This is a genomic window from Streptomyces sp. NBC_00028 (assembly GCF_045041065.1).
Taxonomy (GTDB): Bacteria; Actinomycetota; Actinomycetes; order Streptomycetales; family Streptomycetaceae; genus Streptomyces.
Window position 1 is genome coordinate 2,524,055 of sequence record NZ_CP108293.1, and the last position, 115,343, is coordinate 2,639,397.

92 protein-coding genes and 1 pseudogene (1 of these 93 cut by a window edge) are annotated in these 115,343 nt (G+C 71.3%); 49 read left to right on the plus strand and 44 right to left on the minus strand.

Annotated elements, in window-relative coordinates; all coding sequences use genetic code 11:
- Positions 1 to 44: 44 nt before the first annotated feature.
- The 11 genes from OG885_RS11150 to OG885_RS11200 all read left to right on the plus strand — a co-directional run bounded on the left by OG885_RS11150 (position 45) and on the right by OG885_RS11200 (position 9,459).
- Positions 45 to 128, plus strand: coding sequence for a putative leader peptide (locus tag OG885_RS11150; RefSeq protein ID WP_310591794.1), 84 nt, complete (start codon positions 45 to 47; stop codon positions 126 to 128).
- A gap of 127 nt (positions 129 to 255) precedes the next feature.
- Positions 256 to 1,953 carry a nitrite/sulfite reductase gene (locus OG885_RS11155; protein ID WP_405729865.1) on the plus strand — a complete coding sequence of 566 codons (1,698 nt, stop codon included), beginning with the start codon at positions 256 to 258 and terminating at the stop codon, positions 1,951 to 1,953.
- Positions 1,950 to 2,129, plus strand: coding sequence for a hypothetical protein (locus OG885_RS11160; RefSeq protein WP_314205404.1), 180 nt, complete (start codon positions 1,950 to 1,952; stop codon positions 2,127 to 2,129). The genes OG885_RS11155 and OG885_RS11160 overlap by 4 nt, the downstream gene beginning before the upstream one ends.
- Entirely contained in the window at positions 2,126 to 2,842 is a 717-nt protein-coding gene (locus OG885_RS11165) for a phosphoadenylyl-sulfate reductase (RefSeq protein ID WP_405729870.1), read from the plus strand. The genes OG885_RS11160 and OG885_RS11165 overlap by 4 nt, the downstream gene beginning before the upstream one ends.
- Positions 2,843 to 2,868: 26 nt before the next feature.
- Entirely contained in the window at positions 2,869 to 3,405 is a 537-nt protein-coding gene (gene cysC, locus OG885_RS11170; RefSeq protein ID WP_399951943.1) for an adenylyl-sulfate kinase, read from the plus strand.
- On the plus strand, positions 3,402 to 4,340 hold the full coding sequence (cysD, locus tag OG885_RS11175) for a sulfate adenylyltransferase subunit CysD (RefSeq protein ID WP_405729873.1): 939 nt from the start codon (positions 3,402 to 3,404) through the stop codon (positions 4,338 to 4,340). Before cysC ends, cysD begins: the two co-directional genes overlap by 4 nt.
- 2 nt (positions 4,341 to 4,342) lie before the next feature.
- Entirely contained in the window at positions 4,343 to 5,677 is a 1,335-nt protein-coding gene (locus OG885_RS11180; protein WP_399951024.1) for a sulfate adenylyltransferase subunit 1, read from the plus strand.
- Positions 5,678 to 5,899: 222 nt separating this feature from the next.
- Positions 5,900 to 7,003 carry an aliphatic sulfonate ABC transporter substrate-binding protein gene (locus OG885_RS11185; protein ID WP_405729877.1) on the plus strand — a complete coding sequence of 368 codons (1,104 nt, stop codon included), beginning with the start codon at positions 5,900 to 5,902 and terminating at the stop codon, positions 7,001 to 7,003.
- Between the two features lie 35 nt (positions 7,004 to 7,038).
- Complete coding sequence (locus OG885_RS11190; protein WP_405729880.1) at positions 7,039 to 7,824, plus strand: ABC transporter ATP-binding protein; 786 nt, start codon at positions 7,039 to 7,041, stop codon at positions 7,822 to 7,824.
- Positions 7,811 to 8,713 (plus strand): ABC transporter permease, encoded by a 903-nt coding sequence (locus OG885_RS11195; protein ID WP_405729883.1) that lies wholly within the window; start codon positions 7,811 to 7,813, stop codon positions 8,711 to 8,713. The genes OG885_RS11190 and OG885_RS11195 overlap by 14 nt, the downstream gene beginning before the upstream one ends.
- Positions 8,714 to 8,718: 5 nt before the next feature.
- Complete coding sequence (locus OG885_RS11200; protein ID WP_405729886.1) at positions 8,719 to 9,459, plus strand: sirohydrochlorin chelatase; 741 nt, start codon at positions 8,719 to 8,721, stop codon at positions 9,457 to 9,459.
- A 79-nt stretch (positions 9,460 to 9,538) separates the two neighbouring features.
- Here the strand turns inward: OG885_RS11200 and OG885_RS11205 are convergent, their stop codons facing one another.
- Positions 9,539 to 10,522 carry a helix-turn-helix domain-containing protein gene (locus OG885_RS11205; RefSeq protein ID WP_405729889.1) on the minus strand — a complete coding sequence of 328 codons (984 nt, stop codon included), beginning with the start codon at positions 10,520 to 10,522 and terminating at the stop codon, positions 9,539 to 9,541.
- Positions 10,523 to 10,578: 56 nt separating this feature from the next.
- On the opposite strand from OG885_RS11205, the gene OG885_RS11210 reads away from it, so the two are divergent.
- Positions 10,579 to 11,856, plus strand: coding sequence for an MFS transporter (locus tag OG885_RS11210; protein ID WP_405729892.1), 1,278 nt, complete (start codon positions 10,579 to 10,581; stop codon positions 11,854 to 11,856).
- On the opposite strand, the gene OG885_RS11215 is transcribed toward OG885_RS11210, so the two are convergent.
- From OG885_RS11215 to OG885_RS11225, 3 genes are all read right to left on the minus strand, one after another.
- Positions 11,853 to 12,470: a DsbA family protein gene (locus tag OG885_RS11215; RefSeq protein ID WP_405729895.1), complete on the minus strand. Its 618-nt coding sequence runs from the start codon at positions 12,468 to 12,470 to the stop codon at positions 11,853 to 11,855. The two genes, OG885_RS11210 and OG885_RS11215, sit on opposite strands and share 4 nt — an antisense overlap.
- Positions 12,471 to 12,513: 43 nt before the next feature.
- Positions 12,514 to 13,530: a ketopantoate reductase family protein gene (locus tag OG885_RS11220; RefSeq protein WP_405729898.1), complete on the minus strand. Its 1,017-nt coding sequence runs from the start codon at positions 13,528 to 13,530 to the stop codon at positions 12,514 to 12,516.
- Positions 13,531 to 13,591: 61 nt separating this feature from the next.
- On the minus strand, positions 13,592 to 14,143 hold the full coding sequence (locus tag OG885_RS11225) for a DUF1697 domain-containing protein (protein ID WP_405729901.1): 552 nt from the start codon (positions 14,141 to 14,143) through the stop codon (positions 13,592 to 13,594).
- 199 nt (positions 14,144 to 14,342) lie between these two features.
- Between OG885_RS11225 and OG885_RS11230 the strand changes: the two genes are divergently transcribed.
- Entirely contained in the window at positions 14,343 to 16,577 is a 2,235-nt protein-coding gene (locus OG885_RS11230) for an MMPL family transporter (RefSeq protein WP_405729904.1), read from the plus strand.
- Positions 16,578 to 16,643: 66 nt separating this feature from the next.
- Here OG885_RS11230 and OG885_RS11235 read toward each other — a convergent pair whose 3' ends face one another.
- From OG885_RS11235 to OG885_RS11255, 5 genes and pseudogenes are all read right to left on the minus strand, one after another.
- The gene (locus tag OG885_RS11235; RefSeq protein ID WP_405729907.1) at positions 16,644 to 17,516 is read right to left on the minus strand and encodes a methyltransferase domain-containing protein; all 873 of its coding nucleotides are present in this window, start codon (positions 17,514 to 17,516) and stop codon (positions 16,644 to 16,646) included.
- A pseudogene (mgt, locus tag OG885_RS11240) lies at positions 17,513 to 18,758 on the minus strand (macrolide-inactivating glycosyltransferase). Before mgt ends, OG885_RS11235 begins: the two are co-directional and overlap by 4 nt.
- A 15-nt stretch (positions 18,759 to 18,773) precedes the next feature.
- Positions 18,774 to 20,054 carry an ABC transporter substrate-binding protein gene (locus OG885_RS11245; RefSeq protein WP_405729910.1) on the minus strand — a complete coding sequence of 427 codons (1,281 nt, stop codon included), beginning with the start codon at positions 20,052 to 20,054 and terminating at the stop codon, positions 18,774 to 18,776.
- Positions 20,054 to 20,887 (minus strand): carbohydrate ABC transporter permease, encoded by an 834-nt coding sequence (locus tag OG885_RS11250; RefSeq protein WP_405729913.1) that lies wholly within the window; start codon positions 20,885 to 20,887, stop codon positions 20,054 to 20,056. Before OG885_RS11250 ends, OG885_RS11245 begins: the two co-directional genes overlap by 1 nt.
- Entirely contained in the window at positions 20,884 to 21,828 is a 945-nt protein-coding gene (locus tag OG885_RS11255; RefSeq protein WP_405729916.1) for a carbohydrate ABC transporter permease, read from the minus strand. The genes OG885_RS11250 and OG885_RS11255 overlap by 4 nt, the downstream gene beginning before the upstream one ends.
- A 204-nt stretch (positions 21,829 to 22,032) precedes the next feature.
- Between OG885_RS11255 and OG885_RS11260 the strand changes: the two genes are divergently transcribed.
- Positions 22,033 to 22,896 (plus strand): phosphotransferase enzyme family protein, encoded by an 864-nt coding sequence (locus tag OG885_RS11260; protein ID WP_405729919.1) that lies wholly within the window; start codon positions 22,033 to 22,035, stop codon positions 22,894 to 22,896.
- Between the two features lie 28 nt (positions 22,897 to 22,924).
- Here OG885_RS11260 and OG885_RS11265 read toward each other — a convergent pair whose 3' ends face one another.
- From OG885_RS11265 to OG885_RS11280, 4 genes are all read right to left on the minus strand, one after another.
- Positions 22,925 to 23,653 carry a 3'-5' exonuclease gene (locus tag OG885_RS11265; RefSeq protein WP_405729922.1) on the minus strand — a complete coding sequence of 243 codons (729 nt, stop codon included), beginning with the start codon at positions 23,651 to 23,653 and terminating at the stop codon, positions 22,925 to 22,927.
- Positions 23,654 to 23,759: 106 nt separating this feature from the next.
- Positions 23,760 to 25,001 (minus strand): SAV2148 family HEPN domain-containing protein, encoded by a 1,242-nt coding sequence (locus OG885_RS11270; RefSeq protein ID WP_405742688.1) that lies wholly within the window; start codon positions 24,999 to 25,001, stop codon positions 23,760 to 23,762.
- A gap of 103 nt (positions 25,002 to 25,104) precedes the next feature.
- Entirely contained in the window at positions 25,105 to 26,421 is a 1,317-nt protein-coding gene (locus OG885_RS11275; RefSeq protein WP_405729925.1) for a copper amine oxidase, read from the minus strand.
- 104 nt (positions 26,422 to 26,525) lie between these two features.
- On the minus strand, positions 26,526 to 27,338 hold the full coding sequence (locus OG885_RS11280) for a Tat pathway signal sequence domain protein (protein ID WP_405729928.1): 813 nt from the start codon (positions 27,336 to 27,338) through the stop codon (positions 26,526 to 26,528).
- Between the two features lie 181 nt (positions 27,339 to 27,519).
- Here OG885_RS11280 and glgX point away from each other — a divergent pair, with 181 nt between their 5' ends.
- On the plus strand, positions 27,520 to 29,640 hold the full coding sequence (gene glgX, locus OG885_RS11285; protein WP_405729931.1) for a glycogen debranching protein GlgX: 2,121 nt from the start codon (positions 27,520 to 27,522) through the stop codon (positions 29,638 to 29,640).
- Here glgX and OG885_RS11290 read toward each other — a convergent pair.
- Positions 29,637 to 30,881 carry an MFS transporter gene (locus tag OG885_RS11290; RefSeq protein ID WP_405729934.1) on the minus strand — a complete coding sequence of 415 codons (1,245 nt, stop codon included), beginning with the start codon at positions 30,879 to 30,881 and terminating at the stop codon, positions 29,637 to 29,639. The genes glgX and OG885_RS11290 overlap by 4 nt on opposite strands.
- An 81-nt stretch (positions 30,882 to 30,962) precedes the next feature.
- Between OG885_RS11290 and treY the strand changes: the two genes are divergently transcribed.
- Both treY and OG885_RS11300 read left to right on the plus strand, forming a co-directional pair.
- Positions 30,963 to 33,311, plus strand: coding sequence for a malto-oligosyltrehalose synthase (gene treY, locus OG885_RS11295; RefSeq protein WP_405729937.1), 2,349 nt, complete (start codon positions 30,963 to 30,965; stop codon positions 33,309 to 33,311).
- A gap of 369 nt (positions 33,312 to 33,680) precedes the next feature.
- Positions 33,681 to 34,931: a M14 family zinc carboxypeptidase gene (locus OG885_RS11300; protein WP_405729939.1), complete on the plus strand. Its 1,251-nt coding sequence runs from the start codon at positions 33,681 to 33,683 to the stop codon at positions 34,929 to 34,931.
- Positions 34,932 to 35,034: 103 nt separating this feature from the next.
- Here the strand turns inward: OG885_RS11300 and OG885_RS11305 are convergent, their stop codons facing one another.
- The 3 genes from OG885_RS11305 to OG885_RS11315 form a co-directional block, all read right to left on the minus strand.
- Positions 35,035 to 35,457 carry an SSI family serine proteinase inhibitor gene (locus OG885_RS11305; RefSeq protein ID WP_405729942.1) on the minus strand — a complete coding sequence of 141 codons (423 nt, stop codon included), beginning with the start codon at positions 35,455 to 35,457 and terminating at the stop codon, positions 35,035 to 35,037.
- Entirely contained in the window at positions 35,454 to 36,812 is a 1,359-nt protein-coding gene (locus OG885_RS11310; protein ID WP_405742690.1) for a M14 family zinc carboxypeptidase, read from the minus strand. The genes OG885_RS11305 and OG885_RS11310 overlap by 4 nt, the downstream gene beginning before the upstream one ends.
- A gap of 178 nt (positions 36,813 to 36,990) precedes the next feature.
- The gene (locus OG885_RS11315; RefSeq protein ID WP_399950954.1) at positions 36,991 to 37,542 is read right to left on the minus strand and encodes an FHA domain-containing protein; all 552 of its coding nucleotides are present in this window, start codon (positions 37,540 to 37,542) and stop codon (positions 36,991 to 36,993) included.
- Between the two features lie 132 nt (positions 37,543 to 37,674).
- Between OG885_RS11315 and treZ the strand changes: the two genes are divergently transcribed.
- Complete coding sequence (treZ, locus tag OG885_RS11320; protein WP_405729946.1) at positions 37,675 to 39,420, plus strand: malto-oligosyltrehalose trehalohydrolase; 1,746 nt, start codon at positions 37,675 to 37,677, stop codon at positions 39,418 to 39,420.
- Positions 39,421 to 39,439: 19 nt separating this feature from the next.
- On the opposite strand, the gene OG885_RS11325 is transcribed toward treZ, so the two are convergent.
- The 3 genes from OG885_RS11325 to OG885_RS11335 form a co-directional block, all read right to left on the minus strand.
- A complete protein-coding gene (locus OG885_RS11325; protein WP_405729950.1) occupies positions 39,440 to 40,375 on the minus strand; it encodes an aminoglycoside phosphotransferase family protein in 936 nt (311 codons plus the stop codon).
- A 43-nt stretch (positions 40,376 to 40,418) separates the two neighbouring features.
- Complete coding sequence (locus OG885_RS11330) at positions 40,419 to 41,546, minus strand: M24 family metallopeptidase (RefSeq protein WP_405729953.1); 1,128 nt, start codon at positions 41,544 to 41,546, stop codon at positions 40,419 to 40,421.
- A 117-nt stretch (positions 41,547 to 41,663) separates the two neighbouring features.
- A complete protein-coding gene (locus OG885_RS11335) occupies positions 41,664 to 42,305 on the minus strand; it encodes a LysE family translocator (RefSeq protein WP_405729956.1) in 642 nt (213 codons plus the stop codon).
- Positions 42,306 to 42,439: 134 nt separating this feature from the next.
- Here OG885_RS11335 and OG885_RS11340 point away from each other — a divergent pair, with 134 nt between their 5' ends.
- Positions 42,440 to 43,183, plus strand: a complete 744-nt coding sequence (locus tag OG885_RS11340; protein ID WP_405729959.1) for a metallophosphoesterase — start codon at positions 42,440 to 42,442, stop codon at positions 43,181 to 43,183.
- Here OG885_RS11340 and OG885_RS11345 read toward each other — a convergent pair.
- A complete protein-coding gene (locus OG885_RS11345) occupies positions 43,176 to 43,763 on the minus strand; it encodes a PDZ domain-containing protein (protein ID WP_405729962.1) in 588 nt (195 codons plus the stop codon). The genes OG885_RS11340 and OG885_RS11345 overlap by 8 nt on opposite strands.
- A gap of 165 nt (positions 43,764 to 43,928) precedes the next feature.
- Positions 43,929 to 44,789 carry a LysR family transcriptional regulator gene (locus tag OG885_RS11350; RefSeq protein WP_405729965.1) on the minus strand — a complete coding sequence of 287 codons (861 nt, stop codon included), beginning with the start codon at positions 44,787 to 44,789 and terminating at the stop codon, positions 43,929 to 43,931.
- Between the two features lie 102 nt (positions 44,790 to 44,891).
- Here OG885_RS11350 and OG885_RS11355 point away from each other — a divergent pair, with 102 nt between their 5' ends.
- Positions 44,892 to 45,629 carry a glutamine amidotransferase-related protein gene (locus OG885_RS11355; RefSeq protein ID WP_405729968.1) on the plus strand — a complete coding sequence of 246 codons (738 nt, stop codon included), beginning with the start codon at positions 44,892 to 44,894 and terminating at the stop codon, positions 45,627 to 45,629.
- Here the strand turns inward: OG885_RS11355 and phsA are convergent.
- A complete protein-coding gene (gene phsA, locus OG885_RS11360; RefSeq protein WP_405729971.1) occupies positions 45,614 to 47,482 on the minus strand; it encodes an O-aminophenol oxidase PhsA in 1,869 nt (622 codons plus the stop codon). The two genes, OG885_RS11355 and phsA, sit on opposite strands and share 16 nt — an antisense overlap.
- Positions 47,483 to 47,646: 164 nt before the next feature.
- Here phsA and OG885_RS11365 point away from each other — a divergent pair, with 164 nt between their 5' ends.
- Positions 47,647 to 49,131 (plus strand): hypothetical protein, encoded by a 1,485-nt coding sequence (locus tag OG885_RS11365; protein WP_405729974.1) that lies wholly within the window; start codon positions 47,647 to 47,649, stop codon positions 49,129 to 49,131.
- Here OG885_RS11365 and cyc2 read toward each other — a convergent pair.
- Both cyc2 and OG885_RS11375 read right to left on the minus strand, forming a co-directional pair.
- Complete coding sequence (gene cyc2 / locus OG885_RS11370; protein WP_405729977.1) at positions 49,124 to 51,295, minus strand: germacradienol/geosmin synthase Cyc2; 2,172 nt, start codon at positions 51,293 to 51,295, stop codon at positions 49,124 to 49,126. The two genes, OG885_RS11365 and cyc2, sit on opposite strands and share 8 nt — an antisense overlap.
- Positions 51,296 to 51,437: 142 nt before the next feature.
- A complete protein-coding gene (locus tag OG885_RS11375) occupies positions 51,438 to 52,190 on the minus strand; it encodes an ABC transporter ATP-binding protein (RefSeq protein WP_405729980.1) in 753 nt (250 codons plus the stop codon).
- A gap of 177 nt (positions 52,191 to 52,367) precedes the next feature.
- On the opposite strand from OG885_RS11375, the gene OG885_RS11380 reads away from it, so the two are divergent.
- Positions 52,368 to 53,636 (plus strand): cytochrome P450, encoded by a 1,269-nt coding sequence (locus OG885_RS11380; RefSeq protein ID WP_405729983.1) that lies wholly within the window; start codon positions 52,368 to 52,370, stop codon positions 53,634 to 53,636.
- A 6-nt stretch (positions 53,637 to 53,642) separates the two neighbouring features.
- On the opposite strand, the gene OG885_RS11385 is transcribed toward OG885_RS11380, so the two are convergent.
- From OG885_RS11385 to OG885_RS11395, 3 genes are all read right to left on the minus strand, one after another.
- Complete coding sequence (locus tag OG885_RS11385; RefSeq protein WP_405729986.1) at positions 53,643 to 54,812, minus strand: damage-control phosphatase ARMT1 family protein; 1,170 nt, start codon at positions 54,810 to 54,812, stop codon at positions 53,643 to 53,645.
- Between the two features lie 22 nt (positions 54,813 to 54,834).
- Positions 54,835 to 55,482 (minus strand): ScbR family autoregulator-binding transcription factor, encoded by a 648-nt coding sequence (locus OG885_RS11390; protein ID WP_399950905.1) that lies wholly within the window; start codon positions 55,480 to 55,482, stop codon positions 54,835 to 54,837.
- A 288-nt stretch (positions 55,483 to 55,770) separates the two neighbouring features.
- Positions 55,771 to 57,576 carry a S8 family peptidase gene (locus tag OG885_RS11395; RefSeq protein ID WP_405729990.1) on the minus strand — a complete coding sequence of 602 codons (1,806 nt, stop codon included), beginning with the start codon at positions 57,574 to 57,576 and terminating at the stop codon, positions 55,771 to 55,773.
- Positions 57,577 to 57,948: 372 nt separating this feature from the next.
- Between OG885_RS11395 and OG885_RS11400 the strand changes: the two genes are divergently transcribed.
- The gene (locus tag OG885_RS11400; RefSeq protein ID WP_405729993.1) at positions 57,949 to 58,884 is read left to right on the plus strand and encodes a lytic polysaccharide monooxygenase; all 936 of its coding nucleotides are present in this window, start codon (positions 57,949 to 57,951) and stop codon (positions 58,882 to 58,884) included.
- A gap of 124 nt (positions 58,885 to 59,008) precedes the next feature.
- Here the strand turns inward: OG885_RS11400 and OG885_RS11405 are convergent, their stop codons facing one another.
- Positions 59,009 to 59,662 (minus strand): Tat pathway signal sequence domain protein, encoded by a 654-nt coding sequence (locus OG885_RS11405; protein WP_405729996.1) that lies wholly within the window; start codon positions 59,660 to 59,662, stop codon positions 59,009 to 59,011.
- 672 nt (positions 59,663 to 60,334) lie between these two features.
- Between OG885_RS11405 and OG885_RS11410 the strand changes: the two genes are divergently transcribed.
- From OG885_RS11410 to OG885_RS11420, 3 genes are all read left to right on the plus strand, one after another.
- Positions 60,335 to 61,006, plus strand: coding sequence for a DUF6230 family protein (locus tag OG885_RS11410; RefSeq protein ID WP_405729999.1), 672 nt, complete (start codon positions 60,335 to 60,337; stop codon positions 61,004 to 61,006).
- Positions 61,006 to 61,470, plus strand: coding sequence for a DUF6114 domain-containing protein (locus tag OG885_RS11415; RefSeq protein ID WP_405730002.1), 465 nt, complete (start codon positions 61,006 to 61,008; stop codon positions 61,468 to 61,470). The genes OG885_RS11410 and OG885_RS11415 overlap by 1 nt, the downstream gene beginning before the upstream one ends.
- A gap of 796 nt (positions 61,471 to 62,266) precedes the next feature.
- Positions 62,267 to 63,508 carry a cytochrome P450 gene (locus OG885_RS11420; RefSeq protein WP_405730005.1) on the plus strand — a complete coding sequence of 414 codons (1,242 nt, stop codon included), beginning with the start codon at positions 62,267 to 62,269 and terminating at the stop codon, positions 63,506 to 63,508.
- Between the two features lie 59 nt (positions 63,509 to 63,567).
- Here OG885_RS11420 and tatA read toward each other — a convergent pair whose 3' ends face one another.
- Complete coding sequence (gene tatA, locus OG885_RS11425) at positions 63,568 to 63,798, minus strand: Sec-independent protein translocase subunit TatA (RefSeq protein ID WP_405730008.1); 231 nt, start codon at positions 63,796 to 63,798, stop codon at positions 63,568 to 63,570.
- A gap of 158 nt (positions 63,799 to 63,956) precedes the next feature.
- Here tatA and OG885_RS11430 point away from each other — a divergent pair, with 158 nt between their 5' ends.
- The 7 genes from OG885_RS11430 to OG885_RS11460 all read left to right on the plus strand — a co-directional run bounded on the left by OG885_RS11430 (position 63,957) and on the right by OG885_RS11460 (position 71,967).
- The gene (locus tag OG885_RS11430) at positions 63,957 to 65,456 is read left to right on the plus strand and encodes an LCP family protein (protein WP_405730011.1); all 1,500 of its coding nucleotides are present in this window, start codon (positions 63,957 to 63,959) and stop codon (positions 65,454 to 65,456) included.
- Positions 65,457 to 65,641: 185 nt separating this feature from the next.
- A complete protein-coding gene (locus tag OG885_RS11435) occupies positions 65,642 to 66,661 on the plus strand; it encodes a substrate-binding domain-containing protein (protein ID WP_405730014.1) in 1,020 nt (339 codons plus the stop codon).
- Positions 66,662 to 66,726: 65 nt separating this feature from the next.
- A complete protein-coding gene (locus tag OG885_RS11440) occupies positions 66,727 to 69,051 on the plus strand; it encodes a nitrate- and nitrite sensing domain-containing protein (RefSeq protein WP_405730017.1) in 2,325 nt (774 codons plus the stop codon).
- An 11-nt stretch (positions 69,052 to 69,062) separates the two neighbouring features.
- Positions 69,063 to 69,485: a roadblock/LC7 domain-containing protein gene (locus OG885_RS11445; RefSeq protein WP_059195721.1), complete on the plus strand. Its 423-nt coding sequence runs from the start codon at positions 69,063 to 69,065 to the stop codon at positions 69,483 to 69,485.
- Between the two features lies 1 nt (position 69,486).
- Positions 69,487 to 69,849 carry a DUF742 domain-containing protein gene (locus OG885_RS11450; RefSeq protein ID WP_405730021.1) on the plus strand — a complete coding sequence of 121 codons (363 nt, stop codon included), beginning with the start codon at positions 69,487 to 69,489 and terminating at the stop codon, positions 69,847 to 69,849.
- Entirely contained in the window at positions 69,836 to 70,435 is a 600-nt protein-coding gene (locus OG885_RS11455) for a GTP-binding protein (protein WP_399950866.1), read from the plus strand. The genes OG885_RS11450 and OG885_RS11455 overlap by 14 nt, the downstream gene beginning before the upstream one ends.
- 116 nt (positions 70,436 to 70,551) lie before the next feature.
- Positions 70,552 to 71,967: a glycoside hydrolase family 43 protein gene (locus tag OG885_RS11460; protein ID WP_405730024.1), complete on the plus strand. Its 1,416-nt coding sequence runs from the start codon at positions 70,552 to 70,554 to the stop codon at positions 71,965 to 71,967.
- 70 nt (positions 71,968 to 72,037) lie between these two features.
- On the opposite strand, the gene OG885_RS11465 is transcribed toward OG885_RS11460, so the two are convergent.
- Positions 72,038 to 72,952 carry an ABC transporter substrate-binding protein gene (locus OG885_RS11465; protein ID WP_399950860.1) on the minus strand — a complete coding sequence of 305 codons (915 nt, stop codon included), beginning with the start codon at positions 72,950 to 72,952 and terminating at the stop codon, positions 72,038 to 72,040.
- A gap of 327 nt (positions 72,953 to 73,279) precedes the next feature.
- On the opposite strand from OG885_RS11465, the gene OG885_RS11470 reads away from it, so the two are divergent.
- The 4 genes from OG885_RS11470 to OG885_RS11485 are packed head-to-tail and all read left to right on the plus strand — an operon-like array spanning position 73,280 to position 77,096.
- A complete protein-coding gene (locus tag OG885_RS11470; RefSeq protein ID WP_405730027.1) occupies positions 73,280 to 75,640 on the plus strand; it encodes an ATP-binding protein in 2,361 nt (786 codons plus the stop codon).
- Positions 75,637 to 76,086, plus strand: a complete 450-nt coding sequence (locus tag OG885_RS11475) for a roadblock/LC7 domain-containing protein (protein ID WP_399950854.1) — start codon at positions 75,637 to 75,639, stop codon at positions 76,084 to 76,086. The genes OG885_RS11470 and OG885_RS11475 overlap by 4 nt, the downstream gene beginning before the upstream one ends.
- 22 nt (positions 76,087 to 76,108) lie before the next feature.
- Positions 76,109 to 76,534 carry a DUF742 domain-containing protein gene (locus OG885_RS11480; RefSeq protein ID WP_399950851.1) on the plus strand — a complete coding sequence of 142 codons (426 nt, stop codon included), beginning with the start codon at positions 76,109 to 76,111 and terminating at the stop codon, positions 76,532 to 76,534.
- A 34-nt stretch (positions 76,535 to 76,568) separates the two neighbouring features.
- A complete protein-coding gene (locus OG885_RS11485) occupies positions 76,569 to 77,096 on the plus strand; it encodes a GTP-binding protein (RefSeq protein ID WP_399951937.1) in 528 nt (175 codons plus the stop codon).
- Positions 77,097 to 77,105: 9 nt separating this feature from the next.
- Here OG885_RS11485 and OG885_RS11490 read toward each other — a convergent pair whose 3' ends face one another.
- Complete coding sequence (locus OG885_RS11490; RefSeq protein ID WP_399950849.1) at positions 77,106 to 77,978, minus strand: RNA polymerase sigma-70 factor; 873 nt, start codon at positions 77,976 to 77,978, stop codon at positions 77,106 to 77,108.
- Positions 77,979 to 78,113: 135 nt separating this feature from the next.
- On the opposite strand from OG885_RS11490, the gene OG885_RS11495 reads away from it, so the two are divergent.
- Positions 78,114 to 78,599, plus strand: coding sequence for a carboxymuconolactone decarboxylase family protein (locus OG885_RS11495; protein WP_405730032.1), 486 nt, complete (start codon positions 78,114 to 78,116; stop codon positions 78,597 to 78,599).
- Positions 78,600 to 78,617: 18 nt separating this feature from the next.
- Here OG885_RS11495 and OG885_RS11500 read toward each other — a convergent pair whose 3' ends face one another.
- Genes OG885_RS11500 through OG885_RS11510 form a run of 3 tightly spaced genes read right to left on the minus strand, consistent with a single transcriptional unit; the run spans position 78,618 to position 81,102 of the window.
- On the minus strand, positions 78,618 to 79,286 hold the full coding sequence (locus tag OG885_RS11500) for an ABC transporter permease (protein ID WP_399950843.1): 669 nt from the start codon (positions 79,284 to 79,286) through the stop codon (positions 78,618 to 78,620).
- Positions 79,283 to 79,990, minus strand: a complete 708-nt coding sequence (locus OG885_RS11505) for an ABC transporter permease (protein ID WP_399950840.1) — start codon at positions 79,988 to 79,990, stop codon at positions 79,283 to 79,285. The genes OG885_RS11500 and OG885_RS11505 overlap by 4 nt, the downstream gene beginning before the upstream one ends.
- The gene (locus OG885_RS11510) at positions 79,987 to 81,102 is read right to left on the minus strand and encodes an ABC transporter ATP-binding protein (protein WP_405730037.1); all 1,116 of its coding nucleotides are present in this window, start codon (positions 81,100 to 81,102) and stop codon (positions 79,987 to 79,989) included. Before OG885_RS11510 ends, OG885_RS11505 begins: the two co-directional genes overlap by 4 nt.
- Positions 81,103 to 81,307: 205 nt before the next feature.
- On the opposite strand from OG885_RS11510, the gene OG885_RS11515 reads away from it, so the two are divergent.
- From OG885_RS11515 to OG885_RS11525, 3 genes are read left to right on the plus strand one after another with little or no spacing between them, the layout of a single operon-like run.
- A complete protein-coding gene (locus tag OG885_RS11515; RefSeq protein ID WP_405742692.1) occupies positions 81,308 to 83,296 on the plus strand; it encodes an ArnT family glycosyltransferase in 1,989 nt (662 codons plus the stop codon).
- 59 nt (positions 83,297 to 83,355) lie between these two features.
- A complete protein-coding gene (locus tag OG885_RS11520) occupies positions 83,356 to 84,642 on the plus strand; it encodes a TIR-like protein FxsC (protein ID WP_405730040.1) in 1,287 nt (428 codons plus the stop codon).
- Entirely contained in the window at positions 84,639 to 87,743 is a 3,105-nt protein-coding gene (locus OG885_RS11525; RefSeq protein ID WP_405730043.1) for a KGGVGR-motif variant AAA ATPase, read from the plus strand. Before OG885_RS11520 ends, OG885_RS11525 begins: the two co-directional genes overlap by 4 nt.
- Positions 87,744 to 87,746: 3 nt before the next feature.
- Here the strand turns inward: OG885_RS11525 and OG885_RS11530 are convergent, their stop codons facing one another.
- Genes OG885_RS11530 through OG885_RS11540 form a run of 3 tightly spaced genes read right to left on the minus strand, consistent with a single transcriptional unit; the run spans position 87,747 to position 90,542 of the window.
- On the minus strand, positions 87,747 to 88,484 hold the full coding sequence (locus OG885_RS11530) for an FAD:protein FMN transferase (protein WP_405730046.1): 738 nt from the start codon (positions 88,482 to 88,484) through the stop codon (positions 87,747 to 87,749).
- 2 nt (positions 88,485 to 88,486) lie between these two features.
- Positions 88,487 to 89,191 (minus strand): FMN-binding protein, encoded by a 705-nt coding sequence (locus tag OG885_RS11535; protein WP_405730049.1) that lies wholly within the window; start codon positions 89,189 to 89,191, stop codon positions 88,487 to 88,489.
- 10 nt (positions 89,192 to 89,201) lie between these two features.
- Positions 89,202 to 90,542: a ferric reductase-like transmembrane domain-containing protein gene (locus OG885_RS11540; protein WP_405730052.1), complete on the minus strand. Its 1,341-nt coding sequence runs from the start codon at positions 90,540 to 90,542 to the stop codon at positions 89,202 to 89,204.
- 90 nt (positions 90,543 to 90,632) lie between these two features.
- Between OG885_RS11540 and OG885_RS11545 the strand changes: the two genes are divergently transcribed.
- Together OG885_RS11545 and OG885_RS11550 are read left to right on the plus strand one after the other, a co-directional pair.
- Positions 90,633 to 91,385, plus strand: coding sequence for a response regulator transcription factor (locus OG885_RS11545; protein ID WP_405730055.1), 753 nt, complete (start codon positions 90,633 to 90,635; stop codon positions 91,383 to 91,385).
- On the plus strand, positions 91,382 to 92,875 hold the full coding sequence (locus OG885_RS11550; RefSeq protein ID WP_405730057.1) for a sensor histidine kinase: 1,494 nt from the start codon (positions 91,382 to 91,384) through the stop codon (positions 92,873 to 92,875). Before OG885_RS11545 ends, OG885_RS11550 begins: the two co-directional genes overlap by 4 nt.
- Positions 92,876 to 93,308: 433 nt before the next feature.
- On the opposite strand, the gene OG885_RS11555 is transcribed toward OG885_RS11550, so the two are convergent.
- The 5 genes from OG885_RS11555 to OG885_RS11575 all read right to left on the minus strand — a co-directional run bounded on the left by OG885_RS11555 (position 93,309) and on the right by OG885_RS11575 (position 103,166).
- Positions 93,309 to 96,449, minus strand: coding sequence for a SpoIIE family protein phosphatase (locus tag OG885_RS11555; protein ID WP_405730059.1), 3,141 nt, complete (start codon positions 96,447 to 96,449; stop codon positions 93,309 to 93,311).
- 223 nt (positions 96,450 to 96,672) lie between these two features.
- Positions 96,673 to 97,746 (minus strand): LacI family DNA-binding transcriptional regulator, encoded by a 1,074-nt coding sequence (locus OG885_RS11560; RefSeq protein ID WP_405730061.1) that lies wholly within the window; start codon positions 97,744 to 97,746, stop codon positions 96,673 to 96,675.
- A gap of 113 nt (positions 97,747 to 97,859) precedes the next feature.
- Entirely contained in the window at positions 97,860 to 100,178 is a 2,319-nt protein-coding gene (locus tag OG885_RS11565) for a beta-galactosidase (protein ID WP_405730063.1), read from the minus strand.
- Positions 100,178 to 101,941, minus strand: coding sequence for a glycoside hydrolase family 35 protein (locus tag OG885_RS11570; RefSeq protein WP_405730065.1), 1,764 nt, complete (start codon positions 101,939 to 101,941; stop codon positions 100,178 to 100,180). The genes OG885_RS11565 and OG885_RS11570 overlap by 1 nt, the downstream gene beginning before the upstream one ends.
- A gap of 28 nt (positions 101,942 to 101,969) precedes the next feature.
- Positions 101,970 to 103,166 carry an MFS transporter gene (locus OG885_RS11575; protein ID WP_405730067.1) on the minus strand — a complete coding sequence of 399 codons (1,197 nt, stop codon included), beginning with the start codon at positions 103,164 to 103,166 and terminating at the stop codon, positions 101,970 to 101,972.
- A gap of 130 nt (positions 103,167 to 103,296) precedes the next feature.
- On the opposite strand from OG885_RS11575, the gene OG885_RS11580 reads away from it, so the two are divergent.
- Positions 103,297 to 106,332, plus strand: coding sequence for a beta-N-acetylglucosaminidase domain-containing protein (locus OG885_RS11580; protein ID WP_405742694.1), 3,036 nt, complete (start codon positions 103,297 to 103,299; stop codon positions 106,330 to 106,332).
- Between the two features lie 77 nt (positions 106,333 to 106,409).
- Here OG885_RS11580 and OG885_RS11585 read toward each other — a convergent pair whose 3' ends face one another.
- The gene (locus tag OG885_RS11585) at positions 106,410 to 107,174 is read right to left on the minus strand and encodes a sugar isomerase domain-containing protein (protein ID WP_405730069.1); all 765 of its coding nucleotides are present in this window, start codon (positions 107,172 to 107,174) and stop codon (positions 106,410 to 106,412) included.
- A 167-nt stretch (positions 107,175 to 107,341) separates the two neighbouring features.
- Here OG885_RS11585 and OG885_RS11590 point away from each other — a divergent pair, with 167 nt between their 5' ends.
- The 5 genes from OG885_RS11590 to OG885_RS11610 all read left to right on the plus strand — a co-directional run.
- The gene (locus tag OG885_RS11590; protein ID WP_399950797.1) at positions 107,342 to 108,223 is read left to right on the plus strand and encodes a MurR/RpiR family transcriptional regulator; all 882 of its coding nucleotides are present in this window, start codon (positions 107,342 to 107,344) and stop codon (positions 108,221 to 108,223) included.
- A 119-nt stretch (positions 108,224 to 108,342) separates the two neighbouring features.
- Positions 108,343 to 112,554, plus strand: coding sequence for an NEW3 domain-containing protein (locus tag OG885_RS11595; RefSeq protein WP_405730071.1), 4,212 nt, complete (start codon positions 108,343 to 108,345; stop codon positions 112,552 to 112,554).
- Positions 112,551 to 113,180: a peptidyl-prolyl cis-trans isomerase gene (locus OG885_RS11600; protein ID WP_405730073.1), complete on the plus strand. Its 630-nt coding sequence runs from the start codon at positions 112,551 to 112,553 to the stop codon at positions 113,178 to 113,180. Before OG885_RS11595 ends, OG885_RS11600 begins: the two co-directional genes overlap by 4 nt.
- Positions 113,181 to 113,292: 112 nt before the next feature.
- Entirely contained in the window at positions 113,293 to 114,669 is a 1,377-nt protein-coding gene (locus OG885_RS11605) for an extracellular solute-binding protein (protein WP_405730075.1), read from the plus strand.
- Positions 114,670 to 114,671: 2 nt separating this feature from the next.
- Positions 114,672 to 115,343 carry the 5' portion of a carbohydrate ABC transporter permease gene (locus OG885_RS11610; protein WP_405730077.1) on the plus strand. 330 nt of this gene lie beyond the right edge of the window, so only the first 672 of its 1,002 coding nucleotides appear in the window; the start codon lies at positions 114,672 to 114,674; the stop codon falls past the right edge of the window.

Genomic DNA, 115,343 nt, shown 5'->3' on the forward strand with positions numbered 1-115,343 from the left:
GACGAAGCTGGACTGTGTCCAGATCGCCGTGACACGCTTCCGTCATGTCTGGAACTGGAATTGCCTTGGTGAGTCGGCGGCACGTCGACCTCGGCCGCATGTCCAGCGCCATCTGTCCGGCGCGCTGACGAGCCGCAGCCCGCCGACATCTCCTGAACTCTCTGTTTCCCCCGCGCAATGAGGCGCACTTATTTCCATGCGCCCGTACGCGCAGGTCAGAGCCGCTTTCCCGCCTGTCCCGAAGGACGAATAACCATGGCCGCCACCCCGCAGAACCCTGCTGCCACGACTCCCCGCCGCAAGGTGAGCCGTCACCGCGGTGAGGGTCAGTGGGCCGCGGGGCACCACACCCCGCTGAACGGCAACGAGCAGTTCAAGAAGGACGACGACGGTCTCAATGTGCGGACACGCATTGAGACGATCTACTCCAAGCGCGGATTCGACTCGATCGACCCCAACGACCTGCGTGGACGCATGCGCTGGTGGGGGCTCTACACCCAGCGCAAGCCCGGGATCGACGGCGGCAAGACCGCGATCCTGGAGCCCGAGGAGCTGGACGACAAGTACTTCATGCTGCGGGTGCGGATCGACGGCGGACGCCTCACCACCCAGCAGCTGCGCGTCATCGGCGAGATCTCCGAGGAGTTCGCGCGCGGCAGCGCGGACATCACCGACCGGCAGAACATCCAGCTGCACTGGATCCGTATCGAGGACGTCCCGGAGATCTGGAACCGCCTTGAGGCGGTCGGTCTGTCCACGACCGAGGCCTGCGGCGACTGCCCGCGTGTGGTCATCGGTTCGCCGGTCGCCGGTATCGCCGAGGACGAGATCATCGACGGCACCTGGGCGATCGACGAGATCCACGAGCGCTACATCGGCAGCCACGAGTTCTCCAACCTGCCGCGCAAGTTCAAGACGGCGATCTCCGGCTCCCCGCTGCTCGACGTGGTCCACGAGATCAACGACATCGCCTTCGTCGGTGTCGAGCACCCCGAGCACGGCCCCGGCTTCGACCTCTGGGTCGGTGGCGGCCTCTCCACCAACCCCAAGCTCGGCGTCCGGCTCGGCGCCTGGGTGCCGCTGGAGGAGGTCCCGGAGGTGTGGGCCGGTGTGGTCGGCATCTTCCGCGACTGGGGCTACCGCCGGCTGCGCACCCGCGCCCGTCTGAAGTTCCTCGTCGCCGACTGGGGCCCGGAGAAGTTCCGCCAGGTCCTGGAGGACGACTACCTCCAGCGCAAGATGATCGACGGCCCCGCGCCCGCCGAGCCCTCGGGCCGCTGGCGTGACCACGTCGGTGTGCACAGGCAGCAGGACGGCCGCTACTACGTCGGCTTCGCGCCGCGCGTCGGCCGGGTCGACGGCGCCACCCTCACCAAGATCGCCGAGGTCGCCGAGGCACATGGCTCGGGCCGGGTGCGGACCACCGTCGAGCAGAAGATGATCATCCTCGATGTCGAGGAGGCGCAGGTCGAGCCGCTGGTCGAGGCGCTGGGTGCGCTGGACCTGACGGCCAAGCCCTCCCCGTTCCGGCGCGGCACCATGGCCTGCACCGGCATCGAGTACTGCAAGCTCGCCATCGTCGAGACCAAGGCGCGCGGCTCCCAGCTGATCGACGAGCTGGAGCGCCGTATCCCCGACTTCGACGAGCCGCTCACCATCAACCTCAACGGCTGCCCCAACGCCTGCGCCCGTATCCAGGTGGCGGACATCGGTCTCAAGGGCCAGCTGGTCCTCAACGACCAGGGCGAGCAGGTCGAGGGCTACCAGGTGCACCTCGGCGGCGCGCTGGGCCTGGAGGCCGGTTTCGGCCGCAAGGTCCGTGGCCTGAAGGTCACCTCCGAGGAGCTGCCCGACTACGTCGAGCGGGTCCTGAAGCGGTTCCAGGCCGAGCGTGAGGAGGGCGAGCGCTTCGCCGCCTGGGCCACGCGCGCCTCGGAGGAGGCACTGTCGTGAGCGAGCGAGCCGCCCCCTTCTACTGCCCCTACTGCGGCGACGAGGACCTGCGCCCGTCCGAGCAGGGTCACGGCGCCTGGGAATGCGCGGCCTGCAACCGCGCATTCCAGTTGAAGTTCCTCGGGCTGCTCGCCCGGGGCCTTCAGCACAACGACGCAGGGGGAGAAGAGATATGACCGCGGTCCAGGAAGAACGTACGACCGACGAACTCAAGGCCCTCGCCGAGCAGGCGGGACGGGACCTGGAGGACGCCTCCGCCCTGGAGATCCTCCAGTGGGCGGTCGACACCTTCGGCAAGCGCTTCTGCGTGACCTCCTCGATGGAGGACGCGGTCGTCGCCCATCTCGCGTCCCGTGCGAGGAAGGGCGAGGCCCCGATAGATGTCGTCTTCCTCGACACCGGCTACCACTTCGAGGAGACCATCGGCACCCGGGACGCGGTCGAGGCCGTGATGGACGTCAACGTCATCACGCTCACCCCGCGCCAGACGGTCGCCGAGCAGGACGCGGAGTACGGCCCCAAGCTGCACGACCGCGACCCGGACCTGTGCTGCAAGCTGCGCAAGGTCCAGCCCTTGGAGCAGGGCCTGACGAACTACCTGGCCTGGGCGACGGGCCTGCGCCGCGACGAGTCCCCGACCCGGGCGAACACCCCGGTCGTCGGCTGGGACGAGAAGCGGCAGAAGGTCAAGATCTCCCCGATCGCCCGCTGGAGCCAGGACGACGTCGACGCGTACGTCGCCGAGCACGGCGTTCTCACCAACCCGCTGCTGATGGACGGTTACGCCTCCGTCGGCTGCGCCCCCTGCACCCGCCGGGTGCTGGAGGGCGAGGACGCGCGCGCCGGCCGCTGGGCGGGCCGCGCCAAGACCGAGTGCGGGCTGCACTGATGACCACCACCGACAAGGAGTTGCACGTGACGACCGGAGCCACCGTCTGGCTCACGGGTCTGCCGAGTGCCGGCAAGACCACCATCGCGTACGAGCTGGCCGGCCGGCTGCGCGAGGAGGGCCACCTCGTCGAGGTGCTCGACGGCGACGAGATCCGCGAGTTCATCTCCGCGGGCCTCGGCTTCAGCCGCGAGGACCGGCACACCAACGTGCAGCGCATCGGCTTCCTCGCCGAACTGCTCGCCCGCAACGGCGTCAAGGCGCTCGTCCCGGTGATCGCGCCGTACGCGGACAGCCGTGAGGCGGTCCGCAAGCGCCACCAGGAGAGCGGCGCCGCGTATGTCGAGGTGCATGTGGCGACCCCGGTCGAGGTGTGCTCCGTACGCGATGTGAAGGGTCTGTACGCCAAGCAGGCCGCGGGTGAGCTGACCGGGCTGACGGGTGTCGACGACCCGTACGAGGCGCCCGAGTCGCCCGATCTGCGCATCGAGTCGCAGAACCAGACCGTCCAGGAGTCCGCGGCGGCGGTCCACGCGCTGCTCACCGAGAGGGGACTGGCATGACGACGACCGTCGCGGCGGTGACGGAGGGCACGCACGCTCCGTACGCCCTCTCGCACCTGGACTCCCTCGAGTCCGAGGCCGTGCACATCTTCCGTGAGGTGGCGGGTGAGTTCGAGCGGCCGGTGATTCTCTTCTCCGGCGGCAAGGACTCCATCGTCATGCTGCATCTGGCGCTGAAGGCGTTCGCCCCGGCGGCGGTCCCCTTCTCGCTGCTGCACGTGGACACGGGGCACAACTTCCCCGAGGTCCTCGAGTACCGGGACCGGACGGTCGCCGAGCACGGGCTGCGGCTGCATGTCGCCTCCGTGCAGGACTACATCGACCGGGGTGTGCTCAAGGAGCGCCCGGACGGAACCCGTAACCCGCTCCAGACGCTGCCGCTGACCGAGAAGATCCAGGCGGAGAAGTTCGACGCGGTCTTCGGCGGTGGCCGCCGGGACGAGGAGAAGGCCCGCGCCAAGGAGCGCGTCTTCTCGCTGCGCGACGAGTTCTCGCAGTGGGACCCGCGCCGCCAGCGCCCCGAGCTGTGGAACCTCTACAACGGACGGCACGCTCCCGGCGAGCACGTCCGCGTGTTCCCGCTCAGCAACTGGACCGAGCTGGACGTGTGGCAGTACATCGCCCGCGAGGGCATCGAGCTGCCGGAGATCTACTTCGCCCACGAGCGTGAGGTGTTCCAGCGGGCCGGCATGTGGCTGACCGCCGGCGAGTGGGGTGGCCCCAAGGAGACCGAGACCGTCGAGAAGCGTCTCGTGCGCTATCGCACGGTCGGCGACATGTCCTGCACCGGTGCCGTCGACTCCGACGCCGTGACGCTGGAGCAGGTCATCACGGAGATCGCCGCGTCCCGGCTCACCGAGCGCGGCGCGACCCGCGCCGACGACAAGATGTCCGAGGCCGCGATGGAAGACCGCAAGCGCGAGGGGTACTTCTAAGCATGAGCACGACCACTTCCGAGGCGCTCTCGGAGACGACCCTGCTGCGGTTCGCGACCGCCGGCTCCGTCGACGACGGCAAGTCGACCCTCGTCGGACGGCTGCTGCACGACTCCAAGTCGGTCCTCACCGACCAACTGGAGGCCGTGGAGCGCGCGTCCGCCTCGCGCGGCCAGGAAGGCCCCGACCTCGCACTCCTCACGGACGGCCTGCGCGCCGAGCGCGAGCAGGGCATCACCATCGACGTGGCCTACCGCTACTTCGCCACCGCCAAGCGCCGGTTCATCCTCGCCGACACGCCGGGGCACGTGCAGTACACCCGCAACATGGTCACCGGCGCCTCCACGGCCGAGCTGACGGTGATCCTCATCGACGCCCGCAACGGTGTCGTCGAGCAGACCCGCCGGCACGCCGCCCTCGCGGCCCTGCTGCGCGTCCCGCACGTGGTCCTCGCCGTCAACAAGATGGACCTCGTCGAGTACAAGGAGTCCGTCTTCGCCGCGATCGCCGAGGAGTTCACGGCGTACGCGACCGAGCTGGGTGTCCCCGAGGTCACCGCGATCCCGATCTCGGCGCTCGCCGGTGACAACGTGGTGGAGCCGTCCGCGAACATGGACTGGTACGGCGGCCCGACCGTCCTGGAGCACCTGGAGACGGTCCCGGTCACCCACGACCTGAGCCACTGCCACGCGCGTCTGCCCGTCCAGTTCGTGATCCGCCCGCAGACCGCCGAGCACCCCGACTACCGGGGGTACGCCGGTCAGATCGCCGCCGGTTCCTTCCACGTCGGCGAGCCGGTCACCGTCCTGCCCTCGGGCCGCGCGTCGAAGATCGCCGGCATCGACCTGCTGGGCAAGCCGGTCGACGTGGCCTGGACGACCCAGTCGGTGACGATCCTGCTGGAGGACGACATCGACATCTCGCGCGGTGACCTCCTCGTGCCCAGCAAGGACGCCCCGGCGACCACGCAGGACGTCGAAGCGACCGTGTGCCATGTCGCCGACGCCCCGCTGACCGTCGGCCACCGGGTGCTGCTCAAGCACGGCACCCGCACGGTGAAGGCGATCGTCAAGGACATCCCCTCCCGTCTCACGCTCGACGACCTGTCCCTGCACCCGCACCCGGGACAGCTCGTCGCCAACGACATCGGCCGCGTGAAGATCCGCACCGCGGAACCGCTGCCGGTGGACTCCTACGCCGACTCCCGTCGCACCGGCTCGTTCATCCTGATCGACCCGAACGACGGCACCACGCTCACCGCGGGCATGGTCGGCGAGTCCTTCGCGTCCCCCGAGCCCGTCAAGGACGCGGCCGAGGACGACGGGTGGGACTTCTGACATGAACTCCACCGACTACTACTCCACGTTCGCGAAGGAGGGCGGCCGCGTAGGCAGCGGCGCGCTCGGCAGCGGGCAGGGCGGAGTGGCGCGATGTGTGCGTTGACGTACGCGCACCGCTTGCGCGCCCCGTCCCCCCACAGCCGTAGACGCAAACCTGCCGACCTCCCGGCCACGACCTGAGAGACCGTGACCGCCGGGCCTCCGAGAGGAACACCTCCCGTGCCTGCTCCATCTGCTCTTCGCCGCACCTTCGCGGTCATCGCCGCGCTGCCTCTCCTCACCCTCGCCGCCTGCGGCTACGGGTCCGACGCCAAGGACGACGGCACCGCCAAGGTGGCCGCCGGGGCGAAGAAGATCGACGGACTGGACTCCGTCAAGATCGGCTACTTCGGCAACCTCACCCACGCCACCGCGCTGGTCGCCAACCAGAAGGGCTTCTTCCAGAAGGAGCTCGGTGCCACGAAGGCCTCGTACGCGACCTTCAACGCCGGTCCGTCCGAGATCGAGGCGCTCAACTCCGGTTCCATCGACATCGGTTGGATCGGCCCCTCCCCGGCGATCAACGGCTACACCAAGTCCAAGGGCACCAACCTGCGCATCATCGGCGGTTCGGCGTCCGGCGGGGTCAAGCTCGTCGTCAACCCGAAGAAGATCAAGTCCCTGAAGGACGTCAAGGGCAAGAAGATCGCCACCCCGCAGCTGGGCAACACGCAGGACGTGGCGTTCCTCAACTGGATCTCGGAGCAGGGCTGGAAGGTCGACGCCGAGAGCGGCGCGGGTGACGTGTCGGTCGTCCGCACCGACAACAAGGTGACCCCGGACGCCTACAAGTCCGGTTCCATCGACGGCGCCTGGGTGCCGGAGCCGACCGCGTCCAAGCTGGTCGCCGAGGGCGGCAAGGTGCTGCTCGACGAGGCCGACCTGTGGCCGGACAAGAAGTTCGTGATCACGAACATCATCGTGTCGCAGAAGTTCCTCAAGGAGCACCCGAAGGCCGTCGAGGCGGTCCTGAAGGCCTCCGTCGAGACCAACAAGTGGATCAACGCCAACCCGGACGAGGCGAAGGCCGCGGCGAACAAGCAGCTGGAGGCCGACTCCGGCAAGGCGCTGCCGACCGACGTCCTGGACCCGGCCTGGAAGTCCATCCAGTTCACCAACGACCCGCTGGCCTCCACCCTCAACACCGAGGCGGAGCACGCGGTCAAGGCCGGTCTGCTGGAGGACCCGCTGCTGGACGGCATCTATGACCTGACGCTCCTGAACAAGGTCCTGAAGGCCGACGGCGAGAGCACGGTCGACGACGCCGGACTCGGCGTCAAGTAAGCCCTGATCCCGAGAGTCTCCAGGAGGTGACGACCATGGCCACCGCGGTTGCCAAGGCCGAACAGGCCGAGTCAGTCGAGTACGCCGCCCGCATCGAGCACGTCTCGAAGTCCTTCGGCGGGCCCGCCGGGCAGCAGCTCGTCCTCGACGACATCACCCTCGATGTCGCGCCGGGCGAGTTCGTCACCCTCCTGGGGGCCTCGGGCTGTGGCAAGTCCACACTGCTCAACCTGGTCGCGGGTCTCGACGACCCGAGCGCCGGCAGCATCAGGACCGACGGGCGCCCCGCTCTGATGTTCCAGGAGCACGCCCTGTTCCCGTGGCTGACCGCGGGCAAGAACATCGAACTCGCCCTGAAACTGGGCGGAGTCGCGAAGAACGACCGGCGCGACCGCGCCGAGGAACTGCTCGAACTGGTCCGGCTGAAGGGCTCGTACGGCAAGCGGGTGCACGAGCTGTCCGGCGGTATGCGCCAGCGTGTGGCGCTCGCCCGGGCGCTGGCCCAGGAGAGCCGGCTGCTGCTCATGGACGAGCCGTTCGCGGCGCTGGACGCGATCACGCGTGATGTGCTGCACGACGAACTGACCCGGATCTGGGCGGAGACGGGGCTGTCCGTCCTGTTCGTCACGCACAACGTGCGCGAGGCGGTCAGGCTGGCCCAGCGGGTCGTCCTGCTGTCTTCGCGGCCTGGCCGGATCGCGCGCGAGTGGACGGTGGGCATCCCGCAGCCGCGCCGTATCGAGGACGCCCCCGTGGCCGAACTGTCCCTTGAGATCACCGAAGAACTGCGTGGGGAGATCCGCCGCCATGGCCAGCAGTGACACGAAGACGGCCCCGACGGACGAGACACGGGACCGGTCCGCCGGTCTGGAGGCCGGTCTGGACGCCCTGGAGACCTCGGCCACCGCACGGACGCCGTTCTCCGTGACCGCCCGCACCAAGATCCTCCCGCCGCTCGTCGCGACGGCCGTCGTGCTGGTGATCTGGCAGGCGCTGATCTCCTTCGACATCGTGACCGACCCGACCAAGCTGCCCTCCCCCGGCGACGTGGCGACCGAGTTCAAGGACGCCTGGCTGGAGGGCAAGCTCCTCGGCTACATCTGGACCAGCGTCGAGCGCGGTCTGCTCGGCTTCCTGCTGGCCCTGGCGATCGGCACTCCGCTGGGGCTGGTCGTGGCCCGGGTGAAGTTCGTCCGGGCGGCGATCGGTCCGGTCCTGTCGGGTCTCCAGTCGCTGCCGTCGGTGGCGTGGGTGCCGCCGGCCGTGCTGTGGCTGGGTCTGAACAACTCGATGATGTACGCGGTCATCCTGCTCGGCGCGGTCCCGTCCATCGCCAACGGTCTCGTCTCCGGCATCGACCAGGTGCCGCCGCTGTTCCTGCGGGCGGGCCGCACGATGGGCGCGACCGGCTGGCGGGGTGCCCTGCACATCGTGCTGCCGGCCGCGCTGCCCGGCTATCTCGCCGGTCTGAAGCAGGGCTGGGCCTTCTCCTGGCGCTCGCTGATGGCGGCGGAGATCATCGCCTCCTCGCCCGACCTGGGCATCGGTCTCGGCGCGCTCCTGGAGAACGGCCGCAACGCCAGCTCCATGCCGATGATCTTCGAGGCGATCTTCCTGATCCTGTTCGTCGGCATCGCCGTCGACCTGCTGATCTTCAGCCCGCTGGAGCGGCGGGTGCTGCGCAGCCGCGGCCTGCTGGTGAAGGGGTAGGTCCCTTGCCGAGGAAGCCCGTTCTTCTCGTCATCGCCCACGGCAGCCGCGATCCGCGGCACGCCGCGACGGTGCACGCCCTCGTCCGCCGGGTGCGCGCGATGCGCCCGGACGTACGGGTGGAGACGGGCTTCCTGGACTTCAACATCCCCTCCGTCCAGGGGGTGTTGGAGTCGCTGGCGGCACAGGGCGTGCGTGACGTGGTGGCCCTCCCGCTGCTGCTGACCCGTGCGTTCCACGCCAAGGCGGACATCCCGGCGGTGCTGCGGGACGCGCCGCCGCAGCTGCGGATCCGGCAGGCCGAGGTACTCGGCCCGTCGCCGCTGCTGTTGTCCGCGCTCGAACGGCGCTTGTACGAGGCGGGGTTGACGCCCGCCGACAAGTCCTCGACCGGGGTCGTGCTGGCCTCGGCGGGGTCCACGGACCCGGAGGCGATCGCAGTGATCGCAGAAATCGCGCGGGAGTGGCGGCACACCGGTTGGTGCGCCGTGCGGCCTGCGTTCGCCTCCGCCGCGTTGCCTCGGACCGAGGATGCGGTGCGGGAGCTTCGGGCGCTGGGGTGCTCCCGGGTGGCCGTTGCGCCGTATGTTCTTGCTCCCGGTTTTCTGCCGGACCGGATCGCGCGGGGCGCGGCGGAGGCGGATGTGCTGGGGGATGTGCTCGGGGCTTCGCCTGAGGTGGCGCGGGTTCTGCTGGAGCGGTATGACGAAGCCCGGGTGCCTTTGCTTGCCGCCTTGGGTGCGTAGTCGTCTGCGGGCCGTGGGGGCTTGTCGCGCCCACGCGGCGGAGCCGCAAATTCGATACAGCTCCGCGCCCCTTGGGTATCTAGCGGCACAGGGCGTTTCCAAGTGCCGTCCGTCCGTACCTTACGACTCTCCCCTCGCGCGTCCGGCTCAGGAGTCCCGCGTCGTAGAGCACCGTCAGGTGCTGGCTCACCGCGCCCGGCGTCACGTTCAGGCGGTGGGCCAGTTCTGTTGTCGAGGCGGGTTCTGCCAGGAGCAGGAGGAGTCTGGCTCTGGGGCGGCCGAGGAGGCGGGCCAGGGCGTCGCCGGTGACCGGGGGCGGTTCCTCCGAGAGGGTGGCGCGGCCGCGGGCCGGATAGATGATCGTGGGCGGCCGGGTGGGGTCGATCAGCGGCTGGGCGCCTCGGGCGAACAGCGAGGGCAGCAGGACCAGTCCGCGGCCGGCGATGCTCATGTCGGTCCATGGCGCCTGGAGCATGAAGTCGTCGGTGGACAGGCGTAGGTGGCCGTCCACCCAGCTGAGCCGCCGGTCCAGTCCCGCGAACATCGCCCCGGCACCCTGCTCGGCGAGCACCCGGGCCTGATGGGCGAGGTCGGCCGCCATGATGCTCTGTACGCGCGGCCACCAGTCCGGGGCAAGGCAGACCTGCCAGTAGGCGTCGAGGGCCTCGACGATCCGCCGGAGGAACGCGGCGGGCTCGGTCAGGCCCCGGGCGACGACGGGTGGCAGCGCGTCCGCGGTGCGGTAGGCGGCACGGAAGTCGGCGTCGAGGAGCTCCGGCGGGGTGGCGCCGAGCCGCTCCAGCTCGTCGGCGAAGACAGGACGGGCCCGTTCAGGACGCGGGGTGAGGCAGTCCGGCACCCACAGCCAGGGGGCGGTCAGCGCGATGAGCAGCTCGTGGTCGAGGGTGTCCAGGCGGGGGCGGATGCGGCGCAGCCACGGCCGGTGATGGGGATAGCGGGCCGGGTCGTGCAGACAGCGCAGCGAGAACACGGCCTCCTGGAGCGGGGAGCAGGCGAAGGAGGTGGTGGCGAGGTCGCCGACGTCGAAGCGGAACTCGATCATTGAGTGCCACGCTAAATCATTGTCGGCGCGACACCGCCGCCGGGTGAGATGTCCGCATGACCACGACACCCGTCACCGTGCCCGTCGAACCCGGGCTACGCCCCTCCCGGCTTCCCACCGACCCCACCCTGCGCCGCGCCACCCTGCTGACCGCCGCCAACTCCCTGGGCAACGGCCTCTACTTCCCGCTCGGCGTCCTGTACTTCACCCGCGTCGTCGGCCTCGACGCGACCTCGGTCGGCCTCGGCATGACGGGCGCGGGGCTGGTCGGCGTGGCGGCCGGGGTACCGGCGGGCCGGGCCGCCGACCGGTGGGGTGCCCGGCGCGTGGGCGCGCTGCTGTGGGCCGGGACGGGCGTGGCGACGGCCGCGTATGTCTTCGTGCACTCCTACGTCGGTTTCCTCGTCGCGGTGGTCTGCGCGACCGGGCTCCAGATGGCGAGCCGCGGGGTGCAGGGTGCGATCTACGCCGATGTGCTGCCCGCCGCGACCCGGGTGGAGGCGCGGGCGTATCTGCGGATGGTCACCAACGTCTTCATGGGGGTGGGCGGCGTCTTCGGTGCGATCGCCCTCCAACTCGACACGCGGGGCGCGTATGTGACGGTCATTCTGGTCAACGCGGTGTCGTTCGCGGGCCCCGCGTTGCTGCTCCCCCGGCTGCCGCTCGCACCCCACGCGCTGGAGCGCGCGGCTCCCGAGGCGGGCGCCCCGGTGGCCGACCGCTGGCGTGCGGTGCGTGATCTGCCGTTCCTCGCGGTGACCGTGTTGAACGCGATCCTCGTCGTGCAGTACACGCTGTCGGAGGTCGGGCTGCCGCTGTGGATCGTGGAGCGCACCGAGGCGCCGCGCTGGACGGCGGCCCTGCTGATGATCCTCAACTGTGTGCTGGTGGCGCTGCTCCAGGTGCGGGTGGCCCGGCGCGCCTCCCAAGTGCCCAGCGCGGTACGGGCGATGGGCTGGTCGGGGCTGCTCCTCGCGCTGGCCTGCGCGGTGTACGCGGTGTCGGCGGGCCTGTCCCCGGTGTGGGCGGTGCTGGCGCTGGCGGTCGGCGCGATCGTGCAGGTCTTCTCGGAGGTGCTGTCGGCCGCGGGCGGCTGGACCCTCGGCTACGAGCTCGCGGACGCCCGCGTCCACGGTGTGTACCAGGGCGTGTTCGGCGCGGGCATGTCGGCCGGCATGATGGCGGGCCCCGCCCTGGTCACGGTCACCGCGATCCAGCACGGCACGGCGGGCTGGGCGATCCTCGGTGTCCTGTTCGCCCTCGCGGGCCTCGCGGTGAGCCCTGCGGTGCGCTGGGCCCTGCGGAACGGGGACTGGCGGGGCGACAAGGTCTAGTCGAAACTGAGCCCACCGGTACGGGTGCGCTTGAGCTCGAAGAGGTCCGGGTCCGTCGCCAACACCCGGAAGCTGTCGAAGAGTTGCGCCGCCCGCGCGCCCCGCGGAATCGCCCGCAGCACCGGCCCGAACCACACCGTCCCGTCGACGTGGATCGTGGGCGTGCCCACATAGCCGCCCGAGTCGGGTTCGGCGCCGGCCGAGTGGCTGCGGCGGACGGCCTCGTCGTACGACGTGTCGTGCGCGGCATCGGCGAGGCCCGCCGGCAGGCCGAGGTCCGCCAGGGACTCGGCGATCACCGCGTCGAAGTCCTCGGCCTTCCGTTCGTGGATACGGGTGCCGAAGGCGGTGTAGAGGTCACGCAGGACCTTCTCGCCGTGCGCCTGGGCCGCGGCCACGGCGACGCGCACCGGGCCGATGGACTTGTCGACCAACTCCCGGTACCACGCGGGCAGTTCGTTTCCCGCGTTGTGCAGGTACAGGCTCATCGCGTGGAAGCGGAGGTCGAGCGGGCGGTGCCGTTCGACCTCCAGCAGCCAGCGGGAGGTGATCCAGGCGAAGGGACAGGCGGGGTCGAACCAGAAGTCGACGCGGGCGGGTTCTGCGGTGGTCATGCCGTCGACGGTAATCCCTCATTGGCCCAGCCTTGTGGTCCAATCAGCCACTGGTTCCATGGTCCATTTCGGTCAGCCGCACCAGCTCCTCCACCGGCATCGACCCCGGCGCCCTGCGCTCGCGCGCGAAGGTGTTGGCCAGGCGCTGCAAGAGGTCGTTGAGCGGGGTCGGTACGCCGTGCAGCCGGCCCAGCAGCGCGATCTCGCCGTTGAGGTAGTCGGCCTCGATGGTGCCGGTGCCCCGGTCCAGGGACTGCCAGGAGGAGCCGCCGCCGCGCGGGGCGCCGTGCAGGGGGGCGAGGAAGACCTTGTCGCCCCGTACGGCCCGCTGCTCCTCGGCGCTGGCGTACGGGATGCCGGCGGCGTCGAGGACGGCGACGCCCTCGGCCTTCACCCGCCCTAGGAGCGCCACGGCCTCGTCGCTCTCCATCGGCCCGGTCACGGCCTCCAGCGCGTTCCCGAGGTTGGCGAGCAGCTTGGCGTACTGCCAGCGGGTCACGTCCGGCACGACCGGTGCCTCGAAGCGGGACTTCTCCAGGTCGGCGGCGATCAGCCGGGCGGTCTCGTCGGTGCCGTGCGGGTAGCGGCCGAGGTGGAGGATGCCGGTGAGCGGGGCGCCGGCGGCGCTGACGACGCCGGGTTCGACGAGCGCGCAGGGCAGCCACACGCACACGCCGTACACCGTGCGGAACGTGCGCAGGGCCAGGCGCTGGCTCTCCACGCCGTTCTGCGCGCAGACCAGCGGCAGCCGCTCGGCCGCCGTACCCCCGCCCGCGACCGCTGCCGGTCCCCAGGTCTGGAGCGCTGCCACGCTGTCCTGGGTCTTCACCGCGAGGACGAGGACGTCGTCGGCGCGCAGCTCGCCGAGCTCGGCCGGGTCCTCGACAACGGGCAGCCGATGGACGAACTCGCCGTCGGGGACGCGGAGTCGAAGCCCGTGCTCGCGCAGCGCCGCCCGGTGGGCGCCCCGTGCGACGAGGACCACCTCGCTCCCCGCCTCCGCGAGCCGCCCGCCGACGACGCATCCGACCGCTCCCGCCCCGATGATGATGTAGCGCATGGACCGAGCCTCGCACACGTGACCTTGCCACCGGGCGCCCGGTGTCCGTTGCCGGGCACGGTCACTCCACGCCGGTCATCTCCACCAGCTTGACCACGGTGTTCCAGTTGCGGCTGGTGGCGATCAGCCCCTTGTTCACGCGCGGCTTGGAGAGCTGTTCCGCGAGCTTGGAGCGGCCCAGGCCGTCCGGGACGTACAGGTAGAGGGCACGGTCGCCGAGGCGGAACTCCTCGGGGAGGAAGGCGGGTTGGTCGATGGCGGCGAAGCGGTCCGCGTCGACGGCGGCGGAGAAGTAGGTGACGTGCAGCTGCTTGCCCTCCAGTTCGGCGGCCGGGAAGGGGCAGGCGTCGACGATCGCGGCGAGGTAGGCGTGATCGCGGACGATGACGTCGACCCCGAAGCCGAAGTGCTTCTCGATCGCGGCGGTGATCTCGGCCGCGAGGGATTCCTCGTCGCCGTGGCCGGCGGTGAACACCGCCTGGCCGCTCTGGAGGTAGGTGCGCACCCCTGAGTGGCCGAGCCCCTCCATCAGGGTGCGCAGTTCGGCCATCGGGACCTTCTTGGCACCGCCCACGTTGATCCCGCGCAGCAGCGCCGCATACGTCGTCGTCATGCGCTCACCATAGGACGACGGCGTGTTGTTGTAGGGGGCACACTCCTCCCCAGTGCGGAGACGGCCCTGGTCCGAGAGGACGAGTCGCTCATCCGCACTTCACCGGGCAGCACGACGTGACGGGTTTATCCGGCCCATACCTTCGAAACGAAAGGTGGCGGCAGGGGGCCGCGACCGCAGTCAAGGGGGCAAGCCCGTCATGGGGAACGGAGAAACAAGGGTGCGGGGCCTGGCGGCCCGGGCCGGCGGCTGGAGTGCCCGGCACCGCTGGGCCGCGGTCGGCATCTGGGTGCTGTTCGTGGTCCTGGCCATGGGACTCGGTTCGGCGGCGGGCCGGGTCGACGTCGACGAGAGCGAGGGCCTGAAGGGGGAGACCCACACGGCCGCGCGGATCGTCAAGGACGCCGGCATCGAGGAGCCCGCCGGTGAGTCGGTCCTGGTGCAGGCGAAGGACGGCCGGCTCAAGGCGACGGACGAGCAGTTCCGTGCCGCGGTCAACGCCGTCGTCCAGGCGGTCGACGCCACCGGCAAGGTCACGGACGTCACCTCGCCGTACGACACGGACACCGTCTCCAAGGACGGTCGCAGCGCGCTGGTGCAGTTCGACATGAAGGGCGACGCGGAGACGGCCGGTGAGCGGGTCGAGCCCGTGCTGGACGCCGTGGCGAAGGTCCAGAAGGACCATGCGGACCTGCGGATCGAGGAGATCGGCGGCGCCAGCATGCAGAAGACGTTCGACGACGCGTTCGGCGACGACTTCCAGAAGGCCGAGTACTCGGCCGTGCCCGTGGCCCTCGGCATCCTGCTGATCGCCTTCGGCGCGCTGGTCGCGGCGCTGCTGCCGGTGGCCCTGGCGCTCACCGCGATCATGGCGACGATGGGCCTGATGGGCGTCATCAGCCATGTCATGCCGATGGGCGATGTCGCCAACTCGGTGATGCTGCTGGTCGGTCTGGCCGTCGGCGTCGACTACTGCCTGTTCTATCTGCGCCGGGAGCGCGAGGAGCGTGAGGCGGGCCGGGACGCGCAGACCGCGCTGCGGATCGCCGCCGCCACCAGTGGCCGCGCGATCATCGTCTCCGGTGTCACGGTGTGCGTGGCGATGGCGGGCATGCTGTTCACCGGGATCGCCGACTTCGAGGCGATGGGCCTGGCCTCGCTGATCGTCGTGGCCGTCGCCATGATCGGCTCCATCACCGTGCTGCCCGCGCTGCTCTCCCTGCTGGGTGAGCGGGTCGAGAAGGGCCGTATCCCGTTCCTGCGGCGCCGCAAGCGCAACGGCAACGGGGAGAGCCGGCTCTGGACGGTCATCCTGGGTGCGGTGCTGAAGCGGCCGATGGTCTCCGTCGTCGTGGCGGCGGGCGCGCTGCTCGCGATCGCCGCGCCCGCGGTCGGCATGAAGACCCAGAACCTCACGCTGGACCAGGAGTTCGGCGACTCGCTGCCCATCGTGCAGACCTACGACCGCGTCAACGCGGCCTTCCCCGGCGGCTCCGAGCCCGCCGAGGTGATCGTCAAGGCGGACAACATCGACTCCGCGGAGGTGCAGAACGCGCTCGCCGACTTCAAGGAGCAGGCGGTCGCCTCGGGTGCCTCGCGCGGCCCGGTCGAGATCAAGCTGCACCAGAAGCAGAACCTCGCCTTCGTGTACGTCCCGCTGGTCGGCGGCTCCGACCTCGACAAGGCGGGCGCGAGCCTGGAGAAGCTGCGCGACGAGGTGCGGCCCGCGACCCTCGGCAAGGTCGACGGCCTTGCGGCTCCCATCAGCGGTCAGGTCGCCGGCTCGAAGGACTTCAACGACCAGTTGACCGGCGCGGTCGTCCCGGTCTTCGCCTTCGTGGTGGTCTTCGCCTTCCTGCTGATGCTGCTCTCCTTCCGCTCCCTGACGATCGCGATCACCTCGATCGTGCTCAACCTGCTGTCGGTGGGGGCGGCGTACGGAATCCTCGTCGCCGTCTTCCAGCACGGCTGGGGCGCGTCCCTGGTGGGCGCGGAGGGCGTCGGCGCGATCATCTCCTGGCTGCCGCTGTTCCTCTTCGTGATCCTGTTCGGCCTGTCGATGGACTACCACGTGTTCGTGGTCTCGCGGATCCGTGAGGCACGTCTGAAGGGCCGGACGACAAAAGACGCGATCCAGCACGGTGTGGTCACCACGGCCGGTGTCGTCACCAGTGCCGCGGTCATCATGGTCGCCGTCTTCGCGATCTTCGGAACGCTGTCGATGCAGTCCATGAAGCAGATGGGCGTGGGCCTGGCGACGGCGGTGCTCGTCGACGCGACGATCATCCGGGGTGTGCTGCTCCCGGCGGTCATGGCCCTGCTCGGTGAGCGCAACTGGTATCTGCCGAAGTGGCTGAACCGCCTGCCCGACCTCACGCACGACGAGGCGGCGGAGGTCGTGGTCCACGAGGTGGAGGAACCTGCCCGGGTGTAACCGCTCGCGGCACGGCGCAGGGCCCGTTGGTCACCGGGGAGCCAACGGGCCCTGCGTGTTGTGCGGTCACCGGGGCCGGTAGGCGGTGGCCAGCACGGAGACGGTGACCCGGCCGGGCAGGAGGCCGTCATCGGCCGGCCCCGCCCGGCTCACATGCCGTGCGCTCGGGGTCATCGCCACCAGGTCCAGGACATCCGCCCCGCTCAAGGCCGCGGAATACTCCACCTGTTCGGTGACGGTGGCCTCGAAGAAGGGCGCGAGCGCCCGGTGCAGGCGCTGCTCCTTGGCCGGGTCGACCGTGACCATCGCGGGGATCCGGCCGCGCAGTTCGGCCAGGTGCCGCCCGGTGGGCCGGACCACGACCAGCCGGCCGGTCGGGCGCAGCACGCGGTGGAACTCGGCCGGGTTGCGCGGGGCGAACACGTCCAGCACGACATCCGCCACCCCGTCGTCGAGCGGGAAGCGCCGGAACACGTCCCAGGCCAGGGCGGCGGCCCGGTCATGGGCCCGGGCGGCCGAGCGCAGCGCGCGCACCGAACTGTCCAGCCCCAGCCCCCGGGCGCCGGGCAACCGGTCGAGTGCGCCGGCCAGGTAGTAGCCCGTGCCGCACCCGACGTCGACCACGGTGCCCCGCTCGGACACAGCACCGGCCGCCAGACGGGCGCTCACCTCACGGATGGGCGCGTAGGTCCCGGTGGCCAGGAAGCGATCCCTGGCCCGGACCATCTCGGCGTCGTCACCGCTGGTGGCCCGGGCGCCCGTCAGCAGGCCGGCATAGCCGTACCGGGCGATGTCGAAGCTGTGGCCGCTCGGACAGCGCAGTGCGCCGCGGTCGGCATGCAGGCGGCCGGTGCGGCACGCGGGGCAGCACAGCAGGTCGAGGGAGCGGTGCAGGGCGGAGGGAAGCGACACCGACCGCGGCCGTGTCCTCCGGATCATCCCGGGTGAGCGGGCAGTTCGGCCTCGATGAGGTCAACCGCCCTTTGCGTGCCTCCTTCTTGGGCCATCCCCGCCTGTAGGTCCTTGAGCCGCGCGGCGACTTCCGGATCGTCGACGAGGGCCACGGCCGTGGCGCGCAGCGCCTCCGCGGTGGCCTCCGCCGTGTCGAGGCGGCGGGCCACACCCAGCGACTGGAGCATGTCCGCGTTGCCGAACTGGTCCACGGCCTGCGGTACGGCGATCATCGGGGTCGCGGTCGCGAGGCCCTCCTGGCTGCCGCCGGCGCCGGCGTGGGTGACGAACAGGTCGGCCTGCCGCAGCACCGCCAACTGCGGTACCCACGAAGACACTTCGATGTTGGCGGGAATGTCCCCCAGCTCGACCGGGTCCACGCTCGCGCCGATCTGGAGCACCAGATGCCAGCCGGGCAGATCGCCGAAGGCCTTCACGCACTCCCGATAGAAGCCGGGCTGCTTGGTGAAGGCCGACCCGAGCGACACGAGGACGACCTTCTCGGCGTCGGCGGGTCGCCGCCACTGACCCTCGGTGCCGCGGTCGCCCTGACAGGCTCCGACGAAGGAGTACACCTTCTCGTCGACCCGGTCGGCGTGGGGCTGGAGCGCCTTGGGGATCAGCACGATCGACCGGGCGGGGCGGCCCGCGAAGTCATCGGGGTGCAGGGTGACCCCGTTCTCCTCCAGCCAGCCCTGGAAGCGGGCGTAGTACGCCTGCCCCCGCTCGGTCTTCTTCGGCTCCGCCCACATCGGCTCGGCGATCTCCTCCTCGTAGCCCTCCCAGGCCACGAGGTTGGGCGAGAGCGAGACCGCGGGCACGCCCCAGCGGTGGGCGAGGACCCGGGCCGGGTAGGAGGTGATGTCGTGCAGGACGAGATCCGGTTCGTCTCCCTCGTACGCCTCGATCAGTTGCGGCAGCGCCTGGATGGCGTCGGCGAGGAAGGGTTCGACGTTGTCGAGGAGGGTGCTGCCCCATGCCTCCGGATCGGCGCCGGGCCCGGGCAGGGTGGAGTTCCAGAGCCTGGGCTCGGCGCCGGTCGCGGCGACCTTCTCCGCGAACACCGGCGGGATCGCGTACGTCACCCGGTGGCCGCGTGCGACGAGCTCGCGGATGACTTCGAGGCTCGGGTTCACATGGCCGTGGGCGGCGACCGAGAACATGGCGATGTGTGCGGGAGTGGTCATGCCGTCGAGGCTAGACGAGACGAGACGTCTCGTGCAATTCAATTAACGTGAAGCCGCTTCAGCGCTGATAGCGGGCGAGCACCAGGTTGCCGTCCTTCTCCAGGCGTCTGCGCAGTTCGGCGAGGCCGATCGCCCCGCTGTAGTACTCCTGGAACGCCGGGGTCGCGACCTTGTCCTTCCACTCGGGGTAGCCGCGCACGGACTGGGCGGGCGCCGAGCGCAGATGGGCGGCGAGGGCGGTGCCGGTGGCCCAGCCGTTCTCGGCGGTGTGCAGGGCGGGGTCCTTGAGGGCCTGTGTGCCGGTGGGCAGCATCCAGTCGCCCAGCGCGAGCCGCACCATGTTCTTCGGGCGGAGCAGGAAGTCGATGAACTGGACGGCCTCCTTCTTGTGGGGGCTGTCCTCGGCGACGGACAGCGTCTGCGGGCTGACGCCCTGGCTGAGTCCGTCGGCACCGGCGGGGGCGGGCAGCACCTGCCAGTCGAAGCCCTTCGGCGCCTGCTGCACGATCTGCTGGCGGTAGGAGAAGCCGAGCGGCACCATCGCGTACCTGCCGCCGAAGAACCCGGGCAGGGTGTCGGAGCCGCTGCTGCCCAGGGTGGTGGGCGAGGCGCTGTGGTCGGTGTTCGCCTGGTCGTGGACGGTGCGCGGGACGACCTCGTCGCCCTTGTCGAAGCGGATGGTCACCTTGCCGTCGGCACCCCGGTGGAAGAGCTGTCCGCCCGCCGACAGGGAGAGGTTGAGGGTGGCCGAGACGGGTTCCTTGAGCGGCCAGGCGATGCCGTACTTCCCGTGACCGCCGAGTTCTTCGGTGATCTGCCGGAACTCGGTCCAGCTCCAGGGGTGCTCGGGCGTCGGAACGCGCACGCCCGACTCCTTCAGCCACTTGGCGTTGGCGATGAGGACCCTCGGCTCCTGGAGGAACGGCACACCGTAGATCCCGTCGCCGAAGGTCGTCGTCTCCCAACCACGCTGCGGGATGTCCGACTTGAGCCGCGCGGGCAGCAGGTCGCTCAGGTCGGCGAGATAGCCGCCATAGGCGAAGTCCGCGAGGTCGTCGGAGGCGTCGTGGATGATGTCGGGCGCCTCGCCGCCCTCGAAGGAGGTGAGGAGCTGGTCGTGGACGCTGTCCCAACTCCCCTGGACGTACTCGACCTTGACGTCCGGGTGGGTCGCGTTCCACTCCTTCACCAGCTGCTGGTTGGCGGTGACGGACTCCTCCTGCCAGGCCAGCGACTGGAAGCGGAGGGTGACGGTGCCGTCGTCCTTCCCGCTCTCCCCGCCGGTGCAGCCCGTGAGGAGCAGGGCCAGCACCAGCCCGATGAGCCATTTCGCCCGCATCAGCTCTTCACCGCCCCGGCCAGCATGCCGCTCGTGATCCGCCGTTGGATGAGGGCGAAGACGACCAGCGAGGGCAGCGTCGCGAGGAACGCCGCCGCGGCCAGCGGCCCCAGGTCGGCGACGCCCTCCGCGCCGATGAAGTGGGTGAGGACGATCGGCAGTGTCTGTTTCTCCGGGGTCTTCAGCAGGACCAGCGCGAAGAAGAACTCGTTCCACGCGGTGACGAACGCGAACAGCGCCGTCGCCACGATCCCCGGCGCCAGCAGCGGCGCGGTCACCGACACCAGCGTCCGCAGCCGCCCGGCGCCGTCGACGGCCGCCGCCTCCTCCAACTCCTCCGGCACCGCCCGCACATACCCGACCAGCATCCACAGCGCGAACGGCAGCGCCCACACCACGTACACCAGCACGAGCCCGAACAGCGAGTTGATCAGCCGCAGGTTCTTCAGCACCAGGAACAGCGGGATGATCACCAGCACCAGCGGGAACGCCTGGCTGACCACCACCCACCCGGTCGCCGCCCGCGCGAGCAGGCTGCGGCGCCGGGCCATCACATACGCGAGCGGTGTGGCGATCAGTACGGCGATCAGCGCGGCGCCGAGCGCGGCGAGCAGGGAGTTGCCCGCGGCGCGCAGCAGCGGCTGTTCGTCGAAGGCCTGCCGGAAGTTGTCGAGGGTGGGATCCCTCGGTATCCAGGTCGGGTGCAGACTGCCCAGTTCCCGGGGCGACTTGAAGGCGATGGAGATCAGCCAGAGGAACGGGAAGGCGAGGAAGACGAGATACGCGAGCAGGGCGGCGTACTGTCCGACGCGGCCTGTGGTGCTGGTCCTCATGCCTCGTCACCTCCCCGCAGCCGGCCCACCAGGAAGACGGCGAGCAGCACCGAGATCACGGCGACCATCACGCATCCCATGGCCGCGGCGTAGCCGAACTGGCCGTAGCGGAAGGCCTCTTCGTAGGCGAAGAGCATCGGGAGCCGGGTGCGGCCGCCGGGTCCGCCGCTGGTCAGGACGTAGACCAGGGCGAAGGAGTTGAAGTTCCAGATGAAGTTGAGGGCGGTGATGGACAGCGCGACCGGGCGCAGGGCGGGCCAGGTGACCGTCCGGAAGCGGCGCCAGGCGCCCGCCCCGTCCATCGCCGCCGCCTCGTGCAGTTCGCGCGGCGTGTTCTGCAGTCCGGCGAGCAGGGCGACCGTGGTCTGCGGCATCCCGGCCCACACACCGACGACGATGACGGCGGGCAGGGCGGTGGACAGACCCGCGAGCCAGTCACGGCCGTCGCCGAGGCCGAGGTCGCGCAGGGTCTCGTTGAGGACGCCCGCGTCGGGGTTGTAGACGAGCCGCCACATGACACCGACGACGACCTCGGGCATCGCCCACGGGATGATGGCCAGGGCGCGGGCCAGCCAGCGCAGTCTGAGGTCCTGGTTCAGCAGCAGGGCGAGGCCGAGCGCCAGCAGGAACTGCGGCACCGTCACCCCGACCGCCCACACCAGGCCGATCCGGAACGACTCCCAGAACAGCGTGTCGTGCAGCAGGTCCTGGAAGTTGAGGCCGCCGATCCACTGGGTGGACCGGGTGCGCCCGGACTGGGCGTCGGTGAACGCCAGGAGGATGCCGTAGAGCAGCGGTCCGACGCTCAGCACGAGGATCGGGATCAGCGCGGGCAGCACCAGGAACCAGGCGCCGCGGTCCACCGCCCTGCGGCCCCCGTCGGCGCGTGGCGCACCCCGCGCCCCCCGCGTCGACCGCTTCGTCGCGGTCAGCGATGTCACGTGATCGGCTCCTCACCACGGCTCGGGACACTCCGGGACCGGTGGCCCCGGTCATGGTCGTGAAGGGCGTATGCGCCGTCAAGGCACCGTGCACACCGTCCGACCTGTACGAATGCGAGACTGGGCGGCGGATGGCGGGAACTCGACGCCCGGTGCGCGCTGGACGCGCGCCGCATCGGCAGGAACGGGACACGGAGGCGGGCGATGGACGAGGCACGGGCGCGGGAGGTACTGGCCGAGGCGGGGGTGCTGCCCGCGGCGGCCGGGGAGGCGCGGCTGCTCGCGCTCGGTGAGAACGCCGTGTTCGCCGCCGGTGACCTGGTCGTCAAGGTGGGCCGGGACGCCGAACTCCTGGACCGGGCGCGCCGGGAGCTGGACATCGCGCTGTGGCTCGCCGAGGCCGAGGTGCCCGCGGTGCGGGCCGCCGAGCCGAAGCCGCTGCTCGTCGCGGGGCACCCGGTGACGGTGTGGCACCGGATGCCCGATGCCGTACGGCCCGCCGAGCCCCGGGATTTGGCCGAACTGCTACGGGTGGTCCACGCGCTGCCCCTGCCCTCCTTCGCACTGCCGCCCCGCGAGCTGCTGGGCGGTGTGGAACGCTGGCTGCGGCTCGCGGGCGACGCGATCGACCCCGCGGACGCGACGTATCTGCGCGAGCGCCGGGACGGCTTCGCGGGGGCCGCCGCCGCGCTCACCCCGCACCTTCCGCGCGGCCCCATCCATGGAGACGCGCTCCCGCGCAATGTGCACGTCGGCCCCGACGGCCCGGTCCTGGTCGACCTGGAGACCTTCTCCGCGGACCTGCGTGAGCACGACCTGGTGGTGATGGCGCTGTCGCACGACCGGTACGGGCTGCCGACGCCGGCCTACGACAACTTCACCCAGGCGTACGGCTGGGACGTACGGGAGTGGGAGGGCTGTTCCGTGCTCCGGGGCGCCCGGGAGACGGCGAGCTGCGCCTGGGTGGCCCAGCACGCGCCGAGCAATCCGCAGGCGCTGGCGGAGTTCGAGCGGCGGGTGGCATCGCTCAGGGACGGGGACGAGACGGTGCGCTGGTACCCGTTCTGAGCGTGCGAGAGCCTTGCGGCGGCGGGCGTCAGACCGTCTTGTCGGCCACCGTCAGCTCCCGCAGGGGCCAGGTGCCGTCCACCACCGCGTCCGTCTCGCCCTTGCCGCGCAGGAACTTCTGGAAGTCCGCCGCCCAGTCCGCGTACCACTCGATCTGGCGGCGGTGCAGGTCCGCCGGGCCGAGGGTCGCGATCTTGGGGTGGCGGTCGGCTATCGCGCCGGCGAGGCGGGCCGCGGCGAGGGCGTCGGCGGAGGCGTCGTGGGCGGAGTCGAGCGGGACTCCGTACTCCCCGCAGACCGCTTCGAGGTTGCGCTTGCCGCGGCGGTAGCGGTCGACGGCGCGGTCGATGGTGTACGGGTCGATGACCGGGGCCGGGTCCAGTCCGCCCAGGCGGTCGCGGAGGGAGGGGAGGTGGTGGCGGTGGAGTTCCGCGGAGAGCAGGGTCAGGTCGAAGGCCGCGTTGTAGGCGACGACCGGGACGCCCGTCTTCCAGTACGTCACCAGTACGTCCGCGATGGCGTCGGCGACCTGGTCGGCCGGCCTGCCCTCGGCGGTCGCGCGTTCGTTGCTGATCCCGTGGACCGCGACCGCGTCCGCCGGGATCTCCACGCCCGGGTCCGCGAGCCACTCGCGGTGGCCCATGACCTGCCCGGCCCTCACCTCGATCACGGCTCCCGTGACGATGCGCGCCTCGCGCGGATCGGTGCCGGTCGTCTCCAGGTCGAAGCCGATCAGCAGCTCCCGGTGCCAGCCCATGGGCCGTCCCCCTTCTTGGTGGTGCTTTCCCCCAGTGGTCTCCACCATCCCATGCGCCACTGACAACCAGAGGACCGCGTTCCGCTTGGCGCTCCGCCGGGGACTTTCATGACACCGGTCGCGAATCCACCCAAGACGTCTCGAACTCCTCGCGATACGTCGGGAAGAGGCCGCTCTCATCCATTTCGCCCGGCTTGACGACCTTGCTCCCGTTCCGCAGCACCAGCACCGGCGCCTCCATGCCCCGCGACCGCCGCAGATAGGACTGCACGACGGCGATCCCGTCCGTGCCGTCGCCGTCCACGAGGTAGGCGGTGAAGCGCGGGGTCTCGTCGTAGACCTGGATCTCGAAGGCGCCCGGGTCACGGAGCTTGGACCGCACCCGGCGCATGTGCAGGATGTTCATCTCGACGGCCCGGCTCAACTCGCCGCGTTTCATGCCGAGTTCCCGCTCGCGCCGCTTGACCGCGCTGGAGGCGGGGTTGAGGAAGAGCAGCCGCACCCGGCAGCCCGCCTCGGCGAGCCGGACCAGGCGCCGGCCGGAGAAGTTCTGGACCAGGAGGTTGAGGCCGATGCCGACCGCGTCGAGGCGGCGGGCGCCGCCGAAGATGTCCTCTGCGGGGAACTGGCGCAGCAGCCGCACCCGGTCGGGGTGCACGGCGACCACGTCCGCGTACCGGTCGCCGACGAGGTCCTCGACCGCGTCCACCGGGAGCCGGCGCGCGGAGGGGACGTCTCCGCCCGCGCCGAGTATCTCCAGGAGCCGCGCCGAGGCCCGTTCGGCCTGGCCGAGGACGGCTTCGGACAGGGCCCGGTTGCGGGAGACGACGTTGCGGGTCACTTCCAGCTCGTCCAGGGCGAGTTCGACGTCCCGGCGCTCGTCGAAGTAGGGCTCGAAGCACGGCCAGTGCTGCACCATCAGCTCACGCAGCTGCGGCAACGTCAGGAAACTCAGGACGTTGTCGTCGGCCGGGTCGAGCAAGTAGCCCTTGCGACGGCTGACTTCACGTACGGCGACCGCGCGCTGCACCCATTCCTGGCCGGCCGGTCCGGCGGCGGCCACCACCCAGTCGTCGCCGTGGACGGGTTCGTAGATGGGACGCAGAACAGCGGCCACGACCGCGCGCAACCGCTGTTCGACGAGGTTCAGCCAGATGTAGGCCCGGCCGGCTCGCTGGGCGCGCGTACGCACCTCGCGCCAGGCGTCGGCGTCCCAGTCCAGCTCCGGCCCGATGGAACCGGCGGCGTCCATGGGCCGGGCCAGCGACACCGTGCCGGGCGGGGCGTCTGCGGAGTTCCCCTCGTGACCCTCGTCACCAGGGGGCAACTCCAGCCCTCCCGAGCCCACCCGCGCACCGCCTTCCGCTCCCCCGAGCTCTCCCCGTCCCAACGATCAAGGAAGGGTACTCCGGGACCGGTCGGCGGTGCAGCCGGATGGACAGGGTCGTTTCTCAACTACCGCCCAAGTAGTTGCCGTTCTGCCCGGCGAGCTCCGCCGGAGTGAGCGGATTCATAGCGGTGACGTCACGCGGGGCGATCGAGAAGCCCTGCCAGTGGACCGGCATCGGCTGCTGGTCCTCGTCCCGGGCGATGTGGTGGAAGCCGACGTTGACCCAGGCCACGGGGTGCGTGAGGGTCTGGCCGTCGACCCACTTGTCGACCGACTTGGGGTGGGCGCTGTCGCAGCGCGGGTTGTTGCTGGAGAACAGCTCGCACTTGTTGTACTGGGTGAAGTAGATGTCGTGCTTGGTGTAACTGCGGCCCGGGTAGCGGGTGGTGGGGCCGGGGACGAACTCGTACGAGCGCGCGTGGTTGTCCTTGTTCTTGCCGGTCGCGCTGACCATCCGCCACCAGCGGTAAGTCTTGGCGTCGCCCGCGAGTTCCTTGGTGACCTTGGTGCGGGTGGTCTTGACCGTGGGGGTGTCCGCGCCGTGCGAGGTGAGGGTCGAGTCGTACTGCTCGACCCGGTTCTTGGTGGACCCGTCGAGGGCGAAGTCGAGCCGCCAGAAGACGTTGTGGGTGTGGCTGGTGGCCTTGTCCTTGGCGGCGCCCTTGCCGATGGGCCAGCCCTTGCCGTCACCCGCGTCGTAGTCGAACGGCGAGAGGGTGCCGGTGGCGCCGACGTTCATGTTGATGGTGCCGTCGTCCTGGAAGCGGTACTCGGTCATGTACTCGTACCAGCCGACCTGGTTGACCGTGTAGACGAGGAAGTCCTTGCCCTGGGCCTGGTAGACCTTGTTCGCGGTGTCGCCCTGCATGCGGTAGGCGTGTCCGCGGGACCGGGTGGTGGTGCACAGGCCCTTGACGTTGGGGTTCTGCTCCGGGTACGGGTCCGGGATCTTGACGGTCTTGATGGTGCCGCCAGGGCATTCGGCGGGCGCCAGGTTCATCAGGTCCTTGGCGAAGTCCTGGCCCGTCAGGTCGTCGTACTCGGCCCGTCCGTCGTCATACGGGACGTGGATCTGGCCGAGCCGGGCGCTGTTGAGGACCTTGATCGGGGCGGACTCTCCCTTGGGCTGGTAGGAGATGTCGTCCAGGACGAGGCCGGCCTTGCTGTCGTAGCGCCAGCACATCCGCCAGGTGGTGCCGCTGGAGAGCTTCTGCTCGATGCGGAAGGCGGCGCTGCAGTCGGGCGCGGCCGCGGCGGCGCTCTGCGGCTGGGCGGTGGCCGGTCCGGCTCCGGTCGTCAGACCGGCGGCCAGCGCGGCGACGGCGAGGCCGAGGGCCGCCGTCCGGCCGCGGACGGGGCTGATTCTGGTGACGCGCATGAAGAAGTGACTCCCTTGCAGGAGGTGCGAGTTCGAAAACTGGACGGAGTTGGGCTCAGCGGCCGAGTGGTCGGCTCGGCGACTGAGCGGCTGAGCGGTCGGGCTCAGTGCTTGAGCTCGCCCACCTTGTGGGCGCTCAGGTCGATCACCAGGGCTGTGGTGTCGATCCACGGCCCGTTCTTGACCTTCGTGAACAGCCGCACGCAGCGGTGCTCACCGCACTGGTCCAGCACGGCGGGCTGGCCGCCCGGCGTGGCCCGGTAGACGCCGCCGCTCAGCCGCAGCTGGTCCGGAGAGGTCAGCTCCTTGCCCATCGCGTCCTTGTAGTCGGCCCTGAGGCCGGCCCCGAGCGGGTCGGCGATCAGCAGGGCCGCCGCCTCGCTGCTCTCGGCGCGGCTCAGCGGAGGCTGGACGCCCTGCTGCTCGGTGGAGTCCACGACCTTGCCGGTGTCCAGGTCGACGGTCTTGGTGACGAGGGTGTCGTCCCGGTAGTCGTAGTACGACACGTCGGCGCGCCGGGAGGTGTCCGCGCCGCCGGCCTCCGCTTCGGCGAGGTCGACGGTCAGCTGCTGCGGACCGCGCTCACCCGCCGCGTTCTCGCTCGCGGCGAACGTCTGCCGGTTCACGGCGATCTTCTGAGCCCGCGCGACCTCGTCGTCGGTCAGCGGGTCGTTCCCCTTGCCCTTGTCCCCTTCGTCCGGGGCCGCCTGGACGACGCCCGGCGCGACGGGCGCGCCCTGCTCGTCCTGCCCCAGCTGCTGGGCGGCGGCCGTCTTGCCGTCGCCCTTGGTCCCGCCCGATTCGTCGGCGCCCGCCGTCCCCGGCAGGGTGACGCCGACCATGACGGCGGTCGAGGCCACCGCAATGGCCGCACCCGCCACCACCTTGCCCAGGTGGCGGTGCACTATCTTGCGCACATCTTCCCCCTACTCCCCCTTCGATCCCGGGAGTACGTGTCTGCCCCACACTTTTCGGCATACCGGGTATGCCGTGGTCGATCGGTAAGAGGGACGTAAGTCATAGGAGGTTCCATCACTTTCGGGGAGACTCGTGGTCAAGGCGCCCCGGCGGCGGCGACGAGCTGAAAGAGTCGTGTCCATGCAGGTCTGGCCTGGAGAGGCATATCCACTCGGTGCCACGTACGACGGCGCCGGCACGAACTTCGCGGTCTTCACGGAGGCCGCGAACCGAGTTGAGCTGTGTCTGCTGCATGACGACGGCTCGGAGACGGCGGTGGAACTGCGCGAGTCCGACGCGTTCGTACGGCACGCGTATCTGCCCGGAGTGATGCCGGGACAGCGGTACGGATTCAGGGTGCACGGCCCGTACGCCCCGGAGCGCGGACTGCGCTGCAACTCGGCGAAGCTGCTGCTCGATCCGTACGCGCGTGCGATCAGCGGTTCGATCGAGTGGGGCGAGGAGGTCTACGGCTACCACTTCGACGCACCCGAGAAACGCAACGACCTGGACTCCGCCCCGCACACCATGAGCTCGGTCGTGGTCAACCCGTACTTCGACTGGGGCGACGACCGCCGCCCACGCACCGACTACCACCACACGGTGATCTACGAGGCCCATGTGAAGGGCCTGACCATGCGCCACCCGGGTCTGCCCGAGGAACTGCGCGGCACCTACGCCGCCCTCGCGCACCCGGCGATCCTGGAGCATCTGACGGAGCTGGGCGTCACGGCACTGGAGCTGATGCCGGTCCATCAGTTCGTCAACGACCACCGGCTGGTCGACATGGGGCTGAACAACTACTGGGGCTACAACACGATCGGCTTCTTCGCCCCGCACAACGCGTACGCCTCCTGGGGCGACCGCGGCCAGCAGGTCCTGGAGTTCAAGTCGGCGGTCCGGGCGCTGCACGAGGCCGGGATCGAGGTCATCCTCGACGTCGTCTACAACCACACCGCCGAGGGCAACCACCTGGGCCCGACGCTGTCCTTCCGGGGCCTGGACAACCCGTCGTACTACCGCCTCACCGACGATCCCCGCTACTACATGGACACCACCGGCACCGGCAACTCCCTGCTGATGCGCTCCCCGCACGTCCTCCAGCTGATCATGGACTCGCTCAGGTACTGGGTCACCGAGATGCATGTCGACGGCTTCCGCTTCGACCTCGCGGCGACCCTGGCCCGGCAGTTCCACGAGGTGGACCGGCTGTCGTCGTTCTTCGACCTGGTGCAGCAGGACCCGGTGGTCTCCCAGGTGAAGCTGATCGCCGAGCCGTGGGACGTCGGCGAGGGCGGCTACCAGGTGGGCAACTTCCCGCCGCTGTGGACCGAGTGGAACGGCAAGTACCGCGACACCGTGCGCGACCTGTGGCGCGGTGAGCGGCGCGCGGTCGCGGAGTTCGCGTCCCGGCTGACCGGCTCCTCGGACCTCTACCAGGACGACGGTCGCCGCCCGCTGGCCTCCATCAACTTCGTGACCTGTCACGACGGTTTCACGCTGCACGACCTCGTCGCGTACAACGACAAGCACAACCTGGCCAACGGCGAGGAGAACCGGGACGGCGAGAGCCACAACCGGTCCTGGAACTGCGGGGCCGAGGGCGACACCGACGACCCGCACGTCCTGGAGCTGCGCGCCCGCCAGATGCGGAACTTCATCGCCACGCTGATGCTGTCCCAGGGCGTGCCGATGCTCAGCCACGGCGACGAGTTCGCCCGCACCCAGCGCGGCAACAACAACGCCTACTGCCAGGACAGCGAGCTGGCGTGGGTGGACTGGCCGGAGGAGGGCGGCGAGGTCTTCGGCGATCTGCTGGCCTTCACGCGCGCGATGGTGTGGCTGCGCCGGGACCATCCGGTCTTCCGCAGGCGGCGCTTCTTCCACGGCCGGCCCGTGGAGGGCACCCACGACGAGCTGTCCGACATCGCCTGGTTCACCCCCGAGGGCGAGGAGATGACGCAGCGGGACTGGGACCGGGCGAAGGCGTCGGCGATCTCGGTGTTCCTCAACGGCAACGCGATCTCCGAGCCCGGCCCGCGCGGGGAGCGCATCGGCGACGACTCGTTCCTGCTGATGTTCAACGCCTCGCACAAGACGCTGGACTTCGTGGTGCCGGTCAACCACGGCCGCCAGTGGCAGGTCGTGGTCGACACCGCCCGCGCGGACGGCATCCCCCCGGACGCGGGCCCGAAGGTACGGGCCGGGGACCGGTTGACGCTGGTGGACCGGAGCATGACGGTGTTGCAGCGGCCGGTCTAACGCCGGCTGGTGGGTACGCGCGCGTGGCCTGTCGTGGGGCTCTCCGGCTCGTACTGCGTCGGCCGCGCCGTCAGGGCGGTCGCACAGGCGAGTGCGGCCGCCAGGCTCGCCGTCCCGAACGCCGCGGCGGGGCCGTACGTCTCGGCGAGGCGGCCGGTGCCGGCCAGCGCCAGGGCCTGGCCGGCGACCAGGGCGCTGGTCGCGGAGGCCATCGACTCGGCGAGCCGCGGGGGCGGCACCGTGCGCTCGGTGAGCCCGAACACCGTGATGAGATGCGGGGCGTAGGCGACACCGAGGACGGTGACGGCCGCGTACAGGGTGCCCAGGCCGTCGGTCCACAGCAGCGGCAGGGAGAGCGCGAAGGCGGCCGCGGTCGCCACCCGCCAGCGCGTCCCGAGCCCCACGCGCGCGGGGACGGCCGCCATGGACAGGCCCGCGACGGCGCTCATCACTCCCATGGCGGCGTAGACGAGCCCCGCCTGGTCGGGCTGCCCGAGCCGCTCGGTGAGCGCGGTGATGCCGGCCTGGCAGGCGCCGAACATGGCGCCCTGGAGAGCGAGGGCGGCGCGCAGGGCGTGCACGGAACGCGGCATGCGGGAACGGGCGGTGCGGCCGGCGTGCGGCTTCACCGCGCGGCCCGTCGCCGTCGGGTGCAGGGCGAAGGCGCTGCCGCATCCGGCGACCAGTAGGGCGGCTCCACCGAGGGCGTACGCGGGGTGGGCCAGCACCGCGGCGACGCCGACGAGGGCCGGGCCGAGGACGAAGGAGATCTCGTCGAGGGTGCTCTCGAAGGACAGGGCGGTCGACACCGTGCTGTCGGGGGCGTGCGCGCGGCGGGCCAGGGCGACCAGACGGGCGCGGCCCAGCGGGCCGATCAGCGGGACGGTCGCGCCCGTCGTCGCGCCGAGGAGGGCGAGCGCGGGCGTGGGCAGCCGGGCGAGCGCACCGGCCACGAGGGCGACGAGGGCGAGGGCGTTGCCGAGGGAGAAGGCGAGGACGACCGTGCGCTGGCCGTGCCGGTCGGCGAGCCGACCGACCAGCGGGCCGCAGGCCACCTGGCCGAGCGCGAGCGCGCCTCCGGTCAGCCCGGCGACGGCCAGGGAGCCGCTGGTGCGGGCGACGAGCAGGACGCTGCCGAACTGGACGGTGGCCGTGGGCAGTCGGGCCAGGAAGGACACCACCGGCAGCAGGGGTCCGGTCAGGCCGATGACCTCGCGGTAGGCGCGTCCCATGGTCGTCATCGCTCGAAGTTAGCCACGCGTGCGTGGGGACGTGCAGGGGCCGATGACACGAAAGCCGGTGGGGCGGGTACGTAGGTTTGCATGACATCTGCGCGACCCGACCCGGCGGTGCCGACGGCCACCTACCGGCTTCAGCTGCAGCCCGAGTTCCCCTTCGACGCCGCCGCGGCGGCCGTACCGTACCTCGCCTCGCTCGGCGTCTCGCACCTGCACCTGTCCCCCGTGCTGGAGGCCGTCCCCGGCTCCCCGCACGGCTACGACGTGGTCGACCACGCGCGCGTGCGCGGCGAACTGGGCGGCGAGGAGGGGCTGCGCGCGCTCGCGCGGACCGCGCGGGAGCACGGCCTCGGGCTGGTGGTGGACATCGTGCCGAACCACATGGCCATGGCGCCGCGCCACAACCGGGCCCTGTGGGAGGTGCTGCGGGAGGGCCCCAAGTCCCCGTACGCGCGCTGGTTCGACATCGACTGGGAGGCGCAGGGCGGCCAGGTGCTGCTGCCGGTCCTCGGCGGGCCGCTGGGGGCACAGCTGGACCAGCTGGTGGTCGACGGTGACGTGCTGCGCTACTACGACCATGTCTTCCCACTCCGCGAGGGGACGCGGGACCTGCCGCTGCCGCAGCTGCTCGACGCGCAGTGGTACCGCCTGGCCTGGTGGCGGCTGGCCCGTACCGAGCTCAACTACCGGCGGTTCTTCAGCATCTCGGAGCTGATCGGGGTGCGGGTGGAGGAGCCGGAGGTGTTCGAGGCGACCCACGCCAAGATCCTCCAGCTGCTGCACGAGGGGGTGGTCGACGGGCTGCGGATCGACCATCCCGACGGTCTCGCCGACCCGGACGCGTATCTGCTGCGGCTGCACGAGGCGACCGGCGGGCGCTGGACGGTCGTGGAGAAGATCCTCGCGGACGGTGAGCCGCTGCCGGCGTCCTGGCCCGTCGCGGGGACCACCGGCTATGACGCCCTGCGGCACGTGGACGGGGTGTTCACGGACCCGGCGGGGTTCGGGGAACTCCTCGGCCAGTACCGGCGGTTCGCGGCCCCGCAGACCGATCGGGGCGGCCACTGGGAGGCGACGGTTCGGCGAGCCGCGTACAAGGTGCTCACGCACGAGCTGGCCGCCGAGATGGAGCGGCTCACGCGGGTGGCGGTCCGGCTGTGCGCCACGTCCCCGGAGCCCGCGCTGCGCGACCGTGCGCCCTGGGCGCTGCGGACCGCGCTCCAGGAGCTGCTGGTGCGGCTGGAGGTCTACCGCCCGTACACCTCGGTCGACGCCGCGTCCGTCGTGACCGAGGAGGCCGCCGAGGAGGCCCGGCAGGCCTTCGTGGTCCCGGAGGAGGCCGGCGCGGTGGACGTCGTACGGGATCTGGTGCTCGGGCGGGCGGGTGACGGTCCTGAGCACGCGGAGTTCCGGGCCCGGTTCGCGCAGACGTCGTCGGCGCTGCGCGCCAAGTCCGTGGAGGACACGGCGTTCTACCGCTATGTGCCGCTGCTGTCGGCGACCGAGGTGGGCGGGAACCCCGGCGCTCCCGCGGTGTCCCCGGAGGAGTTCCACGCGTACTGCGCGCGCGTGCAGCGGGACTGGCCGGCGACCGGGACCGTGGTGTCGACCCACGACACCAAGCGCAGCGCGGACGTGCGGGCCGCGCTGGCGGTGCTCACGGAGTGCCCGCAGCGCTGGGCCGACGTGCTGGCCGAGGTGACCCGGACCGGCGAAGGCGTTCCGGACGCGCAGTTGGCGTGGGCGGCCTGGCAGACGGTGTTCGGACTGGGTCCGGCGAGCGGGGAGCGGGTGCGGGGGGCGCTGCTGAAGCATGTGCGCGAGGCCGGGCTCTACACCAGCTGGACCGAGCAGGAGCCGCCCTACGAGGAGGCGGTGGCGGCGTTCGTCGCGGCGGGGCCGTGCGGGGCGCCAGGCGAGCACGTGGCGGCCTTCCGGAGCACCGTGGAGCCGTCGGTGCGGGCGAACGTGCTCGGCACGGCGCTGGTCCAGTTGACGATGCCCGGGGTGCCCGACGTCTACCAGGGCACGGAGGCCGAGTACCGGGCGCTGGTCGACCCGGACAACCGCCGGCCCGTGCGGTTCCCGCCGGAGGAGCCCGGCGAGAAGGGGGCGTTGACCGCGGCGGCCCTGCGGCTGCGTGCCCGGCGGCCCGCCGTCTTCGGTGACTCGGCGACGTACGCGCCGCTGGCCGCCGAGGGTGCGGCGGCGGCCCACTGTCTGGCGTTCGCCCGCTCCGGGGAGGTCGTCACGGCCGTCACCCGGCTGTCGCTGCGGCTGGCGGAGGCGGGCGGCTGGGGCGAGACCCGGTTGCCGCTGCCGCCCGGCAGGTGGGCCGATGTGCTCGCTCCGGAGCGGGAGTTCACGGGGCACGCGCGCGTGGCGGAGCTCTTCGAGGGGTCGCCGGTGGCCTTGTTGGAGAGGGTCGGCTAGGGCGTGCGCGTTCACCGCGCGCCGGGGCCCGGTCCCGGTGATCGGGCGCGCACCCGCGCGTGCTCCCGGGGCCCGTGCGGGACGGCCGGCGCGTGGTGACGAGCGACCGCACACGGTTCGCTCCTGGGCCGCAGGCGTCCGTACCGGTGCTCGGCGACGCGGTACGCGCGCGTATACGCGCGTCATGTCGAGCGCCGGTGCCCGCGACCCCGCTCCACCGGGATCCGGCACCCCCGCGAGCCCCCACGGACCTTCCTGTCGGCGGCCAATGCATCTGGGCGCCCCCAGGCGCCTCCCCCGGTGCGTCCTTGACAGTCCACGGAGACCGTGGGGTACTGCGGATTGCGAAGCCGGGCGGATGTTTCGGGGGTGAGTCTCCTGCCGGAGCTGCGCTACCCCACAGAGATCGAAGTCGTCGCGTCCGCACGGGCGTTGGCCGCTCATCGGCCCGCCCTGTGCACCCTGCGGCAGGTCGGCCGGTCACGGGCGGGCAGGCCCTTGCTGCTGCTGTCCGTGGGCCGGGCGGCACGTGCCGTGCTCGTCGTCGCCGGCGCCCACGCCAACGAACCCACCGGCGGCGCCACCCTTCTCGACGTCGCCGAACGGGTCGTCCGGGAGCGGGAGTTGCGGGCGGACACGTCCTGGCACTTCCTGCTGTGCGCGGACCCCGACGGGGCCAGCCTTCATGTGACGCCGGCGCCGCGCAGTCTGTTCGACTACCACCGCGGCTTCTTCCGGCCCGCGGGGCAGGAGCAGCCGGAGTGGTCGCCCGCGGTGCTGCCGCCCGACCGGCTGCCGCCCGAGACGCGCGCGCTGACCGGGGTCATCGACGAGCTGCGCCCCTATCTCCAGGTCACGCTGCACGGCACCGACCTGGGCGGCAGCTGGGTGCAGCTGACCAAGGACATACCGGGGCTCGCCGAGCCGTTCGCGAAGTCCGCGGCGGAGCTCAACATCCCGGTGGAGACCGGCGCCTCGGACGCCGCGGGCTGGCCCGCGTCCGGGCCCGGCGTGCATGTGATGCCCGCGCCGGGTGCCGGGGCGGCGTACCCGAGCATGCCGGACGACGCCCGCAACAGCACCTGGTACCACGCCCACCGGTACGGCGGGCTGACGGCGATCGTCGAGGTGCCGATGTGGGCGAGCGACCTGGTCGACGATCCGGTGCCGCATCCGGCGCCTGCTGTGGCGCTGCGCCGGCTGGCGGGACGGCTGCTTCAGGACACGCTCCAGGTGGAGCGGGTGCTGACCGACGCGCTGCCCCGGCTGCCGGGCGTCGACGGGCCGCTGCTGCGGGCCGCGAAGTGGGGGCTGGAGCTGGTGCCGGGGCTGGCCGCGGACTGGGCGCACACGGTTCCGGCCGACAACACGCGCGCGTACGTGGGCAGTGTGGACGCGTTCGCCCGGCGGCTGCCGCTGCGGGCGGCGTCGATGCTGCTGCGCGTGCTGACGGAGCACGACGACCGTGCGGCGCCGCGCCTGGAGCGGCTCGTGGCGACCTGGAGCGAGGCGTTCGCGGAGCGGTTCCGGGCCCGCTGGGTGCCGTTGGAGCACCAGATCGAGCACCAGTCCCGCACGGTGGTGGCGGCGGCGCTGCACGCGCGCGACCGGGCCGCGTGAGCGCCGCCTCGTCACCTCGCGCGGGGCGGGTCGTACCGGTGCGACCACCGACCCCGAGCACGGGGTCAGCCGTCGAGCGCGAACACCGGCCCCGAGCGCGGGGTCAGCTGTCGAGCGCGAACACCGGTCCGGTGCGTCCGGCCATCACACATCCGTTGGAGAAGGTCTCGGCGTAGTCGACGGGCCGTCCGTTCCACTCCCCACGCGCGTGTGCGGTCACCGGGGCGTAGACCATCGGGCAGTAGCCGTCCTTCGGCGCAAGGGCCGTGATGTCGCCGTCGACCGCCGCGAGGTCGGCGCAGGCCTCGGCGGCGTGTCCGTGCCCCTGGGGCGGGTCGCACAGCAGGAGGGTGCCGCGGGTGTCGCTGGAGCGGGCGTCGCCCTTGGTGACCGTGAGGTAGAGCCAGTTCCCGGCGCGGGCGTCCCGCGCGGTCGCCTCGGCGGGGGTCGTGCCGGTGACGAGGAGGGCGGCGGTCGCGGCGAGCAGAGCGCTCCGGGCCGCCTTCGATGCGGTGCGGTTCTTCATTCCAGATGCATCGGCACGGCCGCCTGGGAACCCCACCCCGACTCACCCGAACGAGAGCCCACGCGCGCATGCCGCCCGGCCGCCAGTTCGAACGCGGCCTGCACCACCCGCGCCTGGTACTCCACCTGGCGGGCGACGGGGATCCAGCGCGCCCCGCAGCCGTCGAGATAGTCGGCGCACCACGCGTCGATGAGCCGGTCCAGTTCGGGCAGCACACCGGCCGGGTCGGCGCCCGCGGCGGTGACGAGCTGGTGCAGCAGTCCCGCCGTGCGCAGCGCGAGGCGCCGGCCGGAGATGCGCAGGGTGGCCAGGTGGGCGGTGCTCAGCGGCGGCAGCGGGTGACCGCCGTCGGCGCCGGCGACATCGGGGTCCCAGGCGTCCGCGAGACCGGGGCAGACCAGTAAATAGTCGTCCACCGGGGCGAGCAGCCGTTCCGCGTCCGGTACGGCGGCGAGGTGTGGGCGGATGCGGGCGAGGAGCCGCTCCAGGAGCCCCGTGTCGTGCCGCAGCGTGCGGCTGACGAGGCGCAGGACCGTGTCCGCGTCGACGGGCGGGGTGCCGTCCTCGACGGTCGCCACGCCCCACATGGGGGCCTCGACGACCGCGGTGACGGTGCCGTGCCGGTAGGGGTGGAACCAGGTGGACTCGACGGCGGCCTCGGTGATGGCCGCGGCCAGGTCGCCGCGGCGCGGGGGCGGGATGCGGTAGACGGCGGGGCCGAGGCCGGGCCAGTACAGGGTGTCGTACGGGCCGAGCTCGCGCGGGATGCCGAGGCGGCCCGCGATACGGGCGACGCGCCCGGCGAGTCCTGGCAGGTCGTGGGTGAGCTCGACGAAGCCGCCGCCGACGTCGACGCCGTGCAGGGAGCACTGCAGGAAGGGCCGCAGCTCGTCCTGGAGGTCGAGCAGGGCGCGGGTCTCGGGCAGGGTGACCGCGGCGGCGCCGTCGGGCAGCCACTCGGGCTGTTCCAGGAAGCCGGGCCGGAAGAACTGCCGGAAGTAGCGGCCGAGGGTGTACGGGCCGTGCAGCCAGCCCTCGTTGCGGCGCAGTCCGTCGGGGTCGAGGCAGAGCAGCAGGTTCCAGGTGGCGTCGGCGGCCTCGGTGAGCGTGGGGTCGGCGAGGGCGCTCTCGGCGAGGTGCAGGACGGTGGCACCGCCCACGGGTTCGTTGGCGTGCGGGCCGGCGACGACGAGGGCCTGCCGGGCGCCGTGGCCGACGGAGAGCAGCCACAGGGGCGTGCCCGCGCGGGAGGTGCCGACGGCGCGGAGCCTGGCGTCGCGCGGATGGCGGGCGACGAGTGCGACGGCACGGGCGGCGAGTTCGTCGACGGACGGGTAGCGGAGGAGGGGCGACAGGGCACACCTCCACGATGTGGTGCCGTCGGTTCACCTGGTGTGCAGGGTGGACGTACAGTCAGTCACGACTTGAGGGGTACGTCAACACTGCCGCAGGCAAAGGGAATTGGACGTTCTACAGCGAGCAAATCCCAGGCCAGAGCTAAGGTTCGCCTCCATCAGAGGCCCGGTGTTCGCCTCAGTCGGCGGCGAGCCGGAACCACATGCGCCCGAAGCCGACCTGGTCTCCCTCGCGGACGACGGCCGCCCCGATGACACGCCGCCCGTTCACCGTCGTGCCGTTGGTGGAGCCGAGGTCGCGCAGCACCCACATGCCGCCCTGGCGGCTCAGTTCGGCGTGTACGCGCGAGACCGTCTCGTGGCTCAGGCGGAGGCCGTTGGCGGGGTCGCGGCCGATGCGCAGCGGGTGACCGCCGCCGGGGTGGGGCAGCAGCAGCTTGGGCAGCCGCTCGGCCTGCCAGGCGCGGCGCAGCCGCTGGGTGAAGCCGGAGACCGCCTCGACGGAGCCGAAGACCACACGGGAGAGGCGGCTCTCCGAGGGCAGGTCCGCGGTGAGCGCGGCGAGTTCGTCCGAGCGGCGGGCGGAGAGCGCCAGTTCCATCCGCCGGATGAACGTGTCGTGCGACAGCCGTCCCATGGCGACGCCGTCGCGGAGCACCTTCAGCGCCTTGTCGCGCTCCGCGTCGGAGAGCCGCGCGGGGTACGTGTTGAACTCGAAGGACGACGTCACGTTCGTGATTGTCGGGCAGTGGGCGCCGGGTGTCCAGAAAACGCGAGAACGGCCGCCACGCGCGCGAACTGATCGCGTTTGAAGCACCATGGACGGGCTACATCACGGTGAGCAGACGAAGGGGAACCGTCCGTGCAGTTCGAGGTGTGGGCACCGCAGGCAGACCGTGTGACGCTCCAGTGCGACGGCGCCACGCGCGCGTTGGAGCGCGATCCCGAACGCGCGGGGTGGTGGCGCGGCGAGGCCGAGGCGGCGGACGGCAGCCGCTACGGCTTCGCGCTCGACGACGGCCCCGTGCTGCCGGACCCGCGCTCGCGCCGCCAGCCGGACGGCCCGGACGGGCTGAGCGCGGTCGTCGACCAGGGGCGTCACGTGTGGCGTACGGAGTGGGCGGGGCGCCCCCTGCCGGGCGCGATCCTGTACGAGCTGCACGTGGGCACGTACACGCACGAGGGCACCCTGGACGCGGCGGCGGGCCGACTTGAGCACCTGGTGGAACTGGGCGTCACCCACGTCGAGTTGATGCCGCTGTGCCCCTTCCCGGGGCGGCACGGCTGGGGTTACGAGGGCGTGTCGCTGTGGGCCGTGCACGAGCCGTACGGCGGCCCCGAGGCGCTGAAGCGGTTCGTGGACCGGGCGCACGAACTCGGGCTCGGCGTCGTCCTGGACGTCGTGCACAACCACCTGGGTCCGTCCGGCAATTACCTGCCCGCGTTCGGCCCGTACTTCACCGACACCCACCACACGCCGTGGGGTTCCGCGGTGAACCTGGACGCTCCGGGCTCCGACGAGGTGCGCGCGTATCTGACGGGCAGTGCGCTGGCCTGGCTGCGGGACTACCGGCTGGACGGGCTGCGCCTGGACGCGGTGCACGCGCTGGCGGACACGCGCGCGTGTCACTTCCTGGAGGAGCTGTCGACGGCGGTGGACGCCCTCGCCGCCGAGACGGGCCGGCCGCTGTTCCTGATCGCCGAGTCCGATCTGAACGACCCACGGCTGGTCACGCCCCGCGCGGAGGGCGGCCTGGGACTGCACGCCCAGTGGAACGACGACTTCCACCACTGTCTGCACACCGCGCTGACCGGCGAGTCCCAGGGGTACTACGCCGACTTCGGGAAGGCCCCCCTCGCGGCTCTCGCCAAGACACTGGCCGACGGGTACTTCCACGACGGCACCTACTCCAGCTTCCGCGGGCGGCACCACGGACGCCCGCTGGACCGCAACCGTGTGGCCGCGCACCGGTTGCTCGGCTACAGCCAGACCCACGACCAGGTCGGCAACCGCGCCCAGGGCGACCGGCTTTCGGCCTCCCTCTCCCCCGGCCTGCTGGCCTGCGCCGCCGCCCTGACGCTCACCGCGCCGTTCACGCCGATGCTGTTCATGGGCGAGGAGTGGGCGGCCGGGACGCCCTGGCAGTTCTTCACCGACCACACCGACCCGGAGCTGGCCGAGGCCGTACGGCGGGGCAGGCGGCGGGAGTTCGCGGCGCACGGCTGGGCCGAGGAGGACGTGCCCGACCCGCAGGACCCGGCGACCCGTGAGCGCTCCTGCCTGGACTGGTCCGAGCCGCAGGACGAACCCCACGCGCGCGTGCTCGCCTGGTACCGCCTGCTCATCGCGCTGCGCCACGAACAGCCCGACCTCACCGACCCGGACCTCGCCGACACCAAGGTGGCCTACGACGAGCAGCGGCGCTGGCTGGCCTTCCGGCGCGGTGACGTACGGGTGGCGGTGAACCTGGCCAAGGAGACCGCGGCGATCCCGCTGGGGCCCCGTCAGGCGCGTGTGCTGGCGGCGTGGGAGCCGGTGGCGGCGCCGGGGGCGGACGGCGTGCTGGAGCTGCCCGGGGAGTCGTGCGTGGTGCTGCTCCAGGAGTGAGGGTGCCTGAGAACCCCCCTCAGGGCCCTTCCTCACCCTCCCGCAGTTCCGTCACCCGTTCCAGCAGGATCGCCTCCCAGGCGTGCTTGAGCCGCAGGCGCAGTTCGGGCAGCGCAGTGGTGTCGCGGCCCTGGAGGCGGGCGGCGAGGCCGATGACGGCGTCGCAGCGGGCGAGCCACAGACCGCGCAAGCAGGGGCGGGCGCCGTAGCCCGCGAGGGTGGCGGCGCGCACGGCGGCGGGCGCGCCGACGGTGAGCGCGAGCCCGGCGATGTCCTCCGCGGGGTCGCCGAGGACCGCGTCGGCCCAGCCGAGCACGCCACGTACCCGTCCGTCGGCGCTGACGACGAGGTGGTCGCCGGTGAGGCCGTGGTGGACGAGGACGGCGGTGCCGGGCTGCGCGGCGAGTTGGACCGCGGCCTGCTGGGTCAGCTGATGCAGGCGTACGGGGTCGAACTCGTCGGCGGCGGTGAGGAGTTCGGCGGCGCGTTCGGCACCGCGGCGCAGCGCCTCCAGTGAGCGCGGGGCGGTGCGCGGGACGCCGAGGGTCTCGGCCTGCCGGGCGGGCACCTCGCGCAGGCCGGTGAGCAGCGCGGCCAGGTCGGCCTCGCCGACGGCGGACACGTCGTGCTCGCGCGCCGAGCCGCCGGGCAGCTTGCTGTCGAGCGTGTACGTCAGGCCCGGCGCCCACTCGCCGTGGGCGACCCCGGTCGGCACGGCGACCTGGACATGGGCGCGGACCACGTCGCGCAGGCGCAGTTCGCGGCGCTGGCGCACGGCGGCCTCGCGGTCGGCGGCCAGGCGCAGCACATGGCGGTCGCCGACCCACCAGGTGGCGGGCTCGGCGCTCTCGACGACCGGCCGGACGTCGGGCCCGGCCGCGTCGGAGGCGTCCTTGAGGAGGGAACGGACCAGCCTGCGGACGGTGTCCGCGGTGGGTGTCGGTGCCTGGGTCATGGTCGCGCCGTTGTCACTCGGGGTCGGGGCTCCTGAAGGCTGCTCAGTCCACCATGACCATCTCGCGGCTGGTGTCGTTGAGGCGGCGGCCGCCGTCCTCGGTGACCGTGACGATGTCCTCGATGCGGACGCCGAAGCGGCCGGGCAGATAGACGCCGGGCTCCACGGAGAAGCACATGCCGGGCACGAGGGGCTGCTCCTCGCCCTCGATCATGTACGGCGGTTCGTGCGTGGTGACGCCGATGCCGTGGCCGGTGCGGTGGATGAAGTACTCGCCGTAGCCGGCGTCGGTGATGACCTTGCGGGCGGCCCGGTCGACCTCCTGGCAGGCGACTCCGGGGCGTACGGCCCGGAAGCCCGCCTCCTGGGCCTCGCGGACGAGGTCGTGCACCCGCCGCTCCTCGTCGGTGGGTTCGCCCACGTGGACGGTGCGGGAGGTGTCGGAGCCGTAGCCGTCCTTGAGGCCGCCGAAGTCGAGGACGACCATGTCGCCGCGTTCGATGACCCGGTTGCCGACCTCGTGGTGCGGGTTGGCGCCGTTGGGGCCCGAGGCGACGATGGTGAAGTCGACCTGGGAGTGCCCGAACCGGCGCAGCAGGTCGGCGAGGTCGGCGCCGACCTCGGACTCGCGGCGACCGCCGAAGGGAACCTTCCGGATCTCCTCGAACGTTGCGTCGGCAGCCGCGCCCGCGGCTGCCAGGAGCTCCAGTTCGGCCGCGTCCTTGACGGCCCGGAGCATCGGCAGGGCGTCGGTGAGGGCGGCGTAGGAGGTGTTCGGCAGGGTCTTCTGGAGGCCGAGCAGATGCATCGCCCAGGCGTTGTCGCTGACGCCGAACCGGCCGCCGGAGTCGAGCAGGGCGGCGGTGGCGGCGTAGGGGTCCTTGCCGTCGGTCCAGTCGCGCAGGGTCAGCGCGGGCGCGCCGGCCGCGTGGGCGGCGTCGGGGGCCTCCAGGGTGGGGACGACGAGGACGGGGTCCTGGCCGGGGGCGAGGACCAGCAGGGTGAGCCGTTCGGTGATCGCGGTGGGGCTGTAGCCGGTGAGCCAGACGAGGTCGGGGCCGGGGGCCACGAGCAGTCCGGCGAGTCCGGCGTCGGCGGCGGCCCGGGCGGCGCGCTCCATGCGGGCCCGGTAGTCGTCGGCGGTGAAGGGCGCGGGCGTGCTGCCGGTCATCCGGGCCTCCCTGGGCGGACAGAGGGACAACAGGGACTACGGGCAGCATCCTGCCCGGTCGGCGGGGGCGGCGCGAGCCGGTTCGCGTGCCCCGCCGGGGCCGTGCCGCTCACCGCGTCAGTTCTCCAGGGCCAGCCGGACGCCGAGCAGGAGCAGTACGCCGCCGGAGACCTGCTCCAGACGCCGGCGCACCCCGGCGCGGGACAGGACGGCGCGCATCCGGCCGACGAACCACACGTACAGGCCGTAGTAGCCGACCTCGTAGACGGCCCAGAGCGCGGCGAGGCCGACCATCGTCGGCAGGTGCGGGGCGCCGGCGGGCACGAACTGCGGCAGGAAGGACATCGCGAAGACGGCCGCCTTGGGGTTGGCGAGGTTGAGCAGCAGTCCGCCGCGGTAGGCGGCCCAGCCGCTCTTCCCGCCACCCGTCCAGCCACCCGCGGCCTCCCCGGCGCCCTCGGCCCCGTCGGTACGGCTGCGGCGCGCCTGACGCAGCGCCTGGACGCCGAAGGCCACCAGGACGACCGCGCCGACGACGCGCATCACGTCGTACGCCACCTCGGAGGCCGTGAGGAGTGCGGTCAGGCCGAACGCGGCGACCAGGCCCCAGACGAAGACGCCGGTCTCGTTGCCGAGCACGGTCAGGAAGCCGGACCGGCGGCTGTGCAGCGACTGCTTGATGATCAGCACGGTGCTCGGTCCGGGTGAGGCCGCGATGAGGGTGCAGGCCCCGAGGAAGGCGATGAGGGTGCTCGGCATGGGCTCATCGTGGCGCGGACGGCGGCGGGGGACCAGCCCTTTTCGGCCACCTAACGGTTATGGATTGCTTAACCATTAGACCTAATGCTTGAATCGCCGCACACCATTAAGGGCATCTGGGGAGGCGTACGACCGTGCTCGTACTCGCGCACATCAGCGATCCGCATCTGGACGGAAGCGAACGGGCCACCACGCGCGCGAGGCGGGTGCGCGACCACTTGTGGGGGCTTCCGGGGAGGGTGGACGCGCTGCTGGTCACCGGCGACATCGCGGACCACGGCGCGGAGGCGGAGTACGAGGAGGCCGCGGGCCTGCTGGGCGACGCGCCGTTCCCCGTGCTGACCTGCCCGGGCAACCACGACAGCCGCGCCCCGTACCGCAAGGCGCTGCTCGGGGTGCCGACGGCCGACGGGCCGGTCAACAGCGTGCACGTCTTCGACGACGCGGCGGTGCTGATGTGCGACTCCAGCATTCCGGGCAGCGACGAAGGCGCCCTGGACGAGGAGACGTACGACTGGATCGAGACGACGCTCGACGAGCTCGGCGGGGACCGGCGCGCGCTGCTCGCCTTCCACCACCCGCCGGTGGCGGTGCATCACCCGTTGCCGGACGCCTACCAGTTGCGGGACGCCCACCGGCTGGCCGCGCTGCTCGACCGCCGCCCCGAGATCGCGGGCCTGATCACGGGACACGCGCACACCCCGGCGGCGAGCGTCTTCGCCGGGCGGCCGCTGGTCGTCGGGCCAGGGGTGACCTGGACGCTGCGGCTGCCCTGGGAGGGCGAGCAGGTGGCCGACCGGGACGCGCCCGTCGGGCTGGCGTTCCACGTCCTGGACGACGACGGGCGGCTCACGAGCCACTTCCGGGTGGTCACGTGACGATGCCGGGTACGGCGGTCAACTGCTGGTAGCCGCCGCTCTGGTGGCGGACCGTCAAGGTGATCCCCTTGCCGGGGCGGGCGGCGGCGACGGCGCGCGCGAGGTCGGCCGCGGAGTCGACCCGCGCCTTGCCGACCTGGAGGAGCACATCGCCACGGACCAGGCCGGCCGTGTAGCCGGGCCCCGGCACATGGACGCCGACGAGCAGCGCGCCCACCTTCTCCGCGTCCACCGCCTCCACACCGAGCGTCGCGGCGATCCGGGGCGAGGAGGACGGGGTGGGCGACGGGGACGGCGCCGGGGCCCGGTGGACCGGGGCGGCCGGGCCGGGTGGGGGCGACCCGCCCAACTCCCGCTTCATCTCCGCGAGTTTACTCAGGCCGATCACCGTGGCACCCACGGTGCCGAGGCCGACCCCGGACAGCACCAGGACCGTCCCGACGAACAGCGCGAGCAGCAGGGTCCGCAGCCGTCGGCCGCGCCTGCGGGCGGCGTGGGGGCGCCGGGCGGGGCCGGGCCTGGAGCCGCCGCCGGGCTCCTGGCCGGGCATCGGCTTGGGGCGCAACGCGGTCTGTTCCATGGCTCGCCTCCGGCGGACGCGGGTCGCCTCCGGCGGATACGGAGCGGTCCCGGCTGGTGCTCTACCCGTCACACCGGCGCCCGACGTGCCACGAACGAGTGAGACTGACCGGCGGTCAACAGAGGGAAGCCATAGGCGTCGTGGGCATGGGCGGTACGGGTCCACTCACCCCGTCAGCACGTCCACCAGCCGCGCCGCGGCGCCCCGCGGTGCCCCCGTGTGGACCAGTTCCGTCCGGTGGACGACCCGGGGCGCGGTGAGCGGGACGGCGGTCGTGTTCGGGACGCCGGTGGCCACCGAGCGGGGCAGCAGCGTCAGACCGCGGCCCGCCGCGGCGAGGGACGTGAGGGTGTGGAGGTCGGTGCCGTCGTAGCGCAGGGCCGTGCGGAAGCCCTGGCCACCGTTGGCCGCGCGGAGGTGGGCCAGCGGGAGGCCCGCGTCCGGGGCGTCCAGCCAGCGGGCGTCGGCCAGGTCGCCGAGGCGCAGTCCGGGGCGCCGGGCCAGTGGGTGGTCGGCGGGCAGGAGGACGCAGACCGGTTCCTCACCCGCGCCGCGCGTGGTCAGCGGTGCGACGTCGGGCAGCCGCAGCGGGTCGCTGGGGGCGGCGAGGCCGTCGACCAGGCCGAGGTCGGCGGTGCCGGTCGCGACGGCGGCGGCGATGGCGTCGCGGGCGAGCACCCGCAGGGTCACCCCGGCCGACGGGAGCGCGGCGAGGACCCGGGCGGCGAGCGCGGTCGGTGCGGCGGCGAGCGTGAGTCCGTGTTCGGGCGCGGACGCCATGCGGACGACGTCCGCGCGGGCCGCGTCCAGCCGCAGCAGCAGCGGACCCGCGTGCTCCAGGAGCCGCTCTCCGGCCGCCGTGGGCGCGACGGGGCGGCGGGTCAGCAGCGGTGCGCCCAGGTCCAGTTCGAGGGCCTGGATGTGCTGGGACACCGCGGACTGGGTGTAGCCCAGCTCCCGCGCGGCCTCGGAGAAGGAGGCGAGCCGGGCGACGGTGACATAGGTGCGCAGGAGGTGCGGGTCCATGCCGACAGCGTCTCATCGGCGTCGCGGCTCATCAGCATCGCTTATCGAGCATCCAGAAATCATCGTTGGACGCGATATCGGGGGCGCGCCCAGGATGAGGGCATGACGAACGCAGCTGACCGCACCGCACGGATCGCCCTGGTCGGCGACCGCTCCCCCGACGTCGCCTCCCACGCCCGTGTCCCGCTTCTCCTCGACTCCCTCGCCGAACGCGACCGGCTCGTCCTGGACGCCTACTGGATCCCCTCCGAGGAGGCCGCGGCCGAGGACGCCGTGTCCGGCTTCGACGCGGTGTGGGTGCTGCCGGGCAGCCCCTACCGCAGCGAGGAGGGGGTGCTCGCGGCGATCCGCACCGCGCGCGTGGCGGGCATTCCGTTCCTGGGCACGTGCGGCGGGTTCCAGCACGCGCTCCTGGAGTACGCCCGCGACGTGTGCGGCCTCGCGCGCGTGGCGCACGCCGAGAACGACCCCGACGCGGACGACTTCCTCATCGAACCGCTGGCCTGTTCGCTGGTCGGCCACGAGGGCGTGGTCACGATCGAGCCGGGCTCGCTCGCCCAGTCCGTGATCGGTTCGGAGCGCACGGTCGAGCGCTACTTCTGCGCGTACGGGCCCTCCCGCCATCTCGACACCCTGCGCGCGCACGGTCTGCGCTCCTCCGGGTACGACGAGGACGGCCACGTCCGGGTCGTCGAACTGCCGGGCCACCCGTTCTTCCTGGCCTCGCTGTTCCAGCCCGAGCTGTCCGGCGACGGCTCGCGCCCGCACCCGATGGTCCGGGCGCTGGCGCGGGCCGCCGTGGCACACGCGGCGCGGCGGGAGCCTCAGCCCGCGGGGTGACCTCCGTGGTGGCCGCCGCCGTGGTCGAACTTCAGCGCCTCGGCGGGCATCACCACGAAGGGCCGCATCATGCCCATGTCCTCGTGCTCCAGGAAGTGGCAGTGGTACATGAACCGGCCGTAGGCGCCGTCGAACCTGCCCATGATCCGCAGCATCTGGCCGCCGGGCACCCGGTAGACGTCCTTGTAACCGCGCTCGTTGGGCGCCAGCGGGATCGTGGTGCCCGGATCGAAGGCGATCGGCGTACGCGTGCCGCCAACCGCCTGGTCGAAGCCGGTCACGACGTACGGGTCGCGCCCGAGCGCCTGGAAGTCGGCCAGGTGGATGTGCATCGGGTGGGTGATGGGCGCGAGGTTGAGGAAGCTCCACTGTTCGTGGCTGCCCTCGGCGATGGTGAAGCCCAGGCCGTCGTTGAAGGTCCGTGCCGTGCGCCGGTAGGTCCTGGTGGTGCCGTCAGGACCGGTGACCTGGATGATCCCCTCGGCCGGGAACACGATGCCGCTCGGGTCCTCGACCTCGGCCATCTCCCAGATCTCGGGGTGCCCGCCGCCGCCCTTGGTGCCGGGCGGGGTGAGCACGATCAGCCGGTGGCCGTGCGCCACGTCGTGGGTGATCCTGCGGAAGGAGCCGGAGAGCACCTCGGGCAGTTCGAAGGTGTCGTCGTCGCACCCCTCGCGGACGCGGAACTCCATGACCGCCGGATAGCGCACGCCACCCACCGGGTCGGGCACGCCCGCGGGCCGACCCGGCCCCTTGTTGACCAGGCGAAGCCTGCGGCCGGCGAGGCCGCGGAAGTCGACCAGCAGGTCGAAGCGTTCGGCCGGAGCGGCCGTCAGCGTGGGCTGCGCGGCGTCGAAGTCGATCGGCACCGGGCGCGGCAGCAGTCCGCCGTCGCTGCCGATCTGGTGCACGATGCCCGGCACCGGGTTGTCGTCCTCGTCGAGGAGGACCAGTTCGTAGATCCGCGCGTTGGACGCGTTCACCAGGCGGAAGCGGTACCAGCCGTCCTCCACGTCCGCGTACGGCCAGATACGGCCGTTGACGGTGGTGTACGGGCCCGCGAAGGGCAGCGTCACCGGCTTGCCCGTCTCCGGGTTCGCGGGGTCCACCACGATCGTCTTGTGCAGCAGCCGTCCGTTGAGCCGGCCGTCCTCGTCGGTGTCGAGGTTGCGGTCGGCGAGGAGCAGCGGGATCTCCCGCTCCCCGTAGGGGAGATGGAGGGCTTCCTCCTCCTCGTCGCGGACGAGGTAGGTGCCGTAGAGGCCGGCCATCACGTTCCACCGGGTGATGTTCATGGCGTGGTCGTGGTACCACCACTGGACCGCCTGGTGGTCGTTCGGGTACTCGGAGAGCTGGGCGTCGCCGGAGCCGACCGCGTTGTCCGCCCAGCCGTCGTTGCCGCCGCCCGTCTGTGCTCCGTGCAGATGGGTCACCGACCAGGCGGGCAGGGCGGCCACGTCCTCATTCGGCTTGACGCCGCCCCGGCCCGGCTCGGTGGTGGCGGGCGGGGTGCCGGGCGGTCGGGCCGGCACCTCGACCGCGGTGACCGGGTACTCGCTGCCCTTGGGGATGCGGTTGGTCCAGGCGATGCGGATGCGCTGCCCGCGCCGCACCTCGATGGTCGGACCCGGCACCAGGCCCTCGTAACCCCACATCAGCGTCGGCGGCAGCTGTGGGTGCATGCGCACCCAGGTCGGGTGCAGGGCGATCTCCGTCTCCCGCAGTATGTTGCCCGAGTCCGGGCGCAGGACCGGCGGGACGGGTAACGGCGCCACGTACGGCGTCAGTTCACCCGGGGCCGGCGTCCGCTCCTTCGGGTCCCCTTCGGTGATCCTCTCGATGATCTCGGTCAAGGCCGAACACCCCCGTGCGTTATGTCGTCTGTTCCCCTCACCCCACAAGACCGCGGGTTCAGCGACGGAGTTGCCTGAACGCCTCGTTCCGTCCGAAAACTTTCGGGAAACATAATCGGAATCATCAAATCCTGTTGTCGGCGGCGGCTGTTACGTTCTGCGACATGAACGATCACGCCCTGCGGCTCCTCCTCCAGGACCCTCGCCTCGCCGAACTCGCCGCGTACCCCTTCGACTTCGACGTCGAGCGGGCCGGGTACGGCCATGTGGAGCCGGTCCGCCTCGCCTCGGGCGGCCCGCTGCGGATCATCGCGGGCGACGCCGGGGGCGGTACGTACTTCGTGTGCGAGGACGGCTCGGTGCTGTACGCCGACTCCGAGGGCTCGGCCGGGATCGTCGGCGCCAGCGTCGACGAGGCGCTGGAGATCATGATCGGCCTGGAGGACGCGGAGGACCACGACGAGGACGACGAGGACACCGAGGAAGACGGCGGATTCGGCCTGGAGCGGGCGCGGACCGAGCTGCGCACCGCGCTGGGCTTCTTGGAGCGACCCCGCGCGGAACTCGAGGCCCTGCTGGACGCCGCGCTGGCCCGCACCGAACCCGACTTCCTGCTGCTCAACGCGGAGGAGGGCCGCGCCTATGACCTCATCGGCCCGCCCCCGCCGCCGCTCTGGGAGCCCGTCCTCGCCGCCGGCCGCGCCGATCTGGCCGCGCTGCGGGCGCCGGACCTCGCGGTGTGGGACGCGGTGGCCGAGAATCTCGTACGACGCCGACTCGCGCTGCGGGCCGCGCAGTTCGACCGCGCGGAGGGCGACCTCGCCCTGCTGCGGCATCTGCTGCGGCACGAGGCGCGGTCGTCGATGACGGACGAACTGCGCCTCGCCGCCGTGCTGGTCGGGCACTACGGCCGCGCCGAGGACCTGCCGCTGCTGGACGAGGTACGGCGGACGGACTTCGACACGGCGTGCGGCCTGAGCGAGCTTCCCGGCCCCGACGCCGACCCGGCCGAACTACGCCGGTGGGCCCAGGAGATGGACGCCCTGCTGTTCGGTGCGGACCCCGCCGACGAGCCGCTGTACACCTGGACCGACCTGGCCGTGGACCAGGGCCTGACGAACCTCGCCCGGTGCGCGCTGATCCGCCGGTTCGACGCCATCGAGCTGGACCAGGGCCTCCTGCGGCAGGACGACGACCCCACTCGGCTGGACACCGCCGAACTGTCGTCCCTGGTCGACGACTTCGAGCGGATCGGCGAGCGGGGACAGGCGCTGCGCGTCCAGCGCCTGCACACGGCGCTCCAGGAGGCGGCGTGCGACCGGGTCTCGGCCCGGCTCACCCAGGCCCGTCTGGAGCGGGAGGCGGGGCTCCTCCCCTCGGCCTCCCGCACGCTCGCCGCGCTCCGGGGCACCCTGGCGGAACCGGGCGACGACTCGCTGGGCTTCTGGCGCGGCACGAGCCTTGGCCGGTACATCGCCGAGGAGCACTTCGAGCTGGCCCTCGCCCTGGCCGACGCCGGCTCCGCCGAGGAGGCCCGCGCGGTGCTGGGCGCCGCCGAGGCGATACGCGGCGAGCTCGCGGAGTCCCCCGCGCGGGGCGTCCGGGAACTCGCCGAGCGGGCCGTCGGACGGGTGGGCGGGCTCAGCTGACCAGGGGCAGTGGCGGCCGCGGTGCCGGGGAGCGGTCCGGCAGGAAGCCGTGGGCGCGCCGCGCCAGGAAGTCGGCCCTGTAGCGGTCGACCGTCCGATGCCAGTGCAGGATGCCCGCCATCCAGTGCTGGAGGTCGAGGACGTAGTTCCGCATGACCTCGCGCGCCTCGGCACGGAGGCCGAAGTCGTCGTACACGACGGGCAGTTCGTGGGCCGCGACATGCTGGAACTGCCGCATGCGCTGGGTGGTGAGGTCGTGGACGACCCCGAGGGCGGCCGGGTAGTCGATGCCGAAGAAGTTCTGCACGACGAGGATCGAGTTGTGGATCTCGCCCTCGTACTCGATCTCCTTCTGGTACGAGAAGATGTCGTTGAGCAGGCACGCGTAGTCGACGGCTGCGTTCTCCAGCGAGCGGACGGGGCCGCTGCGGTAGACCTCGGGCGGGACGGCGGGGCCGTGGCCGTTCCGGCACAGGTTCAGGGTGAGGTCGGAGCCGAAGGTGGCGCGGCGCATCTCCAGATAGTCGACCGGGTCGGGGACGCGGCGCTGGATCTGGTTGGAGAGTTCCCAGAGCCAGCTCTCGGTCATCACGTTCACCGCGTTCTTCAGGGAGCATCGCGCGTCGTGGGTCATCCCCGTCGTGGTGCGGGTCCACAGGTCGACGAGGCCGCGCTCCATGCCGTTGGCCGGGGCGGGGATCTCCGCGCCGTCGACGGGCATGCAGTCCGCGAGCCGCCGGGTGGCCGCGCGGGCGGCGGCGAGGTCGCGGCGGTGGCCGAAGACGAGGGGGTAGTAGTCGTCGGCGTACGTCCCCCAGGCCAGCCACTGGGTGCTGAGGTCGAGGTCCTCGGGGGTCGCGTCCGGGTCGATGCCGGCGGCGCAGAGCGCGAGGTCGGCGGCGGCGAGGCGGTCCTCGTCCCAGACACCCTCCTGGAGCATGCCCATGCCGTGCATCCAGGCGGTGAGGCGAGGGCGGGCGGCGTTCAGATGGGGGCTCAGCTCGACCTGGAAGGGCATGTGGAAGTCGGGCAGCAGGGACGGGCCGACCTTCTGGTACGGCACGTGCGTGTAGGCGCGCAAGCGTTCGGCGGCGGCCGAGGCGAGCAGGGCGCCGACGTCGGCGGCGGAGGTTCCGGGGCCGGTGAGGCCCTGCCAGGGCGAGGTCGGGCGGGCGCCCTCGTTCATGTAGCGGCTGGAGCGCAGATGCCATTCGTGGCCGCCGGACTGCCAGTCCTGAAGTCCCTTGGCGTAGGCGGCGACCGCGGCGGTCTCGGGCGCGGTGAGACCTTTCTCCACAGCGAGGGCGGGCACCTCGGTCAGGGCGGTGTGCTCGAACTGGTGGAGACGGGAGGTCAGGATGTCGTTGACGGTGTCGGCGGCCTCCTGGGTCGTACAGCCGAAGAACGTCTCCAGGACCAGCACGCCGTTGCTGTTCTCGCCCTCGTCCTCGACCTCGCGCTGGTAGGAGAACAGGTCGTTGCGCAGGTGCACGGCGTCGGAGAACGTCTCCATGAGGACCCTCAGCGGCCTCGACCCCGCGACGCGGGCGGGGACTTCGGCGGTCGCGTACTCCACGAGCCCCGCCGACCAGGGGGCGCCGCCGACCTTGCGGCGCATCTCGATGTACTCGACGGGGTTGGCGACCCGGCCCTCGTCGATGTTGGACAGCTCCCACAGGGACTCGTTGAGGAGGTGCTCGGTGGCCACCGCGAAGCGGCGCCGCCAGTCCGCCGACATGGCGGGCACGGTCCGCGTCCACAGATCGGCGAGCCCCGCCTCGACGGGGTTGCGCGGCTCGGGCATCGGGGCCTGGGGGTCCATCGGCATGAACAGCGGCAGCCGGTCCAGATGGGCCTTGCCGGCGGCGCGGTCCGGGGTGCGTTTGAACATGTCCAGGAAGTGGTCGTCGAAGAAGAAGACCCACACGTACCAGTCGGTGATCAGGGAGAGGGCGGGGCCGTCGCAGTCGGGGTGGGTGTAGGCGCAGAGCAGTCCGTAGTCGTGCGCGTCGAGGTCGGACTGCTCCCAGATCCCGGACCCTTCCAGCATGCCCATCTCGCGCGCCCACGCCGTGGAGTGGGCACGGGCCTCGTCGAGATGGGGGTTCAGCCGCGCGGGATACGGCATGTAGAAGTGCGGGAGTTCGAAGGGCTGCTGCGTCATGGCCCGGGCTCTACCCACGCCTTTCGGGGGACATCCGCCGCGCGGCACATGATCACACCATCGCGTGAATCCGGGTCGAACTCGACGATTTCCGGCGGGACTTGCACTCGACCGTTTCCGGCGGGACATGGGGGACCACGGGTCAACCACCCCGCACCGCCCGGCCCACCTCCGCCCGCAGCGCCACGAACTCCGGCAGTCCGCGGGTGCCGATCTGCTCCCGCTTGCCGCGGAGTTCGACCGGCAGGTCGAGGACGACATGGGAGCCGGGGCCCGGGGACAGGACGACGACGCGGTCGCCGAGGTAGACGCTCTCGTCGATGTCGTGGGTGACGAACACGATGGTCGTGCCGTCGGTGCGGTGGACCTCCAGGAGGAGGTCCTCCAGGTCCTCGCGGGTCCGGGCGTCCAGGGAGCCGAAGGGCTCGTCCATGAGCAGCAGCCTGGGACGGCAGACCAGGGCGCGGGCGATGGCGACGCGCTGCTGCATTCCGCCGGAGAGCTGCCAGGGGTGGCGGCGGGCGGTGCCGTCGAGGCCGACGCGGTCCAGGATGCGCTCGGCCTCGGTACGGCGCTCGGCGCGGCCGAGGCCCTGGCGGCGCAGCGGGAGGGCGACGTTGTCGCGGACCGTGAGCCAGGGGTAGAGGGAGCGGCCGTAGTCCTGGAAGACGACCGCGAGCCGGTCGGGGACGCCGGAGACGGGGGTGTCGTCGAGGGTGACCTCGCCCTCGCGGGCGGGCAGCAGTCCGGCGACGGTCCGCAGGAGGGTGGACTTGCCGCAGCCGGACGGGCCGACCACGCACAGGAGTTGGCCGTCGGGGACGGTGAGGGTGAGGTCGTGGAGGACCGGGTGGTCGCCGTAGGACTGGCCGACCGCGTCGAGGTGGAGCGTCATACGGTCGCCCTTCCCTTGCCGACGAGGCGCTTCTCGACCGCCAGCAGGCCGGTGTTGAGCAGGTGCCCGAGGGCTCCGAGCAGCGCATGAAGACTCTCCGCTTGACATGATCACTACATACATGCCAGCCGAATCGACGTTCTTGGAAAAACACGAGGCGTCGGTCACCGTGGTCGCATGACCCCTACGGCGCCCATGGCCCCGCCGGTTCCCGATGTGTTCGATCCTCGCCGGTACGCGACCGCGGTGCCGTACGACGACTACCGCGTCCTGCGCGACCACCATCCGGTGGCCTGGCAGGAGGAGGCCGGGGTGCTGGGCTGGCCCGCCGGTCCCGGGTTCTGGGCGGTGACCCGGCACGCGGACGTGGTGCGGGTACTCAGGGACGCGGCGACGTACTCCTCGCATCTCGGCGCGACCCAGATCCGTGATCCCGACCCGGCCGATCTGCCGTTCGTCCGGCGCATGATGCTCAATCAGGACCCGCCCGCGCAGGGCAGGTTGCGGCGGCTGGTCAGCCGGGCGTTCACCCCGGGGCGCGTCGCCCGGTTCACCGAGGTCGTCGAGGAGCGGGCCCGCACACTGTTCGCCGACGCCCTCGCGACGGCCCGCGCCGCGGACGGCACCGTCGACCTCGTCGCCGCGGTCACCGACGACTACGCCCTGCTCAACCTGGCCGACCTGCTCGGTGTCCCGGAGCAGGACCGCGGGCTGCTGCTGCACTGGACGCGGCGGGTCATCGGCTACCAGGACCCCGACGAGGCCGGCACCCCGGCGCTGGACGCGGCGGGCAAGCCGCTCGACCCCCGCTCCCCCGCCATGCTCCAGGACATGTTCGCGTACGCCCGCCAACTGGCCGCGCACAAGCGCAGCCACCCCGCCGACGACGTCATGACCACCCTGGCTCACGATCCCGAACTCGCCGACGCGGAACTGGAGATGTTCTTTTTCCTGCTCACCGTCGCGGGCAACGACACCGTGCGCAGCGCTGCCCCGGGCGGGCTGCTGGCACTGGCGGAGCACCCGCGGTCGTACGAGCGACTTCGCACCGGCGGCGTAGAACTCACCTCCGCCGTCGATGAGTTGCTGCGGTGGCACCCGCCCGTCCTCACCTTCCGCCGTACCGCCGCGCGGGACACCGAGCTGGCGGGGCGGCGGATCGGGGCCGGGGACAAGGTGGTCGTCTTCCATGCCTCCGCCAACCGGGACGAGCGGGTCTTCGCCGCCCCGGACCGGCTGGATCTGTCCCGTGCGCCGAACCCGCACGTGTCCTTCGGCGACGGCCCGCACGTCTGCCTGGGCGCGCACTTCGCCCGGCTCCAGCTGCGGGTGCTGTACGCGGAGGCGATGCGCGCGCTGCCGGTGCTGCGGACGGCGGGCCCGGCCAGGCGGCTGGTGTCGAACTTCATCAACGGGCTCAAGTCCCTGCCGACACAGGTCACTTGAGCGGCATCACCGCTGCCGCACCTGGATGAGCGCGTGCGTCCCCCCGGTGCGCCAGCGCTGTCCCTCCGCCGCCACCAGGGCGGCCTCCGTGGCGGGCGTGAGGCCGGTGATCACGTCGGACTTGAGGGTGCGCAGGGCCGCCACCGGGCCGGGGAAGCAGGCGGTGACGTCGGCGAAGGGTGTGGTCGGCGGCCAGCTCCGATCGCCCACCAGGCGGCGGTAGTTGAGGTCGCCCTTGAGGACGGTCAGCGTGGCGTCGGCGAATTCGCCGCGCAGGTCGTCGGGCATGTCCTCGTACGGCAGCGGGGCGCAGGAGAAGGGGTGGGCGCGGACGGTGAGGCGGCCGTCGGCCATCGCCGACCACAGCGTGCGTCCGTGGTCGGCGGCGGCGCCCCGGGCGCGGGTCAGTCGGCGCAGGGCGTCGACCACGTCGGCGGTCGTGGCGTCGGAGACGTAGTACGGGTGGGGCTTGACGTGCAGGACGGCCCGACGGATCCGGCCGTGGGCGAGGAGATGGGCGATCAGGAGCAGGTCGGGGACGAGCTCACGGCCCGCGTTGTCGGCGACGAGGCACAGGGTGTCCGCGCCGTCGAGGAGCGACCGGAGGGCGGCGCTGTCGTCGGCGACCAGGCCGGGTACGGCGGCGCGGGCCTCGGCGTGCTCGTCCGACAGCCGGAATCCGAGGTCGGCCCGGTTGCCCCACAGGGAGCCGTGCAGCAGGGCCGCGGCCTGTTCGTCGGCCGGCCGGTCCGCGAGGTCGTCGAGGGCGGCCAGTTCCTCGTCGGTCTCCGGGGCGTCGAGTTCGGCGAGCTTGAAGGGGCGGAAGGGGTCCACGCCCTGCCAGGGGCCGGGGCCGAAGTAGCCGACCGCGTCGAGGAGTCGGCGGTAGAACCAGCTCTCGGACCACAGCCAGGGGACGTCGAACCAGGACCGCCCGATGTACTCGTCCGCTCCCCAGGCCGCCCAGCGGTCACGGTCCGGCGCGTCGGCGGGCAGTGGCTCGATGACACCCTTGGTGCAGTTCTCCGCCAGGGCGTCGAGGGCGCGGTGCTGGTCCGGGCCGTAGGGGAAGGCCTCGCGCACCTGCCGCACGATCGCGGGGTGCCGTTCGGCGAGCACGCTGTACGGGAACGAGCCGGGTTCGTCGCCGCGGAGCACGGGCGGAGTGTGGGGCATGCGCGCCACCGTACCGCCCGGGTCAGGGGATTCTGATCTCCCGCTCCAGCTGGGTGGCGAGGCTCAGATAGCGGGCGCGGCGGGGCACCGGCACCAGACCGCGGATCAGGATGTGCCACATCTCGGCCAGTCGGCGCGGCTGTCGGGTGACGGGTTCCAGGGAGTGGCCGACGACACGGGTGCCGACGAGGGAGCAGACAAGGGAGTGAGCTGCGGCTTCGACATCGATGTCCGGGTGGAGGTCGGCGTCCGTGACCGCGCCGAAGAGCTTGCGGGTGGTGATGTCCAGCCATTCCTCGAAGGGATGGGACAGCGGCGGCGGCACCGGGAGACCCTCGGTGGCGAGGCGGAGGCCGGCCCTGGGGACCGGGCCCTCGACGGTGAGCCGGGCGATCCCGAAGGTGGTGCGGATCAGGGCCTCCAGATGGGAGAGGCCACGGCCGTCCATCTCGGCGGCCAGCCGGCGCAGGGTTCTGGACTGGAGTTCCATGATGGCGTGCGCGAGGTCCTGCTTCGCCGCGAAGTGGAAGTAGAGGGCGCCCTTGGTGACTTGGGCGTGCTCCACGATGTCGCTCAGGCTGGTCGACTCGTAACCGTGCCGGTCGAACAGATCCGCGGCGGCCGCGATGATCGCCGCTCGGGTCTGCTCGGCGCGTAACTGCCTAGCCATCGATGGGACGCTCCTGGGGGCGAGAGAACAGGACCCGAAAAGAACAGGCCATGCCGTTTGTTTCTTACTCCCCGTACACGATATCTCACGGTCCGGCGGCTATTCGAGGGCACCCCAACTCCCTTCAGTCTTCAGACCTCCCACAACTTATTCACTACTCGTGTGTATGGCGCAATGGGTCTTGAAGAAAACCGGTCGCTCAGTACAGGAAAGTGCAACAAAAAAAGCGGGCCGACCGGTGCCCATCCGCACCGGTCGGCCCGCCTGTCCGACGGGATCCGCTGTGACTCAGAAAGTCAGCTTCCAGCTGTTGAGCGTGCCCGTGTCCTGCGCCGCGGTGTCCTGGACGCGCAGCTTCCAGGTGCCGTTGGCCGTCTCGCTCGAAGCGTCCACGGTGTAGGTGGTGTTGACGTTGTCCGCGGAGTCCGAGGAACTGGCGGACTTCAGGGCGTAGACCGTGCCGTCCGGGGCGACGAGGCTGATCACCAGGTCACCGCGGTAGGTGTGGGTGATGTCCACGGCGACCTTGAGGGCCGAAGGGGCGTTGCCGGTACGGCCGCTGACCGCGATGGAGGACTCGATCGCCGAGCTGTTGTCGGGGATGGCGACGGCGGAGGTGCTGGAGTACGTCGTCCCCGTCGTCGAACCGCCACCGCTGACGGCGGCCACCGTCTTCGCGGCGTCCGCGAGACCGGCGCCGCAGCCGCCCGAGCAAGCACCCGGCAGAGCACGGGCGTTGGTCTTGATGGCCGACTCGATCTGGGCCGGGGTCAGCGAGGAGTTGGCCGACTTCAGCAGCGCGGCGAGGCCCGCGATGTGCGGGGTGGCCATGCTGGTGCCCTGGTAGTACGCGTAGTTCTCGGTCGACGCCGTCTTGGTGCCGGAGTTCAGCGTGGACAGGATGCCGTTGGCGGTGCCGGTGCTGGTCTGGCCGCCGGGCGCCGAGATGTCCACCAGGGAACCGTAGTTGGAGTAGGAGGCCTTCGCGCCGGTGCGGCTGGTGGCGGCCACGGATATGACGTCGTTGCAGTTGCCCGGCGAGTGGTTCGCGACGTTGTCGTTGTCGTTGCCCGCGGCGACGGCGATCGTGGTGCCGCGGTTGACGGCGGCGGTGATGGCGCTCTGGGTCGCGCTGGTGCAGGCACCGTCGCCGCCCAGGCTCATGTTGATGACCTTGGCGACGTTGGTGTTGGCGGGCACACCGGAGACGGTGCCGCCGGACGCCCAGGTGATGGCGTCGATGATGTCGGAGTCGTAGCCGCCGCACTTGCCGAGCACCCGCACCGGGGAGATCTTCGCGCCGTAGGCGATGCCCGCGATGCCCTTGCTGTTGTTGGTGACCGCGGCGATGGTGCCGGCCACGTGGGTGCCGTGCCAGGAGGAGTTGGACGCCGGGATGCCGGAACCGCACTCGTTGGCGGCGTAGTAGTCGCCCGGGTCGGCCGGGTTGCTGTCGCGGCCGTCGCCGTCCACCGAGACGGCGGTGTCGGAGATGAAGTCGTAGCCGCCGACGATGTTCGCGGCGAGGTCGGTGTGGGCGACATAGCCGGTGTCGATGACGGCGACGGTCACGCCGGAGCCGGTCGCGGTGGACCAGGCGCCGGGGACGTTCATGCCGGCCGTGGCCTCGAACAGGTCCCACTGCTTGGCGTACTCGGTGTCGTTCGGGTCGGCCTGCGGCGTGTTCAGGCGGTCCGGTACGACATAGGCGACCTGCGGGTCGGCCTTGTACGCGGCGACGACGTCGGCGACGTCCGCGCGGGACGCGTCGGCGCCCAGGTCGACCAGGGCGGCACCGGTGCCGAGGCGGCGCCGGAAGTCGACGTCCTCACCGGCCCCCTTGCCCTTGGCGGCGGCGTCCGCCTCGGCGGCCGCGTTCGACTTCGCCTCGGTGGCGCCGGACTTGTAGCCGACGATGAGACGCTCGGCGGTGACGCCGGGGGCGGCCTCCGTCTGGGTCGCGGGCACGGCGGCTGCCTTCGGGGCGGCGGCTTCCTGGGCCGTGGCCACCGTGGCGGTGGCCGCCGTGAACAGCGCGGCCGAGACCGCGGCGACGGAGATCATCTTCCGTCGGAGGGAGGGCGAGGTACGCAAGGGCTTTGCCTTTCGTGGCCGTACTCCGGGCAGCGCGGAGCAGCGGGGGGTTCGCTTCGTCGGTGAAGCGGCGGGGGGTTGGTCGAAAAGCGGCGCGAGGCCGGCCGAGCGCCAGCGGACCAGGGAGGGGGTTACCTGTGGGTCGGCTGTGGCCTGAACGATAGGCAAAGGGAAGGTCATGTGAATACAGGGGAAACCCTCGATCCGGCCGGAAACCCACCCTCGCTGTCCGGGAGTTGGGGGGCCGATGCACCCTTTTACGGCCGATGTCCCCCGCCTTTGTGGCCGATGTCCCGCGGTGAACGCGCCGGGCCCGTTTTCCGTACTGCATGGGAGCAAACCGTTCCCGCGCCGGCCGAGGAGACGTTCCGGATGTCCCGGATGACCGCATACCGCATGGCCGCCCTGGCGGTCGCAGCACCGCTCCTGACCACCGTCTGGGCGGCCGCCCCGGCACAGGCGCACGGCGCGCCGACCGATCCGGTGAGCCGGGTGTACGCCTGCTCCCCCGAGGGTGGCGACCGGGCGCGGACCGCGGCCTGCCGGGCGGCCGTCGCCGCCAATGGCGCGCCCTTCACCGCCTGGGACAACCTGCGGATCGCCAACGTGAACGGGCGCGACCGCCAGACCCTCCGCGACGGCGAGCTGTGCAGCGGCGGCCTGCCCGCCTACAAGGGCCTCGACCTGGCCCGCGCCGACTGGCCCTCGACGCATCTGACGCCGGGCGCGACGCTGACGATGACGTACGCCTCGACGATCCCGCACACCGGCAGCTTCAAGCTCTATCTGACCAAGCCCGGCTACGACCCGACGAAGCCGCTCACCTGGTCCGACCTGCCCGAGCGGCCGTTCGCCACGGTCAAGGACCCGGCGCTGACGAACGGCGCGTACCGCTTCCGCGCGACGCTCCCCTCGGACCGCACGGGCCGCCATGTCCTGTACACGATCTGGCAGAACACCAGCACGCCGGACACGTACTACTCGTGCTCGGACGTGGTGTTCCCGGCGGCGAAGGGCAAGGCCGGGCAGACCGCCGAGCCGGCGTCCCCGACCTCTCCTTCGGCCTCGGCCTCCGCTTCGGCCGCGCCCTCGGGGGCCGCGAAGGCCCGTACGACCCCGAGTACGTCCCCGAGCACATCGCCGAGCGTCGAGCCCCGTACGACGGCCCCGCGCACCGACACCACACCGGTGGCGGCCACCGGCACCACCGGCTCGGGCCCCTCGGCCCCCATGGTGGCGGGCGGCGCCGCCGCGGTGCTGGTCCTCACCGGAGGCGCCGCTCTGGCGCTGCGCCTGCGGCGGAGGTGAGCGGAGTCGGTCTCCGGGCCGGGAGCCGACGACCCACGGAAGACAGCTGCGCCGACGACCGGTGGGGACACACCGGCCGTCGGCGCACTCAGGCGAACACAGGTGAACTCAGGCTGCGCTCACGTCAGTTGGTGAAGACCGCCGCGCCGTCGGAGGTCGCCACCGGGGCGTACTTCGCGGTCCAGTAGCCGCTGCTCGGGCAGAGCGAGGAGCCGGAGCTCCTGGTGAACTGCTGGTTGGTGAACTGGATGCTGTTGTCGGCGTTGGCGGCCGTGCCGGCGAGGCTGCCGTTCGTCGCCTGGTAGACACAGGTGACGCTGCCCAGCAGGGTCCTGAGCACGACGGTGGTCTGGATGGGCCCCGCGCTTCCCGGGGTCACGGCGACGGTGCCGTCGGAGGCCACGGTGGTGGTGTACGCCAGGTTGTTGACCGTGACGCTGGTGACGCCGGTCACGCCGATGTTGTTCGAGGTGCAGTTGCTGAAGGTGTGCCCGGTGAGCGTCTCGGAGGCGGTGCCGGGAGCGGCCGGGTTGCTGTCGACCGTCGCGGTGAACTGCGAGGTGGTGCAGGTGATGCCCGTGGTGCCGGTCGCGCTGGAGTAGAGGGTCGCGGTGGTGCCGCTGGCCAGGGACGCGGAGACCGCGGTGCCGGTGGCGACGGCGTCGCCGCCCGCGGAACCGGTGGTGAGGACGTTGTCGGCGGCCGACGCGGGGCTGACGGCCGACAGGGCGAAGCCGGCGACGGCGGCGGTGAGGGTGAGCAGGGAACGAGTACGCATGCGGGATGCCTCTTTCCGAGGTGAGGGGGGTTGGGGGGTTGGGGGAATCAGAGGTGCGGGTGTGGGTGAGGGTGAGGGGTGGGGGACGCGGCGTGGCGTCCGCCGGCGCCGGTCCGTGACGCCTTCTCCGTACGTCACGGACCGACGACGGCAGCCGTCCGGTGACCGGCCGGGGACCGTGGGGTGGTCCCCGGCCGGGCCGGGCGGGAAGCGGCGACCCGGCACGGACCAGGGGGGAAGTGACCGTGCGGGTGCCAGAGGGGAGGAGACGGGCACAGGCGTGCCCGGTGACGGACAGGACGTCCGGGAGGCGCGGGCAGTGCCGCGCAGCGGATCCGGCGCCACGGATCCGGGTCGAGCCAGGGCAAGTTGTAGACCTGAGGGTCAGTCAACGTCAAGGCACGGAAAGGCAGTTGACGCACAGTCAAATAGCTTTGCCGGAAACCGACCACGACTTGACCCACAGCCAGGGCACAACCGACACCCTTTTTTCACAACTCCCTTGACCCTTAAATGTAACCACCGGTAACTTCCTCGGCGGCTACTGCGGAGTACGAGAAAGCCCTTGCGTCCGCCGGGAGTTGCGAGGAGCCGCACGCCGCCTGCGCTGTCCGCGCCAGGACAACGTGCCATTTGATGCCAGACCGCACTGTCTATGCCCTGGGAGCACACATGGCCTCGTCTTCGGACGCCACTTCGGCCGCCGACAACACACCGGAGAACCCGGAAAGCGGTTCCTCGCCGGACCCCGCCAGACGCGGGCGGGTCCGGGCACGCCGGGCCGCCGTGATGGCCGTACCGGCCACCCTCGTCGCCGCCACGCTGGCGGTGCTGACCGCGGAGGGCGCGCTGGGCGTGCAGTTCGCGATCTCCGGCATGCCGTTCACGGTCACCGCCAAGGAACTGAACGGCACCGGCTTCGAGCAGTTCGGCGGCCTCGACAACATGGCGGAGGGCAGCCCGAACGCGGGTGACACCGGGGGCCAGGTGCTGGTGGTCACCTCCGCGATCAAGAACGCGACGCTGGACAGCCTCTGCCAGAGCGTCGACCTCGGCGGGACCAACCTGCTCATCAAGGCGGGCAGCGGGTCACAGAAGGTGTCGGCGACCAACCTCACCACCGACTCCACCGAGCTGACGGGCGACGCCGACTTCAACAACATCGAGATCGGCAACGACGCCAGCACGCTCACCAAGGCCGGGGTCAAGGGTCCGATCGGTGTCTTCAGCCAGCAGGCCGACACCGTGCACATCGCGAATCTGCGACAGACGAACTACGCGACCACGGCCGCGGTGTTCAAGCTGCCTGGGCTCAAGCTCAGCTTCAGCGACTCGGGTTGCTGATGTCGGACACGGACACCCCTCGTCGGGGAGTGCGGTCGGCCTTCCGTGAGTGGCGGGCCGACCGTCCGTTCTGGGGCGGGCTGCTGCTCACCCTGGGCGGGGCGGAGATCCTGCTCACCGAGAAGGCGTCGCTGAAGGTCGTCCTGCACATCGGGATGCAGGGCCTGGCCGGCTATCTCCTGCCGGGGCTGATGGTGGTCCTGGGGCTGCTGATCCTGTTCAACCCCACCCAGCGGCTCTTCTACTCGATCACCGGCGTCCTGCTCGCCCTGGGCACCTGGCTGACCTCGAACCTCGGCGGGTTCTTCATCGGCCTCCTCCTCGGCGTCGTGGGCAGCTGCCTCGCCTTCGGCTGGCTCCCGGACCAGGAACCGAGGATCAGCCGCAGAAAGCGCCGCAGGGCGGCTCGCGCCGCGAAGGCCACCATGGCGGGCCTGAGCCCGGAGGCCGGCGAACCGGCGTGACGACGGCGCCGGAAGGGCTTCTGACAGACCTTCCGGCGAGGTCTGCGGCGGAGCCGCCGGCGGACCCCACGGCGGGGACTGCGGGGTCCGGCCCGGCGATGGATGGAGTGACCTGGTTCGGCCCGGCTACGGGCAGCGGGCAGCGGGCAGCGGGCGAGCATCCACCGGCAGGTAACGGGCGCGAGTCCGGTGGCAGACAGCAGGCGCGAGCCCGGCAGCAGACAGCAGGCGCGAGCCCGGCAGCAGACAGCAGGCGCGAGCCCGGCGGCAGACAGCAGGCGCGAGCCCGGCGGCAGACAGCAGGCGCGACGAGGGGCGGAGCCGTCCGCCGAGGGAAGCCGGAACACGTTGGCCAACGCGCGTGGGCACACACCCGCTGGCACCGGTTTCGTCAGCGTCGGGCCGACCGTCACCCCATGGCCGTCCGACGCCGGGGCCCCGACGCGCGGGATTGCGACGCCCGGGAGGGCATTCGGCAAGCGCGGGCGAGCACCCCGGCCGAGCCCCACCCCGCCCGGCCACCGCTGCCCGCATTTCCCCACCCCGCCGTCTCACCGGCCGCTCCACGCTCCCCTCTCCACCACCGCCCCTGGCCGTTTCCGGTTTCCCACACCCCCTCCCCATGGCCCGGCCACCCCGCCCCACCCCCACCCACCCGTTTCCGGCCAGAGCCCCCGTGCGCTCTCGCGCGTTCCGCTTCCGGGCCCCTAGCGTGAGCGTCATGTATCGCCCCCATCAGGGATGGTCGGGGCGGGCGTGCCGTGTTGTCCGGAGGCCGTGGGACAGGGGGAGTTCGATGGAGTTCAAGGATCCGGTGGTGATCGACGCGACCGGGCGGGACATCCATGGTGAAGCCGCGCGGATCAGGGAGCGTGGTCCGGTCGCGCCCGTGGAGTTGCCGCACGGCGTCCCCGCCTGGGCGGTCAGCAGCCCCGCGCTGCTGCGGCGGCTGCTCGCCGATCCGAGGGTGTCGAAGGATGCCCGGCGGCACTGGCCGCGCTGGATCGAGGGCGGCGTCTCCCCGGACTGGCCGCTGTTCACCTGGGTCGCCGTGCAGAACATGTTCACGGCCTACGGCGACGACCACAAACGTCTGCGCGGCCTCGTCGCCAAGGCGTTCACCGCACGCCGCACCGCCGCGCTGCGCCCCCGAGTCGAGGCCATCACCGGCGCGCTGCTGGACCGCCTCGCCGCGGCCGGTGCGGACGGTCAAGTGGTCGATCTGCGCGAGGAGTTCTGCTATCCGCTGCCCATCCAGGTCATCGGTGAGCTGCTCGGCCTCCCGGAGGAACAGGGGCCGGAACTACGGGCCGTCGTCGACGGCGTCTTCCACACCTCGGCCGACCCCGCCGAAGTCGCCGACACCTACGCCCGGTTCTACGCGGCCATGCATCAACTCGTCGCCACGAAGCAGGCGTCGCCCGGCGACGACCTCACCTCCGCGCTGATCGGCGCCCACGAGGACGACGGCTCCCACCTCAGCGAGCAGGAACTGCTCGACACGCTCGTGCTGATGATCAGCGCCGGTCACGAGACCACCGTCAACCTGCTCGACAACGCGGTCCACGCCCTCCTCACCCACCCCGACCAGCTCGCCCTGGTCCGCGCCGGGCGGGCCTCCTGGGACGACGTGATCGAGGAGACCCTGCGTGCCGAGGCGCCGGTGGCGAGCCTGCCGCTGCGCTATGCCGTGACGGACCTGGACCTGGGCGAGCTGGGCGGCCCCGAGGGCGCCGTGATCCACGCGGGCGAGGCGATCCTCGCCGCGTACGCCGCCGCGGGACGCGACCCGGAGCACCACGGTGCCGACGCGGACGTCTTCGACGTCACCCGGGCCGGCAAGGACCATCTCGCCTTCGGGTACGGCGTCCACCACTGCCTGGGCGCCCCGCTGGGGCGGCTGGAGGCCCGCGTCGCGCTGCCCGCGCTCTTCGACCGCTTTCCGGGACTCGCGCTCGCCGCGGCGCCGGGAGATCTGGCGCCCGTGGACTCGTTCATCTCCCACGGGCACGTCTCCCTGCCGGTCCACCTGCGCTGACCGGTCCTGCCGGTCCGTCTCAGCTGACCGGTCCTGCCGGTCGCCTGAGCCGACCGGTCTCAGCCCGTGGCGACGGGCGGCTCCACCGGCGTCTCAGGCGCTGTCGGCGTCTGCCGTACCGGCTCCGGAGCCGCGGGGTCGTCCTTCATCGCCTGCGCCTCGCTCTTGAGGATGCGCATGGACCTGCCGAGCGCCCGCGCGGTGTCGGGCAGCTTCTTCGAGCCGAACAGCACGATCACGACGATCGCCACTATCAGCAGGTGCCAGGGTTCCAGTCCGTTACGGAGCACGGCCCCGCCCTCCCTCTCGCCAGGCTTCTCAACTCGCTCTTACGTCGGTCGCGCACACTTGCCGCGGCGACCGCCCGTCGGATGACGGTTGCTGTCGTGCGCAACTGTACAACCGGGACTTAGGCGACAATTCCCAGCAATTTGCAAAAAGGGCGCGGATGACGATCACCAGTACAGGGAGGCCGGCGCCCTCGCGGCACCGGCAGGAGCGGCCGGGCGGACGTCGCCGGGCGGGCCGCCGCCGGGGTCACCGGATACGCGTCGCGCTGGTCGTCTGTCTCTCGGTGCTGGTCCTCGCGACCGCCGGCGCGGGCTGGCTGTATCTGAAGCTGGACGGGAACATCAGCACCTTCGACTCGGGCGGGGTCTCCGACGACCGGCCCCGGGCGGGCTCCTCGAAGGGGGAGAACGTCCTGCTCATCGGCTCCGACGCGCGCAATGACGGCAACGCGGCGCTCGGCGGCGGGAACAAGGACGACATAGGGCGCTCGGACACCACGCTCCTGCTGCACGTCTACGCCGACCACCGGCACGCGCTCGCGGTCTCCATCCCCCGCGACACCCTGGTCACGATCCCGCCCTGCAAGCTGCCCGACGGCAGCTGGACGAAGACACAGACCGACACGATGTTCAACGCCGCCTACTCGGTGGGCGAGACGGCCAAGGGCAACCCGGCCTGCACCCAGAACACCGTCGAGCACCTCACCGGCCTGCGCGTGGACCACACGGTCGTCGTCGACTTCAAGGGCTTCGCCCGGCTCACCGAGGTGGTGGGCGGGGTGAGGGTGTGTCTGCCGCAGGACGTCCACGAGAACGATCTCAACCCGCATCGGACGACCCCCGGCAAGCTGCTCTTCAAGAAGGGCGTGCAGACCGTCTCCGGGCAGCGGGCCCTGGACTACGTACGCATCCGGCACGGCATCGGCGACGGCTCCGACATCGGCCGCATCAAGCGCCAACAGGCCTTCGTGGCCAGCCTTTTGAAGGAGGTGAAGAGCAAGGGCCTCACCCCGTCCCACCTGTTGCCGCTGGCCGACGCGGCGACGAAGTCCCTCACCGTCGACACCGGTCTGGGCTCCGCCGACAAGCTCATCTCCTTCGCGATGTCCCTCAAGGACGTCGACCTGCACAACACCAAGTTCGTCACCCTCCCCTGGCGGTACGAGGGTTCGCGCGTCGCGATCGTCGAACCGGACGCCGACGCCCTGTGGGCGGCCCTGAAGGCCGACCGCACCATCGACGGCAAGAGCGCCACGGGGAAGAAGAAGAGCCCGACGGCCTCCCCCACTCCCGTCTCCGGCACCGGCATCGACGTCGGCGTCTACAACGGCACCACGGTCACGGGCCTCGCCGCCCGTGCCGCCGCCACGCTCACCTCCGACGGCTTCACCGTCACCGGTACGGCGACCGCGAGCAGCCAGGACCACCCCACGACCCTCGTCGAGTACGGCCCGGGGGAGGAGTCCGGGGCCCGGACAGTGGCCGCTGCCTTCCCGGGCGCCACGCTGGAGTCCGTCACGGGCGCCGGGATCAGCGTCGTACTCGGGCAGTCGTACGCGAGCACACCCAGCGCTTCCCCGACGGCCGTCCCCAGCACGGTCGCTGACGGCGCCCGGTCGGCGGACGACAACCCCTGCTCCAACCTGTCCTACGGCTGAGATCGGCGGCGACCATCACGATGCGGCACCGAGAAGTCACTACAAGCGGCTGATCACTTGACTACCGGCGGTCACACACGGTTGGCTCCGGACCAGTGAAAGTTCAACAGGTCGAGGCACACCCGCGTTTCGGCCTCGCTTTCGCGTTCCACCTGCTCGGCCGCACAGTGAGGTGCCGCACCCTCATGATCACCACTCCCCCACCCCAGGCATCTTCCAGATCCGCCGGATCCGTGCGCGTCGCCCTCGCGACCGCGAGCGTTCTCCTGCTGCTCACCGGCTGTTCCGGTTCCGCCACCTCCGACGACGCGCGCCTCGACCCGGGGGCCGCCGCGGCGAAGGCGTCGATGAAGGTCGCGCTCATCACCCATGGCGGGGAGGGCGACGCCTTCTGGGAGCTGGTGCGCAAGGGGGCGGAGGCCGCCGCCGCGAAGGACGGCGTCGACCTGACGTACGTGAGCGACTCCGACCCGCTGCGGCAGGCACAGTTGGTGCGGGACGCCATCGGGGACCAGGTCGACGGGATCGCGGTGACGCTGGCCAAGCCGAACGCGATGAAGGCACCGGTCGCCGAGGCCAGGGCGGCGGGCATTCCCGTCGTCGGGCTCAACTCCGGTATCGACGCCTGGAAGGCTCAGGGGCTGCTCCAGTACTTCGGCCAGGACGAGACCGTCGCGGGCGCCGCCGTCGGGGACCGGCTCGACGGGCTCAAGGCCAAACACGCGCTGTGCGTCATCCACGAGCGGGGCAATGTCGCCCTGGAGGCGCGTTGTGCCGGGGTGAAGAAGACGTTCGGCGGCGAGACCGAGAACCTGTACGTGGAGGGCACCGACACCAAGGCCGTGGACGCCGTCCTCACGGCCCGGCTGCGGCAGGACCCCGGCATCGACGAAGTCGTCACGATGGGCGCGCAGTTCGCGCTGGACGCGGTCGACTCGGTGAAGTCGGCGGGCAGTCGGGCCCGGGTCGCGACGTTCGACCTGAGCAAGGAGCTGACCCGCGCCGTGCAGCGCGGTGACGTGCAGTTCGCGGTCGATCAACAGCCCTATCTCCAGGGCTATCTCGCGGTCGACTCGCTGTGGCTGTACCGGACCAACGGCAATGTCAGCGGCGGCGGGGTGGCACCCGTACTGACCGGTCCCGCCTTCGTGACCCGGGCCAATGTCGCGGCCGTGGCGAAGTTCGCCGCCGCCGGAACCCGCTGAGCGCGCCCCCTGCCTCCGCTCGAACTCCCCACCTCCCCCTCCCTGCTGATCGCCCAAGGACGACCATGTCTGAACGGACAGGCCCCCGGCGCCGGCGCCGTCTCGGCTCCATACGGCTCTCCCTGATCCTGCTGGCGCTGGTGCCCAGCGTCACCCTCGCCGCCATGTGGGGTGTGACGACGACCCAGATGTTCTCCGAGGGCCTCACGCTGCGCTCGCAGACGGAGCTGAGCCGGTCGACCGGCGCGATGGGCACCGAGGCCACCCTCGCCCTCCAGGGCGAACGTGCCCTGTCCGCCGCCTGGTTGGCGAGGGTGCCCGGTTCGCGGGCCGCCCTGGAGCGGCAGCGCGCCGAGACGGACCGGGCGGTCGCGAAGCTCGTCGGCCGGTCCGAGGAGATCCAGCGGGCGCCCGACCGGGTCGCGGAGCGGCTCTACTCCGTGGTCGCCTCGCTCGGCAGCCTGGAGTACTACCGCGACCAGGTGGACGCCCCCGCCGACATCCCCGCCGAACAGCTCCTCGACCAGTACACGTCGATCGTCGACGGCCAGATCCACGCCTTCCAGGAGCTCTCCCAGGTCGACGACGGCGACCTCACCTCACAGGCCGGACCCCTCGTCGCCCTCGAACACGCGGCGGAGCTGACCTCCCAGGAGGACGCGCAGCTCACCCTGGCCTGGCCGGACGGACATCTGGACGAGAAGGCCTGGACGCAGTTCGTGCAGCTGGTCAACACCCGTCGCTGGCTGGTCGAGGACCAGATCGTGCCCGCGCTGACCGGCGAGGCGAAGGCGGAGACCGAGCGGATCCTGGCGAGCAAGGAGTGGCAGACCCTGCTCTCCGTCGAGGACCAGGTGCTCGCCGCCCGCCCCACCGACGCCACCGGCCGGGTGGCGCTGCCGGACGCGCGAAAGCGGTGGACGGCCGCGATGGACAAGGTGTCCGCCCGCTACTCGGTCCTCATCCAGCAGCAGACCTCGGGCCTGCTCACCCGCAGCGCCGACAAAGCCGACGACCTGCTGCTGACGGCCGCCTCGCTGAGTGCCGGCGGGCTGGTCGCGCTGCTGCTGTGCGTGGGCATGTCCTGGCGGATCACCCGTTCCCTGTCCCGGCGGCTGCGCGGTCTCAGGGTCGCCACCCTCAGCCTCGCCCACGAGCGGCTGCCCGACGTGGTCGCCCGTCTCGACCGGGGCGAGAAGGTCGACGTGGACCGGGCCGCGCCCGAGCTGGACTACGGCGCCGACGAACTCGGCGCGGTGGCCCGGGCGTTCAACACCGCGCAGCGCACGGCCGTGGAGACCGCCGTGGAACTCGCCGACACCCGGCGCGGGTTCCAGAAGGTCATCCTCGGCATCGCCCGCCAGAGCCAGAACCTGGTCAACCTCCAGCTGAGCCGCCTGGACACCCTCGAACGCCGGCACCAGGACCCCGACATCCTCGCGGGCCTGTACGAACTCGACTCCACGGCCACTCAGTTGCGGCGGTACGAGGAGAATCTCGTCATCATCAGCGGCGGCCGTCCCCGGCGCAGCTGGACCGAGCCCGTCGCACTGATCGACATCCTGCGCAGTGCGGTCGGGGAGGTCGCCGAGTACCAGCGGGTGGAGGTGCACACCGACGAGGAGCTGTCGCTGGCGCCGCCCGCCGTCGCCGACGTGATCCATCTGCTGGCCGAACTCATCGAGAACGCCACGCTGTACTCCCCGGCGCCGAGTCCGGTCGGGGTACGGGCGGCGGTCGTCGCCAAGGGCCTGGCCGTCGAGATCGAGGACCGCGGCCTCGGTCTGTCGGAGGAGGACTACGCCTCGTTCAACGCCCAGTTGGCCGAGGCCCCCAAGTTCGACGTGGTGGCCCTCGCCGACGACCTGAGGCTCGGCATGTTCGTGATCGCCCAGCTCGCCGACCGGCACGGCATCACGGTGACGCTGCGCCCGTCGCCGTACGGCGGGACGACGGCGATCGTGCTGATCCCGCACGAGGTGCTGGTGCGGGAGGAGGAGGCGGGCCCCTCCGAGGAGGAGCCCGGGGCGACTTCGCCCGCCGCACCTCGTACGACTCCGGCTCCTGCACCTCGTACGACTTCCGCCCCCGGGCTTAGTACGACCGCGGCCCCCACACCCCGTACGACATCGACCACTGAGTCCCGTAAAGCCGAACCCGCCTCAGCCACCGCGGCCACCGCGCCCTCGCCCCTGCCCCGGCGCGTTCCCCAGACCAGTCTGGCCGCGGAACTGCGCGACGAGGCGCCGGCCGTCGTCGTCGACGACGACCCCGACGGCTTCACCGCGGAGCTCGCCGCCTCCTCGCTCGCCGGGTTCCAGCGCGGCACCCTCCAGGCCCGGGAAGAGGAACCGGCCGCCCCCCTCACTCCCCACACCGACCGCTCATGAAGGACATCGCCATGACACGCCCCACCCCCGCCACGCACACCGCGCTGGACCAGTTGCTGACCGGACTCGTGGACCGGGTCGCGGACGTGACCCAGGCCGTGGTGCTCTCCGACGACGGGCTGGTGGTGAGCAAGTCCACCGGGTTCCTGCGGGACGACGCCGAGCGGCTTGCGGCGACCGCGTCCGGGCTGATGAGTCTCAGCAAGGGCGTCAGCATGGACTTCCGTGGCGGGCCGGTGCGTCAGGCGCTCATCGAGATGGCCAACAGCTTCCTGATCCTGACCTCGGCCGGACCCGGCGCCCATCTCGTGGTGCTGACCGGGCCGAACGCCGACGTCGGCGTGGTGGCGTACCAGATGAACATGCTGGTGAAGAAGATCGGCGAGCACCTCAGCGCGGCACCGCGGACCGGCCTCGGGCCGACCGGCGCGTGAGGTGAGCGAAAGCGACGCGGCGGCGGGCCGGCTGGTCCGGCCCTTCGCGCTGACCGGCGGACGGACCCGGCCCAGCCGCGCCTGCTTCACCCTCATCGCCATGGTGACGGCGGTGGACCCGCCGCCGGAGCGTGCGCCCCGGCCGCAGCCCGAGCAGGCGCGCATCCTGCGCCGGTGCGCCCGCCCGGTCGCGGTCGCGGAGCTGGCGGCGCTGCTGGACCTGCCGGTGAGCGTGGTCGTCATCATGCTCTGCGATCTGCTGGAGGCGGGCCTGATCACCGTCCATCCGCCGACCCCCGTCTCGCCCCGCACCCTGGACCTGGACCTGTTGCAGAAAGTGAGGGACGGCCTTGGCCGGCTCTGAAGCGCATGGCGCCGAGACCCCCGTGGCGCCGGACGCCGTCAAGATCCTGATCGCCGGAGGGTTCGGTGTCGGCAAGACCACGATGGTCGGGTCGGTGAGCGAGATCGTGCCGCTGCGCACGGAGGAGCCGCTGACGGTGGCCGGGCTCGGGATCGACGATCTGGTCGGCATCGAGCGGAAGAAGGCCACCACGGTGGCCCTGGACTTCGGCCGGATCACCGTCAACGACCGGCTGGTGCTGTATCTGTTCGGCACCCCGGGGCAGCAACGGTTCTGGTTCATGTGGAACGACCTGGCCGTGGGCGCGCTCGGCGCGGTGGTGCTGATCGACGTGCGGCGCCCGGAGTCGAGCTTCGCCGCCGTCGACTTCTTCGAGCGGCGCGGGATCCCCTTCGTGGTGGGCGTCAACGGCTTCGACGGGCAGCACCCGTATCCGCCCGAGGAGATCCGGGACGCCCTCGCCCTGCCGGAGGGGGTGCCGGTGGTGCTGTGCGACGCGCGGGAGCGGGAGTCGTCGCGGGATGTGCTGATCGCCCTGCTCGATCTGCTGATCGCGTCGGCGGTCGGGGACACAGCGTCCTCATAGGTCGTCGGCGGAAATCCGCCATCCGTGCCGGAGTGATTGACGGGCAACTCACGTCCCTCTACTTTCCATTCGCCTCATCGAACCGAGTTCGATATATCGACCATCTGGAGAGCTCCATGCCCGCAGAGCCGCCCCCCGCTCCCCTCCCCTCCGGCCCCCGTCTCTCCCGTCGCCGCCTCCTCGGCATGGCGGCAACCGCGCCGCTCGCCGCGACCGGTGCGCTGGCGCTCGGCGCCGGGACCGCGCACGCCGCCGACTCGGCGTACGTCATGGGGTACTTCACCGAGTCCCCGGACATGCTGGCCGCCAACTACGGCCTCCACCTGGCCGTCAGCACCGACGGTCTGCAGTGGACCCCGCTCAACCAGAACGCCCCCGTCGCCACCCCGACCGCCGGCTCGGGCGGACTGCGCGACCCGTTCATCCTGCGCAAGCAGGACGGCACGTTCGTGGTGCTCGCCACCGACCTGTACGGCACCGACTGGACGTACGTCAGCCAGTACATCCATGTCTGGGACTCCACCGACCTGCGCACCTTCACCGGCTACCGGCGCGTCAAGCTGCACGACATGAACACCCACAGCTGGGCGCCGGAGGCGTTCTGGGACGCGGGGCGGGGGCAGTACGCGGTCATCTACTCGGCCGTCAACTCCAGCGGCCACAACGTCATCATGGTGAACTACACGAGCGACTTCGTGACCGCGGGCAGCCCCCAGGTCTTCTTCGACCCGGGCTACGACGTCATCGACGGCGACATGGCGGTCGGCGTGGGCGGCTACAACTACCTGTACTTCAAGAAGAACTCCACGCTGGTGGGCGCCCGTTCGACCTCACTGAACCCGGGCAGCTTCACCGAGTTCAGCACGGCGGTCTCGCACGGCGGCACCGAGGCGCCGACGCTGGTCAAGTCCCTGACGTCGAGCACCACTTGGTACCTGTGGGGTGACACCTGGTCCCCGAACGGCGTCTTCTACGCCTGGCAGACCAGCAGTCTGGCCGCCGGCACCTGGACCGCCCTCGACCAGAAGCTCTACACCCAGCCGCTCAACTCCAAGCACCTGACGATCCACCCGATCACCTCGACCGAGTACGGCAATCTGATCGCCAAGTGGGGGACGCCGGCCTGGAACCGGCTCAAGTCCTACAACTACCCCGACCGTTACGTCCGGCACTCCGACTACGTCGGCCGGATAGACGCCTACGCCTTCGACCCGTACCCGGACTCCCAGTGGAAGCTGGTGCCGGGCCTCGCCGACTCGTCCGGAGTGTCCTTCCAGTCGGTGAACTACCCGACCCGCTATCTGCGCCACTACAACTACGCGTTGCGGCTGGACGCCAACGACGGCACGTCGACCTTCGCTGCCGACGCGACGTTCTACCGGACCGCGGGCCTCGCCAACTCCTCGTGGTCGTCGTTCCGTTCGTACAACAACCCGACCCGTTACATCCGGCACTCCAACTACCTGCTGCGCATCGACCCGATCTCCACCAGCACCGAGCAGCAGGACGCGACGTTCTACGTCGGCTACTGAGCATCCCCCACGGCAACACCGCGGCCGCTGACGCGAGGTGCGCGTCAGCGGCCGGGTGTCAGCGCGTGCGTCAGGAGGTCAGGCCGGCCGTCTTCAGCCAGGCCTTCGCGACGTCCAGCGGGTCCTTGTTGTCCAGCTGGACCTGGGAGTCCAGGTCCAGGAGGGTCTTGGTGTCCAGCTTCGCCGAGACCGCGTTGAGGGCGTCCACACCCTCCTGGGAGAGCCCGCTCTTGTAGACCAGCGGGGTCACGTTCGCGAACCCGAAGAGGTTCTCCGGGTCCTGGAGGGCGACGAACTTCTCCTTGGTGATGTTCGGGTCCGTGGTGAAGATGTCCGCGGCCTGCACGGTGTTCTTCTTGAGCGCCGCCACGGTCAGCGGACCGCCCGCGTCGAGCGCCTTGAAGGACTTGAACTTCAGGCCGTACACCGACTCCAGGCCCTTGAGGCCCTGCTGCCGGGTCTGGAACTCGGGCGAGCCGCCGATCACCAGGTCCGGCGCCGCGTCCTTGAGGTCCGCGAGGGTGGACTCGCCGGTGAGGCTGTACTTCTTGGCGGTCTCCGCGTTGATGCTGACGGAGTCCTTGTCCTCGGCGGGCGAGGACTCCAGCAGCGTCAGCTTGCTGTCGAGCTTGGTCTTGACGGTCGCGTTGACCTCGTCGGCCGACTTCTGCTCCGCCTTGGCGTCCAGGTACGCCAGCAGCGAGCCGTTGTACTCGGGCAGGACGGTGATGGAGCCGTTCTTCAGCAGCCCGTACGTCACCTCGCGGGAGCCGACGTTGGGCTTGTAGGTGACCTTGATGCCCTTGGCCTTCAGGGCCTCGCCGTAGATGTCGGCGAGCAGGATGCTCTCGGCGAAGTTGTTGGAGCCGACGACGACGGTGTCGCCGCTCGCCGCCTTGCCGGTGTCCTCGGCCAGAGGGTCTGAACCGTCGTCGGAGCCACATCCGGCCAGCAGGGCCGCCGCGGCGGCGAGCGCGATGGCCATCGCGCCGGGATGCTTCCGGAGGGACCTGCTGCGTGGGGCGTTGGGAGTCACGATTGCCGTTCCGGGCTGTGGGCTGATGGGCACAGGCAGTTGGTGCGGGACAAACACGTGTACTGATCCAATCCAGCCAGTTCTTGATCAGTCAAGAGCAGCCTGGTCACCAATTGGCGTCAATGCATTGCCCGTTGTGAACACCGAGTAAATCAACCCGCAAGGCGGCACGCCCAGCTTGTAATGGATTCTTGACTTACGGTTACATGATCCACATCCCCAAGAGGCGATAGTCTCCGCCCGGAAGCGATCAGAATCGGACATGAAGGAGGCCTGTTGTCCATACGGGATGCCGCCGACCGCTGGACGTTCAGGCGCAAGCTCAACCTCCTGGTCGGTGTGCCGCTGACCGTGGTCGCGATCCTGCTCGCCTACCTCATCAGCGACCAGGTCGGCCGGTCCTCCGAGGCGGCGGACGCGGCCCGGCTCGTCCGTGACAGCACCGAGGTCGCGACGCTGGTGGACCGTCTGGAGGCCGAGCACCAGCAGGCCATCCTGCTCTCGGTGCGGCACGAGTCCACCAACGACGGCGGCACGCCCTCGCAGGACGCCTACCGCGACGCCCAGCTCGCCGTTGACCAGCAGGCCAAGAAGGTCGGCAGGACCTTCGGCGACCGGCTGCCGGCCGAAGAGGCCCAGGCGCTCAAGGAGATCAGCGGCCTGGAGAGCCTGCGCGACACCGTCGAACAGGCCTATCTGCCCGCCGACAACATCGACCCGGCCTACACCAGCGCCGCCAAGGGCGTCATCGACGGCCTCGGCCTGGACCGCAACTCCGCGCTCTCGGCCACCTTCACCGGCAACCTCCTCGACTCGCTGCTGCGCGCCGACGCCGCCCACAGCGCCTTCGAGACCGGCGTCTTCTCCGCGACGACCGGCGACTCCAACGCGCTCATCGAGTTCATCGGCGCCGTCGGCTCCCACGACGAGTACACCCACCAGACCGACCGCTTCGCCCGGTTCGCCACCGAGGAGCAGACCGAGCAGCTCGCGGGGATCGCGCACAACAGCGCCCAGGCCGTCATCGACCGGCAGTACGCCGAACTCCAGATCGACCCGAGCTCCCTGCAGGCCGACTCGCCCGCCGCGGTGCACGCGGCCTTCCAGAAGGCGCTCGACTCCTACCCGTCGTACCGCAAGCAGGCGAGCATCCGGCTCGGCATCACCGCGAGCCTCATCGACCAGATCGCCGACCGCGCCGACCGCGCATCCGACGAGGCCCTGCGCAACGCGGTCCTGCTGCTGGGCCTCGCCCTGCTCGGGTTCGTGCTGTGGTTCGCGTTCTCGGTGGCGGTACGGCGCTCCGTGGTCCGCCCGGTGCAGGCGCTGACCGGCGCCGCCCAGCAGGTCGCCGAGGTCGCCGAGCGCGAGCTGGCCCGGGTGGCGGACGACGACGGCGAGGACGAGGGGCCGCCGCGGCTGGGCGCGATGCCGGTCACCGCGCGCGACGAGATCGGCGAGCTCGCCGAGGCCTTCAACCATGTGCAGACCACCGCGGTCGCCCTGCTCCAGCGCCAGGTGCTCAGCCGCCGCAACGTCGCCGAGATGTTCGGCAACGTCGGCCGCCGGGTCAGCAACCTGACCTCCCGGCAGCTGGCGCTGATCGACGCCGTGGAGCGCGGCGAGACCGACCCCGAGCTGCTCGAACGCCTCTACAGCATCGACCACATCGCGGTCCGCCTGCGCCGCAACGCCGACAGCCTGATGCTGCTCGCCGGCATCCGCGAGACCGGCCTCGGCTCGGGCCCGGCCGCGCTCACCAACGTCGTACGGGCCGCGCTGGGCCAGATCGAGGGCTTCCGGCGGGTGCAGTTGCAGGCCCGCAGCGAGGTCCTGGTCGAGCCGGACGTCATCGGCGACCTGACCCTGATGGTGGCCGAACTCGTCGAGAACGCGGTGTCGTTCTCGCCCGAGGGCAGCCCGGTCGAGGTGACCGTGCAGAACGCGGCCGACGGCGCGGTGATCGTGGTCGCCGACCACGGCCTGGGCATGAGCGCCGAGCGGCTCGCCGAGGAGAACGTCCGCCTGGTGCGCCGCGAACGCCTCGACCTCGTGCCCACCAAGGTGCTCGGTCTGTTCGTGGTCGGCACGCTGGCCCGGCGCTGGGAGATCTCCGTCGCCCTGACCCGCACCGCGGGCGGCGGTGTCACGGCCGAGGTGACCCTGCCGTCGTCGCTGCTGCTGCCGGCGGCCGTCGTGGAGGCGCCGACGCCGACGACCCCGGCCGCCGAGCACACCGACGCCGGCCCGCGGCCCGCGGCCGACGACCCCACCGGGCCGCTCCCGCGCCGGATCCCCCGCCGGGAGACCGCCGAGCAGGCCGTCCTCATCCCCCAGGCCCGCAGCGGCGAACCGACCGCCGCGCAGACCCCCGACTCCCCCGGCGCCTCCCGTCCGCTGCGCCGCCGCGTCCGCGGTGCCACGCTCCACGCCACCACCCCCGGCCCGGCCGCCCAGCCGGTCGTACGCCAGGAAGCCCGTCCCGCCGACGCGGAGGCCGTCCGCTCCGCCCTCGACGAGTTCGAGGCCGCCGTGGAGCGCGCCCACCGCGACACCGGCGGCGACACGGGATCCACCCCTTACCCGACCCCCCGCAAGCAAGACCAGAACCACCTCCCGGAAGGAGCGGAGCAGTGAGTGAGCCGACCCCGGCCGAACTGCAGGCCGCCGCAGCCGACTTCACCTGGCTGTTGAATCGTTTCGCCACCGAGACCGCGGGCGTCGTCGACGCCATAGCCGTCTCCTCGGACGGGCTGCTCATCGCGGTCTCCGAACTGCGTGAGCACGCCGACTCCGAGCGCCTCGCCGCGATCGTCTCCGGCATCACCAGCCTGGCGGCGGGCGCCTCCGGCAACTACGGTCTCGGCGGCCTCAACAAGGTCATCATCGACCTGGAGGGCGGCCATGTCCTGGTCTCCGCGATCGGCAGCGGCGCCGTCCTCGGCGTGGTCACCGACAAGGAGGCCAAGCTCGGCAACATCGCCTACGAGATGACGGTGTTCGCCAACCGGGCGGGAACCGCGCTCAGCCCTCAGCTGGTGCTCGCGCTGAAGAACAGCGTCGGCTCCCCGTCGGCCCTCTGACCCGGACCAGGACGGACACGCCATGGCGGACGGCTCCATACCCCCGGGATCCGACCCGGTCGGTCCCGCCCCCGCCGTGCGACCGTTCCTGGTCACCGCCGGCCGGGTCGCGGCAGGGCCGTCCGGCCGGACCATGCCCGTCGAGACCCAGGTGGTGGCCACCGTCGAGGGGCTCGGCGCGCTCGACGGGCTCTCCTTCGAGCAGCACGACATCGTCGCCGCCTGCCGTCGGCCGCAGTCCATCGCGGAACTCGCGGCCCGGCTGCGGCTGCATCTCAACGTGGTCCGGGTCCTCGCCGAGGACCTGCGCGAAGAGGGGCGGCTGACGGTGCACGTGCCCGACGCCGACGCCACGCACGACGCTTCCGTCCTGCGCAGACTGATCGATGGCCTGCGCGCCATCCCCGACTCCGGAAAGGTACTCCGTGACAACGGCGACAACGGCTGAACCGGTCGGCGTACGACCGCCGCTGCCGGTCAAGATGGTGATCGCGGGCGGCTTCGGCGTCGGCAAGACCACCGCCGTCGGCTCCATCTCCGAGATCGAGCCGCTGACCACCGAGGCCGCCATCACCGAGGTCGCGGCGGGGGTGGACGACCTCTCGCTCACCCCGCACAAGACCACGACCACGGTCGCGATGGACTTCGGCTGCATCACCATCGACCCGACCCTGAAGCTGTATCTGTTCGGCACACCCGGGCAGGAGCGGTTCGGGTTCATGTGGGACGACATCGTCGAGGGCGCGGTCGGCGGTCTGGTCATCGTCGACACCCGCCGCCTGGACGACTGCTACGCCGCCGTCGACTACTTCGAGCACAAGCGGATCCCGTTCGCGGTCGCCGCCAACGCCTTCGACGGAAAGGTCGAGCACACCCTCGACGAGGTCCGCTGGGCGCTCGACGTCGCCGACCATGTGCCGGTCGTCGTCTTCGACGCACGGGAGACCGGCTCGGTGCGGGACGCGCTGCTCGTCGTCCTGGAACTGGCGCTGGCCCGCACCGAAGCATGAGTCACGGGCTCACCGGCTCACCGCGGTCTCCCGGTCCAGTCGTGACAGCTTCTCGGGGTTGCGCACGGCGTAGAGGCCGGTGATCAGGCCGTCGTCGACGCGCACCGCCAGGACGCTGTGCAGGGCGCCGTCCTGGCGGAGGGTGAGCGCGGGGTAGCCGTTGATCCGGGTCGGCGCGATCGACAGCAGGCCCTTGACCCGGCCCAGCACCTCGGCCACCCGCTCGGCGCCGACGATGGGCGCCGGCGCGGCCTGCACGACTCCGCCGCCGTCGGTGAGCAGGACGACGTCCGGCGCGATCATGTCGAGGAGTCCCTGGAGGTCGCCCGTCTCGACAGCCCCGCGGAACGCCTCCAGGACGCCCCGGGTCTCGGCCGGGGAGACCACCTCGCGCGGCCGGCGTGCGGCGACACGGGCCCGGGCGCGGTGCGCGATCTGCCGGACGGCGGCGGGATTCTTCTCGACGGCCTCGGCGATGTCGTCGTATCCCAGAGCGAACACCTCGCGCAGCACGAACACCGCCCGCTCGGTCGGTGTCAGGGTCTCCAGGACCAGCAGCATCGCCATCGAGACGCTGTCGGCGAGCTCGACGTCCTCGGCGACGTCGGGCGCGGTGAGCAGGGGTTCGGGCAGCCAGGGCCCGACGTAGGTCTCCTTGCGGCGGCGCAGGGTGCGCAGCCGGGTCAGGGCCTGGCGGGTGGTCGTACGGACCAGGTAGGCGCGCGGCTCACGGACCGTCGCGTGGTCCACGTCCGCCCAGCGCAGCCACGTCTCCTGGAGGACGTCCTCGGCGTCGGCGGCGGAGCCGAGCATCTCGTAGGCGACGGTGAAGAGCAGGTTCCGATGGGCGACGAAGGCGTCGGTGGCGTCCTGTGTGTCCATACCCACTGGACGCCGCCCTCGGCGTCCCTGTGACAACCGCCGCCAGTGGCCTGCGTCACAACTCCCCGCTGTCACACGGTCCGTGCGGCCGGCGTCTCGTGTTCGTCAAGCCGATCCGACCGTGAGGACGACGTCATGGAACCCCGCTTCAACCTGTTCGACAGCCCGACCGCCGCGAAGATCGCCAAGCGCTTCTACAACGTCTCCCTGGCCCTGGACGAGTCCACCCTGCCCAAGAGCCTGCGCGAGCTGGTGGAGTTGCGGGTCGGCCAGATCAACGGCTGCGGCTTCTGCGTGGACATCCATATGAAGGAGGCGGCCTCGGCCGGTGAGAGCGTGCTGCGCCTCGGTCTCGTCTCCGCCTGGCGGCACAGCACCGTGTTCACGGAGGCCGAACGGGCCGCGCTGGCCCTCGCCGAGGAGGGTACGCGGCTGGCCGACTCCGCCCAGGGCGTCACGGACGAGACCTGGGCCGAGGTGCGGAGGCACTTCGACGACGACGAGGTGGGCGCGCTGGTCTGCCTGGTGTCGCTGATCAACGCGGCCACCCGGATGAACGTCATCGTGCACAAGCAGGGCGGGGACTACGAACCCGGGATGTTCACGTCGTTGTCCAACTGACCGGCGGCGGCGCAGTGTTCAGGCGCTGCGCCGCACCCCCGCCGACACCGCGACCCGCCCCACCGCCCAGAACACGGCGAGCGTGGCCAGCGCCATCCCGGCGACGAGCGTGGCGCCGCCCACGACCTTCTCGTAGTCGCGCTGGTAGAGCCCGTCGATGATGAACCGGCCGAGCCCACCGAGCCCGACGTACGCGGCGATCGTGGCCGTCGAGACGATCTGGATGGCTCCCGAGCGGATCCCGCTGAGCACCAGCGGGAGCGCGGCGGGCAGTTCGACCTGGAACAGCACCCCGGCCTCGCTCATGCCCATGCCCCGCGCCGCGTCCACCGGTGAGGGATCGACGGAACGCATCGCCTCGTACGTGGTGACGAGGATCGGCGGCACGGCGAGGACGACGAGCGGGACCATGACGTTGATCAGGCCGAACCCGTACAGCAGGGTCAGCAGCACGAGCAGACCGAAGGTGGGCAGGGCCCGCCACGCGGTGGCGACGAGGGAGAGGGCGTTGCCACCACGGCCGTAGTGGCCGGTGACCAGACCGACCGGCAGGCCGATCAGGACGGCGAGGCCCAGCGCCTCCAGGGTGTAGCCGAGGTGTTCGGCGAGCCGGGTGGGGATGCCGTCGTAGCCGTGCCAGTGCGCGCCGTCGCTGAAGAACGCGTCGATGAAGTGGAACAAGTTCACCAGACTTCCTTCGTCATCGTCCTCGAACTCGCCTTCGCACTCGTCTTCGTACGCGTCACCCGGCGCGGCATCCACGGCGTCAGCACCAGTCGTACGACGACCAGGGCGCCGTCGGCGAGGAGGGCGAGCAGCGCCATGCTGAGTACGGCGTTTACGGCGAGCTCGGGCCGGTTGTAGATGTTGGCGTCGTTGATGAGATTGCCGAGGGCGCCCTGGTTGCCGATGATGCTGCCGATGCTGACCAGGCTGATGCTGGACACGGTGGCGACCCGCAGGCCCGCGATGATGGCGGGCACCGCGATCGGCAACTGGACCTGGACGTAACGGCGTACGGGGCCGAAGCCCATGGCGGTCGCGGCGGCGAGGGTCTCCTGGGGAACCGAGCGGACACCGTCGACGATCGCCGGGACCAGCACGACGAGGCTGTAGACGGTGAGCGGGATCATCACCGTCAGCTCGGTCTGGCCGGTGTAGTCGATGAGCAGGACGAAGAAGGCCAGCGAGGGGATGGCGTAGAGGATGGTCGTCACCCACAGCACGGGCGGGTACAACCAGCGGAAGCGGACGCAGAGTTGGGCCAGCGGGAGCGAGATCAGCAGCCCGGCGAGGACGGGGAGCAGGGCCTCGCGCAGATGCAGGCCGACCAGGCCCAGCCAGCTGTGCTGGAGGTCGCTGGGGATGTCGAAGAGGCGGTCCCAGTTCATCCGGTGACCTTCGCGTCCGCGTCCGTACGGCCCTCGGCGTGGGCGCCCCTGATCGCCCGGGCGATCGTCTGCTGGGACACCACGCCGGTCACCTTGCCGTCCGTGTCCACGGCCACGGCCCATCCGGTGGGCGAGAGCACCGCGCAGTCCAGCGCGGCCCGCAGCGAGTCGGCACCGGCGACGAACGGGCGTCCGTAGGGCAGCAGTTGGCCGTCCGCAGCGGCGAGGTCCGCCGGCTTGGTCCAGCCGAGCGGTCTGCCGTCGGCGTCCGTCACCAGGAGGAACTCGGCGTCGGTGTCCGCTCCCTCGGTGCCGCCGCCCGCCGTGACGACGGGTGCCATGGTCAGTTCCAGCCCGGTGGACGGGAAGAAGGAGAGGCGCCGGACACCTCGGTCCGCGCCCAGGAAGTCCTCCACGAAGTCGTCCGCCGGGTGCGTGAGCAGCTCGGCGGGTGGCGCGAACTGGGCGAGCTTGCCGCCGGTGCGCAGCACGGCGACCATGGTGCCGAGCTTGACGGCCTCGTCGATGTCATGGGTGACGAAGACGATGGTCTTGCCCAACTCCTCCTGGATGCGGAGCAGTTCGTCCTGGAGGCCCTTGCGCACGACAGGGTCGACGGCGGAGAACGGCTCGTCCATGAGGAGGACGGGCGGGTCGGCGGCGAGCGCCCGGGCGACGCCGACGCGCTGCTGCTGACCGCCGGAGAGCTGGTACGGGTACCGCTTGGCGAGCGAGCCGTCGAGCCCGACCCGGTCCATGAGCTCCCGGGCGCGCTCGCGGGCCTTGTCCTTCTTCCAGCCGAGCAGCCGGGGCACGGTCGCGATGTTGTCGACGATGGTGCGGTGCTGGAAGAGGCCGGCGTTCTGGATGACGTATCCCATGGACCGGCGCAGGGTGTTGACCGGCTGCTGCCGGCTGTCCTGGCCGTCGATGAGGATGGTGCCCTCGCTGGGCTCGATCATCCGGTTGATCATGCGCAGGGTGGTGGTCTTGCCGCAACCCGAGGGTCCTACGAGGACGGTGATGGCACCGTCGGGTATCTCCAACGAGAGCCGGTCGACCGCCACCGTGCCGTCCGGGTAGCGCTTGGTGACTGAATCTATCCGTATCAAAACGCCGAATACCCTTCGGGTCTGGCATGAGTTGCCCGTTTTCGGCCCCAGGGGGACCGGTCGTTCCGGTGAGTCTAGACCCGTCGTGTTTCGGACCTGCGAAGACGCCGTGCTGGCTGTGCGTGATCTGTGAGTCCGCTGATTCTCACCCTTCCCTCAGGACCGGCTCAGCGTTCCCCCAGACATGGCCCGGATCGTCACCGCCATGACGACCCTCGCCCCACCGCCGGCCCGAGAGCGCGGACACCGCGCCGCTCCCCCGGCCCGCAGCGACCGCCTGCGCCGTGTGTTCACCGGCGCGCCCGACGACCCCCGCTGGGCCCGCCCCGCCCTCTGGGCGGTCCTGGTCCTGGCGACGGCCCTGTACGCCTGGAACCTGTCCTCCGTCACCGGCAACTCCTTCTACGACGCGGCCGTCTACTCCGGCACGAAGAGCTGGAAGGCGTTCTTCTTCGGGGCGTTGGACGCGGGCAGCTTCATCACGGTGGACAAGCCCCCGTTCGCCCTGTGGGTGATGGGCCTGTCGGCCCGCCTCCTCGGTTACGGCACCTGGCAGTTGGCGCTGCCGATGGTGGCCGTGGGGGTGGGCTCGGTGGCGCTGCTGTACCGCATGGTCAAGCGGGACTTCGGCGCGGTGGCGGCGACGATCGCCGGGCTGGCCCTCACCCTGACCCCCATCACGGTGACCATCAACCGCGACACCAACCCGGACCCGATCCTCGTCTTCCTGATGCTGCTGGGCGCTGCGGCCCTGCTGAAGGCCGTGCGCACGGGCCGGCTGCTGCCGCTGGTCTGGTCCGGCGTGGCGATCGGGTTCGCGTTCAACACGAAAATGATGCAGGCGTACGTGGTGCTGCCCGCGTTCTTCGCGGTCTACCTCTGGGCTGCGCGTGGCTCGCTGGGCCGCCGTATCCGCAACCTGGTGGTCGGCACGGTGGCGTTGGTGGTCTCCAGTGCCTGGTGGATGGTGGTCGTGGACCTGATCCCGGCCTCCTCGCGCCCCTACATCGGCGGCTCGACCGACAACACGGTGTGGGACCTGGTCATCGGCTACAACGGCTTCGGCCGGATCTTCGGGGCGAGTTCGTCGGTGGGCTCGCAGGGCAACGGGGCGAGCTTCGGCGGCGAGGCGGGCCTGTACCGGCTGTTCAACAGCATCATGGGCGGTCAGATCTCATGGCTGATCCCGTTCGCGCTGGTGGCGTTGGTGGGCGCCCTGGTGCTGCGCGGTCGTGCGCCGCGCACGGATGCGAAGCGGGCGGCGGTGCTGCTGTGGGGCGGCTGGTTCGTCCTCCACTACCTGACCTTCGCCCTGGCGGAGGGCACCTTCCACCCGTACTACGTCACGGCGATGGCCCCGGGCATCGCGGCACTGGCCGGAATCGGCGCGGTCATGCTCTACCGGGCCTTCGTGGAGGGTTCGGCGGCGAAATGGGCGTGGGTACTGCCGTCGGCCATCGCGGCGAGCACGGTCTGGGCGGTCGTCCTGCTCCAGCGGGTGTCCGGCTCCGGGACGCTGTACACGGTGGCGGAGGTGGTCGCCGGCGTCGCGGGTGCGGCGGCGGTGCTGGGCCTGCTGCTGGGCCGCTTCACCAGGCGGCAGCGGTTGATGGGCTGCGCGGCGCTGGCCGCGGTCGTGGCCCTGCTGGCGGGTCCCGCGGCGTACTCGGTGTCGGCGGCGACGACCGCGAGCACCAACGGCACGAACCCGACGGCGGGTCCGAGCACGGGCGGCGGGATGGGGATGGGCGGAGGCGGCGGTATGACTGGCGGGGGCGGTGAGCGGCCGAGCGGAGAGGCTCCCAGCGGCACGGCCAACTCCACCCGGCCCGAAGGCGGCGGCATGGGCGGCGGAGGCACCCAGGTCTCGTCGGCGATGATCACGTACCTGAAGAAGAACCAGGATGGCGCCACCTGGCTGGTCGCGGTCGCCACCGACCAGACGGCCTCCTCGATCATCCTGGAGTCCGGTCAGCCCGTCATCTCCATGGGCGGCTGGTCCGGCAGCGACGACGCGATGACCCTCACCAAGCTGAAGAGCCTGGTGAAGGCGGGCAAGCTCCACTACATCGTGGTCAGCGACAGCGGCCAGGGTTCGGCGAACTCCGAGATCTCGACGTGGGTGAAGAAGAACGGCACGGCGGTGTCGGACTACAGCGGGCTGTATCGACTGGACGCTTCGGACGTCGACTGACACACGGTACGAACCGAGGGCGGACCGCGACCTGCGGTCCGCCCCGGCGTTTTCCAGTAGTGTCTCGCCACCGGACGGGCATCGACGGCGAGTGGGGTCAGGTGCGGCACTTCTTCTTCAGCTACGCGCGCTCCGATCTCGTGGACGTGTATCTGGACCGGTTCTACGAGGACCTCTGCCGCGAACTGTCCAGCCGGGGCGGCCTCCCCCTCGACTCGGTCGGCTTCATCGACCGGAACCAGCCGAGCGGCACGTTATGGGCGACCGCTCTGGGTGAGGCCCTGGCGGAGTGTCTGGTCTTCGTGCCGGTCTACTCACCGCACTACTTCGGCAGCCACGTGAGCGGCCAGGAGTGGTCCGCCTTCTCCACCCGCCTGGCGGCCCACCACAAGACGACCGGCCACCGGCCGCACAGCATCGTTCCGGTGTGGTGGCTGCCGCCCCGCGGAGAGCTGCCACCGGTGGCGGACGAACTGCAGGACTCCCGGGACCTGTTCGGGAAGGAGTACAAGCAGTTCGGGCTCAAGACCCTCCTCCGGCGACGCGACTACCGAGGCCAGTACCTCGACTTCCTGGAGCGGTACGCGGAAATGGTCCTGGAGGCGGCGGCGACCCCACCGGACCCGCACCCGGTCCCCGACCTGCTTTCGCTGCCCAACGCCTTCGCCCCGGCCGAGCGGCCCGGCCTCGCGAACGGGCGGATCCCCGCGGCGCGTGCCGGCAGGGGTGCCAGAAAGGTGGTGTTCGTCGTGGCGGTCGGCCGACGGGACGACATGCTAAACGTGGCGCACGCCGAACTCGACATGTACGGCGAGGAGTTGGTGGACTGGAGGCCGTATCACCCGGCCTCATCGGGCAGCATCGTCGTGCGCGCCCAGGGCGTGGCCTACACCCGCGACATGGAGTCGCAGGTGGTGCCCGCCGACGACTCGCTGTTCACGCTCCTCGACGGGCCGACGGAACGCCAGTGCCTGGTCGTGCTGATCGTCGATCCCCGATCGGTCGAACTGGAGTCGTTCCAGGAGCTGTTCGCCCGCCTCGATCGGACCCGGTCGAGCAACTCCGTCATCCTGATGCCCGCGGACCTCGACGAGCTGCGCAACGGACCACGGGGCACTCACCTCTACAACCGGCTCTACGCCAGTCTGGGCAACTGGATGGAAGCGGGCGGCGGCGCCTTCCGGGGCGACCTGCCGTCGATGGAGGACTTCGAGCGGGTCCTCGGGCAGGTGCTCATCGAGATCCAGGGACGCATCATGCGCATGGCCGAGGTCGTACGCCGCGTCAACGAGGCCGGGCCGCAGTTCCGGCCGGTGCTCACCGGACCCGGAGGGCTGGGGCGTTGAGGGCGCGGATCGTCACCTTCTACTCGTACAAGGGCGGCACCGGACGCACCATGGCCCTGGCCAACGCGGCCTGGATCCTGGCCTCACGGGGCAAGCGGGTCCTGGTCGTGGACTGGGACCTCGAAGCCCCGGGCCTGCACCGCTACTTCCACCCGTTCCTCCCCGACAGCGAACTGCGTTCGTCGCCCGGAATCATGGACCTGGTGTGGGAGTTCGCGACCGCCGCCACCGACCCGGCCACCCCGGACGGGCCCGACTGGCATGAGCCGCTCGCCGCGATCCAGCCGTACGCCGTGTCCGTGGAGCACGACTTCGCCGAACCGGGATCCATCGACCTCGTCCCCGCGGGCCGCCAGGACGATCTGTACTCCACACTCGTGGCCACCTTCGACTGGAACAACTTCTACGAGCGGCTCGGCGGCGGCGGCTTCATCGAGGCCCTCAAGCGCAGCATGCGGGAGCACTACGACTACGTCCTGATCGACAGCCGTACAGGACTCAGCGACACCGCGGGCATCTGCACCGTCCAGCTCCCGGACATCCTGGTCAACTGCTTCACCCTGAGCAGTCAGGCCATCGACGGCGCGGAGGCGGTGGCCGCTTCGGTGCACCGGCAGCGGGCGGGCAACCAACTGCGTATGTTCCCGGTGCCGATGCGGGTCGATGACGGGGAGGCCGAGCGGCTGGAGCAGGGGCGTCGTTACGCGCGGGCCAAGTTCGGACGCTACCTGTCTCATGTGCCGGACCCCGAGGCCTACTGGGGCGCTGTAGAGGTGCCGTATCAGCCCAGTTACGCCTACGAGGAGATCCTCGCGACCGTCAGGGACGAGCCCCTGCGCCCCGCCAGTATGCTCGCGGCCTCGGAGCGCCTGGTCGCCCACCTCAGCGACCAGGAGGTCACCCAGGTCAGGCCGCTGGAGGAGCAGGAACGCCGGGGTCTGCTGCGGCAGTTCATGCGCAACGTGCCCCTGGAACCGACAGGACCGGCACCGAGCGGCCCCGGGCGGCCGGGCAGGCGCGTCTTCATCACCTACGCCTACGACTCCCCCGACCACTTCGAGGCTGTGCGCGAACTGTGGTTCCTGCTGCGCGGCTACGGCATCGACGCCCGGCTGGACCTGCCACCCGGCCAGCGCCAGGAGGACTGGCCGCGCTGGCAGCGGGAGCAACTCCTGGGCGCGGAGCTGGTGTTGCCGGTGTCCTCGCCGAGCTACCGCAGCCTCCCGGACGACGAGGCAACGCAGCTCCGGGACGTCTTCTACGCCTATCCGGACCGCTTCCTGCCCGTCACCCTGCCGGACGGTTCCCCGGACGGCCTGCCCGAGTTCCTGGTGCCGCCGCCCCGGCGGGCGGAGGCAGCCGCGCTGACGGCCGAGGGGGTGGGGGCGGTGGCCGAGGTGATCAACCGCCGTGCGGTGACCGAGAAGGCCGTGCTGGTGCTCCCTCCGATCGACGAGGAGCCGCACCGGGGGCCGTCGCCCTTGGACCCCGAACTCTTGCGGGCGGCCGATGCGCTGGCCCTGGCTGTGCAGCGGAACCTGCTCTGGGAGCTGGCACGGGGCGACATCGACGATCGTCGCCCGCTCCCGCTCCGATGGTCCCTCAGCCGCAGAATGGTGTCTCGTTCGGATCCCGGCCGCATGCCCATGACCTACGGCGACCTGTTGAGCCAGCCGCGCAGCCTCTTCGACTCCGTACCGGACGGACGGCTTGTCCTGCTCGGACCAGCCGGCTCGGGCAAGACGACAGCCGCCTACCGACTGGCGGCCAGCCTGCTGGAGACGCGGACTCCGGACGAACGCTTCCTGGTACCGGTGATGCTGTCGCTGGTTTCATGGGATCCGCGCGACCGGACGCTCGCCGGCTGGATCATGGACCACTTGCGCAGGGAATACCCCGCGCTCTCGACCCAGCTCCAATGGGCCACGCTGAGCCTGCTGGTACACGGGGGCTGGATCCTTCCCTTCCTTGACGGCCTGGACGAACTTCCCCCCGAGACCCGCGCCTTGGCGATCGAGGCGTTGAACCACTCATCGGGGACGCCGTACGTGCTGACCTCACGCACCGACGAATACGAGGAGGTCATCCGCCAGGGCGGCCGCCCCTTGCGGGGAGCGACGGTCCTGGAGCTCGAACCACTCCGAACGGCCGATGCCTTCCGCTATCTCCAACAGGACCTTCTACCGGGCGACAGGCGGTGGAATCCGGTATTCGACTTCCTCCAAGACCGGCCGTCCCACCCCTTGACCAAGGTCCTGAGCACGCCCTTCATGCTCCGCATGGCCAGAGAGGTCTATCGGGACCCCTCGACCGATCCCCTGGATCTGCTGGAGTTCACCGACCGCGACCGCCTGCGACAACATCTGCTCGACGGCTTCATTCCCTCCGTCTACCGCGCCATCGATCCCAGGCGCACGCCACCCGCCAAGGCCAGGCGCTGGCTGACATTCCTGGCGGGGCACATGAACCGGCTCCAGACGCGGGACTTCGCCTGGTGGGAGCTTCATCGGGTCTACGGCTCCCTGGCGTTGCGGCTCCGGCTCGGGAGCGTCGCACTGGTCCTCACCACTCCGCTGCTGAGCTTGGCCCTCTCCCTCAAGGGGGGCTCTCGCATCTTCTTCCTCACCGTCGCCGGAGTGTTCTTGGCGCTGGTCGTCCTCGCCACCAGGCGGTCACCGCAGCCCCGTGTGCTCTCCCTGCCGCGTCGCAGACGGTCACGGCGATCGACCGACGCCCTCAGCCCGAGGCGGAGCCTGCGGCTGGACTTTCGGTCAGCGATGCTGCCACCGGTCCTCGTCGGTGTGGCCACCATGGCCGCCTTCGCGCCGACGACCTGGAATCCTCTCGTGTGGCTCCCCGCCTGCCTGTTCACGGCCGTCCCCGCGTCGGCGTTGATGCTGCGCGGCAGGGCGTCCCCCCGCTATTACGTCGTCGCCGGGTGGTTGGCGTTGACCGGGCGGGGGCCGAGGCGCCTGATGAGATTCCTGGAGGAAGCTCACGCCCTCGGGGTGCTACGCCGCAGCGGCTCCGTCTACCAGTTCCGTCACGCGGACCTGCAAGAGGTGCTCGCCACTCCGGAAAGGCCGGAGGACCACCAGTAGGGCTCAGGAACGGCTCTCCGCCTCCGCCGTGGGAAACCCCGCCGTCCGCACCACCTTGCGCTCCGCGTTCACCGCGAACATCTCGACGCCCGGCAGGGAGGCCGCCCAGTCCACGCCCTCCGCCCCCATGGCGAACGCAGCCGTAGCCACCGAGTCCGCCTCCGTCAGGGAGGTGGCGACGACCGTCAGGCTCAGCAACCCCGTGGCCGGACGCCCCGTACGCCCGTCGATGATGTGATCCCCGCGCTCATAGCGCGCGGACGTCGCCACCGCCCCGTCCGTCAGCGACAGCACCGTGCACAGCTTGTCGGCGTGTTCGGGGTGCCGTACGCCCACGCGCCAGGGGCCGCCGGCGGCGATCACGTCGCCGCCGGCGTTCAGGACGAAGCGGCGCGCGCCCGCCGACGCGAGCAGCTCCGCCGCACGCTGCACCGACCAGCCCTTGACCACCGCGCAGGGGTCGAGGCCCCGGCCGGGCAGACGGACGTCGAACGCGCCGCCCGTCGCCGTCCGGTAGTGCTCGCACAGGTCGAGGACCAGGCGGAGGTCTTCGCTGACCTCCGACTCCGCCAGTTCGCCGCGGCCCAGCCGGGACACCTCGCTGTCCGGCTTGAACGGGCTGAAGCGGGCGTCGACCTCGTGCAGCCAGGAGAAGACCAGGTCAGCGGTCCGCTCGAAGTCGCCCTCGTCGTCGACGCGCAACGACACCGGGAAGCCCATGACGTGCTCGACCCTGTGCATGATCAGCCCTTCGCGTCGATCGCGGCCTGAAGGGACTCCTTGTAGGCCTCGCTCGTGATCGTCGCACCGGACACCGTGTCGATGTCCGCGCTCTGCGCCTCCAGCGTCTCCGCCACCAGCTTCGGCACCGCCGCCGTGGTCTGCGGATGGTTCGGCTGCTGGAGCATCTTCACGGCCGTGATCTTGTCGCCCTCGAAGGTCACCTGGACCTGGACGGGGCCCTTCTCCGTGTTCAGCGCGGAGCCGTCGATCGTCTGGGACGTGCTTGTCTCAGAGGCCGTGGGTGTCGGGGACGACGCCGACTTCGCGTTCTTGTCGATCGCGGCCTGGAGGGACTCCTTGTAGGCCTCGCTCGTGATCGTCGCGCCCGACACCGTGTCGATGTCCGCGCTCTGCGCCTCCAGCGTCTCCGCCACCAGCTTCGGCACCGCCGCCGTGGTCTGCGGATGGTTCGGCTGCTGGAGCAGCTTGACGGCCGTGATCTTCTCGCCGTCGAAAGTGACCTGGACCTCCACCGGGCCCTTCTCGGTGTTCACCGTCGTGCCCTTGACGACCGTGCCCGACGAGGAGCCCCCGGAGGAAGAGGAGGAGGACGACGACGGGGTCGGCGCCGCTTCCGTCGTACTGCCGCCTATCGAGGGCTCGTAGCGCCAGACGGGGACCAGGCCGGCGATGCTGAGGACGACTACAGGTATGGCTCGCTTCACGATCTCTTCCTCATCCAGCCAGGCTGAAGCGCTCGAAGTGGGTCTGCGCCTTGGGCACGTTCAGCTCGCGCAGACTGCGCAGCACCGCGTTCATCATGGGCGGCGGCCCGCACAGGAAGACGTCGCGCTCGGCGATGTCCGGGACCAGGCGCCGCAGCTCGCCCGGCGCCAGCTTGTCGGGGGTCACCGGGCCGCTCACCAGGTACAGTTCCGCGCCCTTGGCCGCCGCCAGCTCGCGCAGCTCGTCGTAGAGGACGGCGTCGCGGTCGTTCGCGACGCGGTAGATGACGACCGCGTGGCCGTGCAGTTCCTCCAGGAGCGCGCGGATGGGGGTGACGCCGACGCCGCCAGCGATCAGGACCGACTCCGGGCGGGTGCGGTGCAGCGCGGTGAAGGCGCCGTAGGGGCCCTCGGCGAAGACGCGGGTGCCGGGCTTGAGGTGGCGCAGGGCGGCGCTGCCGGCGCCGGCGGCCTTCGCGGTGAGGCGGAGGGTACGGCCGTCGGGGGCGGCCGACAGGGAGAAGGGGTTCGCCTGCCACCAGCGGTCCTTGGTCAGGAACCGCCAGAGGAAGAACTGGCCGGCGCGGGCGGGCAGCTTGTCCAGGTCACGGCCGGTGATGTAGATCGAGACGACGGTGTCGGACTCGGGGACGACCGCCTCGACCCGGAACTGGTGGCGCAGGTTCCGCCACAGCGGCAGCACCGCGCGGCCGAGGACGACCGCGCCGAGGGCGACGGTCCACACGCCGTACCAGTAGGTCCTGGCGACGGAGGACGAGGCGAAGGTCGTACCGGCCGCGATCTGGTGGGTGATGGCGAGCACCACGGCGACGTACGTGTAGAAGTGGATGAAGTGCCACGTCTCGTACGCGAGCCGGCGCCGGGCCCAGCGGCCCGAGACGGCGCCGACGACGATGATGATCCCCAGCGCGACGAGCGCGCGGAGCACGCCCTCGGTGGTCTCGGCGAGGTCGACGACCGTGCCGATCGGGCCCATGTCGGTGCCCTCGGCGTAGCCGAAGGCGATGAAGACGGCGTGCGCGAGGAGCGCCCACAGGATGCTGAAGCCGGTCCAGCGGTGCCAGGAGGTGAGCCGGTCCATGCCGATGCGGCGGTCGAGCCAGGGCAGCCGGGCCACCAGCAGCAGCTGGAAGGCCATGAAGAGGGCGCCGTAGAGGCCGAAGAGGCGGCCGAGCACGATCAGCGCGTTGGAGGCGAAGCCGGCCTGGGCGAAGAAGACGGTCACCACGGCCACGTTCGCGGCGATCAGGCCGTACAGGCCCGTGCGGGCCACCACTTTGGGCCGTATCGCCGTGGGGGGCGCGGTGGGCGGTTTGACGGTCGTCGTCACGGAACGGAGCTCCTTGATCGGGGCCTGGGACTAGAGCTTCGCTTGAGCGACCTGTCGAAAAGCTGTCGTACAACTTTCAAGTGGTTATCGATGTGGCCTCGGGGAGGATACGGCTCTGGTCTGTGGGGCGACGTGCCGCACTATGAACGGGTGGAAAAAGTACGACTCCTCGTCGTGGACGACGACCCGCCGATCGCCGACCTCGTCGCGACGGTCGCCCGCTACGAGGGCTGGGAGGCGGTGACCGCGAACTCCGGCGAGGAGGCGCTGAGCCGTGCCGCGGAGTTCCACCCGGACATCGTGGTGCTCGACCTGATGCTGCCCGACCTCGACGGTTTCGGGGTCCTGGACCGGCTACGACGCTCGGGCACGATGGTGCCGGTGGTGTTCCTGACCGCACGGGACGCGGTCGCCGACCGGGTCGCGGGGCTGACCAGGGGCGGGGACGACTACCTGGTCAAGCCGTTCGCGGTGGAGGAGCTGATGGCCCGGCTGCGGACGGTGCTGCGGCGCGCGGCGGGCCCCGGCTTCCAGCGCTCGGTGCTGCGGGTCGCGGACCTCACGATGGACGAGGACACCCGCGAGGTGCGGCGCGGCGGGAAGCTGCTCACGCTCACCCCGACCGAGTACGAGGTGCTGCGCTACCTCATGCGCAAGTCACCGACCGTGCTGACCAAGGCGCAGATCCTCGACCATGTGTGGGAGTACGGCTTCGGGGGCCGTTCGAACGTCGTCGAGCTGGTGGTGAGCCGGCTGCGCCGCAAGCTGGACGAGACCGGTGACGATCCGCTGATCCAGACCGTGCGGGGCTTCGGGTACGTGATCCGGCAGGCCTCGGAGTGATCGGGCGGCTGCGCTCGGCGTACCGGCGGATGCGGCTGGGCACGCGGCTCGCGCTGGGGCTCGGCGCACTGGCTTTGGTCGTGTTCGGCGTCGTCGGCACCGTCCTGACCACATACATGCGCGACTACCTGTCGAACCAGCTGAACGAACAGCTGTCGATCGCCCAGGTCGCCCAGTCCAAGAGCATCGCGGAGTCCGGCAGCCTCGCGGGCAAGAAGTACTGGCGCTGGTACTACGCCGTGTACGACGTGAAGGACGGCGCCCCGGTACTGCGCACGCCCGAGGACCCGACCGACCTGCCGAAGGACGTCGACGAGTTCACGGCGGTGGCCGAGGTCAAGACCGCCGCCGGCGGCGGCACGGACGTGACCCGCACCGAGCATCTGGCGGGCGCGGGCGAGTACCGGCTGCGCGCCTGCGAGGTCGAACCCGGGGTGATCCTGGTCAGCGCGGCGCCCATGGACGACATCGACGACACCGTGGGCCAGCTGATCACCGTCCAGGTCATCGCCTTCGGCCTCGCCCTGCTGGCCCTGGTCCTGTTCGGCCGCAAGGTGCTGCGACGCGGCCTCAAACCCCTGAGCGACATGGCGTCCACGGCCCACGGCATCGCCTCGCACGATCTGACGGAGTCGGCGGCCCGACTGCCGCTGCGCGCCGACCGCAAGGGCGGTGGCCCGGAGGTCGAGGAGCTGCGGACCGCGTTCAACACGATGCTGGAGCACATCGACCGCTCGCTCGCGGTGCGTTCGGAGGTGGAGCAGCGGCTGCGCCGTTTCGTCGCCGACGCCTCCCACGAACTGCGCACGCCGTTGATGTCGGTACGGGGCTACGCGGACCTCTTCCAGTACGCCGCCGCCAACGCCCCCGAGGAACGGGACAAGCATCTGGCCCGGCTCCGCGCCGAGGCGGCCCGCATGGGCGTCCTCCTCGACGACCTGCTGCTGCTCGCGCGCCTGGACGCGGCCGAGGTGGAGACCCCGCTGCGGCCGGCCGACACGGATCTGGTGACGCTGGTCCACGACGCGGCGGACGCGTTCCGCGCGGCCCACCCGGACCGCCCGCTGACGGTGGCGGACGGCCCGGACTCGGTATCCCTACGGGTCGACCCCCACCGCATCCGCCAGGTCCTGGACAACCTCCTCACCAACGCGGCCATCCACACCCCGGCCGGAACACCGGTGTGCCTGACGGTGTCCGTGGCCGCCGGGCGGGCACGGGTCGAGGTCATCGACTCGGGCCCGGGCATCCCGCCGGCCGACCGCGAGCGCGTCTTCGACCGCTTCTACCGCGTCGACAAGGCCCGCAGCCGAGACCGCGGCGGCAGCGGCCTGGGCCTGGCCGTGGCCCGCTCACTGGTACGGGCACACGACGGCACCGTGGAGGTAAGCAGCGAACCGGGCCGGACAGTCTTCACGGTGACGCTGCCGCTGGGCGGACCGGTGCCGGTGCCACCGGGCGGCCCGACGGTGGAACGGGCCGCGGGCTGAGCCGAAGCGGCCAGGGAGGGGCTGCCGCTGGGCGGCCTGCGCCGTGATCGCCGTCGTAACCGTGAGGCTGCCGCGCGGCGTGTTGCCGTCGTCAGGTGCGCCTGCCGCGCAGTGAATCGCCGTCGTCACGGTGCGCCTGCCGCGCGGTGAGTCGTCGGCCTCAGCGTGACGCTGCGCCGCTGGGGCGGGCCGACGGTGGAGCGGGCTGCGGGGGGAGTCGCTGCCTACGAGGCGCTGCCGGTGGGCGGACCGCATGGTGAGTCGCCGCCGTCACTGTGACCCTGCCGCGCGACGAGTCGCCGTCGTCACGGTGCGCCTGCCGCGCATTGAATCGCCGTCGGGACGGTGACATCGCCGCGCAATGAGTCGCCGGCCTCCTCGTGACGCTACGTCTGGGGGCGGGTCGACCGCTGAATGCGTCGGGGCGGCCGGCTTACGGCAGGGGCAACTCCGTCCAGATGATCTTGCCTTCCGGGGTGTAGCGGGTGCCCCAGCGTTCGGTGAGTTGGGCGACCAGGAAGAGGCCGCGGCCGCCCTCGTCCTCGTTCTTCGCGCGGCGCAGTCGCGGGGAGGTGCTGCTGCCGTCGAAGACCTCGCAGATGAGGGCCCGGTCGCGGAGCAGGCGGAGTTGGACGGGGCCGGTCGCGTGGCGGATGGCGTTGGTGACCAGTTCGCTGGCGACGAGTTCGGCGGTGAAGGAGAGGTCCTCCAGGCCCCACGCGGCGAGTTGCTCCGTGACGGCGGCGCGGTAGCGGGAGACGGCCGACGGGTCGCTCGGCACGTCCCACTGGGCGACCCGGTCGGAGTCCAGGGCGTGGGTGCGGGCGACCAGCAGGGCCACGTCGTCGCTCGGCCGGGCCGGCAGCAGCGCGTCCAGGACCGCCTCGCAGGTCTCCTCCGGCGGACGCCCGGCGCCCCCTAGGACGGTGCGGAGCTGCTCCAGACCGGTGTCGATGTCACGGTGCCGGTCCTCGACCAACCCGTCGGTGTAGAGGACGAGTTGGCTGCCCTCGGCCAGCTCCAGCTCGACCGTCTCGAAGGGCATCCCGCCGAGCCCGAGGGGCGGCCCGGACGGCAGGTCGACGAAGGTCACCGTGCCGTCGGGGTCGACGACCGCGGGCAACGGGTGCCCGGCGCGGGTGAGGGTGCAGCGCCGGGACACCGGGTCGTAGACGGCGTACAGACAGGTCGCGCCGACGATCCCGGAGTCGGGACTGTTCTCCGCCGCCCAGCCCTCACCGCGGTCGAGGCGGCCGACCAGGTCGTCGAGGTGGGTGAGGAGGTCCTCGGGCGACAGATCGAGCGCGCAGAAGTTGTGGACGGCGGTGCGCAACCGCCCCATGGTCGCGGCGGCGTGCAGCCCGTGTCCGACGACGTCCCCGACGACCAGCGCGACACGGGCCCCGGACAGCGGGATGACGTCGAACCAGTCCCCGCCGACCCCGGCCTGCGCGGGCAGATAGCGGCAGGCCACCTCGACGGCGCTCTGCTCGGAGCGGCCTCGCGGCAGCAGACTGCGCTGCAGGGCGAGCGCGGTGTTGTGCTCGCGGGTGTAGCGGCGGGCGTTGTCGATGCAGATGGCGGCCCGGCCGGCGAGTTCCTGGGCGAGGGCGAGGTCGTCGTCCTCGAACGGCGCGGTCTTGTCGGCGCGGTAGAAGCCGACGACACCGAGCGTGGCGCCGCGGGCCCGCAGCGGCACGGTGATCAGCGAGTGGACGCCGGCCCCGAGGACCCGCTCACCGCGCGCCGGGTCCTGGGCGAACCACCCACCGCCCGCGGCCGGCACGGGCTCCAGCACGGACTGCCGGGCGTCCAGACTGCGGGCCTGCGGGGTCGCCGCGACGTACTGCACGGTGTCCCCGACGGCATGCAGCCGCGATTCCTCGTGTACGGCGCCCAGGGCGACCCGCCGCAACGGGGTGTCCGCGCCGAGCGGCCCCGGCTCCTCGCCCCGCAGCACCGTGTCCGGCAGATCGACGGCGACGAAGTCGGCGAACCGGGGGACGGTGACCTCGGTGAGCTCCTCGGCGGTGCGGGTGACATCGAGGGTGGTGCCGATCCGCACCCCGGCATCATGCAGCAACTCGAGCCGCCGCCGCGCCAGTACGGCGAGCCGCCCTACGCCGGGCTCGCCGACGAGGAGAAGGCGGGCGTCGGCGAGCAGCGGCGTCGCGCCGGCCGCCGAAGCCACCTCACCGCCCGCACCTCGCTCCCCGTCCCCACCGGTCCGGACGACGGTGCGCAGGGTGCCGCCCCGCGGCGCGGCCGGGGGCGCGGTCGGGGACGGGGGCAGGGGCGCAGCCGGGGAGGAGGGCGATGTCCGGGAGGAGGGCGATGTCGGGGCCGGGGCCGGGGGCAGTGTCGGGGCCGATGCCGCAGTCGCGGCCGAGACCGAGGCTGGTGCCGCAATCCCGGCCGCCGCCGAAGCTGGTACAGCAGTCCCCGCCGCCGCCGAAGCCAACGTCGCGGCCGATGCCGGGGTCGGGGCCGGGGTCAGCGTCGGGACCGGTGTCGCGGTCGCGGCCGATGCCGATGCCGATGCCGATGTCAGTGTCGCCGCCCGTGTCGGCGTCGGGGAGGAGGCCGGCGCCGGCCCGGGCGGCGGTGACACGGGCAGCGCCTGGACCGACACCGGACGCGTGGTGACCGTGACCTGGCGCAGCCGGGGGCTGCCGAGGATGCGGGCCTCGACGACGACGCCCGTCTCGCCCGCCGCGCCTTGCACCTGACGGCGCAGCAGGGTGGCGGTGCGGCCGCCGGAGAGGGTGACCTCGTCGAGCGTGCGGTGCGGCGAGGCGAGGAGTTCCTCGGCCTTCTCGCGCAGGACGGCCCGGTCGACGCGGCTCAGCTCGTCGCCGTAGGTGTCGGAGCCCTGCGCGGGCTGCCGCCACCCCGTCGAGGCGCCGACGGCCCGCCGGTACGCGGCGAGCAGCGCCCGCTCCCGCTCGGTGGCCTGGTCCAGCAGCCGGGCCTCGATCGCGTGCGCGGCCTCACGGACCAGCCGCAGCATCGCGGGATCGCCCTCGTCGCGCAGACAGGTGAGGTCGAGGACGGCCTCGATGCGTCCGCTGAGCGGGTTGCGGACGGGTGCGCCGGCGCAGGCGAAGGGCTGGAGGCAGTCGGCGAAGTGCTCCCGGCCGACGACGTAGACGGGGCCGCGTTCGGCGAGCGCGGTGCCGACGCCGTTGGTGCCGACGACCCGTTCGGACGCGTCGAACCCGGGGGCGAACCGCACCTCGTCGAGCCGGTCGCACAACCGTCGCCCGCCGCCGAGCCGCTGGATCATCCGGCCCAGGCCGTCGCACACGGCGATGGTCGTGCCGGCGTCGGTGAGCGAGACGGCCAGGTCGGCGAGGACCGGGTCGGCGGCGTGCAGGAACGCGTCGTCGAGGGTGAGGTCGGAGGCGTAGGGCACGAGCAGTTGGTCCGGTTCGAGCCCCGCGGAGCGGCACCGCTTCCAGGAGTCCAGGACCGAGTCCCGGACGTCCGCGTCGACCCGCGCACCGGCCAGGAATCGTTCGTGGGCGTCGACGAGCCCACCGATGTCGTCCCAGGAGACGGACAACAGAATCACTTCCCTCACCCGGAGGTGGGCCAGGTGGCGTGCCTCCGTTCGGCTCGCCCCCGGCGGAGTCCTCCCAGCCATTTCACGGTAGACCTTTTGTGACGCCGATCACAACAAAGTCCGGGGATGCCTCGGGCGTATCTTTCGCCCCGACATTCGACACCCCGCACCCGCGTTCGACCAGGCCCCTTTCCCCACCCCCGAACGGGTGACCACCCGGCCGGACCGACCGTCAGCCCCGCCCCGGCCGCCCGGAGCTGCGCCGCACGACGAGCTCGACGGGAATCATCGACTCGTCCTCCTTCTCGGCCTCGGCGCGCCCGTCGATCCGGTCGAGCAGCAGCCGCAGCAACCGGGTGCCGATCTCCGCGAAGTCCGTCCGTACGGTGGTCAGCGGGGGCAGGAAGTGGGCGGCCTCGGGGATGTCGTCGTAGCCGACGACGCTGATGTCGTCGGGGACCCGGCGGCCCGCCTCATGGAGGGCGTGCAGCAGCCCGAGGGCCATCTGGTCGTTGGAGGCGAACACGGCGGTGACGTCCGTGCGGCGGGCCAGCTCCCGGCCCAGTGCGTAGCCGGAGTCGGCGCTCCAGTCGCCGGCGAGCGGCGGGGGGATCTCGGCGCCGGCCGCCTTGAGGGTGTCCTGCCAGCTGGCCACCCGCTGGTCTGCGGAGGTCCAGCCGGCCGGCCCCGCGATGTGCCACACGGTGGCGTGCCCGAGGGTCAGCAGATGCTCGGTGGCCTTGTGGGCGCCGCCCCGGGAGTCGGCGGTGGCGAGGGGCGTGCCGCCCCTGATCTCGTTCTCCATGACGACCAGCGGGGTGCCGAGCCGGGTGTCGGCGAGCGCCTGCCCCACCCGGTGCTGCGGGGCGATGGCGATCACCCCGTCGGCACCCTCGGCGGACAACCGCTGCACGGCCTCGGCGACGGTGGCGTGGTCGGCTGTGTCGTCGAGGGCGATGGAGCTGAGCAGGTAACCGGCTTCCTGGGCGGCGGTGTTGATGGCGGTGAGGATGCTGGCGGGCCCGTAACGGGCGGCGTCGAAGGAGATCACCCCGACCATCCGGGTCCGCCCACTGGCCAGCGACCGCGCGCTGGCACTGGGCCGGTACCCCAGCACCCGCATCGCCTCCCGCACCGCCTCCCGGGTCTCGTCCCGCACAGCGGGATGCTCGTTGAGCACCCGGGAAACGGTCTGCTTGGACACCCCAGCCATCCGAGCCACGTCATCCATGACAGGCCGGGCCCCCGCGAAGTTACGTCGACTGCGCCCCTTGGGAGCGGGAGAGTCGGCGGACCGAGGGTTCATCGGGTCACTTCCTCTGAAGGGGACCGGGTCGCCCACAGCATACGGCTGCGCAACGCCGCTTCAGGGGCGCGGGGAACTGCGCGACCAGCCACGACGAACCCGCACCCGACAACTCACCGCACAGCCCAACGGCGAATGGTCACCAACTCCACCCGCTCGACGACCGCGACGTCCCGGCGTCCCCCTTCCGCCACATACACACCACCGTCCCCTTCAACCCCTGGCAGGACCCGCACCCTCAACTCTCCCTCCGGCACCCGATCCAGCCCGATGTCCCACACCCGCCCCGAATAGAACTGATCGGCGACAAGGACGTCCCCCACATAAGCCCGTCCCACATCCCCCGCCCAGTGAATCCGCAACAAGGTCCCGCTCGGCACCTCATCCGGCAGCGAAACGACATACTCCGCCGCCACCGTCTCGAACCACTTGTCCTCAGGCACACTCGCCCGCCCCATGACCCCGGTCACCGCCTCAGGCGCAGACCCGGCGGCCCGAACGAGACGGACAGAGGCCGACCCGGCGTCACTGGACCCTCCTTCCAGCACGAACCGCGTGAACACCCCGTCCCGCACCCCACCGCCCCTCGGCGAGGGAAACACGGCGTACGACGGCCGCTCGACGGCACTGTGCACGCGCATCTGGTCCGCGTCGAAGACGACCCCGCCGTCCGCGAGCACCAACCGCTCGGCGCCCCACAGCACGCCTCGATAGGCGGTACGAGCCGTAGTCGCGTCCAGCACCAGCAGCCCCACCCGCTCCCCGCCCACCGTCTCCACCTCGACGAGCGCGTCCGTCCCGGCCCGCACCCCGGTGACCAGAGCGCGGCCGTCCACGTACGAGACCTCCCCGGACGGAGCCGAAACAGCAGCCGCGCCCACCAGGGCCACCTCAGGAGCGATCCCGTCAACCGCGGCCAGCACCAGCACCGTTCGGCCGTCGTCCTCCACCGTGCAGACCGGCTGAGCCGTCGCCCACTCCAGCCGGACCCCGCCCACGTCCAGCCGCAGCGGCCAGCAGAACGAGGCCCCGGACGGCACGGTCACCGGCTCGGACGGGAAGCTCAACTCCCCGTCCTCGAAGGCGACACCGAAGGAAGTCGCCGGGTGATCCGGCAACGGCTCGTGCGGCTGGTGGTTGTTGACGAACAGGAACCCCGACGAACCATCACCGCGCACCGCCCACCGCAGCGTCTCCCGGTCCCCCTGTCCCCGCGGCTGTTCGGCCGGCAGCACGCTCGCCATCGGCGCGATCAGCTGACCGAAGTCCGCCAACAGCAGGTGCTGGAGCCGGAGTTCGTCGTACACCGGCCGGTACTGCCCGTACTCGCCGAGCGGGGCCTGGAAGTCGTACGTCAGCACGGGCAGGTCGTTGGGATATCCCGTGGCATGGGACTCCTGAAGGGTCGTCGACTCCCCTACCGGATTGGTCCCACCGTGGAACATGTAGTAGCCCTGCCACACCGATCCGCACCCGATCTTGGTGAGCCCTAGCGCGGCGATGTCGGCCGCGTCCACGCGTGGGCGCCGGTGGTAGGAGGCCGCCATCCCGCCGCCCAACTCGCAGGTGGCCCAGGGGAATCGGTCCGCGGAGGCGTCCGGGGCGCTGCCCCGGACGGCGGTCACCGGGCGCAGGTCCGCGCCGATGCCCTCGTCGTCGCGCTGGTGGGTGAAGAAGAAGTGCTTGCGGCAGGTGTCGGGCCAGCCGCCGTCGGCCTCGGTCCAGAAGGTCTCGGTGTAGCCGCCGTACAGGGGCAGCAGTTCGTCGGGCGGGAGCTGGACGCCGCCCCAGGCGGTCGACGTCCACAGGGGTGCGCTGAGGCCGGCCTTTTGGGCCATGCGCTTCAGGGTGAGCAGGTGGCCGGGCTGGTCGTAGAGCTCGTTCTCGATCTGGATCGCCACGATCGGGCCGCCGTGGGCGCGGTCGAGGCCGTGGAGTTGTTCGGCGATCGCCGCGTACCAGGGGCGCACCAGCTCCAGGTAGGCCGGGTCGTCGGTGCGCGGGACGCAGTCGTGGGCCAGGACCCAGTCGGGCAGGCCGCCGTTGCGGACCTCGGCGTGCACCCAGGGCCCGATCCGCGGGATGAAGTCCAGGCCGTGACGGGCGCAGAGTTCGGCGAAGCGGCGCAGGTCGCGGTCGCCGTCGAAGCGGATGCGGCCCTCGGTCTCCTCGTGGTGGATCCAGATGAGGTAGCTCGCGACGACCGTCACTCCGGCCGCCTTCATCTTCAACAGTTCCTCCTCCCACACGGCGGCCGGGTAGCGGGTGAGGTGGAACTCGCCGGAGACCGGGAACCAGGGGCGGCCGCCGCGGGTGAGATAGCGGCTGGTGACCTCGATCGGGTCGGGGACGCCCGGTGCGTCGGTGAAGGGCAGATGGCCGGTGAGCGGGGGTGGGGGCGCCGCGGGGACGCGCAGGCGGTGGTGGGCCATCAGGGGTTCACCGGTCCGAGGTCGGGGCTGTCGGTCAGCTGGGCACGGGTGGCGGTGGTGGCGTGCAGTTCGAGCAGGATCAGCTCGTTGCCGCCGGCGCGCAGGACCGGGCCGGGGACGTACAGGGTGTGCTGGGGGCCGCGGTTCCAGTAGCGGCCGAGGTGGAAGCCGTTGATCCAGGCCTGGCCCTTGGTCCAGCCGGGCAGGGACAGGAAGGTGTCGGCGGGTTCGGCGACCTCGAAGGTGCCCCGGTGGAAGGCCGGTTCGAAGGCGGTGGCCGCGTCGGACGGTGCGAACGGCACGGCGGCGAGGTCGTCGAGGGCCAGCGGGTGGCAGTCCCAGCCGTGCAGGGCGGCGCCGTTGAGGGTGACGGGGCCGAGCAGGCCCTTGGGAGTGCCGATGCGGGGGCCGTAGTTGACACCGCCCATGTTCTCGACGAGCACCTCCAGGGTGGCGCCGGCGCGGGGCACGTGGACCGCGAGGGTCTCGTCGTGGCGTTCGCGTTCGAGGACGCCGACGGGGGCGCCGTCCACGAAGACCTGGGCGCGGTCGCCGACACCGCCGGTGAAGTGCAGCAGGCCGGGGCCGGCCGTGTGGAGGACGGCGCGGTAGAGGGCGTAGCCGGAGGCGAGGCCGAGTTCGTCCATCATCGCCGGGGACTCGGTGCGCAGGGGTGCGGCGAGGGTGGCGGCGTGCGGGAGCAGCGGGGCGCGCTGGTCCAACTCGACGGTGAGTGGGGCGAGTTTGCGCGAGGGCGCCGGGACCGGCTCGTCCGGTACGGGGACGTGGCGGGCGATGACCTCGCGGAAGGCGTGGTACTTGGGGCCGGGGTCGCCGGACTCGCTGAGCGGGGCGTCGTAGTCGTAGGACGTGACGGTGGGCTCGTAGGTGTGGTGGTGGTTGGCGCCGTTGCGGAAGCCGAAGTTGGTGCCGCCGTGGAACATGTAGATGTTGACGGAGGCGCCCGCGGACAGCAGCCGGTCCAGGTCGGCGGCGGCGTCGGCGGCGCTGCGGGTGTGGTGCGGGCCGCCCCAGTGGTCGAACCAGCCGACCCAGAACTCCGCGCACATCAGCGGGCCTTCGGGCCGGTGGGTGCGCAGTTCGGCGAGGGCGGAGTCGATCTTGCCGCCGAAGGTGCCGGTGGTGAGGACGCCGGGCAGGCTGCCGGCGGTCAGGTGCTCCTGGTTGACCTGGTCGCAGGTGAAGAGGAGTTCCTCGACACCCCGGTCGCGGAAGCCCTGTTCGAGGTGCTTGAGGTAGGCGGTGTCGTCGCCGTAGGCACCGTACTCGTTCTCCACCTGGACGGCGATGACCGCGCCGCCGCGTGCCGCCATGTGCGGGAGCAGTGGGGGCAGCAGCTGGTCGAGGTAGCGGTCGATGGCGGCGGTGAACCGGGGGTCGGAGCTGCGCAGCGCGATGTCGGTGTCCGAGGTGAGCCAGCCGGGCAGGCCGCCGCCGTCCCACTCGGCGCAGATGAACGGGCCGGGGCGCAGCAGGACGTTGAGGCCCTCCTCGCGGGCGAGGGCCAGATAGCGGGGCAGGTCGAGGATGCCGTCGAGGACCAACTCGCCCTCGGGGTCCGGCTGGTGGGCGTTCCACGGGACGTACGTCTCGACGGTGTTCAGGCCCATCAGACGGGCCTTGCGCAACCGGTCGGCCCATTGGTCGGGGTGGACGCGGAAGTAGTGCATGGCGCCGGAGACGATGCGGAATGGCTCGCCGTGCAGCAGAAATCCGTCGGAGGTGGTCGTGAGTGCGGACATGCGGGACTTCCCTTCAGTGCGCGTGGAATCAGTGCGAGTGCGTTCGGGTACTGCGGATGAGCCAGAGGGTCGCGGCCAGGCACAGCGCCGAGACACCTCCGAGAAGCAGCGGTACGGCCTCCACTCCGGACCACTCGATGGCCTTGCCGAGCGCCGGCCCGGCCACCACTCCGCCGACCATGGAGGCGGCGATGACCAGGGCTCCGGCGCGCCGGGCGCGCGGGGCGGCCCGGTGCAGCCAGGGCAGGCCGGTGGGGAAGATCGGCGCGATGAAGAGGCCGACGCCGGCGTAGGCGTAGGGCGCCAACTCGCCTACGGAGGGCAAGAGCAGACAGATCGTCATGCCGGTGCAGGAGACGGTGATGATGGTCTGGGGCGAGTAGCGCAGAGCGATCGGGGCGATCAGGAACCGGCCCACGGTCATCATCAGCCAGTACACGGAGGTGGCGGTGGCGGCGGCCCCGGCGCCGTAGCCGACGGTCTCCAGATGGGTGGGCTCCCAGCCGCCGACGCCCGCCTCGATGCCGACGTGCAGGACGTAGAGGGCGACGAACACACCGAGCACGGAGGCGAGGCTGCGGCCGAGGGCGCCGCCGGTGTCGTACGCCCCCTCGGACGGCTGCGGTGCCCGGTCCCGTACGCCCTTCAGACACCACAGCAGGGGCAGGTTGGCCAGCGCGAAGCCGGCGAACACGGCCGGGTAGTGCGCGGCGCCGACCGTGCCGATGAGGGCCGGGCCGAGGATCGCGCCGATGCCGAAGTGGGCGTTGAGGATGTTCAGCATGGCGGTGGAGCGGTGGCCGAAGCCGACGGCGAACAGCTGGTTGAGGCCGTAGTCGATGCCGCCGAAGCCGAGCCCGGCCAGCAGGGCGGCGGCGAGGGCGACGGGCCAGTTCGGCGCGAGGGCGAAGAGCGCGGCCCCGGCCGCCATGAGGAGGTACGCGCCGCCGAGGAGCCGCCGGTTGCCGACCCAGCCGTAGAGCCGGTCGCACAGCAGCACCCCGCCCACCCCGCCGACGAAGTGGGCGCTGAGCCCGAGCCCCGCACCGGACGGGGACAGCCCGAACTCCGCGCGGAACGCGGGGATCGCCGGGCCGTACAGCGCCTGCAACGCCCCGATGAGGACGAAGCCGACGCAGGAGGCGACGACGGCGGCCGGGCTGAACACGGGGGCTTCGACATCGCGGGTCTCTCTCAGCACGAGAGGAAATGTTACCGGTAACATCCGGCCCGTCAAGATTGCCGACAGCGGCACCATTGAATGATTCAATCAGCATCCATACACTCGCTCGGTGGATGAATTCACCTTTCGTAGACGCTCGACGAGATCAGCGAGGGTGGCCGCCGTGCTGCTGATGGCCGCCGGTCTCACCACCACTCCGACCCTGGCCCCCACCGCGTCGGCCGCCTCCGACTCGCGCAAACCCGCGGTGTGGCCGCAGCCGCAGAACATGCAGACGGGACCCGGCCGGTTCACGGTCCCCGACCGGGTCGTGGAGGTCGTCGGCCCGGAAACGGACCCCTCGGCCCGCAAGGTCGTCGAGTCCGCCCTGCGCGCCGCCGGCGCCGACCGCATCGTGCCGGTCGACACACCACCCGCGTCGGCCGCCTTCACCGTCTACCTCGACGGCCCCGGCACCACCGACGCCCTCAGACGCCTGGGCGCCCGCTCCCCGCAAGGCCTCCCCTCCGGCGGCTACGCCCTCGCCTCCGGCCGCACCCACGGCCGCACCGTCCTCGCCCTGGCCGGCTCCGACACCACGGGCACCTTCTACGCCGCCCAGACCTTGCGCCAACTCCTCGCCGGACAAGGCGAGTTGCCGCAGGCCACCATCCGCGACTGGCCCACCGCCCCGCTGCGCGGCGTGATCGAAGGCTTCTACGGCACCCCGTGGACCCACGCCGAACGCCTCCGCCAACTCGACTTCTACGGCCGCACCAAGCAGAACGTGTACGTCTACTCCCCCAAGGACGACCCGTATCTGCGCGCCCAGTGGCGCGACGAATACCCGGCGGCCGAACTGGCCCAGCTGAAGGAACTGGTCGACCGGGCCGCCGCCAACCACGTCCGCTTCACCTATGCTCTCTCCCCCGGCCTGTCGGTCTGCTACTCCTCCGCCGCCGACATCGCCGCCCTCACCCGCAAGTTCGACTCGCTGTACGCCATCGGGGTGCGCTCCTTCGCCGTTCCGCTGGACGACATCAGCTACACCAAGTGGAACTGCGCCGAGGACGAGGAGAAGTTCGGCACGGGCGGGGGCGCGGCGGGCACGGCCCAGGCGCATCTCCTCAACACGGCCTGGGACACCTTCACGGCCGACCACCCGGGCCTCGAACCACTGGAGATGGTCCCGACCGAGTACTCCGACCTCGCGGACTCCCCCTACAAGACGGCCCTGCGCGAGAAGCTCGACCCGTCCGTGGTCGTGGAGTGGACCGGCGTCGGGGTGATCGCGCCGACCATCACGACCGCCCAAGTCACCGAGGCCCGGAAGGTGTTCGGCCACCCGATCCTGATCTGGGACAACTACCCGGTCAACGACTACGTCACCAGCCGCCTCCTCCTCGGCCCCTACACCGGCCGCGAGCCGGGCGTGGCGAGCCCGGCGAACGGGGCGATCGGCGTGACCGCCAACCCGATGGTCCAGGGCGAGGCGAGCAAACTGGCCCTGTTCACGTCGGCGGCCTACCTCTGGAACCCGGAGGCCTACGACCCTCGGAAGGCGTTCCTGGCCTCCGTCCAGGATCTGGCAGGGCCCGACGCCGCGAAATGGCTGCGGATCTTCGCCGAGAACAACTACTCCTCCCAGCTCGACCCGACCGAGTCCCCGACCCTGAGCGCGCTCATCACCGCGTTCCGCAAGGCGTACGAGGACGACAGCGGCCTCGACCGGGCCGCCGCCGCGCTCCGCGCGTACTTCACCGACATGGCGGCGACTCCCGCGCACCTGCATGCCCGGCTCGCCAACCCCGGTTTCCTGACGGAGACTTCGGCCTGGCTGGACAAGCTGGGCAGATACGGAACGGCGGGGCGGACGGCGGTCGATCTGCTGCTGGCCCACAAAGCGGGCGACAGCGATGCGGTGTCGAGGTACTGGAACCAACTACGTTCCCAGCGCAAGGAGTTGGACGCGATCCCGGAACAGGTCTCGCCGGGCGTCATGGATCAGTTCCTCTACACGACGATGCTGGAGAACGCGCCGGACCCTGGCGTGGACGCCGCCTTCTCCCCGGGGTCCGTGTCCCTGAAGCCGGGCGACTCCGCGACGGTCACGCTGCGGTTCTCGGACACATCCGCGAAGACGGTGAGCTGGAAACTGGACGTTCCGGACGGGGTCACCGCTTCCCCGGCCGAGGGCACGGCGACGGTCCCGGCCGGGGGCAGCGCCTCGGCGACGGTCGCGTTGACCGGCGTGAGCGAGGGCGTGCACTCGGTGGTCGTGTCGGGGACGGGCATCCTCGACCGGGCCCTACCCGTCCAGGTCACGGACGGCGAGGGCACACTGAGAGCACTGACCGCCAACTTCAGTGGCGCGTCGGTCAGTTCGATCGACCTGGACTCCGGTACGACGAGGAACATCGCCGTCGGCGCCAACCCGGGTGAGGTCGTGGTCAGCGCGGACGGACGTACCGCCTATGCCGCCAACCAGGGTTCCGACACGGTCAGCGTGATCGACGTGGCGAACGGTGCCGTCACCGCCACGGTCGCCGTGGGGCGGGTCCCCGCCGGGCTGGCGCTGACGCCGGACGGCGGAACCCTCTGGGTCGCCAACTACACGGACGGCACGGTGCAGCCGGTGAACACCGGCACGCTCACCGCGGGTTCTCCGGTCGCGGTCGGCGACGGCCCGGAGAACATGGCGATCACACCGGACGGCACGACCCTGTACGTGGCCAACATCCACGACAACACGGTCAGCCCGGTCGACCTCGCCACGAAGAAGGCCGGTACCGCGATTCCGGTCGGCCCCCGGCCCTTCAACGTGGTCGCCGCGCCGGACGGGAGAACGGTGTACGTGTCCAACTCGGGCGGCTCGACGGTGACTCCGATCGACACCGCGACGAACGACACCGAACCGACCCTCCTGGTCACCGGCCAGGCGTACGGCCTCGGCCTGTCACCGGACGGCCGCACCCTGTGGGTGAGCCCGAGCACCGGGGACTACGTCACACCGGTGGACACGGTGACGGGCGCGCCGGGGACGAAGGTGACGGTGGGGAGGTCGGCGTTCGACGTGGGGTTGGATTGGAGCGGTAGGACGGCGTACGTCACAACGGCCGACGGCAACACTTTGGTGCCGGTGGATACCGGAACGGGCAACGCCGGCACGGCTTTCACAACCGGCGCCTATCCGCTTGCGGTTGCCCTGACTCCCGTACCCCTGAAGTGACGACGAGGCAATTCTTCTAGGGGCGCGGGGAACTGCGCGACCAGCCCCCACTCAGCCGCACACTTTCCCCGCCGCCTCTAGCTGGCGGTACGTCGGATACGCCCGGCGTACCGCTTCTCCAACTCCAGGTTCCCCTCAAACCCACCCGGCACATTGGCGGACACATACACCGGCGGCCGCTCCCCCGCAGCCAGCATCAACGCCGAAGCCTCCGCCACCGCCATCTGCACCAACAGCACCCCCGTCAACGTCGACAACGCACACACCGCACCCCCACCCGGCAACTCCAACAACGCATCCCCACGCGGGGCCGCGTTGTCGAGGACCACGTCCGCGAGGTCGACCAACTTCTTGCCGCTCGCGTGGCCGGCGGGGACGGCGTGGGTGTGGGCGAGGGAGGTGATGGCCAGGATCTTGTGACCCTGCTCCTTGGCGTGGAGTGCCATCTCGACGATGACGTTGTTGACGCCGGAGTTGGAGACGATGACGAAGAGGTCCGCGGGGCGGGGCGCCGCGAGGTCGTAGAGGCGGGCGGCGACGCCGGGGCTGCGTTCGAGGAGCGGGTCGTCGAGGACGCTCGGCGCGTCGCCGCCGTACAGGACGAGGTCGGCGATCTGGATACGGTTGGTGGGGACCAACCCGCCCGCCCGGCCCGCGACTTCGAGGACCATGGCCTGGGAGTGGCCGGTGCCGAAGGCCTGGATCACACCGTCGGAGCGGACGCAGTCGGCGATCAGCTCCGCGGCCCGGGCCACGTCCTCGCGGCCGGACTCGGTGATCTGCTGGAGGACGGCCAGGCTCTGCTGTGCGAAGCCCTGGGCGCTGACGGAATCGACGGACACGTGACACTCACTCCCCGCTGATGGATGGAACTGATGGATTGAACCACCCTGTAGCCCACTATCGATGAATCAATAAATCACAGGGTGGCCGATGCGTTCAATCGGGCGTCGATTTCCGGTCCTGGTATTCAGACAGCCACTCGTAGGGTGGCTGGTACCTTCTCCCCATGCCCCCGACGGACGTCACCACACTGATCCGCACCGAGCTGCCCCGGCTGGCCGGTTCCCTGCGCAAGGTCGGCGAGCTGATCCTGGAGGATCCGGCCGCCGTCACCCACTGTTCGGCCGCCGAGCTGGGCCGCCGCACCGGCACCTCCCAGGCCACCGTGACCCGCTTCTGCCGGGCCATCGGGCTCGACTCCTACCAGCATCTGCTGATCGAACTGGCCCAGGAGCGGGGTCGCGGCCAGGTCTCCGACTGGGGCACCGCCGAGATCGGCCCGGACATCTCCCCCGACGACTCACTGGAGCGGGTCGTGCAGGTCGTGGGCAACGCGGACCTGCGCGCGGTGCAGCAGACCATCGACCGGATCGACCTCGACGCGATCGAGCGCGCCGCGCAGGCCGTGGCGCGCGCCCGGCGCATCGACGTGTACGGGGTCGGCGGCAGCGGGGCCGTGGCGCAGGAGACGGAGACGCGGCTGTTCCGGATCGGCTGCGCGGTGCGCGGCTGGACCGAGGTGCACGGCGCGACCACGTCCGCCGCCCTGCTCACCCCGGCGGACGTGGCCGTCGGCATCTCGCACTCCGGGGCGACCCGGGAGACGGTCGAACCGTTCGAGCTGGCCAAGGAGCGCGGCGCGACGACGGTGGCGATCACGTCCGACCCGCGCTCGTCGCTGGCCAGGTCCGCCGACATCCGGCTGATCTCGTCCGCCTCGGAGACCAACTTCCTCACCGGCATCGGCGGCCGGCACTCGGTGCTGGTACTGCTGGACTGCCTCTACGTCCGGGTCGCCCAGCTCTCCTACCAGCGGGCGAGCACTTCGCTGGCGCTGACCGACCACATCATTCCGCAGCATGCGGTGAAGGGCCGCCGGGGTCGCTGACGCCCCTGCACCGAGCTGGCTTTGCATGGATGAACCACCAGAGATAACTGAAGATGGTTGTTTGAATCATCCTCGCGATGCCAGGATGGGGCTCCGCCGAGCATCCTCGTAGGAGACCCATGCGCGTCACCTCTGTCGAGTCGACCGAGCTTTTCGTCGGCACCGCCGAGCAGCCGTACCAAGTGGTGGTCGCCGAGATCGAGCACGTCCCGGGCCGCCGGGTCCGCCTCACGGCCGAGGGCCCGGGGGTGCGCGGTGTCGGGGAGATCCTGGTCACCGTCGGCGAGGACGGAACCGTACGCGCCGAGATACCCGTGACCGGCGACGGCGAGCACGTCACGGTGACCGCGACCGACGGCGCGGACGTCGCCCGGCACACCGCCCCGTTCACGGCCGCCGAGCCCGGCTGGACCATGTTCATGGTCAGCCACTTCCACTACGACCCCGTCTGGTGGAACACCCAGGCCGCCTACACCGAGACCTGGGACGTCGCCGACGACCCGGCCTCGACCGGGCTGCCGGCCCGCACCTTCGACTCACGCGGTCAGTCGGGCATGAGCCTGGTGCGCGCCCACTGCGATCTCGCCCGGCGCGACCCGGCGTACACCTTCGTGCTCGCGGAGGTCGACTACCTCAAGCCCTACTGGGACTCCTTCCCCGAGGAACGCGCCTTCCTGCGCGAGCTGATCCGCACCGGCCGCGTCGAGATCATGGGCGGCACCTACAACGAGCCGAACACCAACCTCACCGGCGCCGAGGCGACCGTGCGCAACGCGCTGTACGGCGACGGATACCAGCGCGGGATCATGGGGTCGTCCCCCGAAACCGCCTGGCAGCTGGACGCGTTCGGGCATGACCCGCAGTTCCCGGGGCTCATGGCGGACGCCGGGATCACCTCCAGTTCCTGGGCGCGCGGCCCGTTCCACCAGTGGGGCCCGACCCTCTCCGTGTTCGGCGAGGAGCCGCGCGATCCCCAACGCATGCAGTTCCCGGCGGAGTTCGACTGGATCGCCCCCTCGGGGCGCGGGATCCTCACCGCCTACATGGTCAACCACTACGGCGCTGGTTGGGCCATCGACAACGCTCCCACCCTGCCGGAAGCAGAACAGGCCGCCTTCAAGCTGTTCCGGGGTCTGAAGAAGGTCGCGCTCACGCGCAATGTGCTGCTTCCGGTGGGTGGGGACTACGCGCCGCCGTGCCGGTGGGTGATGGGCATCCACCGGGACTGGAACGAGCGGTACGTCTGGCCGCGGTTCGTCAGCGCGATCCCGCGCGACTTCTTCGCCGCCGTACGGGCCGAGCTGACGGCGGAGGGGCGCAGGGCCTCGCCGCAGACACGGGACATGAACCCGGTCTACACCGGCAAGGACGTCTCCTACATCGACACCAAGCAGGCCCAGCGGCACGGCGAGACACTCCTCGCCGACGCGGAGGCCTGGGCGACCCTCGCCTCCCTCGTCGCCGGGCATCCCTACCCGGACGCGGCGCTGGACAAGGCGTGGCGGCAGCTGATCTACGGCGCCCATCACGACGCGATCACCGGCTCGGAGTCGGACCAGGTGTACATCGACCTGCTCACCGGCTGGCGGGAGTTGTACGACCTGGCGGAGGCGGTGCACGCCGACGCGACGGACGCGTTGGCGCGCAGGGTTGCTCAACTACCGGGTTCGACGCATGACTTGGTGGTCTTCAACGCGACCACGCGCGAGCGACAGGATGTCCTGGCCGTCGCCGACCCCGGGATGGTCCCGCTCGACGACACCGGTCTGCCGCTGCCCGCCGTGCGCGAGGAGGACGGCGAACTCCGGCTCGTCGTACCGCAGGTGCCGGGCCTCGGCCTCAAGGCACTGCCGCTCGCCGAGGGTTCGGTGGCCGGATGGGCGCCCGGCGAGGGGACGACGATCCGCAACGAGTTCTACGAGCTGACCGTCGACCCGTCGCGCGGCGGCGGCGTCAGCAGTCTGCGCCAGGGCGGCCGGGAGCTACTGCGCCCTGGTGACATCGGCAACGAACTCGTCGTCCAGGAGGAGTATGCGAGGCACCCGCGCTTCGGTGAGGGCCCCTGGCATCTCACCCCGACCGGTGTCACGGCCGCCCGGAGCCGTGACGTCACGGCTGACATCGATGTCGAGCACTCGGCGGCGGGACAGCGCATCACCGTCCGCGCCGACCTCGGCCTCTTCCGCTACACCCAGCGACTGACCCTGTGGAAGGGCGTCGACCGGCTCGACCTCTCCACGACCGTCGACGGCTACGACGGCGCCGACCGGCTGATCCGGGTGCGCTGGCCGTCCGACGTGCGCGGCGGGCTGCCGGTGCACGAGGTGGCGGACGCGGTGATCGGGCGCGGTTTCGGGTTCGTGGAGGTGGACAGCGAACGCTTCCCGTGGACGCTCGACAACCCGGCCAACACCTGGTTCGGGCTCGGCTCCACCGCGCGGGTCGCGGTGCACGACGACTCCGGCACCCTGCTCGGCCAACGGGCCGTCGGAGTGGCAGAGTTGGTGTACGTCGACTGGGACGCTGCCGGTGAGCTGGGGGCGCCCCTCGCGGCGGCCCTGGTCCGCGCCGGGGTGACCGCCACCTCGACCATCGCGGGCGGCCCCCGCTACGGCGATCTGGAGGTCGACTCCAACCTCCCCGACCTCCGTATCGCCGTCGGTGGCCCCGACCACAACTCCGTGGTCGCCGAGGCCCTCGCGATGGACCCGGCCGCCGGGCGCGAACTCCGGCGCCAGTTGGACGAGTCGGGGGTGGCGGCCGTATGGGTCGCGCCGCGCGCCTCGCTGCGCGAGGAGTGGGTGCCGGGGGCGGATCTGCGGGACCTGGAGCGGCTGCCGCTGCTGGTGGTCGCCGACACCGGGGACGGCGCCAAGGCGGTCGACGCGCTCATCACCGACCTCGACGACTTCACGGTGTCGGCCACCGCGGCGGGCGGCGGCGAGGCCCTCCCGCCGGGCGACGCCTGGGACGGCCGCAGTTTCGCCGTCCTCAACCGGGGCACGCCGGGCTGCGTGGTCACCACTTCCGGCGACCTCTACATGTCCCTCATGCGCTCCTGCACCGGCTGGCCCTCCGGCATCTGGGTCGACCCGCCCCGACGCACCACCCCCGACGGCTCGGGGTTCCAGCTCCAACGCTGGTCCCACACCTTCGAGTACGCCGTCGTGGCGGGCGAGGGCGACTGGCGGGACGGCGAACTCCCGTCCCGGGGGCACGAGTTCAACCACCCACTGACCGCCCGCCTGCGCACCGAGGCCGAGAACCCCGTGCTGCCCCGCAAGGGCGCACTGCTCCAACTGGAGCCCGCGGGCGAGGTCCTCCTCGACGCCCTCAAGCCGGCCGGCTCACCACTGGCCCGGGGCAGCGTGGAGCGGGCGGACCCGGGGCGCGGGGTCGTGGTCCGGATGCACGAGGTGAACGGACGGGAGGTACGGGCGAGCGTCCGAGGCCCGCTCGCCTGGACCGGGGGCGCCCGGGCCGACGTACTGGAAACGCCGGGGGAGCCGCTGGCACCGGACGCGCAGGGCGCCCTGGCCATCCCCCTGAACGGCTTCGAGGTGGCGACGATCCTGGCCACACCCACCGAGGCTTCCGTATCACCGGCCCCGGGCATCGCCGCCCACGAGCCGGCCCAGCCGATCCACACGCGCTACTGGCTCCACAACTCCGGCCCCGCGCCGCGCGGCAACATGCCGGTGACGGTGTACGTCTCCCCCGCCGCCCTCACCGTCTCCGGCCCGGTGACGGCGACGGTCCGGATCGCCTCGGAGCTGACGGACGCCCCCGTGTCGGGCACGGTGACCTTCGAGGCCCCGACCGGCTGGCTGGCCGAGCCCGCCGAACTGCCCTACGCGCTGGGCCCCGGCGGCTTCTCCCTCGCCGAGGTCACGGTGACCCCGCCCCCGGACGCCGAGCCCGGCAGACACCGGCTGGCGGCCCGGCTGGCGTACGGCGGGCAGACGTACGAGGACGTCGTGGCACTGGACGTGCCGGGCGGGCCTCCGGCGGGGCCGACACTGGTGTGCCGCTTGGGTGTTGAGCGGACTGCCGTGAGGCGGGGCGAGCGCCTCCAAGTGCCGGTGAGCCTGCGCAACACCACGCTCGGGGCGATCAACGGCCAGCTGTGGGCGGTCTCGTCCTGGGGGACCTGGGCGGGCGTCCAACCCGGCCTCCAGGGCTTCACCGTTCCCGCGGGGCGAGAGCTGGAGTGCGTGATCGAGGTGGACGGCTCGGCGGTGCCACCGGGTTCGTACTGGCTGATGGCAAAGGTCGGATGGGACGGGTGCGTCGCCTATACGGAGGCGGTGGAGCTGGAGGTGACGCGGTGACGGAACACGAGGCCGCCGTGGTGCGGGGCGAGGGCATCCCGAAGGCACGGGTGGAGGCTCTGCTGAGAGCTGTCCCGCCCCGCGACCACGAGACCCGTCCCGAGTCCCTGGCGCGGGCCGAACGGCAACGCCGCCGCTGGGCGACCCAGGTCGTCGTCGCGGACGAACTGGCCCGCCGGGCCTGCGCGGACCGGGGTCTCGATCCCCCCTCCGAGGTGTCACCGACGCTCATCCCCTCGGTCGCCGCAACCGACATCGCTGACCTGGGCAGCATCGTCGCTACCGCCCTCGCCCACTCCCCGGCCGCCCGCACCCTCCTGGCGAAGCTGGAGAGTGATCAGCCGGTCCCCGAAGAAGCGGCCTGGGACTACTACACCCGCAACCGGGACCGCTACCTCACCCCGGACGCCCTCAGACGCGGAGTGAACCCCTTCCACGGGGCCGCGGACGCGGACTTCGTGCCGTACGAACAGGCCCGCGACGGCATCACTGCGGAGCTGCGCCGCGCCGCGGGCAGGCACGCGTTCTTCGACTGGCTGGACCAGGCCCGGGCCTCAGTGACGTACGCGCCGGGCCACGAGCACCCGGGCGACCCCTCGCACCCGGACCACGAACACCGGCACTGAGAACGGCATCCAAACGCAACACGGCAAACCATTGACCTCCGATGAATTCTGGTCCACCTTTTCATCAATCAGAGTCCAAGTTGGTGATTTGAACCAGCCGAGAGGACAGTTCATGCGTGCGAAGAGACTGACCGGATCCCTTGCCTGTCTCGTGGTCCTGACGCTGACGGCCGCCGGATGCGGCCTGTCGGGCGGCGGGTCCGGGGACGGGGACGCGACGGCGGGCGGTTGCAAGGTCGACGAGGGCAACGTCGGGTCGGGGAAGCTGACCGGGGACGTCAAGGGCACGATCACCTTCCAGACCACCAACTTGAAGAAAGACTTCGGGGACTTCTTCAACGGGGTGATCGCCGACTTCGAGAAGGCTCACGCCGGCACCAAGGTCAAGTGGATCGACGACCCCGGCGACAACACCTTCACCAGCCGCACGGTCGCCGACGCCCAGGCCTGCACGCTCGCGGACGTCATCAACGTCAACGCCCCGACGGCGACCGCCCTCACCAAGGCCGGCTATCTGCTGGACGTCGGCACGAAGGACCCGGACGCGTCCAAGCCGTTCGTCTCCTCGTTCTGGAAGTCGGCCACCTTCAAGAACGCCGACGGCAAGGCGATCCACACCACGCTGCCCTGGTACACGGGCGGTGTCGTGCTGACGTACAACAAGGATCTGCTGGCCAAGGCGGGCATCGACCCGGCCAAGCCGCCGACGAGCATCTTCGGGCTGTTCGCCGACTACGAGAAGGTCGCCAAGGCGGGCGACGGCAAGTTCTACGCCACGATGGCCAACCCGGTCTGGCGCATCCCCGCCGACTTCGACCAGATGGGCATCAAGGTCCTGTCCAGCGACGGCAAGTCCGCCGTGTTCGGGGACGATCCACGCACCACGCAGTGGGTGGAGTGGATGGCCAAGCTGTACAAGGCGGGCGCGATGCCGAAGGACTCGCTGTCCTCCAGCAACGACCCGTCCACGCTCTACAGCCAGGGCAAGGTGGCCTACGGCTCGACGAACCCGAGTTTCGTGCGGTTCGTGAAGCAGAACAGCCCGTCGGTCTACGACAAGACGGCGGTCGGCCAGCAGCCCTATGACGCGCTCGGCGTCGCCTCCGCCGGTGCCCCGCAGTACATATCGGTTGCCGCGACCAGCAAGAACGCGCCCACGGCCCTGTCGTTCGCAGAGTTCCTCACCAACGCCGAGAACCAGACGGCCTGGTGTAAGGACCCGGCCGTGGTGATCTTCCCGACCACCACCGAGTCGCTGAGCGACCCGTTCTTCCAGAACGTCACCGGCAGCGACCCGTTCTCCCAGGCCCGCAAGCTCGTCGCCGACCAGCTCAAGACGGCCAGCACCAACCAGACCAACCTCTCCCCGGCCGTGCAGAACGCGATCGTCGCGCAGGTGCAGTTGGCCATGCAGGGCAAGAAGAGCGCGGCCGACGCCGTGAAGGACGCCCAGGAGAAGGCCAACGAGCTGCTGAAGCAGGCGGGTTGACGGTGACGGCTCAGATCACGAAGCCGGCTCCGGTGCCCGGTACGGAGACCTCTGTGCCGGGCCCGGCCCCCTCCCGCCTGCGGTCGTTGCTGCCCGGCCCGGCCGCCGGGGCCAACGGGGCTGCGATGTACCGGCGTTGGTGGCTGCCCTGGCTGTGGACGGCGCCCGCGATCGTGTGCGCGGTGGTCTTCGGGGTCTTCCCGTTCCTCAACACCGTGCTGCTGTCGTTCACCGACGCCAAGCCGCTGGGCGGCGCCGCGAGTTTCGTCGGGATCGACAACTACACGCGGATGCTGGACGACTCCGACTTCTGGCTGGCGACCCGCAACAGCGTCCTGTACGCCGTCGTCGTCGTCCCGTTGATGGTCCTGCTGCCGCTGATGCTCGCCGTGCTGGTGGAGAAGAACCTCCCGGGCATCGGTTTCTTCCGCTCCGCCTTCTACACGCCGGTGCTCGCCTCCAGCGTGGTCGTGGGCCTGAGCTGGCAGTGGCTGCTGGCGGACGACGGACTGGTCAACACCTGGCTGGAGAAAGCCCACTTGATCAGGTCGGCGATCCCGTTCCTCTCCGACTCCTGGCTGATCCTGCTCTCCGCGATGGGCCTCACCCTGTGGAAGGGCCTCGGCTGGTACATGGTCTTCTACCTGGCCGCCCTCGGGAACGTCCCCAAGGAG

Bases quoted from the DNA above. Each gene is read 5' to 3' on its own strand.
- OG885_RS11150 (WP_310591794.1), top strand. From the start codon at position 45: ATGTCTGGAACTGGAATTGCCTTGGTGAGTCGGCGGCACGTCGACCTC.
- OG885_RS11155 (WP_405729865.1), top strand. From the start codon at position 256: ATGGCCGCCACCCCGCAGAACCCTGCTGCCACGACTCCCCGCCGCAAG.
- OG885_RS11165 (WP_405729870.1), top strand. From the start codon at position 2,126: ATGACCGCGGTCCAGGAAGAACGTACGACCGACGAACTCAAGGCCCTC.
- cysD (WP_405729873.1), top strand. From the start codon at position 3,402: ATGACGACGACCGTCGCGGCGGTGACGGAGGGCACGCACGCTCCGTAC.
- OG885_RS11180 (WP_399951024.1), top strand. From the start codon at position 4,343: ATGAGCACGACCACTTCCGAGGCGCTCTCGGAGACGACCCTGCTGCGG.
- OG885_RS11190 (WP_405729880.1), top strand. From the start codon at position 7,039: ATGGCCACCGCGGTTGCCAAGGCCGAACAGGCCGAGTCAGTCGAGTAC.
- OG885_RS11195 (WP_405729883.1), top strand. From the start codon at position 7,811: ATGGCCAGCAGTGACACGAAGACGGCCCCGACGGACGAGACACGGGAC.
- OG885_RS11205 (WP_405729889.1), bottom strand. From the start codon at position 10,522: ATGATCGAGTTCCGCTTCGACGTCGGCGACCTCGCCACCACCTCCTTC.
- OG885_RS11210 (WP_405729892.1), top strand. From the start codon at position 10,579: ATGACCACGACACCCGTCACCGTGCCCGTCGAACCCGGGCTACGCCCC.
- OG885_RS11215 (WP_405729895.1), bottom strand. From the start codon at position 12,470: ATGACCACCGCAGAACCCGCCCGCGTCGACTTCTGGTTCGACCCCGCC.
- OG885_RS11220 (WP_405729898.1), bottom strand. From the start codon at position 13,530: ATGCGCTACATCATCATCGGGGCGGGAGCGGTCGGATGCGTCGTCGGC.
- OG885_RS11225 (WP_405729901.1), bottom strand. From the start codon at position 14,143: ATGACGACGACGTATGCGGCGCTGCTGCGCGGGATCAACGTGGGCGGT.
- OG885_RS11230 (WP_405729904.1), top strand. From the start codon at position 14,343: ATGGGGAACGGAGAAACAAGGGTGCGGGGCCTGGCGGCCCGGGCCGGC.
- OG885_RS11235 (WP_405729907.1), bottom strand. From the start codon at position 17,516: ATGATCCGGAGGACACGGCCGCGGTCGGTGTCGCTTCCCTCCGCCCTG.
- OG885_RS11245 (WP_405729910.1), bottom strand. From the start codon at position 20,054: ATGCGGGCGAAATGGCTCATCGGGCTGGTGCTGGCCCTGCTCCTCACG.
- OG885_RS11250 (WP_405729913.1), bottom strand. From the start codon at position 20,887: ATGAGGACCAGCACCACAGGCCGCGTCGGACAGTACGCCGCCCTGCTC.
- OG885_RS11260 (WP_405729919.1), top strand. From the start codon at position 22,033: ATGGACGAGGCACGGGCGCGGGAGGTACTGGCCGAGGCGGGGGTGCTG.
- OG885_RS11265 (WP_405729922.1), bottom strand. From the start codon at position 23,653: ATGGGCTGGCACCGGGAGCTGCTGATCGGCTTCGACCTGGAGACGACC.
- OG885_RS11275 (WP_405729925.1), bottom strand. From the start codon at position 26,421: ATGCGCGTCACCAGAATCAGCCCCGTCCGCGGCCGGACGGCGGCCCTC.
- glgX (WP_405729931.1), top strand. From the start codon at position 27,520: ATGCAGGTCTGGCCTGGAGAGGCATATCCACTCGGTGCCACGTACGAC.
- OG885_RS11290 (WP_405729934.1), bottom strand. From the start codon at position 30,881: ATGACGACCATGGGACGCGCCTACCGCGAGGTCATCGGCCTGACCGGA.
- treY (WP_405729937.1), top strand. From the start codon at position 30,963: ATGACATCTGCGCGACCCGACCCGGCGGTGCCGACGGCCACCTACCGG.
- OG885_RS11305 (WP_405729942.1), bottom strand. From the start codon at position 35,457: ATGAAGAACCGCACCGCATCGAAGGCGGCCCGGAGCGCTCTGCTCGCC.
- OG885_RS11325 (WP_405729950.1), bottom strand. From the start codon at position 40,375: ATGACCCAGGCACCGACACCCACCGCGGACACCGTCCGCAGGCTGGTC.
- OG885_RS11330 (WP_405729953.1), bottom strand. From the start codon at position 41,546: ATGACCGGCAGCACGCCCGCGCCCTTCACCGCCGACGACTACCGGGCC.
- OG885_RS11335 (WP_405729956.1), bottom strand. From the start codon at position 42,305: ATGCCGAGCACCCTCATCGCCTTCCTCGGGGCCTGCACCCTCATCGCG.
- OG885_RS11345 (WP_405729962.1), bottom strand. From the start codon at position 43,763: ATGGAACAGACCGCGTTGCGCCCCAAGCCGATGCCCGGCCAGGAGCCC.
- OG885_RS11350 (WP_405729965.1), bottom strand. From the start codon at position 44,789: ATGGACCCGCACCTCCTGCGCACCTATGTCACCGTCGCCCGGCTCGCC.
- OG885_RS11355 (WP_405729968.1), top strand. From the start codon at position 44,892: ATGACGAACGCAGCTGACCGCACCGCACGGATCGCCCTGGTCGGCGAC.
- OG885_RS11365 (WP_405729974.1), top strand. From the start codon at position 47,647: ATGAACGATCACGCCCTGCGGCTCCTCCTCCAGGACCCTCGCCTCGCC.
- cyc2 (WP_405729977.1), bottom strand. From the start codon at position 51,295: ATGACGCAGCAGCCCTTCGAACTCCCGCACTTCTACATGCCGTATCCC.
- OG885_RS11375 (WP_405729980.1), bottom strand. From the start codon at position 52,190: ATGACGCTCCACCTCGACGCGGTCGGCCAGTCCTACGGCGACCACCCG.
- OG885_RS11380 (WP_405729983.1), top strand. From the start codon at position 52,368: ATGACCCCTACGGCGCCCATGGCCCCGCCGGTTCCCGATGTGTTCGAT.
- OG885_RS11385 (WP_405729986.1), bottom strand. From the start codon at position 54,812: ATGCCCCACACTCCGCCCGTGCTCCGCGGCGACGAACCCGGCTCGTTC.
- OG885_RS11390 (WP_399950905.1), bottom strand. From the start codon at position 55,482: ATGGCTAGGCAGTTACGCGCCGAGCAGACCCGAGCGGCGATCATCGCG.
- OG885_RS11400 (WP_405729993.1), top strand. From the start codon at position 57,949: ATGTCCCGGATGACCGCATACCGCATGGCCGCCCTGGCGGTCGCAGCA.
- OG885_RS11405 (WP_405729996.1), bottom strand. From the start codon at position 59,662: ATGCGTACTCGTTCCCTGCTCACCCTCACCGCCGCCGTCGCCGGCTTC.
- OG885_RS11410 (WP_405729999.1), top strand. From the start codon at position 60,335: ATGGCCTCGTCTTCGGACGCCACTTCGGCCGCCGACAACACACCGGAG.
- OG885_RS11415 (WP_405730002.1), top strand. From the start codon at position 61,006: ATGTCGGACACGGACACCCCTCGTCGGGGAGTGCGGTCGGCCTTCCGT.
- OG885_RS11420 (WP_405730005.1), top strand. From the start codon at position 62,267: ATGGAGTTCAAGGATCCGGTGGTGATCGACGCGACCGGGCGGGACATC.
- OG885_RS11430 (WP_405730011.1), top strand. From the start codon at position 63,957: ATGACGATCACCAGTACAGGGAGGCCGGCGCCCTCGCGGCACCGGCAG.
- OG885_RS11435 (WP_405730014.1), top strand. From the start codon at position 65,642: ATGATCACCACTCCCCCACCCCAGGCATCTTCCAGATCCGCCGGATCC.
- OG885_RS11440 (WP_405730017.1), top strand. From the start codon at position 66,727: ATGTCTGAACGGACAGGCCCCCGGCGCCGGCGCCGTCTCGGCTCCATA.
- OG885_RS11445 (WP_059195721.1), top strand. From the start codon at position 69,063: ATGACACGCCCCACCCCCGCCACGCACACCGCGCTGGACCAGTTGCTG.
- OG885_RS11460 (WP_405730024.1), top strand. From the start codon at position 70,552: ATGCCCGCAGAGCCGCCCCCCGCTCCCCTCCCCTCCGGCCCCCGTCTC.
- OG885_RS11465 (WP_399950860.1), bottom strand. From the start codon at position 72,952: ATGGCCATCGCGCTCGCCGCCGCGGCGGCCCTGCTGGCCGGATGTGGC.
- OG885_RS11480 (WP_399950851.1), top strand. From the start codon at position 76,109: ATGGCGGACGGCTCCATACCCCCGGGATCCGACCCGGTCGGTCCCGCC.
- OG885_RS11485 (WP_399951937.1), top strand. From the start codon at position 76,569: ATGGTGATCGCGGGCGGCTTCGGCGTCGGCAAGACCACCGCCGTCGGC.
- OG885_RS11490 (WP_399950849.1), bottom strand. From the start codon at position 77,978: ATGGACACACAGGACGCCACCGACGCCTTCGTCGCCCATCGGAACCTG.
- OG885_RS11495 (WP_405730032.1), top strand. From the start codon at position 78,114: ATGGAACCCCGCTTCAACCTGTTCGACAGCCCGACCGCCGCGAAGATC.
- OG885_RS11505 (WP_399950840.1), bottom strand. From the start codon at position 79,990: ATGAACTGGGACCGCCTCTTCGACATCCCCAGCGACCTCCAGCACAGC.
- OG885_RS11515 (WP_405742692.1), top strand. From the start codon at position 81,308: ATGACGACCCTCGCCCCACCGCCGGCCCGAGAGCGCGGACACCGCGCC.
- OG885_RS11530 (WP_405730046.1), bottom strand. From the start codon at position 88,484: ATGCACAGGGTCGAGCACGTCATGGGCTTCCCGGTGTCGTTGCGCGTC.
- OG885_RS11545 (WP_405730055.1), top strand. From the start codon at position 90,633: ATGTGGCCTCGGGGAGGATACGGCTCTGGTCTGTGGGGCGACGTGCCG.
- OG885_RS11560 (WP_405730061.1), bottom strand. From the start codon at position 97,746: ATGAACCCTCGGTCCGCCGACTCTCCCGCTCCCAAGGGGCGCAGTCGA.
- OG885_RS11565 (WP_405730063.1), bottom strand. From the start codon at position 100,178: ATGGCCCACCACCGCCTGCGCGTCCCCGCGGCGCCCCCACCCCCGCTC.
- OG885_RS11570 (WP_405730065.1), bottom strand. From the start codon at position 101,941: ATGTCCGCACTCACGACCACCTCCGACGGATTTCTGCTGCACGGCGAG.
- OG885_RS11575 (WP_405730067.1), bottom strand. From the start codon at position 103,166: ATGTTACCGGTAACATTTCCTCTCGTGCTGAGAGAGACCCGCGATGTC.
- OG885_RS11580 (WP_405742694.1), top strand. From the start codon at position 103,297: ATGGCCGCCGGTCTCACCACCACTCCGACCCTGGCCCCCACCGCGTCG.
- OG885_RS11590 (WP_399950797.1), top strand. From the start codon at position 107,342: ATGCCCCCGACGGACGTCACCACACTGATCCGCACCGAGCTGCCCCGG.
- OG885_RS11595 (WP_405730071.1), top strand. From the start codon at position 108,343: ATGCGCGTCACCTCTGTCGAGTCGACCGAGCTTTTCGTCGGCACCGCC.
- OG885_RS11605 (WP_405730075.1), top strand. From the start codon at position 113,293: ATGCGTGCGAAGAGACTGACCGGATCCCTTGCCTGTCTCGTGGTCCTG.